Source organism: Shewanella sp. SM68, from assembly GCF_025653925.1.
GTDB lineage: Bacteria > Pseudomonadota > Gammaproteobacteria > Enterobacterales > Shewanellaceae > Shewanella > Shewanella oncorhynchi.
In genome coordinates, this window is record NZ_JAKKRU010000010.1 from 115,343 (window position 1) to 205,223 (window position 89,881).

At 44.5% G+C, this 89,881-nt stretch carries 88 protein-coding genes, 4 tRNA genes, 1 pseudogene and 1 riboswitch (1 of these 94 only partly in view); of the genes and pseudogenes, 48 read left to right on the plus strand and 45 right to left on the minus strand.

Annotated elements, in window-relative coordinates:
- Positions 1 to 1,192 carry the 5' portion of a carboxypeptidase M32 gene (locus L5M40_RS16365; RefSeq protein WP_263256936.1) on the minus strand. Its footprint begins 314 nt before the window's first position, so only the first 1,192 of its 1,506 coding nucleotides appear in the window; the start codon lies at positions 1,190 to 1,192; its stop codon lies off the left edge, out of view.
- A gap of 437 nt (positions 1,193 to 1,629) precedes the next feature.
- Here L5M40_RS16365 and L5M40_RS16370 point away from each other — a divergent pair, with 437 nt between their 5' ends.
- Both L5M40_RS16370 and L5M40_RS16375 read left to right on the plus strand, forming a co-directional pair.
- Entirely contained in the window at positions 1,630 to 2,265 is a 636-nt protein-coding gene (locus L5M40_RS16370; RefSeq protein ID WP_263256939.1) for a YqiJ family protein, read from the plus strand.
- Between the two features lie 36 nt (positions 2,266 to 2,301).
- A complete protein-coding gene (locus tag L5M40_RS16375; protein WP_263256940.1) occupies positions 2,302 to 4,080 on the plus strand; it encodes a flotillin family protein in 1,779 nt (592 codons plus the stop codon).
- Between the two features lie 159 nt (positions 4,081 to 4,239).
- Here L5M40_RS16375 and L5M40_RS16380 read toward each other — a convergent pair whose 3' ends face one another.
- Positions 4,240 to 6,609 carry an OmcA/MtrC family decaheme c-type cytochrome gene (locus L5M40_RS16380; protein ID WP_263256941.1) on the minus strand — a complete coding sequence of 790 codons (2,370 nt, stop codon included), beginning with the start codon at positions 6,607 to 6,609 and terminating at the stop codon, positions 4,240 to 4,242.
- 355 nt (positions 6,610 to 6,964) lie between these two features.
- On the opposite strand from L5M40_RS16380, the gene L5M40_RS16385 reads away from it, so the two are divergent.
- The 3 genes from L5M40_RS16385 to L5M40_RS16395 are packed head-to-tail and all read left to right on the plus strand — an operon-like array spanning position 6,965 to position 10,289.
- Positions 6,965 to 7,609, plus strand: coding sequence for a 4Fe-4S dicluster domain-containing protein (locus L5M40_RS16385; RefSeq protein ID WP_105251824.1), 645 nt, complete (start codon positions 6,965 to 6,967; stop codon positions 7,607 to 7,609).
- A 16-nt stretch (positions 7,610 to 7,625) separates the two neighbouring features.
- The gene (locus L5M40_RS16390) at positions 7,626 to 9,749 is read left to right on the plus strand and encodes an aldehyde ferredoxin oxidoreductase (protein WP_263148864.1); all 2,124 of its coding nucleotides are present in this window, start codon (positions 7,626 to 7,628) and stop codon (positions 9,747 to 9,749) included.
- A gap of 18 nt (positions 9,750 to 9,767) precedes the next feature.
- Positions 9,768 to 10,289, plus strand: coding sequence for a hypothetical protein (locus L5M40_RS16395; RefSeq protein WP_028761343.1), 522 nt, complete (start codon positions 9,768 to 9,770; stop codon positions 10,287 to 10,289).
- Between the two features lie 80 nt (positions 10,290 to 10,369).
- On the opposite strand, the gene L5M40_RS16400 is transcribed toward L5M40_RS16395, so the two are convergent.
- The 3 genes from L5M40_RS16400 to L5M40_RS16410 form a co-directional block, all read right to left on the minus strand.
- Positions 10,370 to 11,122: a substrate-binding periplasmic protein gene (locus tag L5M40_RS16400; RefSeq protein ID WP_028761342.1), complete on the minus strand. Its 753-nt coding sequence runs from the start codon at positions 11,120 to 11,122 to the stop codon at positions 10,370 to 10,372.
- Positions 11,123 to 11,267: 145 nt separating this feature from the next.
- Positions 11,268 to 11,903, minus strand: coding sequence for a DUF2913 family protein (locus L5M40_RS16405; RefSeq protein WP_263214437.1), 636 nt, complete (start codon positions 11,901 to 11,903; stop codon positions 11,268 to 11,270).
- Positions 11,904 to 12,002: 99 nt separating this feature from the next.
- Entirely contained in the window at positions 12,003 to 12,656 is a 654-nt protein-coding gene (locus tag L5M40_RS16410; RefSeq protein WP_263256943.1) for a peroxiredoxin-like family protein, read from the minus strand.
- A gap of 222 nt (positions 12,657 to 12,878) precedes the next feature.
- Here L5M40_RS16410 and L5M40_RS16415 point away from each other — a divergent pair, with 222 nt between their 5' ends.
- Together L5M40_RS16415 and L5M40_RS16420 are read left to right on the plus strand one after the other, a co-directional pair.
- Entirely contained in the window at positions 12,879 to 13,283 is a 405-nt protein-coding gene (locus L5M40_RS16415) for an ankyrin repeat domain-containing protein (protein ID WP_263256944.1), read from the plus strand.
- 54 nt (positions 13,284 to 13,337) lie between these two features.
- Positions 13,338 to 14,228, plus strand: a complete 891-nt coding sequence (locus L5M40_RS16420; protein ID WP_263256946.1) for a hypothetical protein — start codon at positions 13,338 to 13,340, stop codon at positions 14,226 to 14,228.
- Positions 14,229 to 14,345: 117 nt separating this feature from the next.
- On the opposite strand, the gene L5M40_RS16425 is transcribed toward L5M40_RS16420, so the two are convergent.
- Together L5M40_RS16425 and L5M40_RS16430 are read right to left on the minus strand one after the other, a co-directional pair.
- Positions 14,346 to 15,647, minus strand: coding sequence for a DEAD/DEAH box helicase (locus tag L5M40_RS16425; protein WP_028761337.1), 1,302 nt, complete (start codon positions 15,645 to 15,647; stop codon positions 14,346 to 14,348).
- 361 nt (positions 15,648 to 16,008) lie between these two features.
- Positions 16,009 to 17,577, minus strand: coding sequence for a methyl-accepting chemotaxis protein (locus L5M40_RS16430; RefSeq protein WP_212600787.1), 1,569 nt, complete (start codon positions 17,575 to 17,577; stop codon positions 16,009 to 16,011).
- 531 nt (positions 17,578 to 18,108) lie between these two features.
- Here L5M40_RS16430 and L5M40_RS16435 point away from each other — a divergent pair.
- The gene (locus L5M40_RS16435; RefSeq protein WP_263177029.1) at positions 18,109 to 19,374 is read left to right on the plus strand and encodes an HD-GYP domain-containing protein; all 1,266 of its coding nucleotides are present in this window, start codon (positions 18,109 to 18,111) and stop codon (positions 19,372 to 19,374) included.
- A gap of 173 nt (positions 19,375 to 19,547) precedes the next feature.
- Here L5M40_RS16435 and L5M40_RS16440 read toward each other — a convergent pair whose 3' ends face one another.
- Positions 19,548 to 21,335: an aminopeptidase P family protein gene (locus L5M40_RS16440; RefSeq protein WP_263177030.1), complete on the minus strand. Its 1,788-nt coding sequence runs from the start codon at positions 21,333 to 21,335 to the stop codon at positions 19,548 to 19,550.
- Positions 21,336 to 21,728: 393 nt separating this feature from the next.
- Here L5M40_RS16440 and L5M40_RS16445 point away from each other — a divergent pair, with 393 nt between their 5' ends.
- Both L5M40_RS16445 and L5M40_RS16450 read left to right on the plus strand, forming a co-directional pair.
- Complete coding sequence (locus L5M40_RS16445; protein WP_028761333.1) at positions 21,729 to 22,514, plus strand: ROK family protein; 786 nt, start codon at positions 21,729 to 21,731, stop codon at positions 22,512 to 22,514.
- A 349-nt stretch (positions 22,515 to 22,863) separates the two neighbouring features.
- Positions 22,864 to 22,952: riboswitch (cyclic di-GMP riboswitch) on the plus strand.
- A 113-nt stretch (positions 22,953 to 23,065) separates the two neighbouring features.
- A complete protein-coding gene (locus L5M40_RS16450) occupies positions 23,066 to 25,672 on the plus strand; it encodes a glycosyl hydrolase family 18 protein (RefSeq protein WP_263177031.1) in 2,607 nt (868 codons plus the stop codon).
- A gap of 132 nt (positions 25,673 to 25,804) precedes the next feature.
- Here the strand turns inward: L5M40_RS16450 and L5M40_RS16455 are convergent, their stop codons facing one another.
- Positions 25,805 to 26,275 carry an FKBP-type peptidyl-prolyl cis-trans isomerase gene (locus L5M40_RS16455; protein WP_028761331.1) on the minus strand — a complete coding sequence of 157 codons (471 nt, stop codon included), beginning with the start codon at positions 26,273 to 26,275 and terminating at the stop codon, positions 25,805 to 25,807.
- Between the two features lie 250 nt (positions 26,276 to 26,525).
- Here L5M40_RS16455 and L5M40_RS16460 point away from each other — a divergent pair, with 250 nt between their 5' ends.
- A complete protein-coding gene (locus L5M40_RS16460; RefSeq protein WP_263177032.1) occupies positions 26,526 to 27,881 on the plus strand; it encodes a short-chain fatty acid transporter in 1,356 nt (451 codons plus the stop codon).
- An 81-nt stretch (positions 27,882 to 27,962) separates the two neighbouring features.
- Here the strand turns inward: L5M40_RS16460 and L5M40_RS16465 are convergent, their stop codons facing one another.
- Entirely contained in the window at positions 27,963 to 28,442 is a 480-nt protein-coding gene (locus tag L5M40_RS16465; protein WP_028761329.1) for an HPP family protein, read from the minus strand.
- 276 nt (positions 28,443 to 28,718) lie between these two features.
- Between L5M40_RS16465 and L5M40_RS16470 the strand changes: the two genes are divergently transcribed.
- Positions 28,719 to 29,333: a TetR/AcrR family transcriptional regulator gene (locus L5M40_RS16470; RefSeq protein WP_263256948.1), complete on the plus strand. Its 615-nt coding sequence runs from the start codon at positions 28,719 to 28,721 to the stop codon at positions 29,331 to 29,333.
- A gap of 79 nt (positions 29,334 to 29,412) precedes the next feature.
- Here the strand turns inward: L5M40_RS16470 and L5M40_RS16475 are convergent, their stop codons facing one another.
- The 4 genes from L5M40_RS16475 to L5M40_RS16490 form a co-directional block, all read right to left on the minus strand.
- A complete protein-coding gene (locus L5M40_RS16475; protein WP_263177034.1) occupies positions 29,413 to 29,934 on the minus strand; it encodes a DUF1294 domain-containing protein in 522 nt (173 codons plus the stop codon).
- 29 nt (positions 29,935 to 29,963) lie between these two features.
- Complete coding sequence (locus tag L5M40_RS16480; RefSeq protein ID WP_263177055.1) at positions 29,964 to 31,169, minus strand: DUF418 domain-containing protein; 1,206 nt, start codon at positions 31,167 to 31,169, stop codon at positions 29,964 to 29,966.
- 199 nt (positions 31,170 to 31,368) lie between these two features.
- Entirely contained in the window at positions 31,369 to 31,806 is a 438-nt protein-coding gene (locus tag L5M40_RS16485) for a nucleoside deaminase (protein ID WP_263177035.1), read from the minus strand.
- Positions 31,807 to 31,871: 65 nt separating this feature from the next.
- Positions 31,872 to 32,789 carry a LysR family transcriptional regulator gene (locus L5M40_RS16490; RefSeq protein WP_263256949.1) on the minus strand — a complete coding sequence of 306 codons (918 nt, stop codon included), beginning with the start codon at positions 32,787 to 32,789 and terminating at the stop codon, positions 31,872 to 31,874.
- 135 nt (positions 32,790 to 32,924) lie between these two features.
- Between L5M40_RS16490 and xapA the strand changes: the two genes are divergently transcribed.
- Positions 32,925 to 33,752: a xanthosine phosphorylase gene (gene xapA, locus L5M40_RS16495; protein ID WP_263177037.1), complete on the plus strand. Its 828-nt coding sequence runs from the start codon at positions 32,925 to 32,927 to the stop codon at positions 33,750 to 33,752.
- 211 nt (positions 33,753 to 33,963) lie between these two features.
- Here the strand turns inward: xapA and L5M40_RS16500 are convergent, their stop codons facing one another.
- On the minus strand, positions 33,964 to 34,464 hold the full coding sequence (locus L5M40_RS16500; protein WP_198573750.1) for a hotdog fold domain-containing protein: 501 nt from the start codon (positions 34,462 to 34,464) through the stop codon (positions 33,964 to 33,966).
- Between the two features lie 224 nt (positions 34,465 to 34,688).
- On the opposite strand from L5M40_RS16500, the gene L5M40_RS16505 reads away from it, so the two are divergent.
- Both L5M40_RS16505 and L5M40_RS16510 read left to right on the plus strand, forming a co-directional pair.
- Positions 34,689 to 35,603 carry a DUF368 domain-containing protein gene (locus L5M40_RS16505; protein WP_263173184.1) on the plus strand — a complete coding sequence of 305 codons (915 nt, stop codon included), beginning with the start codon at positions 34,689 to 34,691 and terminating at the stop codon, positions 35,601 to 35,603.
- A 227-nt stretch (positions 35,604 to 35,830) separates the two neighbouring features.
- Complete coding sequence (locus L5M40_RS16510; protein ID WP_131523621.1) at positions 35,831 to 37,405, plus strand: hypothetical protein; 1,575 nt, start codon at positions 35,831 to 35,833, stop codon at positions 37,403 to 37,405.
- A 92-nt stretch (positions 37,406 to 37,497) separates the two neighbouring features.
- Here the strand turns inward: L5M40_RS16510 and L5M40_RS16515 are convergent, their stop codons facing one another.
- The 3 genes from L5M40_RS16515 to L5M40_RS16525 are packed head-to-tail and all read right to left on the minus strand — an operon-like array spanning position 37,498 to position 39,890.
- Positions 37,498 to 38,157 (minus strand): transcriptional regulator, encoded by a 660-nt coding sequence (locus L5M40_RS16515; protein ID WP_113939392.1) that lies wholly within the window; start codon positions 38,155 to 38,157, stop codon positions 37,498 to 37,500.
- A 50-nt stretch (positions 38,158 to 38,207) separates the two neighbouring features.
- Entirely contained in the window at positions 38,208 to 39,482 is a 1,275-nt protein-coding gene (locus tag L5M40_RS16520; protein ID WP_219251277.1) for a serine dehydratase subunit alpha family protein, read from the minus strand.
- Between the two features lie 24 nt (positions 39,483 to 39,506).
- Positions 39,507 to 39,890 (minus strand): RidA family protein, encoded by a 384-nt coding sequence (locus tag L5M40_RS16525; RefSeq protein ID WP_173243577.1) that lies wholly within the window; start codon positions 39,888 to 39,890, stop codon positions 39,507 to 39,509.
- A gap of 256 nt (positions 39,891 to 40,146) precedes the next feature.
- Between L5M40_RS16525 and L5M40_RS16530 the strand changes: the two genes are divergently transcribed.
- Positions 40,147 to 41,418 carry an amino acid permease gene (locus tag L5M40_RS16530; RefSeq protein WP_028761316.1) on the plus strand — a complete coding sequence of 424 codons (1,272 nt, stop codon included), beginning with the start codon at positions 40,147 to 40,149 and terminating at the stop codon, positions 41,416 to 41,418.
- A 112-nt stretch (positions 41,419 to 41,530) separates the two neighbouring features.
- Here the strand turns inward: L5M40_RS16530 and L5M40_RS16535 are convergent, their stop codons facing one another.
- The 3 genes from L5M40_RS16535 to L5M40_RS16545 are packed head-to-tail and all read right to left on the minus strand — an operon-like array spanning position 41,531 to position 44,691.
- A complete protein-coding gene (locus L5M40_RS16535) occupies positions 41,531 to 43,150 on the minus strand; it encodes a methyl-accepting chemotaxis protein (RefSeq protein WP_168823013.1) in 1,620 nt (539 codons plus the stop codon).
- 44 nt (positions 43,151 to 43,194) lie between these two features.
- Positions 43,195 to 43,605 carry a phosphate ABC transporter substrate-binding protein gene (locus tag L5M40_RS16540; RefSeq protein ID WP_105251847.1) on the minus strand — a complete coding sequence of 137 codons (411 nt, stop codon included), beginning with the start codon at positions 43,603 to 43,605 and terminating at the stop codon, positions 43,195 to 43,197.
- 9 nt (positions 43,606 to 43,614) lie between these two features.
- On the minus strand, positions 43,615 to 44,691 hold the full coding sequence (locus L5M40_RS16545) for a porin (protein WP_263177039.1): 1,077 nt from the start codon (positions 44,689 to 44,691) through the stop codon (positions 43,615 to 43,617).
- A gap of 688 nt (positions 44,692 to 45,379) precedes the next feature.
- Here L5M40_RS16545 and L5M40_RS16550 point away from each other — a divergent pair.
- From L5M40_RS16550 to L5M40_RS16560, 3 genes are read left to right on the plus strand one after another with little or no spacing between them, the layout of a single operon-like run.
- The gene (locus L5M40_RS16550; protein ID WP_263142407.1) at positions 45,380 to 46,522 is read left to right on the plus strand and encodes a transglutaminase-like domain-containing protein; all 1,143 of its coding nucleotides are present in this window, start codon (positions 45,380 to 45,382) and stop codon (positions 46,520 to 46,522) included.
- A gap of 16 nt (positions 46,523 to 46,538) precedes the next feature.
- A complete protein-coding gene (locus L5M40_RS16555) occupies positions 46,539 to 46,856 on the plus strand; it encodes a hypothetical protein (RefSeq protein ID WP_309247085.1) in 318 nt (105 codons plus the stop codon).
- Positions 46,853 to 47,137, plus strand: coding sequence for a heavy-metal-associated domain-containing protein (locus tag L5M40_RS16560; RefSeq protein ID WP_028761311.1), 285 nt, complete (start codon positions 46,853 to 46,855; stop codon positions 47,135 to 47,137). The genes L5M40_RS16555 and L5M40_RS16560 overlap by 4 nt, the downstream gene beginning before the upstream one ends.
- A 153-nt stretch (positions 47,138 to 47,290) precedes the next feature.
- On the opposite strand, the gene L5M40_RS16565 is transcribed toward L5M40_RS16560, so the two are convergent.
- A complete protein-coding gene (locus L5M40_RS16565) occupies positions 47,291 to 47,815 on the minus strand; it encodes a hypothetical protein (protein WP_168823022.1) in 525 nt (174 codons plus the stop codon).
- A gap of 273 nt (positions 47,816 to 48,088) precedes the next feature.
- On the opposite strand from L5M40_RS16565, the gene L5M40_RS16570 reads away from it, so the two are divergent.
- The 12 genes from L5M40_RS16570 to L5M40_RS16625 all read left to right on the plus strand — a co-directional run bounded on the left by L5M40_RS16570 (position 48,089) and on the right by L5M40_RS16625 (position 58,645).
- Positions 48,089 to 49,042 (plus strand): YbgA family protein, encoded by a 954-nt coding sequence (locus L5M40_RS16570; RefSeq protein ID WP_173243591.1) that lies wholly within the window; start codon positions 48,089 to 48,091, stop codon positions 49,040 to 49,042.
- A gap of 60 nt (positions 49,043 to 49,102) precedes the next feature.
- Entirely contained in the window at positions 49,103 to 50,134 is a 1,032-nt protein-coding gene (locus L5M40_RS16575) for a MerR family transcriptional regulator (RefSeq protein ID WP_263177040.1), read from the plus strand.
- Positions 50,121 to 51,623 (plus strand): deoxyribodipyrimidine photo-lyase, encoded by a 1,503-nt coding sequence (phrB, locus tag L5M40_RS16580; RefSeq protein ID WP_263177041.1) that lies wholly within the window; start codon positions 50,121 to 50,123, stop codon positions 51,621 to 51,623. Before L5M40_RS16575 ends, phrB begins: the two co-directional genes overlap by 14 nt.
- 23 nt (positions 51,624 to 51,646) lie before the next feature.
- Positions 51,647 to 52,093 carry a nuclear transport factor 2 family protein gene (locus tag L5M40_RS16585; protein ID WP_219251282.1) on the plus strand — a complete coding sequence of 149 codons (447 nt, stop codon included), beginning with the start codon at positions 51,647 to 51,649 and terminating at the stop codon, positions 52,091 to 52,093.
- Positions 52,093 to 52,893, plus strand: coding sequence for an SDR family NAD(P)-dependent oxidoreductase (locus L5M40_RS16590; RefSeq protein ID WP_263177042.1), 801 nt, complete (start codon positions 52,093 to 52,095; stop codon positions 52,891 to 52,893). Before L5M40_RS16585 ends, L5M40_RS16590 begins: the two co-directional genes overlap by 1 nt.
- Positions 52,890 to 54,140 carry an NAD(P)/FAD-dependent oxidoreductase gene (locus L5M40_RS16595; RefSeq protein WP_113939406.1) on the plus strand — a complete coding sequence of 417 codons (1,251 nt, stop codon included), beginning with the start codon at positions 52,890 to 52,892 and terminating at the stop codon, positions 54,138 to 54,140. Before L5M40_RS16590 ends, L5M40_RS16595 begins: the two co-directional genes overlap by 4 nt.
- Positions 54,137 to 54,961 (plus strand): DUF1365 domain-containing protein, encoded by an 825-nt coding sequence (locus tag L5M40_RS16600; protein ID WP_173497573.1) that lies wholly within the window; start codon positions 54,137 to 54,139, stop codon positions 54,959 to 54,961. Before L5M40_RS16595 ends, L5M40_RS16600 begins: the two co-directional genes overlap by 4 nt.
- Position 54,962: 1 nt before the next feature.
- A complete protein-coding gene (locus tag L5M40_RS16605; protein WP_263177043.1) occupies positions 54,963 to 56,237 on the plus strand; it encodes an SAM-dependent methyltransferase in 1,275 nt (424 codons plus the stop codon).
- Between the two features lie 91 nt (positions 56,238 to 56,328).
- On the plus strand, positions 56,329 to 56,910 hold the full coding sequence (locus tag L5M40_RS16610; protein ID WP_173243616.1) for a DUF2878 domain-containing protein: 582 nt from the start codon (positions 56,329 to 56,331) through the stop codon (positions 56,908 to 56,910).
- 94 nt (positions 56,911 to 57,004) lie between these two features.
- The gene (locus L5M40_RS16615) at positions 57,005 to 57,619 is read left to right on the plus strand and encodes a chalcone isomerase family protein (RefSeq protein WP_263177044.1); all 615 of its coding nucleotides are present in this window, start codon (positions 57,005 to 57,007) and stop codon (positions 57,617 to 57,619) included.
- Entirely contained in the window at positions 57,607 to 58,152 is a 546-nt protein-coding gene (locus tag L5M40_RS16620; protein WP_263177045.1) for a DUF3833 domain-containing protein, read from the plus strand. The genes L5M40_RS16615 and L5M40_RS16620 overlap by 13 nt, the downstream gene beginning before the upstream one ends.
- Positions 58,153 to 58,417: 265 nt before the next feature.
- A complete protein-coding gene (locus L5M40_RS16625) occupies positions 58,418 to 58,645 on the plus strand; it encodes a hypothetical protein (RefSeq protein WP_113939410.1) in 228 nt (75 codons plus the stop codon).
- 83 nt (positions 58,646 to 58,728) lie between these two features.
- Here the strand turns inward: L5M40_RS16625 and L5M40_RS16630 are convergent, their stop codons facing one another.
- Positions 58,729 to 59,073, minus strand: coding sequence for a DUF3634 family protein (locus L5M40_RS16630; protein ID WP_105251862.1), 345 nt, complete (start codon positions 59,071 to 59,073; stop codon positions 58,729 to 58,731).
- A gap of 153 nt (positions 59,074 to 59,226) precedes the next feature.
- On the opposite strand from L5M40_RS16630, the gene L5M40_RS16635 reads away from it, so the two are divergent.
- Complete coding sequence (locus L5M40_RS16635) at positions 59,227 to 59,412, plus strand: hypothetical protein (RefSeq protein ID WP_105251863.1); 186 nt, start codon at positions 59,227 to 59,229, stop codon at positions 59,410 to 59,412.
- A gap of 437 nt (positions 59,413 to 59,849) precedes the next feature.
- Here L5M40_RS16635 and L5M40_RS16640 read toward each other — a convergent pair.
- The 4 genes from L5M40_RS16640 to L5M40_RS16655 all read right to left on the minus strand — a co-directional run bounded on the left by L5M40_RS16640 (position 59,850) and on the right by L5M40_RS16655 (position 60,760).
- A tRNA-Thr gene (locus L5M40_RS16640) sits at positions 59,850 to 59,925 on the minus strand.
- A gap of 44 nt (positions 59,926 to 59,969) precedes the next feature.
- A tRNA-Phe gene (locus tag L5M40_RS16645) sits at positions 59,970 to 60,045 on the minus strand.
- Positions 60,046 to 60,574: 529 nt separating this feature from the next.
- A tRNA-Thr gene (locus L5M40_RS16650) sits at positions 60,575 to 60,650 on the minus strand.
- A 34-nt stretch (positions 60,651 to 60,684) separates the two neighbouring features.
- A tRNA-Phe gene (locus tag L5M40_RS16655) sits at positions 60,685 to 60,760 on the minus strand.
- 389 nt (positions 60,761 to 61,149) lie between these two features.
- Between L5M40_RS16655 and L5M40_RS16660 the strand changes: the two genes are divergently transcribed.
- Both L5M40_RS16660 and L5M40_RS16665 read left to right on the plus strand, forming a co-directional pair.
- On the plus strand, positions 61,150 to 61,701 hold the full coding sequence (locus L5M40_RS16660; RefSeq protein WP_263177046.1) for a cytochrome b: 552 nt from the start codon (positions 61,150 to 61,152) through the stop codon (positions 61,699 to 61,701).
- A 4-nt stretch (positions 61,702 to 61,705) separates the two neighbouring features.
- Complete coding sequence (locus L5M40_RS16665) at positions 61,706 to 62,281, plus strand: YceI family protein (RefSeq protein ID WP_263177047.1); 576 nt, start codon at positions 61,706 to 61,708, stop codon at positions 62,279 to 62,281.
- Positions 62,282 to 62,368: 87 nt separating this feature from the next.
- Here L5M40_RS16665 and L5M40_RS16670 read toward each other — a convergent pair whose 3' ends face one another.
- Together L5M40_RS16670 and mutY are read right to left on the minus strand one after the other, a co-directional pair.
- Entirely contained in the window at positions 62,369 to 62,647 is a 279-nt protein-coding gene (locus L5M40_RS16670; RefSeq protein ID WP_011788659.1) for an oxidative damage protection protein, read from the minus strand.
- A gap of 2 nt (positions 62,648 to 62,649) precedes the next feature.
- Positions 62,650 to 63,756, minus strand: coding sequence for an A/G-specific adenine glycosylase (gene mutY, locus L5M40_RS16675; protein ID WP_198572672.1), 1,107 nt, complete (start codon positions 63,754 to 63,756; stop codon positions 62,650 to 62,652).
- A gap of 200 nt (positions 63,757 to 63,956) precedes the next feature.
- Here mutY and trmB point away from each other — a divergent pair, with 200 nt between their 5' ends.
- The 5 genes from trmB (at position 63,957) to L5M40_RS16700 (ending at position 68,366) form a co-directional block, all read left to right on the plus strand.
- The gene (gene trmB, locus L5M40_RS16680; protein WP_105251866.1) at positions 63,957 to 64,673 is read left to right on the plus strand and encodes a tRNA (guanosine(46)-N7)-methyltransferase TrmB; all 717 of its coding nucleotides are present in this window, start codon (positions 63,957 to 63,959) and stop codon (positions 64,671 to 64,673) included.
- 48 nt (positions 64,674 to 64,721) lie between these two features.
- Positions 64,722 to 65,048, plus strand: coding sequence for a YggL family protein (locus L5M40_RS16685; protein ID WP_028761293.1), 327 nt, complete (start codon positions 64,722 to 64,724; stop codon positions 65,046 to 65,048).
- The gene (glsB, locus tag L5M40_RS16690) at positions 65,048 to 65,962 is read left to right on the plus strand and encodes a glutaminase B (RefSeq protein WP_113939414.1); all 915 of its coding nucleotides are present in this window, start codon (positions 65,048 to 65,050) and stop codon (positions 65,960 to 65,962) included. The genes L5M40_RS16685 and glsB overlap by 1 nt, the downstream gene beginning before the upstream one ends.
- Positions 65,963 to 66,163: 201 nt before the next feature.
- Positions 66,164 to 66,985 carry a YggN family protein gene (locus tag L5M40_RS16695; protein WP_263256952.1) on the plus strand — a complete coding sequence of 274 codons (822 nt, stop codon included), beginning with the start codon at positions 66,164 to 66,166 and terminating at the stop codon, positions 66,983 to 66,985.
- A gap of 439 nt (positions 66,986 to 67,424) precedes the next feature.
- Positions 67,425 to 68,366: a LysR family transcriptional regulator gene (locus L5M40_RS16700; protein ID WP_006082526.1), complete on the plus strand. Its 942-nt coding sequence runs from the start codon at positions 67,425 to 67,427 to the stop codon at positions 68,364 to 68,366.
- Positions 68,367 to 69,028: 662 nt separating this feature from the next.
- On the opposite strand, the gene L5M40_RS16705 is transcribed toward L5M40_RS16700, so the two are convergent.
- The 8 genes from L5M40_RS16705 to L5M40_RS16740 all read right to left on the minus strand — a co-directional run bounded on the left by L5M40_RS16705 (position 69,029) and on the right by L5M40_RS16740 (position 76,139).
- Positions 69,029 to 70,879 (minus strand): DUF885 domain-containing protein, encoded by a 1,851-nt coding sequence (locus L5M40_RS16705; protein WP_263256954.1) that lies wholly within the window; start codon positions 70,877 to 70,879, stop codon positions 69,029 to 69,031.
- Positions 70,880 to 71,031: 152 nt separating this feature from the next.
- A complete protein-coding gene (gene hemW, locus L5M40_RS16710) occupies positions 71,032 to 72,198 on the minus strand; it encodes a radical SAM family heme chaperone HemW (RefSeq protein ID WP_263256955.1) in 1,167 nt (388 codons plus the stop codon).
- Positions 72,198 to 72,815, minus strand: coding sequence for an RdgB/HAM1 family non-canonical purine NTP pyrophosphatase (gene rdgB, locus L5M40_RS16715; protein WP_131523655.1), 618 nt, complete (start codon positions 72,813 to 72,815; stop codon positions 72,198 to 72,200). The genes hemW and rdgB overlap by 1 nt, the downstream gene beginning before the upstream one ends.
- A 122-nt stretch (positions 72,816 to 72,937) precedes the next feature.
- Positions 72,938 to 73,372, minus strand: coding sequence for a DUF4426 domain-containing protein (locus L5M40_RS16720; RefSeq protein ID WP_113939419.1), 435 nt, complete (start codon positions 73,370 to 73,372; stop codon positions 72,938 to 72,940).
- Between the two features lie 134 nt (positions 73,373 to 73,506).
- Positions 73,507 to 73,812 carry a DUF167 family protein YggU gene (yggU, locus tag L5M40_RS16725; RefSeq protein ID WP_028761286.1) on the minus strand — a complete coding sequence of 102 codons (306 nt, stop codon included), beginning with the start codon at positions 73,810 to 73,812 and terminating at the stop codon, positions 73,507 to 73,509.
- Positions 73,812 to 74,360 (minus strand): YggT family protein, encoded by a 549-nt coding sequence (locus L5M40_RS16730; protein WP_105251874.1) that lies wholly within the window; start codon positions 74,358 to 74,360, stop codon positions 73,812 to 73,814. The genes yggU and L5M40_RS16730 overlap by 1 nt, the downstream gene beginning before the upstream one ends.
- A gap of 46 nt (positions 74,361 to 74,406) precedes the next feature.
- Positions 74,407 to 75,225 (minus strand): pyrroline-5-carboxylate reductase, encoded by an 819-nt coding sequence (gene proC, locus L5M40_RS16735; protein ID WP_219253474.1) that lies wholly within the window; start codon positions 75,223 to 75,225, stop codon positions 74,407 to 74,409.
- A gap of 215 nt (positions 75,226 to 75,440) precedes the next feature.
- The gene (locus L5M40_RS16740; RefSeq protein ID WP_263162141.1) at positions 75,441 to 76,139 is read right to left on the minus strand and encodes a YggS family pyridoxal phosphate-dependent enzyme; all 699 of its coding nucleotides are present in this window, start codon (positions 76,137 to 76,139) and stop codon (positions 75,441 to 75,443) included.
- 35 nt (positions 76,140 to 76,174) lie between these two features.
- Between L5M40_RS16740 and L5M40_RS16745 the strand changes: the two genes are divergently transcribed.
- The 4 genes from L5M40_RS16745 to hemH all read left to right on the plus strand — a co-directional run bounded on the left by L5M40_RS16745 (position 76,175) and on the right by hemH (position 80,106).
- A complete protein-coding gene (locus L5M40_RS16745; protein WP_006082517.1) occupies positions 76,175 to 77,212 on the plus strand; it encodes a type IV pilus twitching motility protein PilT in 1,038 nt (345 codons plus the stop codon).
- A gap of 9 nt (positions 77,213 to 77,221) precedes the next feature.
- Positions 77,222 to 78,334: a PilT/PilU family type 4a pilus ATPase gene (locus L5M40_RS16750; protein WP_028761282.1), complete on the plus strand. Its 1,113-nt coding sequence runs from the start codon at positions 77,222 to 77,224 to the stop codon at positions 78,332 to 78,334.
- 186 nt (positions 78,335 to 78,520) lie between these two features.
- The gene (locus tag L5M40_RS16755; RefSeq protein WP_113939420.1) at positions 78,521 to 79,060 is read left to right on the plus strand and encodes a glutathione peroxidase; all 540 of its coding nucleotides are present in this window, start codon (positions 78,521 to 78,523) and stop codon (positions 79,058 to 79,060) included.
- A 32-nt stretch (positions 79,061 to 79,092) separates the two neighbouring features.
- On the plus strand, positions 79,093 to 80,106 hold the full coding sequence (gene hemH / locus L5M40_RS16760) for a ferrochelatase (RefSeq protein ID WP_012587170.1): 1,014 nt from the start codon (positions 79,093 to 79,095) through the stop codon (positions 80,104 to 80,106).
- A gap of 85 nt (positions 80,107 to 80,191) precedes the next feature.
- Here the strand turns inward: hemH and ruvX are convergent, their stop codons facing one another.
- The 4 genes from ruvX to L5M40_RS16780 form a co-directional block, all read right to left on the minus strand.
- Complete coding sequence (gene ruvX, locus L5M40_RS16765; RefSeq protein ID WP_006082513.1) at positions 80,192 to 80,617, minus strand: Holliday junction resolvase RuvX; 426 nt, start codon at positions 80,615 to 80,617, stop codon at positions 80,192 to 80,194.
- Positions 80,618 to 80,646: 29 nt separating this feature from the next.
- Positions 80,647 to 81,210, minus strand: coding sequence for a YqgE/AlgH family protein (locus L5M40_RS16770; RefSeq protein ID WP_006082512.1), 564 nt, complete (start codon positions 81,208 to 81,210; stop codon positions 80,647 to 80,649).
- Between the two features lie 66 nt (positions 81,211 to 81,276).
- Positions 81,277 to 81,606, minus strand: a complete 330-nt coding sequence (gene yciH, locus L5M40_RS16775; protein ID WP_131523659.1) for a stress response translation initiation inhibitor YciH — start codon at positions 81,604 to 81,606, stop codon at positions 81,277 to 81,279.
- Between the two features lie 177 nt (positions 81,607 to 81,783).
- Positions 81,784 to 82,101: a hypothetical protein gene (locus L5M40_RS16780; RefSeq protein ID WP_105253083.1), complete on the minus strand. Its 318-nt coding sequence runs from the start codon at positions 82,099 to 82,101 to the stop codon at positions 81,784 to 81,786.
- A 179-nt stretch (positions 82,102 to 82,280) separates the two neighbouring features.
- On the opposite strand from L5M40_RS16780, the gene L5M40_RS16785 reads away from it, so the two are divergent.
- Positions 82,281 to 82,841 carry a DUF4136 domain-containing protein gene (locus tag L5M40_RS16785; protein ID WP_028761276.1) on the plus strand — a complete coding sequence of 187 codons (561 nt, stop codon included), beginning with the start codon at positions 82,281 to 82,283 and terminating at the stop codon, positions 82,839 to 82,841.
- A gap of 360 nt (positions 82,842 to 83,201) precedes the next feature.
- Positions 83,202 to 83,843, plus strand: coding sequence for a trimeric intracellular cation channel family protein (locus tag L5M40_RS16790; protein ID WP_028761275.1), 642 nt, complete (start codon positions 83,202 to 83,204; stop codon positions 83,841 to 83,843).
- Positions 83,844 to 83,918: 75 nt separating this feature from the next.
- Here the strand turns inward: L5M40_RS16790 and tpx are convergent, their stop codons facing one another.
- From tpx to L5M40_RS16805, 3 genes are all read right to left on the minus strand, one after another.
- Complete coding sequence (tpx, locus tag L5M40_RS16795) at positions 83,919 to 84,512, minus strand: thiol peroxidase (protein ID WP_131523660.1); 594 nt, start codon at positions 84,510 to 84,512, stop codon at positions 83,919 to 83,921.
- A 123-nt stretch (positions 84,513 to 84,635) separates the two neighbouring features.
- Positions 84,636 to 85,463 (minus strand): mechanosensitive ion channel family protein, encoded by an 828-nt coding sequence (locus tag L5M40_RS16800; protein ID WP_028761273.1) that lies wholly within the window; start codon positions 85,461 to 85,463, stop codon positions 84,636 to 84,638.
- A 32-nt stretch (positions 85,464 to 85,495) separates the two neighbouring features.
- Complete coding sequence (locus L5M40_RS16805) at positions 85,496 to 86,086, minus strand: OmpA family protein (protein WP_131523661.1); 591 nt, start codon at positions 86,084 to 86,086, stop codon at positions 85,496 to 85,498.
- A gap of 343 nt (positions 86,087 to 86,429) precedes the next feature.
- On the opposite strand from L5M40_RS16805, the gene ltaE reads away from it, so the two are divergent.
- Positions 86,430 to 87,443: a low-specificity L-threonine aldolase gene (gene ltaE, locus L5M40_RS16810; RefSeq protein WP_263177620.1), complete on the plus strand. Its 1,014-nt coding sequence runs from the start codon at positions 86,430 to 86,432 to the stop codon at positions 87,441 to 87,443.
- 194 nt (positions 87,444 to 87,637) lie between these two features.
- Positions 87,638 to 89,113 (plus strand): HDOD domain-containing protein, encoded by a 1,476-nt coding sequence (locus L5M40_RS16815; protein ID WP_263256957.1) that lies wholly within the window; start codon positions 87,638 to 87,640, stop codon positions 89,111 to 89,113.
- A gap of 97 nt (positions 89,114 to 89,210) precedes the next feature.
- Here L5M40_RS16815 and L5M40_RS16820 read toward each other — a convergent pair whose 3' ends face one another.
- Entirely contained in the window at positions 89,211 to 89,660 is a 450-nt protein-coding gene (locus L5M40_RS16820; RefSeq protein ID WP_411569087.1) for a nuclear transport factor 2 family protein, read from the minus strand.
- 78 nt (positions 89,661 to 89,738) lie between these two features.
- Here L5M40_RS16820 and L5M40_RS16825 point away from each other — a divergent pair.
- Positions 89,739 to 89,881 (plus strand): annotated as a pseudogene (locus tag L5M40_RS16825) (IS4 family transposase); the annotation flags it as partial.

Sequence of the window (89,881 nt, forward strand, 5' to 3'; positions counted from 1 at the left end):
TATTAATCCCCAGTAGTTGTTGCATCTGCGTCGACCAAAAATCAGGTAAATCATCTACGGTTAAGCTGCCGTCGATAAAGGCTTTTTCTGCCTCAAAGCGCAGTAAAATGTGGCAAGGATAGGTGACTTCATCAGCATCTACACGGATAAGTCCGGGCGCTACGCGGGTGTAATGCTGTGCTAATTCTTGGGCGCTAAAATGACAATGAAGATGTTGCGCAATTTTAGGCTGCAATTGGCGTAAAAATGCCGGATTTGCCCCGAGTTGCATTTCGCAGAATAGACTCTGGCTTTCGTGGACGCCCATAGAACGTGCAAGCCCAGCGGGTTGACCGCGCCACGCTTGAGGTAAACCTTGCTCGTATCTGGCATGGCCTGTTTCATGAACTATGCCCATGATAGCACTACTGAAATCAGCATCATTGTAGCGGGTCGTTATCCGCACATCGCTTGGCACGCCGCCACAAAATGGATGACTGCTGATATCTAGCCTGCCGTGATTAAAGTCAAACCCCAGAAAATCCATTACGTCTCGGCCTAGGGCTTGCTGCGCGCTAACATCGAAGGGACCATTTAGCGTTAACTTAGGCTCGTTTGCCTGTTTAGCCAGCACTTCTTGGATAAGTGTCGGTAGCCAATCTTTCAGTCCGCCAAAGGTTTGCTCCAGCTTTACCGAGGTCATTCCCGGCTCAAATTTATTGAGCAGGGCATCATAGGGGGAAATATTCTGGGCTTCGCCGCGGATCTGCGCTTCTTCCTTGGCAAGTGCAATTACGGCTTTGAGGTTTGGTTTAAAGCCTTGCCAGTCATTATTTTTACGTTGTTCACGCCACGCATTCTCACATTGATAGGCCATTTTAGTTTTGGCTTGCACGAGATCGCCGGGCACTAAATTTGCCTGCTGATATTGGTACTGCATTTCCCGCAGGTTAGCTTGTTGTTCCGTTGTGAGAGATTCGTCCGTCGCGCCGTGTAAGTGTTCGGCTAAGACAGTTGAGGTTTTGAGTGTGTGGATATGTCGCGCCAGTTCAGCCATTGCATCGCCGCGATCGCTATTACCGCCCATAGGCATCATGGCTGCTTGATCCCAGTCACCTAGAGCGCTGAAATGTTCAAAGTGAGAAATTTTTTGAAAATGTGCTGTCAGTTTATCGTAACTTGGTGTTGGTACTTTGCTCTTGGGTGAGTCCATGGAATTTCCCTTCTGGCGCATCAAATCCTGCGCGAATAAATAACAATAACAGGATGATCATACAATGACGTCAACAGTATACTCAAACAACCTAAAGATGCAGGACTCAGTGGGCTGATATTAACGCTATAGTAACGCACTTGAGGCAAGGCCATTTATTGCTCCTGAATAAATGGCATCCACGCCATATATGGCGATTGCGGCTATTTGCAGCGCTAGCGCTAAGTTAAAAAGGGAGTTGTAGTGTTAAAGTGGTTTTCGATAGGGTACTAATAGCGAAGATGGTCACGCGATTTTGGCGCAGCAGAGCGATAGTCAAAATCTGTTTTAGGGACAATTTTTAGTTTGGAAATTGTGCTTGCCTTGCTATTCTGTGATGGTTAAGTCGATAATTACAGTGAAATAAATGGAATGCTGTATTGTTCAAGGAGATGATTATGTTGGCGTTTTTAGTTGAACAGCCTAATTTACCTTACACCATAGCTTTTGCCTGCGTACTGGCCCTTGGTGTGTTTGAAGTCTTCGCATTATTCATAGGTTTAAGCATGTTAAGTGCGTTAGACCAATGGGTGCCTGCTGATGTGGAATATGATGCTGATGTGGGCGCGGGTGGACTCACGGGCATTGCCGGTTGGCTGTGTCTAAATAGACTCCCATTACTTATTTGGTTTGTGCTTGCGCTGACCAGTTTTGCGATTGCGGGTTATATCGTCAATTTTATTAGTGTTAGTCTTGCCGGTTTTTTACTGCCGCAACTGTTCACTTTACCCATTGCTATTGTCGCTAGTGCATTTTCTTGCCGTTATTTTGGTCGAGTGCTTGCAGATCATTTGCCTAAAAATGAATCGAGTGCGATCTCGCTAGATGATCTTAGCGGCTATGTCGGCACTATCACCTTAGGTTGCGCAATTAAAGGCATGCCCTCTGAAGCCGTCGTTCGCGATAAACATCAACAAAAACATTATGTTTTAGTCGAGCCCGAAACTTCGGATATCGAGTTTGCCTCAGGCACTCAAGTCGTGCTGCTTAAGCGAGAAGGCCGAGTCTGGTCTGCTACGCGTTTTGATAATTAATCTTCCCAAGCCATAAATCAATTGAAAGGAAATCAAATGGATGTGTTAACAAACGTAGGTTCATCCGGTAGTTTTATTTTGTTCGTTGCGGGTATGGTGCTACTCGGCCTCATTGTGATCGGGTTAATTTTCGCCAAGCTATATAAACGTGCAACCAAAGAAATGGCCTTTGTGCGTACCGGCTTTGGTGGTGAGAAAATCATTAAAGATGGCGGCGCTATTGTGTTGCCTGTATTACATGAAACCATCTCGGTAAACATGAACACTCTGCGTATCGAAGTGGAGAAAACCCAGAAAGATGCGCTAATCACTAAGGACAGAATGCGTGTCGATGTGAAGGCCGATTTCTACTTGCGTGTCGCCCCACATTCCGATGGTATTTCAATGGCAGCGCAAACCTTAGGCACGCGTACAAACCGCGTTGAAGAGCTTAAAAAGCTGATGGAGTCTAAGTTTGTTGACGTGCTGCGTGCCGTGGCCGCCGAAATGACCATGACAGAAATGCATGAGCAGCGTGCCGATTTTGTGCAACGGGTGCAAAATAACGTCGCCAACGATCTGGAGAAAAACGGTCTCGAACTCGAATCGGTTTCATTAACGGGTTTCGATCAAACTGATTTGCAGTTTTTTAATGAAAACAACGCATTTGACGCCGAAGGTCGTGCGCGTCTGGCGAAGATTATCGAAGAGAAACGCAAAGAAACCAACGATATTCAGCAGGAAAACCGCATTAAGATCGAGCAGCGTAACCTCGAAGCTGAAAAGGAATCCTTAGAGATTGAAAAGTCGGAAGAAGAAGCGCGCCTGATCCAGCAACAGTCGTTAGAATTTAAACGCGCCGATCAAAAAGCGGAGATTATTAAGCAGAAAGAAAACAAGGCCCGTGAAGAACGCGAAGCCGAGATTGCCAAAGAGCGCGCCATTGAAACCGCTGAAATCGAAAAGACCAAAGATATCGAAACCCGGGAGATTGAAAAGTATAAGTCGATTGAGCAATCGCGCATTCAACAGCAAAGGGATATTGAAGTTTCTGAGCAGGAAAAACGCATTGCGGTTGCGGCCAAATCTGAAGAAGAATCAGCTGCCCGTGCTCGTGCAGCTGAAGCCGAAAAACTGAAAGTTGAAAAAGAAGAAGCGGTAATCACAGCGCGCCAAGTGGCAGAAGCTAATCGTCGCAAAGAGATTGAAGTGATTGATGCTCGTAAGGAAGCTGAGCGTGATGCTGTCGGCGTAACAGTGCAGGCCGAAGCTGAGAAACGTGCCGCTGAAGACAGATCGAGTGCGATTCTGATTGAAGCGCGCGCCAGTGCCGATGCGAAAAAACTGCAGGCTGAAGCGGATGAAAAAGTCTATGCCGTTGAAGCTGCAGGTAAACAAGCACTTTATGAAGCAGAAAACGTCTTGAGTGATGAGCAGATCGCCCTGCAAAAATCCCTCGCCATTTTGAAGGCCTTGCCTGAAATCGTGGCTCAAGCGGTTAAGCCGTTAGAAAATATCGAAGGTATTAAGATTCTTCAAGGTTATGGTGCAGGTCATCAATTTGCTGCGGGTGGCGAAGGTGCTCACCATCAAGGTGGCATCGCAGAGCAAGTGACCAGTGCAGCGTTAAACTATCGCGCCAATGCGCCTGTTATCGATGCCATGCTCAGGGAGTTAGGGTTAGTGAATGGCGACTCTGGAACCTTGAATGATTTATTGAACGGTAATAACACCTTAACCGCCGAAGCCTTAAGTGGTGTTACCTTGCCGAACTCTAGACCTAAGGACTATAGCCAAACGCAGGTAGTAGAGAGCCAAAGTGTGCTCAAGCCTTAATCTCAACGACATTAAACTAAGTCAAATCAAGTAAAGCGCTCGCCGTTGCTCTTTTGAGCCTTATGCGGATAAAAGATTGATAAATAGGACGAATGAAATAAAACCGCTCACCATTATGGTGAGCGGTTTTTTTTGGGGTATTAAATCAAATCTAACGGCTTATTTGTGTACCTTGTCGACCCCCGATGAGCGACCTTCAGCATGACAGGTTGCGCATGATTCCTGTCCAGATTGGTAAATTCGACCACCGCTGGCATCACTTTGGTAAACCCCGCCAAAGCTACGTGCATGGACGATTAAACTATCGATAAGCGTGTGACAAGCCGTGCAGGTTGCTAAGGTTGGTGAGTACTCGGCAATTTGCCCTATGTTGGCTGCATCGGGTGTCGCAACTAACAGGGATTGCTGTGCACTTAGCCCCTCGAGACTGAGCTGTCCTGCGCTATGGCAAACACTACAGTTATTTTTTGCATTAGGGTAAGTGAGTTCGGGACGTGGATTATCAAAACCCACTACAGTGCGGGTTCCCGCATGCAGTGAATGCACCATTTCCCTGTAGCTCAAAGTATTGTTGATGGTGCGATAGGGCTTGATTTGGCTGGCCCCAGGAGTATGCATCACATTGGCATTGAGATACATAATCGCATCATTACTGTGGCAACTTTGACATTGCCCATCGGTTAGTGCGGTGGCCGTTTGCGATGCATGACAGGTGCCACAGCTGCTATTGGGTTCAAAAATTCCTTTCATTTGATGCGCCGACAGAACTCTATCTTCTAATCCTTGATCATGACATTGGCGACAGGCCTGTTCATCGACCTTAGCTTTTGCTGTAACAGCTTGACCTTGCAGGCTTAGCAAATTAATGGCACTGAGACTCACCTCTTGATTTGCGATATTACAGTTAACGGCAAAGCCGGTATTTTTATCGGCACAGAGCACCAGTTTACTGTAGAGTTTTGACTGACTTAGATCGCCAAAATCGGCAGTCGACAGGTTAGATATAGTGACGGTTAGCTGATTGGGCGCGGTAATTTTTAAGGCGACGTCGCTGGTGTTTGCTAATAAATCCCACACTTTACGCTGGCCGTTATTGATTGGCATGTTCGCGCTATTTGTTTCACCAGTGGCAATCAACCAGAAGGATTTTATCATAGGTTGACTGGCGGGCAGTTGCTCCATTTGCTGCACTTGCAATGTCACTGCAAGGGTCTTAGCTTCAACGCTTAGCTGCGAACTCAGTAACTTAACTTGGTAATCGCTCACCAGCTTAGTGGCTGTTTTCACGGTGGCATTGTGGAAAAGCCCGACACCTTCAGGATTAGTGCTATCAGGGTGGCAGCCGCTACAACCCAGTGCCCATGGGTTGGCAAAAATTTCCCTGTTGTGGAATAAACCCGCTACAGTGCCATTCCAATCTGCGGTAATTTGCGCTTTGTGACAGTCAAGGCAAGCGGTTTTACTGGGGATATTACTATTGCCACTTTGCGCCGTTGCGCCGGGAATATGACATTGCTGACATTGGGCCATATCACCGGGAAAGGTCACATTGGCGTAGTCATATAGCTGTCCCTTGTAACCTACAATTTGATATTTGGCTTGGTGGATCTGGTGTGTCAATGTCGCCATATCAAGGCTATTACCCGTTTCAGGATCGCCAGAGTAAGTCGTGTGACAGACAACGCAGCCCTCAAAGGCAAAACGTTTATTGCCGTGCATCAAAAGGCGAGTATCGGTATTGGCTAAGTCTGGGTTATGGCATCGAAAACAGGCTTGTTCCGGCGCGATCACTTTACGGCCCATATCCGCAGCGACGGTCTGTCCTGTGGCGGGCACAAAATCGTACACGCTGTTGATCAACTGAGTGTCGATTGGGCTGTTTGCTAACGGTTTTAACTCTAGATAAATCCTGTGGGTGAGCTCAGGCGAGTACTGGGTATCTATCCCCGTAAATTGGGAGTAACCCGTGAGTGGTTTACTCAAAGTGTAACGGTATTGGCCCGCGCCTAAGGAGGTTAGACAAGCCGTTTTACAGCTGCTTTCAATGCCTGCTTGCCACTGAGTCTGTGCATTCGCTTGGGCATTTGTGGCGGGTTCTACTTGATTATTGATGTAACTGGTCCATTGCAACGCAGCATCTGTCGCGCTTGCTGCAGAGTTAGTGACTTCAGCGCCAGTTGTTGCCATAGCATTAGCCGCGGCTTGGGTGATTTGATAGTGCTCCTGCGGCGGTGCTAATTTGGCAATACCGACACCTAAGGTATCTAGCTCCTTCAGGTTTTCTAGTCCTGTGACCGCAATACCATTGGCATTGCTGAGGAAGAAATCGACCTGAACATGGGTTTGCGCATCGATAACCACATTTTCTATTGTCGCTTTGAGTGTATCCGCTTGTTCAATGCTGATACTCACAATCCCTGGTGGTCCTTCTTTCCCATCGTCACCATCGGAACAGGCTGTCATCAGACAGACTGCGACTGCCATTGGCGTAAAGATTTTCCATTGAGAACGGGTATTCGTTTTCATCATTTTCCATTCCTTTTTAATTAGATTCTGTCGGGACTCTAATCGGAATGTATGCGGTATAGATATTAGCTTAGTTATGAGTCGAGTTGCACTTAATTAACCAAATTTAAAAGTTATTTGTTAATTATATTAAGGTAATTTGAAGTGAGGCATTATTTAAATTTGCTAGATGTTTAATTGTTAATTCTTGAAAACGTTACTCTGATGCATGTCGTGTAACTTGATCTAATAATGCCCCAATATGGGTAATTGTGACGCAGGTTAAAAATCAAAGACATAATTACTTTAGCATAAATTGTCGGGAATCAAAGTGTATGCATATTTTAATTATATTGCTTTGACTAATAAAGGATCAAATATGATTACCAGAAGAGGAATGCTTAAAGGCGGTATGGGCGTTGCTGTCGGTACAGTTTATAGCGGAACATTAATAAGTTTTCTGACCGGTTGTGGCAGTGACAGTAATAGCCAAGAGATAGTAGAAGTCATGCCTGGTGGACTCATGGTGGTGAACCCTACGGTTTGTGTTAGCTGCAGACGCTGTGAAATTGCCTGTGGTTGGAACCATGAAGGGGATAGCAGTCCGACACTTGCCCGCGTTAAAGTAGAAAGAAATATGAACTATGGCCCACATGGTGTGCAATTTGACTATGAAATACAACGAGGAGAGTGCGGCGATAAAACCGTTGTTCCTTCCACTTGTCGCCACTGCGAAGTTTGCACTGAAGTTTGTCCACAGCAAGCTATTTCAACGAACGAACAAACTGGCGCCAAAGTGATTGATGAAGAACGTTGTGTCGGATGTGGTTATTGTGCAGATAAGTGTCCTCAGCAAGTCATTAAAGTTGTTCGCAGCAAAATGAAAGCCGTCAAATGTGATTTATGTAACGGTAAACCTGCCTGCGCGCAAGTTTGTCCTACAGGTGCAATTAAATTTTATAACTGGGAAGAGGCTGAAGCTGCATTAGAACAATATGAAAAATATACCGGCTTAGTTTCTTAAATTCAGGAGAAATAATATGAGTGATAAAATAGGTGGTTGGGCGGGTAAAGTCCTCAGAGTTAATTTAACAACTAATCATATATGGTATGAGCCAATCAATAAATATTATGACTATATCGGTGGCATGGGTATTGGTTATAAAATATTGTGGGATGATCATAAGGATAATATTACAGCAATCGACCCAGATAATATTATTGTCTTTTCTGCCGGACCATTAACGGGTTCAGGCGTTATTTGTACTGGACGAACAACCATTACTTCCCGTAGTCCCGTAATTGAAAAACATCTGATTGCCGATGGTCACTTTGGTGGGCATTTTTCACCCGCAATGAAATTTGCGGGTTTCGATGCGATTGCAATAGAAGGCAAAGCGAGCAGCCCTGTGTGGCTTAAAATTGTGGATGATAAGGTCACGATTGAACCTGCCGATGCCCTATGGGGTAAAGGTATATTTGATACCCACGCCATGATCGCGCAAATGATGGGACCCAATGCACAAGTCGCTGCGATTGGCCAAGCGGGTGAAAACCAAGTGCCTCTCTCTGTCATTATGACTCAGGGCGGGCACTCTGCGGGTGGTCATGGGTCAGTAATGGGGTCCAAAAATTGTAAAGGGATCGGCATTATTGGCACTGGCGCCGTTAAAATCGCCGCCAATAATGAAAAGATGCGTGCCTTAGATGACCATATTTTAGGTATTATCGGTGCCAACAATAATGGTGTCGTTCCTTCAACGCCGCAATCTTGGGCTGAGTACTCAGCACCCATCAGCCGCTGGAAATCTCGGCCCGGTTTGAAGTGGGGCGCTGCCGATCAAGAAATTGATTTAGGCGAAGTGCCATGGAATGAACGCAATCGTATTGGGTTTCGAACTTCAATGGCAGAAAGCTACATAGGTGTGGAATATGCCAATAAGTGGATGAAGCGTACGGGAGGCTGTCATTCATGCCCAATACGTTGCTTCTGCGAGCTAAAAGTCCCTGAATTGAAAAGCAAATACGGTCGTAAAACCGAACATATATCTAACGTCTGTATGGGATTCCTCGTACCACAGTATTTAATGGGCACCAAAAATGGTACAGAAGCACATGCGATGGCGGGCGCTTTAGGGGCTCATATTCTCGATGACTATGGTATTTGGTGTAACTATGGCTCCATTTCTCATCTATTTAAATTCCTAAAAACAAAGGATATGTTTAAGCATTTATTACCTGAAGATGAATTTAACAGTATTCCTTGGGCGCTTTGGGATAATCAAGATCCCGCTTTCTTACTTGATTTTTATCGCCGAGTGGCGTTTAAAGAAGGTGAAATCTCCCATATGGCCGACGGCTTATATGATTTGATCAAGCGCTGGGGTTTAGATGGAACCAATCCCAAGTTAGGTCATTGGGATATTCACAAAGAAAGTGCCACTAAGGTATTCAACAAGAAAACCAATGCTGCCGTGCACCATGCCAGTGAAACCGCGGGTCAGGTGGGTACGTTAATCAACGTCGTCTTTAACCGTGATGCTCAGTGCCATTCCCACATCAACATAGTTAACAGTGGTTTGCCACACGATATGACAGTGGCGATTGCCGAGAAAAAATGGGGTGAAGGTGCATTTGATAAGGTGAATTGGTATACCCCAATCAATGCGGCTAAGATCCGTTTTGCAAAATGGTCGCTGGTGAAAAACGTATTACATGACTCTCTGACACTGTGTAACTGGATGTTCCCACTGCTGGCATCACCGGATAAAAATCGTAACTATGAAGGCGATAGCACTATTGAATCGCAGATGTTCAGTTTAGTGACAGGGATTGAAACCACAGAAACGGAATTGGACTTTAAGGCGGAAAGAGTGCTGCATTTACACCGTGCCTTAACCGTATTGCAAATGAATGAAAGCAATATGCGCGAAGAGCATGATGTGCTCAGTGACTGGGTTTATGATTTGAATCCAGATAAAAACTTCGGTCAAGAGGGCACCATCAAGATGGACCGCGCTGACATGCAAACGGCGCTGGATATGTTCTATGAAGCCTTTGGTTGGGATATTCAAACCGGTGCGCCAACTCGGGCCACGCTCGACAAGTTTAGCCTAGGTTTTGTTGCCGATAGATTGGCGGCGCGAGGCCTGTTACCCAGTTGAACACTATAGTTGGACACTATGATTGAACTTGTCGGTTATATCAGGGTATTTAGCCAACACGGACGCTTAGTCACGGCGGAGCAAATCGCCGCCGTGGCAGGGCTCGAGTGGGATAGCGAGCAAACGGTTAACAGTTATATTCGCCTGATCCTCAATGAGGCTTACAAGGATGTGCAGATGCGTTTGTCGGATAAGCGGTATTTCTTCTATTCCGACAGAAGCATAGTTGAACGTTACGCTGAGCAATGGTTAGCATTGGAGCGGGGTGAAGCGTTTGAGGCCATTATTGCCCAGATCCGTCGCAATAGCTGCCGCCATACTGAGGTCTATCTGGAGAGTGTACTGACGTTTGCCCCCTATCTTTATGATGAGCCTACATTAGCCAATGTGCGTGAGCAATTGCCGCAACAGCTTGGGGCCGAGGATATCCATTATGCAGTGGACAATCAGGGGAAAGGTTATTACTACTCGACTCTGGGATTGAGTCACAGTTATGCGGCCGTACTCGCTAATTATGATCCTTGTGAATGGTCAAACTGAGATTCTGCGACCTCATTGATATTGATTAAGCGCCTTCGGGCGCTTTTTTATCGCAAATATCTCATATAGCTAGCGTGAGATTAGCTTGCCAGCGTTTGAGTGTACTTTTTGATGATTTCGTCAATTTTACCATTGGCCTTCAGTGTCGCTATGGCTTGATTGATGGCAGGAAGCAAATCGGCATGTTCTTTTCGCAACCTAAACACTAAGTCACCATCAGAATGCACTGCCGCTAGTGCGACAGGGATCCGCAACTGAGTCGACCAATACAACGCCGGGTAATTACCAGCAATAACGGCATTGACTCTGTGTTTATCTAAGGCTTTGATCAGCTCCTGCTCTGAGGTAAAGTCTGCGCGGATAAAATCTTTATCGTCGTGATATAAATAACCGCGCACTGTACCTATTTCTTGGCCTTTTATCTGGCTGATATCTGTATATTTACTGACATTCTCTGGCAATGTGACCACATATTCAGTGATTTGCATTATGGGGGCCGATTTGACAAACAGCGGCCCTAAATCCTGCTTTTCAAACCAACTAGGGCTGACGATATCAAAGTCGAGTTGACCGGTTTCTAGCGCATTATTGGTGCGCTTTGGCGGCAGGGCTAGGATTTCACCTTTGATTTCAGCCATAGATAAAATCATCGGAATAAGCTCAGTGATCATCCCCGGCGCCTCGGCTTGATCACCGATAAAATACGGATACCAAGAATAGGAGCCAGTGATATTGTATTTGAGCTGTTCCGCAAAGGCATGCTGTTGAGTCAAGCAAAGGGTGAACAAGGCAAATCGAACTAAGTGTTTATACTGCAAACATCGCTTAACCATATTGCTTTTATCCTTGTTATCTCTGCTTTAGCCAAGGCCTATCCGATGGCCATTCTACCTAAACTGTGTGAATGAATTGTTTATTGGATCACAATCAGTCACATCCGCCATATTCAAGCTATTTTCTGCTTTTCGCTATTACACCTTAAGCCAATAGCTGACACAGGGCGGGTTGCTGATTTTTAGGGAAAATTTGATAGGTTTTATGGTGCTTAATCAAACTGGTTTTCTTGTTGCCTTGGCTGAGCAATAACCCATGGGACAGGGCGATATGCGTTAGTGTCTGTTCATCGGCGCGGACATATAAGTTGATTGGCTTGATCAGCTGATTGTCTTTAATATGTTGATTAAATTCTTTGGCATCAATCACTAAGCTAGATTGACCATCACCATCGAGTTTCAGCTTGGCACTGATTTCAGTGTCAGTAAAGACTAACCAATCGGCTTGTTTTAAGGTCTCAATCATGGCATTTAATGCCGTACCTAAAGCGGGCTCCGATGTTTCAACTGATTGATATTGATACACTATCCTTTCTAGTAAACGCTTGAGTTCGGCGCCCGCACCTTGGCTGCGAGCCAAACGTATCCAAGCCGTGAGATCGTCGGCTACCAATTTAGAAAAGCGTTTTTCCTTTAAGGACTCGACCATCCAATTACACAAAAAATGACTTTCCTGCGCAGAGGTGCGCTGGGCTTTCTTGGTCTGTGCTGAAGCGGTTAAATCGGCAAGACCCGCAAGGGCGAGTTCGAGCACAGCTTGGTTATAGGTTTGAGAATTCATTATGACTCCGCCGCGGGCTGAAGTGATGTTATCTATTTGAACTTGGACGATATTGATTGCGGCGGAGCTAGTTTAGCAAAGCGGTCGTTAAACCGATATTTATTCTTGCGATCCCACCAAACTCGCGGCGGTTAAAATCAGCTTTGGCGCGGGCCTCACTTTGTAGTTTGGGTTGATATATTGAAAATGAATCAATCCCTTGTCGTCGCTGATATAAATGGCGGGTACAGGTAAGACTAAACGTTTGGCACCTTCAGGGGTGATCCATAAAGGATTCTCGAGCTTAAGGCGTGCGGTATAGGTTTCAGTCACTTTTTCGCTAGTGTAAAAAGCTAAACCAAAGGCTTGGGATGCCAGCATTTTTTCATCGGAAAGCAGCAGATATTTAAGTTCATTTTTTGCCGCCGAAGCCTTAAGTTGAGCAGGCGTATCGGGTGAAATCCCCACTAACTGAAAGCCCATTTTTAATAACTTAGGTTCAATGGCTTTTAGTTGTCCCATTTGATTATTACAAAATGGGCACCAGCCACCACGGTAAAAGAAGATAATGGTTGGTTTTTTCTGGGTTAATTCTGCTAAATCGACCGTTTTGTCATTGATATCTTGCAAGTTTACCTTAGGGATTTGCTGACCATTAAGTAGCGGACTGATGGAAAATTCATCCTTAGCAATGGGTTGTGCCATAGCCGTTAGACTTGTTAGTAGTAAGATGATTGTGCAGTAAAACCTGTGTAACATCGAAGCGGTTTGCATATAAAGTCCTTAATTTGGTTTTGTTTTCTTCGTTTTTTAAGTCGTTGTTGTTAATATTTCCCTCGTTTTAGACAAAGAGATATTGCGCAAATCTATATTTGTTATGTCTAACTTGCTTAAGAGTGGTTCGAGTTAGCACTAAACGGGTATGAGCATTAAAAGAGCGGTAATTGCCGAACATTCTTACAAGCCAATGCAGATGATTGCACCAATGTGATACCGATGGGATTGGTTGGTGAGGTATTTATAACGGTAACCATTTGGATTTTATCGCGATTACAGCGTAGTGTTGGAGTGGTTAAAACGAGTGACAAGTTGATGGGGCAAGCCTTAATTGATGCAGTGGTAAAACAAGATATCATCACCGTAAAACAGTTGATCAAACAGGGTGTTGATGTCGAATATGTCGACTCACAAAATATGACGGCATTATTGCATTGCTGCCAACTGCAATTACTCGATATTCTCATCTTATTGGTTGAAGCTGGGGCCGATGTCAACCATGCCAATAACTTAGGTCACCTTCCTGTTGAACTGGCCCATTGGCATGGCGAGTTTCATATGGGGAGTTATACCGCCACGAGTCAAAAAATGGTGAAGTATTTGGAGCGCTATGGTGGCGTTTAACGTGGTCATCGATAAATTGTATTGTACTTCAATATTCAATCACGGGAGCTGTAAATGGATAAGGGATTATTTAAAATATTAAAGAAAATCTATTTTAAAAAGTCTTATATCAAAGACGAAAATGGATATATGCAAAGAATAGATAATGGAGATCAGTTTGATTGCGAGTCTGGGACTACACACTATTCTAATGACGGTTTATCTAATGCAGAAATACTAACAATTGAACAGAGTGGTTATCCTGTTAATCAGATAATCAAATATAGTCATGATGAATGTATTAACGCTTATAAAACGTTGCTTGAGCATCCTCACTTATCGATTGAGAATTTGATTTCGGCATATATATGTGGCTTTTCAAGTTTTCCAAGAGGAAGACAACCCATATTAAGTTATTTGTTCGCTCAAGCAGTTCCCGAACATAAAATAGTTAGCGAAGGGGATGTTTGTCCCGTTTGCTCTATAAGAAGAAATGTTTGGATAGAAAAAGGACATAAAATATTCAGTTGCTATGCCGGAAGTGTATGGAACGAAAGGTGGTGTGGTAATCTTGTTGAATTAGAGGAGTTTACTGCCATTCCCCCTTGTACTCCTACACCAGAGGATATCAGTATATTGACATCGTTAATCGATATGATCCGTCAAGCTCCTCAAGATGAAACACCCGGAAAATTAGAACAGCGCATCAAGAAAGCTAAAATTATTCCTAACTATGAGAAATATAGTTTTCGCGGACAATTAATGGTATTGGCTGAATTGGGAATTATGCCAAATCCGTATGTAAAACCTTTATATGATGGATTCACCCATTTTACCGATATCTGTAGTGTGAAATACCCTGGAAGTACTCGATCGGATATTATGCTTCCTCTCGCGGGGTGGCGAGGCGAAAATAGTATAAATGAAACAAGGCTTCAAGCGTTATTGGGTAACATAATACGGTGAGATAAAGGTTACCAAGGTTATTATTGAGTGAGTATAAAAAAGCGTCCGGTTATGGACGCTTTAAAATCGCTGTTTTATCAATATTGACAAACACTGATAATATCAATCAACGGATAATTACTTAAGTTTTTTTGCCTTGCTCGGTGCTTGACCCACCTTCATTTTTACGCGGCGGCCCTGCATGTTTTTCTCAGCAGCAACTTGAGCGCCGACGTTGTCGGTTCTTTGTTGCTTTTTGGCAAAACTGCGGCGGGTTTGTAATTGCTTTAATAGCAATTCGCGGCTGCCAACTTCATAACCTGGCACAGTGACGCGGCGAATCTGTTGGCCAATCAATTTTTCGATATCGGCTAACGTGCGCTCTTCTTCGCGGCTCACAAATGAAATGGCTACGCCTGTTTTTCCTGCACGGCCTGTACGACCGATACGGTGTACATAATCTTCTGCGAGGAAAGGTAAGTCATAGTTGACTACGTATTCAAGGCTTGGGATATCAAGACCACGGGCGGCGACTTCGGTGGCAACCAGTACGCGCACATCACCCGCCACAAACTCACGCAGGGCGCGGCGACGACTGCCTTGGCCTTTTTCACCGTGGACCACTTCAGATGGGATACCATCTAAGTTTAATTCTTTGACTAGCGTATCGGCGGCTTCACGGGTCGCAGTAAATACCAATACCTGTTGCCAGTTTTTCTTGCCGATAAGCTCAGAAAGCAGTTCGCGTTTACGGCGTTGTTCAACCGGATAAACCACTTGGCTAACGGTGTCGGCTGTAGTGTTTTGTTTATCAACGCTGATCACTTGCGGTTTAACCATCATGTCGTTGGCGAGTTTTTTCACGGCACTTGAGAAAGTGGCCGAGAACAACAGGTTTTGACGCTTCTTATTTACCGCTTGAAGGATTTTTTGGATATCGGCGCTAAAGCCCATGTCGAGCATGCGATCGGCTTCGTCTAGCACTAAAAAGTCGACGTTCGACAGGCTTAAGTTACAGGCGGTAAGGTGCTCAAGTAAGCGACCTGGGGTGGCAACAATCACATCGGCGCCGCGTTTCAGCTTTTGCGCTTGAGTCTCGATCTTTACGCCGCCGTAAATGGTTAAGACACTGAAGTTTAAGTACTTGCAGTAAGCCGTAACGTTGTCTGCCACTTGAGCTGCAAGCTCACGGGTCGGCGTAAGGATCAATACGCGGGCATTCGACTTTAGCGTTTCGCTTGGCTTTTCAACCATCTTTTGCAGGATCGGCAGCGCGAAAGCGGCGGTTTTACCTGTACCGGTTTGGGCACTGGCTAAGACATCTTGGCCGCGGCGGATAGCAGGTATCGCTTGCTGCTGAATAGGCGTCATTTGTTGATAACCGCAATCTGAGATAGCGCGCAAAATCTCGGGGGAAAAACTAAAAGATTCAAATCTCATTTTGGATTCCTATCGTTCACTTATTCAAACATTCAAGCGCCACTAGCCTCTTTATCACTCGTCTAAAGGAGAGAGGTGTACCGGCTGGCTCATTCTTCCACACAGATTTTATAAGAAAAATGGCGGGCGCGGAGTATAGCAAAAATTTCGGTTAAAACCTGTACTTTTTAGTGTTTTGGCATTTTATCTGCATCATTTCATCAGGAGGGGATAAAAGGTTTGGCACTGGTTCAGGTGGGCTAGGTCTTATTGATCTATACAAGGGTTGAGTAAAATATGGACTCAACAATATGGATTAAAGCTCGCTACATTAGAAAATACCGCAACCTAGGCTACGGTATTTTGGATCTTGTACTTATGTTTAACCGAAGGTGCGCCTCAGGCCGAGGGCTTTTTCGGCATTGTGTTTAAGAAGATGGGCTGCATCACCAATCAGATGGGTTGCGGCTAAGTTCTCGGCGCTGGCATGGGTGATGGAGTGAATATTACTGGCGATCTCATTGACCACTTGACGCTGTTGATCGGCTGCCACTGCATTTTGTTGGGCAAAGGTGTGGATATCACTCACTTCTTGGTAAATGGTGTTTACATTGTCGGCGGACAGTTGAATATCGCTGGCACAACGCTCCGCATGTTGACGGCTTTGTTCCATTTCTTTGGCCCATGCGTTGAGCATAGTGAACATCTTATCGACACTCTTAGAAATACTGTTGGTTGATAGCTGGGTTCTGCTCGATAGGGCGCGTACTTCATCGGCGACCACGGCAAACCCACGGCCTTGTTCACCCGCACGGGCAGCTTCAATCGCGGCATTGAGGGCGAGGAGATTAGTTTGCTCGGCAATAGAGTCAATTTCGCCCATCGCATTAGCGACTTGCTCGGCTTCTTTATTTAATTGATGGGCATTGTTGGTGGCATCGGCAACAGACTTTGCCAGTTGCTCCATTTTTTGAGTGTTGGCCTTCATGTTGGCACTGCTTTTAAGGCAGAGATCATAGGCGGTATTGATGCTGGTAGAGGTGAGATGGGTATTCTGCGCCACTTCTGTGATGGTTGAACTCATTTCTTCCATCGCGCCAGAGAGCTGTTCTAGCTGACTTTTCTCCTGATCTAGGCTGACATAGGTTTGCTCGGTCGCAACCACTAATTGATCGGCAATTGCATGTAATTGATTGGCTTGATCTTGGGTGCGCCCAAGTACGCCATTCATTTTGGCCTGTAGCATGATGAGCTGGAAATCGAGAATAGAAGAGGTATCTGCACCCGAGTAAATGTAACGACTGATAGAGTCATATTTGGTTTGCATTTCAATCAGTTTAGCGGGAATACGAAAAGCCTCATCGTAGAAAATGGCGAGGTTTAAACTCATCAGAATCGCCCCTGCGATAATCACGCCCCAGCCCCAAAAGTAGCCAGCGATCAGTAAACCTGTGGAGGCGACAACCGCAGATACGATACGTTTTTGCATTAAACTTAAGGGTTTAGGAATGGATTTGTCTAATTTGAGTCTTTGGTAAATCTCATTAGCTTTCGTGACGTAGGCGACTTGAGGCTGAATGCGCACCGATTGGTAACCGACAATAATGCCGTTTTCAAACAAGGGAGACACAAAGGCATCGACCCAATAGAAGCCACCATTTTTACAGCGGTTCTTGACTATGCCGCGCCAAGATTGGCCTGACTTAAGTTTTCCCCACATTTCCTTAAAGGCGGCACTCGGCATATCTGGATGGCGCACCATATTGTGGGCACTGCCAATTAATTCTTGATCGCTATAGCCTGAGACTTCGGCAAAACGGGCGTTAACGTAAGTGATGATACCGCGAGTATCAGTGGTGGAAATGAGTTCATCTTGTGGTGTTAGGCGGATTTCTTGATCTGATCTCTGTGTATTAACTATTTTATTTGCTGAGGCGTTACTCTGGCTCATTTAGTGTGTCCATTCAGGGCCGATGTGGTTCATTAGGGTTCAGGGCGCGGTGTTAGGCGCGAATTTTCTTGTGCTGACTCTCATCGGAGTAAGCTTGTTATGTGATAAGAGTATCATTTTTGTGTGGGTATAGGAGAGCGGTTTCTCATGGCTGACTAGTGAAAATCAATCGTTCGTCGTATTTATAAGCTATTGCAATATATAAAGTTTTTAAGTAGTGAGAATATGATGTTAAACGAGCGTTTATCCTGTTAAATCGTTAATTCTAGTATTTTGTATAGGGTTATTCTTTTATGTCTTGAGTGGGTATTTGTCATTCATCTTAAATATAAATTATGTTCGATGATATTGGACTAATGTCGTTGATTCGGCTTGATATCGCAGTATTCATGGAGCGCCTTATTGGCCTTAGTCTATTCTTTAATGGGCAACAAAAGATGGCTTATTTCTCCTTGCTTCAGCGGTGTATCTTGATTTTGCTCTTCTACTTCATTAGCTCACAGCGGGAATGCTACATAAGAGGAACTTCCCATGGCGATATCACTTAGGCGTGGTGTAACTAAATTAGCCACAGCGTCCTTGGGAACAGCGGCGGCACTGCCACATTGGCGACGTTTGATCTTTGAACGTTTATTTGGCTTTCTAGCGATTCTCTGCGTGCCTGTATATATCACTAGTGTGTATTTATGCATCATCGCTGATCTCTGGTTTATGGTGGTATTTGATACGCTGGCTTATCTGTTTTTACTGCTTTTACTGTATTTTCCTAAGCTTGCTGATAGTACGCGTTTTGGCTGTGGCTGCTTGCTGGGTTTTGCTATCGGCATCGGTTTTTTAATTGCGATTGGCCCTTCGGGAGCTGGTTTTTTCTGGTTATTTATTTTCCCGCCGTTAGTCGGTATTTTTTTAGGCAATCGAGCCAGCTTATATGCCCAGTGTTTGAATGGGCTAAGTTTGGTATTGATTGGTTTTGCCTATCATTTTAATTGGCTCAATTGGCCTGAAACCCAAGGTTATAGTGTCGGTATTTGGGCCGTTGTCGTGGTCAATTTTATCGTGACCAATGCTATGTTGACGTTAACCATCACTTATTTATTAGGTAAGTTGGCTGACGCACTCGATTCAACCTTAGCATCACGCCAAGCTACCGTATTAGGCTTAGCTAAACTCGCCGAATACAGAGATAACGAAACGGGCGCGCATTTGCTACGTATGCGGCAGTATTCGAAAATGCTTGCGTCGCAGCGACTACTGGCCGCCAATCCTCCTGCAGAATTGAACGAAGATTATATTCAAGACATTAGTTTGTCGGCCATTTTGCACGATATAGGTAAAGTCGGTATTGCCGATGCGATTTTGCTTAAACCGGGTAAATTAACGCCGCAGGAGTTTGAGCAAATTAAAGCTCATCCTGTGATCGGGGGACAAGTGCTACGCAGTTTGTTGGAATATGCGCCCCAATGTACTTTTATTCAGATGGGTCGCGATATTGCCTCGGGTCACCATGAAAAGTGGGATGGTAGTGGTTATCCCCTTGGTTTGAAAGGTGAAGATATTCCACTTTCGGCGAGGATAGTGGCCCTAGTTGATGTTTATGACGCGCTGACTTCTCCCCGATGTTATAAGCGGCCCTTTAGCCACCAAGAGGCTATCGACTTAATTATTGAAGGCAAAGGTCAGCATTTCGACCCTGAATTAGTCGATTGTTTTATTGAAATTCATCAGGACTTTGAAGTGTTGTCTAAAGCATCGCTGGATGATGCTTATCAGCCGATGGCACAACCTACTATGGTTTAGCGACTCATGTTTTTAAATCGTGTTTTGAAATCATGGTTTTGAAATAAGGCGTGGGTTTTAAAACACACAGATAGCGCTAAAAAAACGCCCAATGCTAATTGCCTTGGGCGTTCTATTTTATAGTGTCTAAGTGACTAATATAACGACTTAAATCGCTACTTATCAGCGGAGTGCTAAATTGCTTTAGTCACTTGAGTTAACCAAGCCAGTTCATCACCCGACATTAACGGAGAAAGTGTATTGAAGACTTGCTGATGATAAGCATTAAACCAGTCTATTTCCGCTTGCGTTAACAGGCTCTTATCAATAAGGCGCGCATCCATAGGGATCATCGTCAGTGCATCGAACTCATACATTTCACGCTCAGCCCCTTTAAGTGCTTCACAGTGCTGAACGACGACGAGGTTTTCTAGGCGAATACCGAAATCGTCGGCGCGGTAGTAACCCGGCTCGTTGGAAAGCACCATGCCGGGCATCAATGCGATACCGTTGACATTTTTACCTATGCGCTGCGGACCTTCGTGCACACTTAAAAAATGACCCACACCATGGCCTGTACCGTGATCGTAATCAAAACCATGTTGCCATAAATATTGGCGGGCGAATGCATCGAGCTGCTGGCCTGAGGTGCCTTTCGGGAAGCGAGCTTGGTCGAGGGCAATATGACCTTTTAGCACCAGCGTAACCATTTTTTTATGCTCATCGGTCACTTCACCTATCGCAATGGTACGGGTCACATCTGTCGTGCCATCAATATACTGAGCGCCAGAATCCACTAAGTAGATGCTGTCCATTGTCATCATGGCTGGTGTGCCATTGTTGTGATTGTAATGGCACATAGCGGCATTAGGACCGGCAGCTGAAATCGTGTCGAAACTTGGCTCGCGGTAACGCTCATCTTCTAGGCGAAAGCTTTCCAATTTATCCGCAAGGGTGCCTTCATCGTGCATACGATTGGCTGCCACTTCGGCATCGAGCCATGCAAGGAATCGACTCACTGCGACGCCATCGCGGATATGACAGGCACGCATGCCGGCCAGTTCTGCGGCGTTTTTCTGCGCTTTAGGTAAAGCGACAGGATCGATTCCAGCAATTAATTTTGCTCCTGCCTCACGGGCAATGTTTTGTGCCCAAGCGTTTGCAGAATTCGGATCGGCAAGTAGTTTTACATCCTGCATGCTGGCGAGTGTATCGGCAAGAGATGCCTCGTCCTTAAAGCTTACGCCAGCACCAACATGCTCCTCAATGCCCTCTGGGAGTTTGCTTAAATCGGTGAAAAGCTGCATATCGCCATTGGCGTGGAGCAGGGCACTGCCGAGTACAACGGGCAGGCGTGGTACATCATTGCCGCGAATATTGAGTAGCCAGCAGAAAGAATCTAAGGCGGCGATTAAGGCGACATCACCACCGGCTTTTTTTACTAATGCACCAATTTCAATGCGTTTTTGCAGGCTGGTTTTACCAGCACTCTCGTTGCTAAACAAAGTGATAGGCGCGTTCGACTGTGCTGGCCGATTCTGCCAATGCAAATCGATAGGGTTTTGTTCAACTGCAACTAATTCGATTTGGGATTTATTTAAGGTTGCTTTGGCATTTTCATACCAAGCTAAGGTGTGTAAGCGCGCATCGAAACCAACGCGAGACCCTGCTGGTAGCGTGTCACATAACCACTCAATTTGTGGTGTATCGGTTAGGCTTTCATAACTGAAAAGTGTGGCATCGACTTGTAAACGAACTTGAACCGTATAGCGGCCATCGGTAAATATTGCGGCTTTATCTTTCAATACGATAGCCATACCCGCCGAACCGGTAAAGTTGGTTGCCCAGTACAAACGTTCGTTATGTGCTGGCACATATTCGCCCAGATATTCGTCGGCACGGGGAATAATAAAAGCATCGAGATTAGCAGATGTTAATTCGTTACGAATAGCACCGAGACGGTTAGCGATTGATTGTGACATAAGGGCTCCAATAGAGACTGGCATGCTATGCGAGTCGGTAGGCGAAGATCGCCTAAGGATGAGTAGGTTTATGTTGATTTGAGTTTTAACCGGCTTGGATTATCGCAAGTCTAGCGCGCTAGATGCAAGGGTAGCGAATAAAGGATTTTGTATACAATCGTGAATTTGTGCAGGTAAGACGCTCGAGGTTATGGAGTTTGTTGTTAATTTATTTATGTGATTTTGAGCATGAAAAGTGAATTAAATAAAAGGTTGGTCATGTTTTAATTAGGACTTGTTCCTTAAAAATTAGCAACTTAAGTTTTATTCAATCGCTAACATTTGGACCCTATGCTAACATTTGCCATCTCTACTCGGGGTCAGAGTGGGGCACATGTATCAGTGGAGTAAGCGATGCAAATACTAACAATAGATGTGGGCGGTACCAAAGCCCTGTTCGAACTTCAGCTCGCGGGACATACAGAACAATATAAAATCCCCACAGGTGAAGGTTTTAAAATTGAAGAGTTAAATAATCAAATTGCGGCGTTTGAACGTGATTATGATTTACAGCATTACCAACTAGCGATTGCCGTACCTGGACTGGTACAAAATAATCGTTTGGTTTCTTGTAAATCTTTACCTGGACTCAATGGATTGAGCTTCGATACAGTCAAAACCCAGGGTGAGCTTAAGTTTATCTGCAACGATATCGATGCGGGTATGCAAGCGACTTGTGATGCGAAATATGCCTGTGAGTTATTGGTCATGTGCGGCACTGGGATCGGTATGTCTATTGCCTTTAATGGACAAGTCTTTACGGGAGCGACGGGCGTGGCGGGGGAGTTGGGGCCTTGTCGCGTGATGACAGAATCTGGTGAGTTTAGTTTAGAGCAACTGGCCAGTGGCGATTCAGTGCGCAGCCGCAAAATCTCCACTCAGGATGATTTATATCGCGCGGGCAGTTATCTCGGCATGGGATTAGCGTGGGCGGTTAATTTATTTAATCCCAATCGAATTTGGCTTGCTGGCGGTATGATGAATAGCGCTCCTTACTACAAAGGCTGCCTCGAAAGCTTAAAGCAAATGGCATTGAGCGCGCCCTTAGCTGAGATGAAAATCAATCGTGTCGATGATATGGAAACCTTGGTTTGCCGCGGTTTATCTGTGATGCTCGCAAGGGACTATCCTCGTGCATAAGGATCATAAATGCCCCGCGCATAAGGATCATCATGTTGCTCGACAATGGTTTGCGCCATGAATGTTTAGTGATTGAGGTTTAGCTGCATAAGCGACGTAAATTGTGAAATATAAAGCAGGACTTATGATGCCTTTGGCATATCGAGTCCTGTTTTTTTATTCTTAAAGTATTCAGATGATCCTCATTACCCAAAGTAAATATTAGCGATAGTTTAATTTGCATAATTCCTTTCTTATCAGATGCCTAGTTCTATTTACGATTTTAGCCAATAACACAGTTGATAATATTTTGTTGCAATTTTATTGCGCTTACGCTTATGCTGATATTTGCAATGACAACGTTGTCATTGTGTGTAAAAGGCAAACCAGTTGAAAAACTGGGACGCAAAGCCTCCGGTCTAAGGGTTCGTCTGTACCTATGATAGCGGGGATACCACAGGTTTTTCTTCGTGCAGTTGTCAGTCGTTTTGCATGGTTTTAAGAGAGTGCTGTTTCCTGTCTACGCTTTGTTTGCCTTATTGATTCATATAAAAATTCAATAGGGATATCTCATGTTCAAGACTCAAATTTCAACATCAGCCTTGCTAGTGGCATCAGCGCTGGCATCTACCATCAGTGCCAGCGCTGATGCAGCGGCGCCCGGTAAACCGACTTTAGGTTGGGGCGAAACTAAGTTCGCTATTATTGAAGTGAATCAAGCGGCTACCGCTTACAATCAATTAGTTACGGTGAAAGATGCCGCCGATGTCTCCGTCAGTTGGAACCTTTGGAGTGGCGATGTGGGCAATAAAGCCCAAGTGTTGCTCAACGGCAATGTGGTTTGGGAAGGCCCATCTGGCGCGTCGGGAATCGCTAACTTTAAGGTGAACAAGGGCGGCCGTTATCAGATGCAAGTACAACTGTGTAACAGCGATGGTTGTACGGCGAGTGATGCTAAACAAATCCTCGTGGCTGATACTGACGGCAGCCATTTAGTGCCACTCAATGCTCCCCTAAAAGAAAACAACCGTCCCTATGCTAATAAATCAGGCAAAGTGGTGGGAGGTTACTTTGTCGAATGGGGCGTATACGGTCGTAAATTCCCGGTCGATAAGATACCTGCGCAAAACTTAACCCATATTTTATATGGCTTTACCCCAATTTGTGGTGGTAATGGCATCAATGATAGCTTGAAAGAAATCGAAGGCAGTTTCGAAGCGTTGCAACGTGCTTGTAGTGGTCGTGGTGATTTTAAAGTTGCGATTCACGATCCTTGGGCGGCGATTCAAATACCGCAGGCGGGAGTGAGTGAGCATTCAGATCCTTACAAAGGTAACTTCGGTCAATTGATGGCACTTAAGCAAGCACATCCAGATTTGAAGATTTTACCTTCGGTCGGTGGTTGGACCCTCTCGGATCCCTTCTTTTTCTTCGGTGATAAAGCCAAGCGCGATATCTTTGTCGCTTCGGTGAAAGAGTTTCTACAGACATGGAAATTCTTCGATGGCGTTGATATCGACTGGGAATTTCCAGGGGGGAATGGCGCTAACCCAAATTTAGGTAATGCCAATGACGGTGAAACCTATGTGACTCTGATGCGTGAACTGCGGGCGATGCTTGATGAACTAAGCGCCGAAACGGGTCGTACCTATGAGCTGACCTCAGCCATTAGCGCTGGTGACGATAAAATTCAAAAAGTCGATTATCAGGCTGCTCAGCAGTACATGGATTACATCTTCTTGATGAGTTACGACTTTAATGGTGGTTGGACTAATACTGAACTCGGCCATCAAACCAATCTGTATGAAGCGAGTTGGGATCCCAATACCCGTTACACCACAGCTAATGGCGTTAATGCGCTGTTAGGCCAAGGTGTGACCCCAGGGAAAATTGTGGTCGGTGCCGCTATGTATGGCCGCGGCTGGACAGGTGTTAATGGCTACAGTGGTAATAATCCTTTCACGGGGACGGCAACGGGCAAAGTGAAAGGTACTTGGGAAGCTGGTGTGGTGGATTATCGTCAGATAGCGAACGACTATATGGGAAGTGGTTGGACTTACAGTTACGACGAAACAGCTGAGGCGCCATCTTTGTTCAAGGCATCTACTGGCGATTTAATCACTTTCGATGATGCTCGTTCAGTTAAAGCCAAGGGGCAATATGTGCTTTCTAATCAACTTGGTGGGCTTTTTGCGTGGGAACTTGATGCCGATAATGGTGACATTCTGAATGCCATGCACGAAGGTTTAGGTCATGGTGAAGGCACCACTCCGCCAGTGAATAAAGCGCCCATTGCCAATGCTGGCGCGGATGTGAATGTCACCGGTCCCGCCGATGTGACGCTCAATGGTAGCGGTTCGCGCGATCCTGAGAATAACGCGCTGACGTATCTTTGGACGCAAGTGTCTGGCCCAACTATTACCATCGCAAACGCGGATATGGCGAATGCGGCGATTCAATTGGGTGCAACATCTGCCGATGTCGTCTATGGTTTTAGCCTTAAAGTCACCGATCCTGAAGGGTTATCTGCCACAGATTCAGTGACAGTAACCAATAAGGCAGATACACCGAACCAAGCACCTGTAGTGACTCTGGCTCCGACTGCGACAGTTGAAGCGGGTAAAACCGTCAGTATAGTAGCGAGTGCCTCCGATGCAGATGGTGATGCCTTAACCTACGCTTGGACTGTGCCCGCAGGCGTGTCGGCAACCGGGCAAAATAGTGCCACGTTAGTGGTTACTGGCCCCAATGTTACCGAAGCGACCCTCTATGGTTTGAGCGTGTTGGTTTCCGATGGTGCCTTAGATGCAAGCGCATCGACTAATCTGACTGTGACGCCAAAAGTGGTTGGTGGTGGGTGCGATGCAACCGATCCCAATGCCGGTAACTATCCTGCTTGGCAAACCAGTGTGGTATACAACACGGGTAATACTGTGAGTCATAGTCAGTTGGTATGGAAAGCAAAGTATTGGACTCAGGGCAATACGCCATCTCGCACCGCAGACCAATGGCAGCTACTCAGCCAAGTTGATCTCGGTTGGGATGCGGGTGTGGTGTATAACGGCGGTCAAACTACTCGCTATAACGGTCGTGTTTGGAAGGCGAGTTACTGGACTAAAGGTGATGTACCGGGTGTTGCAGCAGTATGGGTTGATATTGGCGCGGCAACCTGCCAGTAATTATCCAAAATTTTGATATTATTGGTTAAAAAATAAAGCCCTGCGAAGATTCAGGGCTTTTTTCTTTATTAAGCGTTAGGTTTTTTTATGAATACAGCCGAATGCGTTAAGACAGACTCATTGAAGACTGATTTAATCAATCTTAAGCAGTTCCACATCAAAAATTAACACAGAACCACCACCAATCTTGCCCGTGCTACGGTTACCGTAGGCGAGTTCACTGGGAATAAAAAACCGCATTTTATCGCCAACAACCATAAGCTGTACGCCCTCAGTCCAACCTTTAATCACCCGATTAAGCGGAAATGCGATGGGTTCGCCGCGATCAACCGAACTGTCAAACACAGTACCGTCAATCAAAGTGCCATGATAATGGACTGTCACTGTATCGCTGGCTTTAGGATGAACTGTGCCATCGCCCTGAGTTAATACTTGATATTGCAAACCTGAAGCTGTGGTGATCACACCTTCTTTGGTTTTGTTTTGTGTTAAAAACTCATTGCCTAAACGGATATTTTCTTGGGCGGCTTTTTGGCCGTTCATCGAGGTAAAGAAGTAAAAAATCACCCCAGCAATCACCACAACGGCAAGTAACATTTTCATATAAAGAGCACCTTAGTTAATTTTTGCCATATTATCAGTTTTTTAGCATCAGATGCTATCGGCACTCGCGTGTGCGTTGAGCTGGATATCTGGTGCTACCAGTTCAAACCGTTAAAAACTCCCTCAAGACTTTATCCTGCTTTAGAGATCGCTTAATCTGTGGGCTTAAGACTCAATAAAAATTCAATAAAAACAAATAAGAACTAGGGCGTGTTGACGTTTTAGTTCAGATAATAAACAAGGAAAGTCTATGTTAAACAAAGCGGCAAAACCTCTGGTCAAACTCGTCGACCGATATCTACCCGATCCTTATATTTTCGTGCTTTTACTTACCTTAGTCGTATTAATTGCTGCTGTGGTTGCCGAACATAAAACCCCGCTGGAAGTCATCAATTATTGGGGTGATGGCTTTTGGACGCTGTTAAGTTTTTCGATGCAGATGCTGTTAGTGCTGGTGGCAGGATTTATGTTGGCAAGCTCCCCGCCGATTAAAAAGCTGCTCGATGCCATTGCTGGATTGGCTAAGTCGGCACCACAAGCCATTATTTTAGTGACTTTGGTGTCACTGGCCGCCAGTTGGATTAACTGGGGTTTTGGGCTAGTGGTGGGCGCGTTATTTGCCCAAGCCTTAGCTCGCAAAGTAAAAGTGGATTATCGGCTGCTGGTCGCCAGCGCCTATTCCGGCTTTGTGGTTTGGCATGGTGGGCTTGCGGGTTCGATCCCATTAACCATAGCGACGGTGGGGCATTTCTCTGAATCGCAAATCGGTATCATCCCCACCAGTGACACCATTTTCGCGAGTTATAATTTATTGTTAGTGGCAATTCTGTTTGTGGTCATGCCCTTAGTAAATCGCTTTATGCTGCCAGAAGAAAAAGACAGTGTTTATGTCGACCCAAGCGCCCTTGATGACAAAGACGCTGAACTTGATTCTTCGGCGTTAGAGCTTAACTCTGCAAATATGAGCGAGCGTCAGCCTGAAAGCCGTCCTGCGGATAAGTTAGAAAATAGCCGTTTACTCGGCTGGAGCGTCGGTGGCGCTGGGCTTGTATACTTAGGTTATTACTTTTGGGTGCAGGGCGGCAGCTTAAACCTCAATTTAGTGAACTTCTTATTCCTGTTCCTCGCCATCCTTTTACATCAAACACCACGCAGTTTATTAACCAGTTTGAATGAGGCCATTAAGGGCGGCGCAGGTATTGTTATCCAATTTCCCTTTTATGCGGGCATTATGGCTGTGATGGTGCAATCGGGTTTAGCCCAAAGTATTTCGGAAGGTTTTGTGGCCATCGCTAGCGCCGAGAGCCTGCCATTTTGGAGCTTTATCAGTGCAGGAATTGTGAATATTTTTGTGCCATCGGGAGGTGGCCAATGGGCGGTGCAGGCACCGATTATGTTACCCGCCGCACAGGCTTTAGGTGCAGATGTCGCTCGGGTCGCAATGGCCGTTGCTTGGGGAGATGCGTGGACTAATTTGATTCAACCTTTCTGGGCACTGCCCGTGCTGGCGATTGCAGGCTTAAAAGCGCGGGATATTATGGGCTTTTGTTTAATGCAATTGATGATCACTGGCGTGATTATCAGTATCGCGTTGAGCTGGTTCTAAAGGCAAAGTGACAGCCAATTTTGCATTTTAGAGAAAGTGTAGGGCAATTTTAAATTGCCCTTTTTTATTGGTGATGAATGATTAAAACCACTTTTGTGGGTATTGCCGGCGGCAAAGTAAGTTGTGATATAGCCAACCAAAAGCCAGAATGAGCGCAACACCACTGGCGACGGGCATATACAGAAAATCCCAGTGCTGCGCCGTGAGCATAACGACCAGAGGATTCGCTCCCGCTGGTGGATGCACAGTATGGGTTAGCATCATAACCGCTATGCCTAATCCGACCGCAAGCCCTAAGGCTAGCGGGGAGACTCCTAAAGTATTTAGAATTATCAGTCCAACCAAACTCGTGAGTAAGTGGCCGCAGAGAATGTTTCTCGGTTGAGCGAGTGGACTTTCTGGCAAGGCAAACAACAACACCATAGTGGCACCAAAGGGGGCCATCAACCAAATGGTTTGCGGTGTTAGCTGTTCAAGCGTCGCTAAACTACTGATACACAAAGTGGCTCCACACCCTGCGAGCAAGGCCATCTTTAGATTCTGTGGAATGATTCTTTGCATCTTTTCTCCCATTAATGGCTTGTGTTAAGCCCTTATTTTGATCATGAATTGTGGACGTGAATGTTCAGCAAACCATCGCCGCTAACATGCTGTGGTGTTCCGTGTTCACTCTTGATTTCACTATTAACTTAATTTAGTTACCGAGGAAGACAGATCTGTCTACCTCTGTGGATATTCTCACGAGTAGACTGACTTGTCTACTCGTGAGAAGATAGGACTCATATTTGTTAGCTAAAATTTGCTAACGAATGTTTACCAAAGAAGAGGAATGAGTTGATGCAGGGCACTGAGATTCAGACAGGTACGCCATCGGATAAACGGCAGCAATTGGTCATTACCGCATTTAAACTGTTTTATTTTCAAAGTGTGCATGGGGTGGGGATTAATCAGATTCTGCAGGAATCGGCGATCGCCAAAAAAACTCTGTACCACCACTTTGCCAGTAAAGATGAGTTAGTTGAAGCCGTGGTTCGCTATCGTGATGAGGTATTTTATCAATGGCTTAGCGAGCGAGTGAACGCATTGCCAGCGGGACGGGAGGGCATTGGTGGGTTATTTATCGCGCTCGATGATTGGTTTAATCAAAGAGTGCCGCAACTGTGTGAGTTTCGCGGCTGTTTTTTTATCAATGTCAGCGCCGAATTTACTGAGCCGAGCCATCCAGTGCACCAACTCTGCGCCCTGCATAAACTGCGAGTGGCGAGTTTAATTGAACAGCAAGTATCGGCATTGGGCTTGCCAGAAGCCAAGACCCAATTTCTCGTTGCAGCAATAGGTTTACTCAAAGAGGGTGCGACAGTGTCGGCGCAACTAAAAGGTGACACTCAGTCAGCACTGTTGGCGTTGTCTGTGGTTGATCAGTTGATCGATACCGCGACTCATGCTGCTTAGAGTGCCACCCTTAGATAGCGATTCTTAGATAAGGCGCCTCATATAAAGGCCTTTGTATAAAAGCCCTTAAATAAGAGCATTAGATAAACATATCTACGGCGCCGGTTTTTATGCCATAACCCAGCACGGCTAAGTTAGCGACAACGGTGAGCCAAAAGACGTTTCTAAATGAGGCTTTAATGGACTTGTGTCTTAACAGGTTTTGGGCAAATAGAGTGCCTGGCCAACCGCCCATGAGGGCGAGCAGATGTAATGTGCTTTCTTTAGTGCGCCATTTATTACGTTTAGCGGCGGATTTATCGATGGCATAGGCGATAAAGGTGAGCAGGCTTAGTGTGAGGTACATGCCCGCAATCCCGACTGGCAGCATATGTTGCTGCGCTGCGCCGATTAAGCCAGCAAGAAAAATCACCACCAATAACAGCGGCATAAGGCTTGAGCCTGAAGCGGCTGTATTGGATTTTTGAGTGCGGCTACTTTGGGCGCGATTGTTCTTTGTGCGACTGTTCTGAGCGCGACCGCTTTGTGCTCGATTCTTTTGCGGGCGATTGGTTTGAGGTGAAGCGCTGTTGCCCGTTTTGGTAGTTTTTTTGTTTGTCATTATCTGGTATCAATCTCGTGTCAGTGTTTTTAAGCTTGCTTGTGTTCTTGTGATTCCGTGTATTTTTTAAACGCGAGGTGGCGCCACAGTTTCTCTAGCGGCCCTTGTTTGAAATAGTGTAAGTACAGGCTGGCTAACAGTAATTGCACTACTGAATAAACCAGCGCCATGGCCATGTATCCCCATCTATCTAAGCTCAATAGCAATTCGGGAGCTAAGTGTCTAAACACTAACACGCCAATGATGGATTGCAGAATATAGAGACTAAACGCGAGTTTGCCTACATTTTGCAACGGAGTCAGTATATTAGGATTATTCTGGCAAACCTTAACTATAATGTGGATGTAAATCAGCGCCATAGGAATAGCACTTAGCATGATTAACACATCTGAAAACGCAACAAGAATAGTATTTTTCGTTAAACCTAAGATGGTATCAAGCAGTGATAGCGTTACGCTTGCTAGCACTAACTTCACCAGTACCGATTTGCTAAAACCTTGCTCAAAAGTCCCTTGTTGATACAAAGCCATGCCGAGCAACATCAAGCCAGCCGTAAACCACATTATGGTAAAAGGGATCACCAGTGCCATATAGCCAACTTGCATCAAATGCAGTAACAGTTGGTCGGCATAGCCAGAGGTCCATGCACTGTATTGCTCTGCAAATAGACTCGATTCTCGAGTGAAAGGTTCATCGCTGCCCGTAAGGCTAACCAGCGTAATGATAACTAAGGCGCTTAAAATAAAAATATTCGCTTTGCGCTTAAGGGCTTCAACACTTAAATCTTTGTAACACAAAGCTAAAAATCCACTAATGCCATATGTGAATAAAATATCACCTGACCAAATAAAAATGCCGTGGAGTAGGCCAAATACAATTAACCATTTTAAACGTGATCGCAGTAGGGGATAAGCTTCTAGGCCTTTGGCGCTAAATCGCTGATATTGAATAAAAAGCCCGACACCAAACAGGATGGAAAATAGACTGATAAAGCGTGCCTCGATGAAAAAGTTACTGAACACTTTGATAATGTGATCCGACAGCGGCTGTGTTTCATGGGGCGCATAGCCAAAAAAAGTAATGCCCATAAAATAGATATTCATAAAAAATATCCCCAACACAGCTAAACCGCGAATAGCATCGAGGTTGGCATTACGCTGTGCGGGTATCGTCATTACAACAGGCTGCGTGGAGTCTGATCTTGACCAAGGGTCTTTAGGTAAGTTGGCTGGCACGTTAGCTGAGTTCCTTTCGCTAGTAGACATGTTCCACTTTTCACTGGGATTTGGGAGGGCTAGCCTAGCAGGCGCTAGCCTCCAATGAAATACAGTCAACACAAAAAGTAAAATACAGGAAAGGTAGAAAGTGAACTAGCGCCAACGTAAAAAGTGAAATACAAAAATGCAGAAACGGATTGAGAAGACTGTCGAACCATTACTCGCCGATATCTTCGTTCCAGAGTGTGGGATGACTGGCGATAAAGTCCTGCATCAATTGTTTGCACTCGGCATTATCGACCACAGTGACATCCACGCCGCGGGATTTTACATAGGCTTCTGGCCCTTGGAAGGTAGCGTTTTCACCGACGATGACTTTTGGTATGCCATAAAGTAATACTGCGCCGCTGCACATATCGCAGGGCGATAGGGTGGAATACAAGGTCGCCCTTTGGTACTCGGCGGCGCTAAATCGGCCGGCATTTTCGAGACAATCCATTTCGGCATGCAGTACTGAACTGCCTTTTTGTACCCGTTTATTGTGGCCGCGCCCGACGATTTTGCCATCGATCACTAATACCGAACCAATGGGGATGCCGCCCTCGGCGAGTCCTTGCTTAGCTTCTTCAATGGCTGCCGCTAAAAATTCATCCATCTTGATATCCTTAAAATATGAACCCTGAGTATTGAACTCAGCATAGCACTCGTTTGGGAGACAATCTAAATGGTTTTGATTTGTTGCTTCAATAAGTCCCTCAGGCTATCGAGAATTGGCAGAGAAGCCATTTCTGGCCGATAAATCAGGCAGATATCGGCGGGGATGGTTTGTTTTAACTGAATAAACTTTACCCTAGGCCAAGGTTGTGAAGCATAACTTTGCGGCACTATGGATACCCTGTTATCGCCAGCGATGATAGCCATCAAGCTATTGGGCTCGACCATTTCCTGTACTAATTGCGGCATAAATTCTGCGGCCTGACAGCTGGCGATAATCAAATCGCTAGAGGCGGAATTGGCACGGCTGAGTAAGGTAAAGGGCTCATCTTTGAGTTCACTCAAGTCGATGCTTTTACGTCTAGCGAAGGGATGCTTACTTGCCAGTGCTAACACCATAGGTTCGCTGGTGATGGTTTCGGCGAGAAGGTGCGGCAAATTTAAGGTGTCGGCGTAGCGCACTAGGCCAAAATCGATTTCTTGATGTGCTAAGGCGACTTTTTGAGTTTCAGGTGATAACTCTTGAAATATCAGCTCATTATCAGGGCATTGCTTGCGAAAGCTTTTCAGTATGTCACCAAATCCCATCCAAAACAGCGAGCTCATGATGCCAATCCGAATATGGTTTCTATCGAGTCGCCCAAGCTGAGCCACTTGTTCCAATGAGGTATTCACCAGCTCGAATATTTGTTCGCACTTCTCTCTTAACAATTGGCCATAGGGCGTGAGCTCGACCTGACGAGTGCTGCGGGTGAACAGCTCAACGCCAAGGAGCGATTCTAACTCTTTGATTTGTGCGCTCAGCGGAGATTTCGATAGATGCAGTTGTTCGGCGGCAGCGCTAAAGTTTTTCACTTCAGCCACTCGATGAAAATACCGCAGCATCTTCAAGGTGACGAGTTCTGATGCGTTTATCGTGCTCATTTTAGGCTCACTATTTTCAGCTATTGTCCTTTTTATCAGCACAATAGTGCGGTTAATCGCGATTATTTGCAATCCTAAGCCCGCTTATACTGAGGGTCGCTTACTCTTTCATTCTTTTGCTATGAGGTACCTTGTATGAGCCATGATCCTGTTATTAATGCCCTTGCGACGATTCGAGCCTGTAAACCGAATTTCTCTCCCCGTGCTGCTATGATTTTGGGCTCAGGGCTTGGCGCGTTTGCCGATAATTTAGATAACAAAGTAGTGATCCCCTATGAAGAGTTAGACGGCTTTCCTGTGAGTACCGTCGTCGGCCACTCTGGAGAGCTTGTGCTCGGCAGCTTACATGGCATCGATATAGTGTGCATGAAAGGCCGCGGGCATTTTTACGAGCACCAAAGCATGAAGGTGATGACGACGCCTGTGCGTACTTTCAAACGGTTAGGGTGTGAATTGTTACTCGTGACTAACGCTGCGGGTTCATTACGGCCAGAGCGGATCGGCGTGGGATCATTAGTGATTTTCAGCGATCACATCAATACTATGCCGGGTACGCCCATGACGGGCGCAAATGATGATAACTACGGCCCACGCTTTTTTAGCCTAGCCAATGCTTATGATAAAGATCTGAGAGTAGAAGCCTTAAGTGTCGCAAAAGCCGCAGGCATTGAAGTGAATCAAGGGGTCTTTGTGTCTTACTCTGGCCCGTGTTTTGAAACCGCGGCTGAAATCCGCATGATGCAAATTATCGGTGGCGATGTAGTGGGAATGTCCGTGGTGCCAGAGGTGATTTCGGCGGCGCATTGTGGTTTGCCCGTGTTGGCTGTGTGCGCTATTACCAATATGGCAGAAGGATTGGGGGACGTGCAGTTATCCCATGAACAAACCTTAAAGTGTGCCAAGCTTGCTGAAGCCGACTTTATCCGTTTAATTGAGCAATTTACCGCAAGCCATTTCGCTTAATATTTTGCATAACGGTGCAGCTATATTGCGATAGGGCTGGGATTTTAAAAGCTCGTATCTAACAGTTCGTACTTAAACGTGAGCGAGCAAGGCGCCGCGCAATTCAGTTCACCGAATGTTTTTGCGAAATACGGCTGAAGGTTAAAAAGTAAAGGGAGCAAAGCTCCCTTTTTAAATGCTGACATTAAGTGTAAGTCTTGATTCAAAGCGTTTATTTTTGCGGTTTTTCTGAAATCCACAATTTGATATGTCCTTTCACCACAACCACTCCTTGGGTGTCGTAGGCGGTGACGGGGACCAGCATATCGCCGGGAGTCCATTGCTCTGGGGTCACTTCGGCGACACATAAAATATCGCTGCCTGCTTTAGCCGTATAATCCAAACTCATGCCCTTAGGTATCCAACGTAAATGTTTTGGAATAGAGGCTTCGGCCATCACGCCCATGGCCATTTCTAGACCATTACAAATCGCAATCACATGCACAGTTTTTATATGATTATGAACGGCATGGCGTTTTTTAATTAAACAGGCGCAATGATTAAGGCGTAATTCAGTGATCAGTGGTTTGATGGTGCCGAAATAGGGCGCCATGCGTGAAACCATGATTGAAAACAGTTTTTGGCCGAAGGGATAACGGCGAGTTTTGTGGTAGAGCGCGAGCACTTTATTAGGTTTTTGTTCTGCAGTGCTAGAAGAGTCTGTCTGGCTCATGGTCATCCTTAATAATGGTGCAAAGGGGTGTTGTTATCTTGAGCCTGTTCCAAGTTGAGCTTGGGTTGCTCTGGTCGGATGAGTGTAACATTAGGATAACAACAAATACCAGTCGGCTTAATTAAGTAAACTTCATTTCGCGGTTTTAAGTGTAACACCGTATAATTGCGGCCAATTTGTCGTGTAGCGGCAATGGCATGTTGATTTAACTACAAGGACTCACAGTGAAATATTTGCTGACGTATTTTAAGGGAATGGCCATGGGCGCTGCTGATGTTGTGCCTGGCGTTTCGGGCGGCACCATAGCGTTTATTACCGGTATTCTCGATACTTTGCTCGATAGTGTAAAACGCATTAATCCTTCCCTTTGGGGCGTAATCAAGTCGCAGGGCATAAAAGGGGCATTTTCCCATATTAATGGTGGCTTTTTAGTGAGTCTGCTGGCGGGGATCCTGACCAGTATTTTTACCTTTGCGAAGCTGATTTCTTGGTTGTTGGCGGTACATCCCATCCCGATCTGGTCGTTCTTTTTTGGGCTTATTCTTATCTCTGTCGTGCATATGCTTAAGCAAGTGAGTGGTTTCACTGTGGCACGTTTAGGTTTATTTGCGCTTGGTGTGCTGGCTGCATGGGCGATTACTGTGCTGAATCCGGTCGCGGTAGAAGCCAGTTACATGAATATCTTTTTCGGCGGCGCGATTGCGATTTGCGCTATGGTATTGCCAGGAATTTCAGGCAGTTTCATCTTATTATTGTTAGGGTTATATCCTGTGGTCCTCGCTGCCGCTAAAAATATTCAGCTGGATATTTTGGCCTGTTTTGCTGCTGGTGCCGTGATGGGATTACTGACGTTCAGCCATTTATTGTCGGCGCTGCTGCGTAAATACCATGATGCCACTATCGTGTTTCTAACCGGATTAATGTTAGGTACCTTAGGTAAAATTTGGCCATGGAAAGAAATCTTAACTTGGCGGACCAACTCCCACGGCGAACAAGTACCTTTGCTAGAGCAAAATATTTCCCCGCTTAATTTTGAGCAAGTAACGGGTCAGCCCTCACAACTGATGTTAGCCATTGTGTGTATGTTAGCGGCGATTGCACTGGTTTGGGGGTTAGAGAAAGTGGGCAAAAGAGATTAGCCCTTTGTTACCTCAACATCATATTCAATAAAAGCAGCGAGATACGCTGCTTTTATTTTTTTGCTCATATGCTCATCTTACTTGAATCAGGTCAGCTTTCGACTTTAGGGCAATGTCATTTTAGCCCTGTTTTGGTTACAATCACAGTTCACATTTAGCGTACTCAGTCGACGTTATGTTCCAGTTTAAACTCAGTGAGAGTTTGCAGTTACGATAAGGATATACTTGTGGATAAAAAACAGGTCTCGTGGGGCGGTGTAGCGCTGGCGATTTTTGCCTTGGGTCATGTGGTTAACTTACTCATAGATAAACAAGATTCTGATATATCGCCCGAATTAAAACAGCAAATTTCTGACACGATATTGGCTCACAGATCACCATCCGCCGCGAATAATTCATTAACGTCCATTCCGAGCAATCTTGAGGTGGCCGACGATTCTACCAAAATCCCTATGCCTGCCCAGTTAGCCCAAGTGAGTCAAATCTACAGTAATCTCAGTGCATTTGCGGCACTCAAGCAAGACGGTACTGTGGTGGCATGGGGCGATGCTGAATGTGGTGGCGATATCAATAATGCCGCAGAGCCTCTGGTTAATGTAAAAGAGTTATACGCGGCGGAGAATACCTGTGGTTTTGCGGCCTTAACCCGTGATGACAAACTTATCCCTTGGGGGATGGGGATGAAGCAAGTGCTGACAGGCGTTCGTTCTTTTGTGTTGGCAGAAGGGCTTTATGCGGCCATCAAACAAGATGGTAGCGTAGTCAGTTGGTCTAATCTGGATTCAACACCAGCCGAACTGCTCTCGGGTCAATATGCTGCGCCTGCGATGACCAATATTGATTTTGTGTTGATTAATAAAGGTGCCTTTGCTGCCTTAAAGCTGGGGGGAGCAGTAGTGACTTGGGGCGATGCCGCTTATGGTGGCGATAGTCGCCACGTGGCCTCTGAGCTTAACCATGTCGATCTGCTCTATGCCAACAATAATGCTTTTACCGCGAGGACTGCGACGGGAAAATTAGTGTCTTGGGGCGGGGTCAGCGATGATCAAAAAGGCCACGAACAACTGGCAAAACTCAGCCAATTAGCGCCTGCCGTGAAAGTTGTCAACACGGATCATGGGTTTGCGGCGCTGCTGGCGGATGGCAGCGTATATACCTGGGGTGAGGGCGAATTGACTGAGTATCACGTCGCGTTTCCAGCGCGTTTATCTACTACAAAACGCGCCAATAAAGTGATTGATATTTATGCAAATCGTGGCGCATTTGCCGCCTTAACCATCAGTCGTCAACTGCACGTATGGGGCAGTAAATTCAATGGTGCCGATACATCAGTCCTACAGGATAAGTTGCAAAAAGTGTACAAGGTTTATCCCTTTGAGGAGGGTTTTGTCGCGTTACGCAGGGATAATACGGCCATTGCTTGGGAAGGTTGGGACTTGGTAGACAAGCAACCACGCTATCAAGAAGTCACTCAGGTGAGCAAAGTGGTGACTTATGAGCGGGAGTTTGCCTTTTTAAAACAGGATGGCACTGTGGTTGATGGCCACTCTGGACCCAAAACTGAAATCACCCAAGCAACGGATATTTTCCCGACAGGCTTAGGGTTTACGGTTAAACGCCAAGATGGTTCGATTGCGGTGTGGATGGGAGGCGAGGCTGCGTTAACATTAGATAAACAAGCCGTTGATTTGAGCCAAATGCGCGACATTCGTAGTAATTTGCTCGATGCCATTGCTTTAATGGCCGATGGCACAGTGCAGGCATGGAATATGATGGGCTTTAGCGGACGAGCTGCGCAATAACAAGCGCAATCACAAGTGCAAAAATAATAAAACGAAAGGGCTAAGGTTATTTACACCTTAGCCCTTTCTATTTAGGCGAGTTTTTTCTCGCTTTAAGCTTGATTGGCTTTGATTTCCCGCAGATAGCGATAAATCGAATGCACTGAAATCCCCAATCGAGTGGCCGCGACTTGGGCACTGTCCTTGAGTTCGAAAATCCCTAACTCATGCAATTGATTGACGATTTCGCGACTCTTTTGTGAAGGTGAAATCGCGGGATTCGCGCGAACCTCATGGTTCACACTGTCGATAGTGCTATGGAGCGCTTCATCGATATTGCGGGCAAACACCTCGGGCGAGCTGGTCAGTTCGCTGCCAAGGAGTTGCTCTGGCATCATAGTGCGCAGTACTGATTGCAGTGGTGCATCCATGTCGCTGTTAATACACAGTAACCCTATGGGTTGATTTTTACTGTTACGGATCACCGTCGTAATTGATCTTAGCGTCTTACCATTGGCACATTTAGTCAGGTAAGAGTTGGAAATATCCTGACCGGTTTTGAGCTTGAGCAAGGCAAGGTTGGTTATTGGAGCTCCGACTTCACGGCCTGTGACATGGCCATTGGCAATTTTGACCACAGACGGATGTTTCGCATCTAGGCTGTGCAATACCACTTCTGTGTGTTGACCATACATGGCAGCGATGCCATCGACGATATTTTCGATGGATTTCAGAATATCCAGATCACTTTGCGTTAAATCTTGCAGTTTCACAATTTCAACCTTTAGTTATTAACCCGCCAATATTCAGCGGGTTAAAATCATCATGCCGACATAATATCGATAATAGTGACATCTGTGGATGACATGCCATTGAGGATCATTTTGCCAATGTTTTTAATGGTTTTCTCTACATCGGTAGCAATAATACCTTGGCCTGAGACATTGTGACTACTGAGCGCCATCAAAAATGAGCGCACGGCCGCACTGGATGAAGTGCTAACCTTCATGGCGCAGGACGCTTTAGCGCCGTCACACACCATGCCAGAGCTGTCGCTGATCACGTTTTGAATCGCGAAACAGGATTGTTCGAACGAGCCACCAGCTAAATACACCATGGCCATAGAAGCTGCTGCGCTGGTGACTGTATTGCCACAAAATGCCGACAGTGGTGGGTAATGGGACTTGATATAAATCGCCCCTAGATGGCTCATAATCAAGGCGCGGGCGAGTTTCTCTTCCGAAACCTTATAGCATTGTGCCGTCAATACCACAGGGATAGTTGCCGCTATGCCTTGATTACCACTACCAAGATTGCTCATGGCGGGCAAGTTCGCCCCGCCCATGCGAGCATCGGATGCTGCAGCAGTTAACATGACGATTTTATTCAGTAAGTCTTCACCGATAATGCCGGCGGCTATGCCGCTTTTCATGGTGCGGCCGACTTCAAGCCCATAGGGATTCGCCATGCCTTCATCGGATAATTTGCCGTTTAGCTCAGAGGCTTCGAGGATGAATTTGATCTCTTCGAAGGGGACTTCTTGGGCGAAGCGATAAATGGACTCGATAGTGATATCCACGCCTTCACAGATGGAACCAGTGGCTTTAGCTTGCGTGCTATCGACACTAAAGACGGATTCGCCGTTGAGGCACTTTTCGGCAATAAGCGTATGGCCACCACAGATTTTTACTAAGGCTTCGCGGTCGCCTTTTTTAGCGATGACACAACAATAGATAAATTCTGCTGTTTCGGTGCGCTCGACCGTCACCTTGCCCGCATCGATAAGGGCCTGTGCTCTGGCGACTTGTTCTGGCGTGATCACGGCCAATACTTCTAAGCCCGCATCAGGATTACCCGCAATGGCGCCTGCTGCAGCGGCAATTGCCAGACCGATTTTGCCAGTGCCAGGTACAAACACGCCCATAGAGTTTTTATAAAGATTGTCAGACACTTGTACTGCTATTGAATCGGGTTCAACACCCAGCAAGGCGCGGGCGACGGCGGCGGCGTAAGCGGCGGCGATGGGCTCTGTGCAGCCTAATGCGGGCTTAACCACTTGTTTAATGATTTGAATATACTGCTGCCATTGGGGTTTCATGAGCTTACAACCTTATGTTAATGCTTAGATTTTAACGTGTGCTATCGCTTCAACTTCTACTTTAACGCCCAGCGGAAGGTCCTTCACTGCAAAACAGCTACGAGCTGGGCAGTCGGTTTTAAAATAGGTTTTATACACTTCGTTAAAGGCGGCAAAGTCACTGATCTCTGCAAGATAACAAGTGGTTTTAAGAATCGTTTCTAAGCTGCCACCACCCGCTTCGAGCACGTATTTGAGATTCTCTAATGATTGAATCGATTGCTCAGTAATTCCACCGTCAACTACGCTGCCTTTCTTTTTACAAACAGGGAGTTGGCCAGAGGTAAAAATGAGGTTGCCATAGGCTGTGCCATGGGAATAAGGGCCAATGGCCGCGGGAGCACGTTCTGCGTGAATAATGGTTTTCATTGTCTCTCCAACTTGCAAATAAAATTGAATGCCTAGGTCGGCGTATGTGCAACATTATTTGTATTTTTATGTTTTATTGCAATTATTTTTTAATGAATTTCATTTGTCACTGCAGTTTGTGCGCTATTTATCTCGTTTTCAGTCAAGTTGTGAGCTTTAACTCTTTGTTCAACAATAGTTGAGTATTTTGATTGCTGAGTTCGTTTTGTTCAAATATATTTGCACAAAATAATACCAACTAGGTAAAGGTGAAATGATGGATGCAACAATTACTGCTGCACAGTGGAAAGCAGATACCCGCTTCGATAGTACGGATTGGGGCTGGATTATCATGAGTATCGGAATGGCGATTGGCGCGGGGATCGTATTCTTGCCTGTGCAGGTCGGTTTGATGGGGTTATGGGTTTTCTTACTGTCTGGCATTATTGGCTATCCTGCCATGTATATGTTCCAACGGTTGTTTATCAATACCTTAGCAGAATCTCCAGAATGTAAGGATTACCCGAGTGTGATTTCGGGTTACTTAGGTAAAAACTGGGGTATGTTGTTGGGTGGTTTGTATTTCATCATGCTGGTCATTTGGGTGTTCGTTTATTCAACGGCCATTACAAACGACAGTGCTTCATTTTTGCAAAGTTTTGGGGTCACTAAAGCGTTATTGTCAGAAAATCCTTTCTATGGTTTAGCCTTGATCTGCGGTCTTGTTGCTTTAGCCTCCCGCGGTGAGAATCTTTTGTTTAAGATCTCTACTTTTATGGTACTGACTAAGTTGGGCGTTGTCGCCGTGCTAGGGTTATTGATGGTGGATAAATGGGATATCAATAATATCGGCGCTATCCCAGCCACGGGAGATTGGTTAAAAGATGCGGTCGTTATGCTGCCCTTTACGCTAACATCGATTCTGTTTATTCAAAGTTTAAGCCCTATGGTGATTTCATACCGTTCGCGGGAAAAATCCCTTGCGGTAGCGCGCTTTAAAGCGATGCGCGCAATGAATATTGCCTTTGGAGTCTTGTTTGTCGTGGTGTTTTTCTATGCAGTGTCATTCACGCTGGCAATGGGTCATGATCAAGCCGTGCGTGCATCGGAAGAAAATATCTCGGCTCTTGCTATGGTTGCCCAAGGTATGCAGGGACAAACACTGAAATTGCTGAGTTTAACCTTGAATATTTTTGCGGTGATGACGGCTTACTTTGGCGTATATCTTGGTTTTAGGGAAGCTTGCCAAGGTTTGACCATGAACATGCTGCGCCGTTATATGCCTGAAGATCGTATCAACAAAAAGCTTGTGGGTTACGGCATTATGATTTTTACCATTCTATTATCTTGGGGCGCGATTGTGTTGAATGCGCCAGTGCTGAGCTTTACGTCGATTTGTAGTCCAATTTTTGGTTTAGTCGGTTGTTTGATCCCCGCTTATTTAGTGTACCAAGTACCTGCATTACATAAGTACAAGGGCGTGTCGCTGTATATCATTATTATCACAGGCTTATTGCTGTGCGTATCCCCCTTCTTAGCGTTTAGTTAACACGGATAAAGTGGTACAAAAAGATAAGCTTTAAGGAATTAAAAACCGGTATTAAGTGTAAACTCAATACCGGTTTTCTATGTTGAGCAATCATTTCGATAATGCTCTATGGTCAAAGTTTGAATTGAGATGTGGCGTTTTTCAGTTCATCGGCAAAATCGACTAATCCCTCAGAAACATTGCGAACCTGCGACAGAATTTGCAATGTCTGTTCAAATGAAGCATTCATATTGACGACGTTATCGACCACTTGAGAAGCAACCGAGGCTTGCTCTTCCGTTGCCGAGGCAATGTGAGTATTCATACTATTGATACTGACAATCTGCTGTTGAATTGATTTCAGTGCACTCCCTGTATTTTGAGCATTGGTTTCATTTTCCGATGACTTCGACATCGCCACATTCATGGTATTGACCGAGGAAATGGCCGCCGTTTTAAGGTTTTGTAACACATGGCGAATTTCAGTGGTTGCATCGGCTGTTTTAGAGGCGAGAGCGCGAACCTCATCAGCGACTACGGCAAAGCCTCGTCCTTGCTCACCCGCGCGGGCGGCTTCGATGGCGGCATTAAGTGCCAACAGGTTGGTTTGCTCGGCAATAGAGGTAATCACATTTAAGATAGAAGTGACATTTTCAGTATCTCTGGCGAGCTCGTTGATTGAGTTAGAAGCCGCCTGAATTCCTGTATTTAATTGCTGTGAAATATCGATTGTGCGCTGAACGACTGTCATACCTTGCATCGCTTCTTTCTCCGCGACCTGTGCTGCACTGGCGGCTTGGCGGGCATTTTGCGAGATTTCGATGACAGAGTGACGCATGTCTTCCATTGAGACTTGTACTGCGCTGGCATCATGGCTTTGCCGCTGGGTGGCATGCGTCGCATCTTCCATGCGCTGTTTGAGTGAGCGCGAGCTATCAAGTAAGGGATCGGTAACATTCACCACCCTTCGAATAGAATCTCCGAGCAAGCGAAGAAATCGATTGAAGTTACTTGATACTTGGCCGAGTTCATCGCTACCAGATACTTTGAGCTGATGACTAAGATCGCCTTTTCCATCGGCCAGCTCACTCAGTGACTGGGCGACATTACGCGCAGATGAGCTGATAGCGCGTGCTATGGCAATAGTGACAATCAACATCACGATCAGCAAAGCGATGCCGATGGAGAGGGTGAGCCACAAACTTTGCGCAGATCTGTCGCCAGCTTCTTTTATCGATTGTTTAAATTCGAGTACTTTGCTTTGTTTGTAATCTTGTATTTCATTAAGTACAGCTTCATAGGCTTGGGATTTTTCTTGGCTGATCTGGCCAATGTTTGCCATATCAATCGTACCCGCCAACATGCCTTTAGCCAGCTTAATCGTCATGTCGTTATAGCGGGTTAATTTAGCGGATAGATTGCTGAGTTTATTGGCTTGTGAGGGATCGACACTATCTAATTGTTGTAGGTTTTTACGTAAAGATTCATACATAGTACCTGCATTTGTTAACAGGTCTTCGTCGGCAAAAGAAACCGATTGAGTGTAAAGTTCATCGAGTCGTTGGATAAAAAACACGTTTTGATTGGCGAGTTCAACTCTTTGGTAAACTTGCTGCTCCATATAATTAAGTGTGGTGCGATTTTTATTTATGGAGATGACACTAATGCTTAAGTTTAAAGCGAAAATGATGACAGCTAAAATAAATATCGCGATAACTTTTTTAAAAATAGAAATATCATTAAAGAAATTCATCCCTTGCCCCCAAGTTGTGCCGAGCTTGAGCTCGGCACTCCAATCTAAAACTCGGCAATAACTTTTACCGAATCATTGGCCTCACTACTATCAATATAGCCAATAATATTGGGGTTCGATGCAACTAATTTTATCATCTCCGCCCCACTAGTGACTTCCTTGGGTGGCGTTCCTTTGCCTGTAAATACTTTTTGTGACCAATATGACTTAAGTTGGCTGGATGACTTGCCCAGCACTTTAGTATCAAAGGTTTCCCTTAAGGGCATAGCACTGTCAAGATTGACCGGCACGGCTTGCGCTCCACCAGGAAAGGTCTTTGTTTTTCCTAGAAAAATATTTTCAATAACCTTTTGGTCGACAGTGTCTGCATTACTGGGATGAACGATGACAACCACACCCGCAAATAGTGGCATTGAGACTAAGCTGAGTAGGATTAAGCAAAGTAACTTATTCATTTCTCTCTCCTAAAATACTAAGTCAATGCCAAGACTGATGGATTTCGAATCCCCTGCGACTTTCATACCTGGGCCACCGTCATCTTTAACGTCATCATACTGAATTTTAAAGGCCGCCGAAGGATGGAAATCCCAACGTATACCTGCAGAACTTGTATGGTGAACTTCACCGCCTTCACCATCATTGAAGTCTGAATAGGAAATGTAAGGCATCACTGAATCGATACGATAGCCGAACGAGAGAAGATAAGTATCTAGATTACTCCCATCGAGATCTAAGCGGTTAAGCTCAGATAAAAAAAGGAAATTCTCATAATCTATATTAACGGATAGGCCATAAAACTTACCCGTACGTTGGTTGCTACCATTCCATTCCTGCTGAATACCACCAATATAACGTTCGTTAGTGTATTGCATATGCGTGAGGCGAATATCTAACCAATCTTTGTTGAATTGAACAACAAGACCGCCTATATCCTTCCATACTTCTCGGGTATTTTCGAGGAAGAAAAAATCAGATAAAAGCTTATTAGGTTCGCTATCTTCGCTACCGTAATAGACTTGTCCAGACATAGTCCAGTCGCCAATTAAATAGTTATATAAGGCGCTGACACCTGTGTAGTTAAATATTTGCCATGTGTAATTATCTGCGGGTGGACGTATCCAAGGATAAGCATATCCAACATCAAAAAAGTCACTGTAATAGTAGAGCGGTAAGCGTTTTTTACCTCCTTGTACTGTCCAATGATCATTGATCTCATAGGACAGATAAGCCCATTCAAAACTTGCCGAAAAGTCATCAGCCCCGCGGGAAACAACCTGTGCAGTGGCAGATAAACCTTCGAGTAAATCCGCTGAGAATTGAATACCAAATAAGGTATCGGGTTTGAAACTAATATCTTCATCATAGGCGCCAACGAGTGGATAATCGGCGAGAAAGGTGGGGCCTAAATCAAACTCTGCAACGCCCGAACCTTCGAGAACTTGACCAGCAACAACTGAGGCAAAACCTGAAATGTTGACTTCTGCATAAGCGGTAGAACTGAGCAAAAGTGAGCAAAGACCTAATGAAAGCTTATGTTTCATAAAAAAGCCCTTTAAGTGAGTATATTCGTTTTTAAGCCTAGAACAGGCACAAACATACGCAAACTTTTATTAAACATTTTTGCAATATGGTGGTCTGGCTCCCATTTTGAAAGATAAGTTTGATATTTTATGAGTAAAAAGCGTTAGGTAATTCGAGCTAACTTAAGTCAAAACTGTAAGTTCAATATTCTAAATTTGGAATGATTACTCAGCCATACCATTAAACTGTTCAGGTGAGACTGTGATCTCCCTGAAAACTGTTTCGAAAATTTGCCAAAGAATATTACTGATTTTGCTAAATGAGAGACTCAAAGCTTGAGTGAAAAGTGGTGAGATAATTATCTTTATTAACAACATTAGTCAAAGCTAAATATGGTTGTTATTTAGCCTTTAGATTATAAAAATAACGTAATTGATACTTTTTTATTAAACTAAAATTTTTTTTACATAAAAATGCTCTAAGTCTATCATTGATTATGCTTGTTAAGTCAACGTCGATATTTATTCCATTTTCATGTGTATGCCAGCGCTGTAGCATATTTTACTGAGTCTTTTTCTCCGATGTCGTGGTTTTATACTGTATGGTTAGCGGCTTGATTGCTGCACAGTGCTGTAGCACCTATAATCTTGCTCTCTTATGTTGAGTTTCTCTTCTTCCTAAATATGATCCAATAAAAGGAATTTCATAATGCAAAGACGCAATTTTTTAAAAAGTGCGGCTATTTTGTCGACTGCGGGTTTTATCACGCCAGTACTAGCATCTTCCTCTAAATCGAGTGTCGTTGAACATGGCTCAAGCGATGGACGCCGCCGTTTTACCTTAATCAATACTTACCATCTTATTGCCCCAGAAGGGTCTGAGGGTGTGGTTAAGTTGTGGATCCCTTTGCCCGAAGACACGCAATTCCAATTGGTGAGTCAGCTGAATTTTACGGGTAGTTTTAAAGACGCCTATATCAGCTCAAACAACAGTTATGGCGCCAAAACCCTGTTTGCGACTTGGCCCGATGCCAAAGCGAACATGACAATAACGGTTGAGCTTGATATTGAAACGATAGATTGGGAACCCGTTAAAAGCGGCGCCTTAACCCATTACCGCACCCCAGAGCAGATACATTATCCTGCAGATGTTGAACGTTATTTGCTGCCGACTAAACACATGCCGATTAATGGTATTGTGAAGCAAACAGCAGATAAGATCGTTGGCAGCGAGACTGAACCACTGAAGCAAGCACGACTGATTTATCTTTGGGTTAGCGCTAATATGTTTCGCGATAATAGCGTGATTGGCTGTGGTACGGGTGATGTAGCAAGTATCCTCGAAAGTGGCAAGTTAGGCGGTAAGTGTACCGATATTAACTCAGTATTTGTGGCGCTAATGCGCGCAGTGGGGATCCCTGCCCGTGAGATGTTTGGGATTCGCTTAGGTCAGGCGATCAAGATGGGCGAATACTCTAAAAAGGCCTTTGGTAGTGCCGATGACAAAGGGGTTGCCGATGTCAGTGGTGGTCAACATTGTCGCGCTATGTTCTATTTAGCGGGTTATGGTTGGTTGCCAGCCGATCCCGCCGATGTGACAAAAATGCGTTTGACGGAGAAAAAAGAACACAGCGATCCCGCAGTTCAGGCCGTGAATGATTACCTCTTTGGTAATTGGGAAATGAACTGGGTTGGCTTTAACTATGGCCGCGACTTTGATTTATTCCCTGAAGCCGAGCAGACACCACTGAATAACTTTGGCTACCCTTATGCCGAAGTTGATGGCGATCCCGTGAACTATTATGAGCCTAAAGTGTTTGCCTATGACTACCAGTCAACCGAACAACGCTAAGGGCATCTTAGCGACTATGGCCGCCGCAGTGGTTGCTGCGGTTGCTTCAAGCCTATGCTGTATTGCACCGCTTATTTATCTGGTGTTCGGGGTGTCGGCCGCAAGTCTATCGGGGATTGAGCAACTTAGCTGGCTGCAAGTACCCATGTTGATACTGTCGTCTGGGCTGATTCTGATGGGATTTTGGCGGCTCTATTTTGCTAAAAAGCCACTGTGTACCGCGACGTTGAGTCGTACTCAGATGCTGTGGCTGTACTGGTTAACTGTACCTGTTGTGCTGGCATTTCAGTCATATCCTTTTGTATTACCTTGGTTATTAGAGGTGCTTGAATGAAGTTAGTGTTATTTCTCGCCTTAAGTCTGTGTTCAGCGTCGAGCTGGGCGGCAAACGTGCTGGTCACCTTAGATGTTAAGGGCATGACTTGTCCGCTGTGTGTCACTGTCGTGAATAAAGCGCTGCGTAAAACCGATGGGGTGATTAAGGCCAAGGCTTCGTTAAAAACGGAGCAAGCCTTAGTGACAGTGCCAGAGGATTTTAATCTAGATAGTTTGCTTAAGGCCGTCGACGAAACTGGGTATAAGGGCAGTATTAATAAGGTAGAAAAACAATCCTAAGCGTTGGTGTCTTTAGTAACGGATTGAGTGACATTATAAAATATCAGTCTAGCTTCAAATGATTAGACTGATATTTCACCGAGAAAATACACTCTGTATCCCACTTGTTACTTCCTTCACTGCCAATTTTTTCCTTTGCGGGTCATTTCTTCGTTAGCTGTAATACACCTCGGACTCGATACGACGTTGCCGCTCTTCATTTTTCTCCGATGATTCTTTAATCAGATCCAATTTTTGCGCTTGCAGTAATTCTAGTTGCTTGGCTTTTTGTTCTTCAGATAGATTTTCATCGGCTGCAACCTTCGCCATTTCTTCATCTATCTTATTAATTTTATCCCTATCGACTCCTGTACGGTTATCTAAAATAGCCTGCATGGCTTTGTCCAACCTGTTGATGCTTTTGTCTGGTTCAGGCGTGCCTGCAATGGCTTGCACATTACCCGTGTAGCCTTGTTTAGCGTTAGGGGCCAGATGGCTATAGGTATCGGCAGTCGTTACCGATGCTGCAGAGGAGAGCGTTACAGAATCTTGGCTTATTGATGAAGTTAGATTCGCCGCCGTCATTGAATTTGCACGAGTTCCTAGGCCATTTGTGCCCGGCTCGACTTGCTTGAGTGGCACATTGGCATAACTTTTCGCAAAGGTATTGGTATAACTATTGGGGTTAATTGTGCTCATATTCGACTCCTTTATATATGAATCTGTCCCTTGGCCACCTGCGGTTTAAAATGTTGAGCGGTTAACTAATGGGTGTTGCTGGACGTTTCAATATTATCTGATGACAACTTTGCAATTTGAATTAGCAAGTTATAGGCCAAGTTAGGTTTATTTGTGGTTGATTTATCAGGAGTCACTGTTAAACGATACTTTTAAAAAATATTTATACAAAAACTTGATCCTTGTACAACTATGGTCCGTAATTAGAAGCATAGTGATACAAGGAGTCGACTTATGTACAAGTTTAACCCGCAGCGAATTCAGATTGGGATCAGTGCTTGCTTATTAGGGGAGAAGGTTCGTTTTGATGGCGGACATAAAAATTCGACCTATTGTAATCAAGAGATTAAGCAATTTTTCGATTATGTGCCCATCTGTCCTGAAATGGCGATTGGCTTAGGTGCACCCCGGAAAAGTATCCGACTAGTCCGTGATGGGGAAACCATCTTAGTTCAGAGTGGTGACGGTAGCTTAGATGTGACCGATAAGCTCAATGAATACAGCGAAAACAAGGTTGAAGAGCTCGATTTCCTTGGCGGATACTTGCTTTGCGCTAAGTCGCCAACCTGCGGCATGGAGCGGGTAACAGAGTATAAAATTGGCACTAACAATGGTTCTAAGTCTGGCATTGGTGTATTTGCTCGCAAGTTGATGGAACGATATCCACTATTGCCCGTGGAAGAAGAAGGCCGCTTGCATGACATGGTGCTGCGGGAGAACTTTTTCACCCGCGTTTATGCCTATCACGATTGGCACCTGATGAAACATGAAGGGCTGACTAAGCATAAGTTAGTGAAGTTTCATTCCCGCTATAAATACCTATTAATGGCACACAGCCCGACATGGTATCGCGAGCTTGGGCCGATAGTGGCCAATATTGAGGATCTTGAGCAAAGCGCGACCCGCTACTTTGAAGGCTTTATGACGGCGCTGAAAATTAATGCGACCCGTAAAAATCATACTAGTACGCTGCAGCATATTCAGGGTTACTTTAAAAAGCATTTGAGCAAAGAGCAAAAGATAGAACTGTCTGAAACGATTATGAAATATCGCCAAGGTCTATTGCCGTTATTAGTACCTATCACGCTCATTAACCATTATTTACGCGAATTTCCAACACCTTATATTGAAGAGCAAGTGTACTTAAACCCTCATCCTGAGGCGTTAAAGCTGCGCTATGCCTATTAACGTTTACCTAATCGCATTCAGTTGATTTTAGCTTTTGATTTAGTGAGTTATTACTGAAATATGAAACAAACTATAGAGAACACGGCCCACACAGAACCCAATGGTGAGATATTACTCCCCATCGGTGAAGTGTCGGCCTTAACGGGCGTGAATGCCGTGACCTTAAGGGCATGGCAGCGCCGTTTTGGCTTGGTGATCCCTGCACGTACACCCAAGGGACACAGATTATATACGAGTGAAAATATCCAAGAAATCCATGAGATTAATGCATGGCTAGCTAAAGGTGTTGCGATCAGTAAGGTTAAACCTTTGCTGATGAGTGCTGCTAAATCTTCGTTTACAGAAATAGTTCAAACTCAAGCCATTGATTTATGGTGCGAGCAAGTCACTGCGCTTAATACGGCATTATTCGACTTCAATCAGCACAAATTACAGCAGATTTTAGATGATGCATTTGGCTTATATCCTTTCCAATTGGTGAAAGAAAAGTTGCTACAACCTTGGCTTAATCAACTCGAGGACTTAGTGAATGAGCGGCTCGATGCCGAGTTGATTATTGCTTGGTTAAAGAGCGAGTTACTTAACCGAGTGGGTGGACGTCATGCCTTTAATGGACAGGCCGTGACGGCGAGAATCGCTGTGGTGAGTCTATCCCGTGGGGTACATACCTCGCTTAATTCCACCCGCACTAACATTTTGTTTTCTCTACTTCTATCGCTCGAGTTAGCGTCGTTGCGGGTATCGGTTATTGATCTTGGCGAGCAAGCCATGGGCAGTTTACCTTTGCTGCGAGGCAGGCTTAACGTCGATGCACTTTTGCTTATTCCCGACTCAAATCATTCTGGTTCTGAACAGACTGAAATGCTGACTGTATTGGAGCAAATGACTTTCCCATGCTGGTTTATGGGTCCTTTTGCGCCAACGTTAAGCTTTTTATCTGCTTTTTTGGCGTCTTCGACGACGGACTTGATTGGGAAAATACCATCTCGTTTAGCGGGGAAGGTGAATAGAAGTCGTAAGCACAGTGGAAAGATGAATACCGTGAATCAAAGCGAGCAGATAAATAGCGAGAAAAACAATGATATTAGCTAACGATTCAATGCCAATAGATTCAATTCCAATAAAAGTGCAGGGCAATAATGCGCTGATGTGGTTTCGCCAAGATTTACGCCTTGCCGATAATCAGGCATTAACCGCCGCTTGCGATTGGGCGCGGGAGAATGGCGTGGCACTTAAGGCCATTTACATTGCTACGCCAGCTCAGTGGCAGCGCCATGACGTTGCGCCCATTCAGTTGGATTTTATCGAACGTCATATCAATCTACTTGCCCAAGGGCTGGCGAGTCTTGGTATTGGATTCGAGTTAATTCAGTTAGATACCTTTGCTGATGTACCTGAGTTTATCGGTCACTATTGCCAGCAACAGGGGATTGGTCGAGTGTTTGCTGGTCGCGAGCCTGAGATTAACGAGCAACAGCGCGACCAAGCCTGTATTCAATCGGGGATTCCTCTGGTGTTAACCGATGAGCATTGTTTGCTTAAGCCGGGCACTGTGCTGAATTTGTCCGGCGACATGTACAAGGTTTTCACTCCTTTTAGCCGTAAGTGGCGAGAAATTGCCGCCCGCCATGCCATTTTGCCGCTTCCTGTTCCGGCGCCACTTGGACCTGTGTTGGCCGAGCCAAAGCCGCTTTTGTTTAACAATGTCACTAAAGTGTCGAGTGAACTTTGGGCTGCGGGAGAAGGGCAGGCAAAGCGTTTGCTCTCGGCATTTATTCAGCAGAAAGTGCAGGATTATAAGCAAGATAGGGATTTCCCCGCCATTGATGGTACTAGCTCAATTTCACCTTATCTTGCCATTGGTGTGGTGAGCCCAAGACAATGCGTTGCCGCGCTACTGCATCAATTCCCTGAGGTGATTGTCGACGACACTAGCCCTGCTCGTACTTGGTTAAATGAGCTTACTTGGCGTGAGTTTTACCGTCATTTGCTGGTGGCATTTCCCGATTTATCTAAGAATCACAATTTCAATCGTCAAGCCGACCATGTGCAGTGGCGTAATAACCCGCAGGAGTTTGCTGCTTGGTGTGAAGGTCGTACTGGCTATCCGATTGTGGATGCGGCTATGCGCCAACTCAATCAAACGGGTTGGATGCACAATCGGCTGCGTATGGTGGTGGCGAGTTTCCTGACTAAACATCTGCTGATTGACTGGCGCTGGGGCGAGCGCTATTTCCGCCAAAAACTGATTGATGGTGACTTAGCCGCGAATAATGGCGGCTGGCAGTGGTCTGCGGGTTGTGGCTGCGATGCTCAGCCTTATTTCCGTATTTTTAATCCTATAAGCCAGAGTGAAAAGTTTGATCCAGATGGCAGCTTTATCCGTAAGTATTTACCAGAGCTCGCATCTTGGGGAATTAAGCAATTACATCAACCCAGTACAGCGCAGACACCGTCCTTGTTTGAACCGCCGTTATTCAACACTAAAACGGCTTATCCAAGTGCGATTGTCGAGCACAGTGCAGCAAGAGCAAGGGCATTAACCGTATTAGGCGTATTGAAAAAGGCCACGGCCCAATAAATAGGATCAGGAGCAATAACAAGATGATAAACCAAGCGACGACTGAGACTAATACGCTTGTTGATGATTTTATTCAGCTTTATCAAGCTTTGAATAAAGATAACTTGCATCTGTTAGGTCGGGTTTACGACGACAGTATTAGTTTTACCGATCCTATGCATCAAATCACAGGGCTAGCGTCGTTAACTCAGTACTTCGCGAAGTTATATAAGAATGTTAAGCATATTCAGTTTGAGATCAAAGAAGTGCAGCAGGATGCGAACCAAGCCGCGCTGTTTTGGCAGATGGAATATAGCCACCCTAAGTTGAATAAAGGCGGACTTATCCGTGTTGATGGCATGAGCCAACTTAAATTCAACGACAAGATTTATTTTCACAGGGATTACTTCGACTTAGGGCAAATGTTGTATGAGCATTTGCCTTGTATGGGCGGCCTTATCCGCTTACTCAAAGACAGGGCGGCAAAGTAATGGACGCTGTTAAGCCGATGAAAATAAATACAGTGCTGATTACAGGTGCAAGCTCAGGCATTGGATTGCAACTGGCGCAAGACTATTTAGCTTTAGGTTGGCACGTCATTGCCTGTGGCCGCTCGCTGCAAAGGTTAGAGGCGTTAGCCTTGAATGAACTAGTCGGTGCTACGTTGTTAATTTTTGATATATCCCAGCGCGACCAAGTTCAACAAGCTGGCCAAAATGTAGCTGAGCTATTGGCGAAAACAGATTCTCAGCTCGATTTGGTCATTTTGAATGCGGGCAGTTGTGAATATATTGATGATGCTAAGGCTTTCGATGATGTGTTGTTCGAGCGCGTTATCCATACCAATCTAATTGCAATGGGATATTGCCTCGGGGCATTTTTACCTTTAATGCCTAGGGGGTCACGTATTGGCTTAATGAGTTCCAGCGCTATTTATTTACCTTTCCCTCGCGCTGAAGCTTACGGCGCCTCTAAAGCCGGCGTGCAGTATTTAGCCTCGAGTCTTGTGCTCGATCTTGCCAAGAACGACATAGGCGTGAGCTTGATTTGCCCTGGTTTTGTGGCGACACCACTGACCGCAAAAAATGATTTTTCTATGCCAATGCAAGTGAGTGTACAAACCGCTTCTAAGGCGATACGTAATGGGCTGAAAGGTGGCAAGCGCGAGATCCATTTTCCGCGACGCTTTACTTATCTATTGAAGTTGATGTCGTTTTTACCTGCCTTTGTGTGGCAAAAAATGATTGCAAACGATACTCAAGCCAAGCCGCTAAAGGACAAGAGTTTATGAAAAATATCGCCATCGTCGGCACCGGCATTTCTGGATTAACCTGTGGCCATCTATTAAGTGAGTCGCACAGGGTTACAGTGTTTGAGGCCAATGACTATATCGGCGGCCACACGGCGACAGTCGATGTGGAGCATCAAGGGCAAACCTACGCTATAGACACAGGTTTCATCGTGTTTAATGACAGAACGTATCCACGATTTGAACGTTTATTGGCTCGCCTTAATGTCACCATATTACCGACTGAGATGAGTTTTAGCGTGCACAATGCTCTGACTGGGCTTGAATACAACGGCCACAATTTAGGCAGTTTGTTTGCCCAAAAGCGTAACCTCCTGAATCCACGCTTTTGGGCCTTTTTAAAAGAAATTTTGCGCTTCAATAAAGGCTGTAAAGCACTCTATCAACAGGATATTTATCCCGAAGGTAACTTAGGTGATTATTTAGACAGTGAACACTTCTCACCATTTTTCGCTGAGCATTACATTTTGCCCATGGGCGCGGCGATTTGGTCTTCGAGCATAGAAGATATGCGCGCGTTTTCGTTGAAGTTTTTTATTCGTTTTTTCCAGCACCATGGCTTACTAAATGTCAGTGATAGACCCCAGTGGTATGTGCTAAAGGGTGGCTCGCGTAGTTATATTCCTGATCTTATTGCGCCCTTTAAAGACAATATCCGCCTTAACTCACCCGTGACAGGTATTGAGCGCCATGGCAATGGGGTGAAGTTACAAGTCCACGGTGAATGGTTGGAATTTGATGAGGTGATTTTAGCCTGTCATAGCGACCAAGCACTGCGGATGTTAAACGATCCCACGCCAACAGAACGCGCCATTTTAGGCGATCTCAGCTACCAGAATAACGATGTGGTGCTGCACATGGATACGCGTATTTTACCGAAGCGAAAAGCCGCTTGGGCGAGTTGGAACTATCGATTAGATGGTAACCTAAAACGTCCAGCGTCAGTGACTTACAACATGAACATACTGCAACAGTTGCCAGCCAATGCGCCGACCTTTTGTGTCACCTTGAATCAGTCAGAGTTGATTGATGAGTCGAAAGTGATACGCCGCTTCAATTATGCCCACCCAGTGTTTAACGAAGCCAGTCTTAAGGCTCAGGGCCGCCGTGAGGAAATATCCGGGCAAAATCATACCCATTTTGCTGGCGCCTATTGGCACAATGGTTTCCATGAAGATGGCGTTCGCAGTGCACTTGATGTGTGTGCCCATTTTGGTGTCAGCCTATGACAGGTTTAAATGTGACAGGTCTAAATATGACAGAGCTCAATAGCGGTATTTATTACGGCACTGTATCCCACAGCCGTTTTACGCCGATTAAACATAGCTTTAGTTATGCCATGGCGCTGTTGGCGATTGATTTAGATGAAGTCGATAAGATCAGTGCCATGGGGCGAGTTTTTGCCAGCCAGCGCCACGCTTTACTGAGATTCAATCCTAAAGACTATTTAACTTCTTTTACGACTACATCCAATGACAGCGGTGAAGTGGCTGTTGTCGATCCGAGCGCAGCTGCACTCAAGAGTCGCGTATTGACTCAAGTGGCAGCGTTAGGCGCAGATAAACTGTGCGATCGAGTTTTGTTTGTGGGTCAGATCCGTCATTTTGGCGTGTATTTTAGCCCAGTAAATTTCTACTTTTGTTATCAAGATCAAACGCCTTTATACATGTTGGCCGAGGTGAGTAACACGCCTTGGGATCAGCGCCATTGCTATTTAGTCGATTTAGCCGCGCCCAAACCTTCTGACAAAGTGTTTCACGTGTCTCCCTTTATGACTCTCGATATGCGTTATCTCTGGCATGTGTCTGCGCCGAGTGAAGACTTAAACATTGGTATTGAAAACAAGTCGATGCAAGAGAATGGCAAAAAACTGTTTAATGCCAATTTAGTGATGAAACGCCAACCGATCACGGCGGCCAATTTACGGACGCTTTTGTTTCGCTTCCCTTTTATGACTCTCAAGATCTTCTTCGGGATTTATTGGCAAGCGCTAAAACTCTTTTTTAAACGTGTGCCCTTTGTGCCGCATCCAGCTCAGATGGAGAAATAACATGGAAAATACGGCTTCGCAAACCTCAGTCACCACAGGGAAACTGCCCGACAGTATTGCGCGTAAAGTCTTGCTTAAGGCGCTGGAAAGTCTCCCACATGGCTGCTTGACCTTGGTTGAGGGCGACAAGAGTTATCGTTTTGGTGAGAGTCATACCGATTTACACGCCACGCTTGTGGTTAAACACCCGAGTTTTTATCGTCAAATCATGCTTTCAGGCTCCATTGGCGCGGGTGAAGGTTATATTCAAGGCCATTGGACGAGCCCAGATCTCACCAAAGTCGTACAACTGTTTGCCCGTAATTTAGCCTTACTCGATAAGATTGAAGCCAAATTCTCTTGGTTAACTGGCACGATAAACCGTGTGAAGCATGTGCTGAATCGCAATTCTCAAGAGGGCTCAAAGCGGAATATTCTCGCCCACTATGATTTGGGTAATGCTATGTATGAGCAATTCCTCGACCGTGAAATGTTGTATTCGAGCGCGCTTTATCCCCATGAGGAAGCCAGTTTGCAGGAAGCGCAGTTGTTTAAGCTGATGACTATTTGTGAGCGGCTTGATTTACAGCCAGGTCAAACCTTGCTTGAGATTGGTACAGGCTGGGGCGCGCTGGCTATTTATGCGGCTAAGCATTATGGCGTACACGTGACAACAACAACGATTTCAGATGCGCAATATGCCTATACCAAAGCCCGTGTCGAACGCGAAGGGCTAAGCGATAAAGTGATGCTGTTGACAGAGGACTATCGAAATCTCACTGGAGAATACGACAGGGTTGTTTCTATCGAGATGATTGAAGCTGTGGGGCATGAGTATTTACCAGGCTTCTTTAAAAAGCTGGAAACATTGTTAAAACCCAATGGGCGCATGCTGCTACAGGCGATAACGATTGCGGATCAACGTTACGACAGTTATCGCAAAAGTGTGGATTTTATTCAGCGTTATATTTTCCCCGGTGGCTGCTTACCCTCAGTGAGCCAAATGGTCGGTCACATTGCCAAACAGACGGACATGGTGGTCTGGTCGCTCAATGATATGGGGCTCGATTACGCTAAAACCTTAAAACATTGGCATGAGAATTTTGATCATGCGATAGGCGAAATCCAAGCTTTAGGTTATGGCGATGATTTTATTCGGATGTGGAAATTTTACCTAAGTTATTGTGAAGGTGGATTTTTAGAACGTACCACAAGCACAGTGCATTTAGTGGCTGTGCGTCCGGACTATCGCATTGCTAGCCATCATCTCCCAAGCCATAGCCCTAATGCGATGTAATCTGTTTTGATTAAGCAGTCACTTTAGTGGAAATAACCATTTTCGTTGGAATGAGCCGCTTTGTTTGCAGCAAGATGAAAGTGAGGCAAAGATGAAGTCCATGTTAGCTAACTCTCGGGTTCCTTTTAAACATCAGGGCTTTATTCTCTATAACGCCTTGAGTTTTCAGGCTGTGTGGTGGTCTAGCGTACTTTGGCTTAACACCTCACTGTTGTTAACTATCCCTTTGTTATTATTTCACTTTATCCTGCTAGCTTCCTTAAGTAAGCCCGAGTATCGCAAAGTGGATTTGCTATTGATGCTAAAGGTTGCAGCCTTAGGAATAGGCGTCGATACCGTACTCTCTGTTTTAGGGGTGTTTGAGTTTGCTCTTTTCCCTTGGTGGCTTGGTTGCCTGTGGCTGCATTTTGCTTTGACTCTGAATCATAGTTTGGCCTTTATGCGACCTTTACCGCTGATATTTCAGGCGTTACTCGGGGGCATATTTGGTGGGTTAAGCTATTTGGCTGGCGCACAATTTAATGCCGTGAGTTTGCCCTATGGCAATGTTATTTCTGCTGTGGTGTTATTTTTGGTTTGGCTAGTCTTGCTGCCATTTTTAATCCAACTTGCTAATCCCTATGGATTTAATCGAAGCACTAAAGCGCGTTCTTTTACTGTGTTTGGGCGTTAATTATTGAGTTGTAGGAATTGATCGCGGTTAAGTCATTATGCCGTTTTTAGTTAAGTACCTGTTGTAAGACATCATGCAGTAAAAGGGGGATCACATGTCGTCAGTTCGTAATCGTTGCCCAAATCTTGGTTTTTCATTTTTGAATTCAAGCTGCTTAAGTCTATTGGCCCTCGGTTTATTAGCCGCACCTTTAAAAGCGTTAGAGGCGAAAACGCCTGATTTTGAAAACATTACTATCGAACTGAATGATGCCACCGATGTGACGCAGACTTTTCAGGAAGTGGGCCGCGGAGAAATGGATTGGCTGTGGTTTAGTTTGTATAAGGCCAGACTGATGACGGTAAATGGCCGTTATCAACAGGGGCAATATCCTCTGCTGTTAGATATTGAATATTATCGAGATATTGAGTCAGAGGATTTGCTCGAAGCGACAAAAGATCAATGGCAGCATCTAGCGTTTGCCGAAAATGATATCCAACGTTGGTTGGGTTTATTAAATGCGACTTGGCCCGATGTGAAGCAGGGCGACCATTTAAGTTTTAAGGTGATAGATGGACAAACGAGTCAGTTTTTCTTTAATCATCAACCACTCGACATTATCCATGATGCTAATTTTGCTGAGGCATTTTTAGCGATTTGGTTATCGAAAGCCACTAGTCGTCCTAGTTTGCGGGCGCAATTACTCGGAGAAAAACCATGCGATTGTTGAAACGGCTTGTCGGCCAAAAGTTATTTTTAGGTTTAATAATGATAGGGCTGTTGTCGAGTTGTTCATCGGTGGAAGTGACTGATTATAAAGACACTCATCCGACATTGGTTTTGGAGTCATTTTTTAATGGACCATTAAAAGCCTCTGGGGTCGTACAAGATTTTAGTGGCAAAGTAATCCGCAAATTCAATGTCATTATGGAAGCCAGTTGGCAGGGAAGTGAGGGGGTCATTAATGAATGGTTTGTGTATGATGATGGCGAAACTCAAACGCGTGTATGGTGCATTAAGGCACTAGGGGAAGGGCGATACTCAGGAACTGCAGGTGACATTATTGGGACTGCCGATGGCCAATCTAGCGGCAGTGCGCTACGTTGGAAATACGATATGTTATTGCCTGTGGATGGTGAGGAATATCAAGTTCATTTCGACGATTGGATGTTCTTAGTGAATGATAATACCATTATAAATCAGAGCGATATTATTAAGTTTGGCATCACAGTTGCTAAAGTCACTTTAGTTATTCAAAAATAGTCTCAGCAATTTTTAGTTAAGTTGGCTTACCCCAGTTTGTCTTGGATTCACTCTGTTGATTAAGACTTAAATTGGCTTAAACAGTATAACTTGGCTAATAACCCCCCTTTTTTCTGCATTAAAGTGTTGAAGTCAAACCAAAGTTGCAGCTAGGCATTTTTGCTAGTGGCATAAGTGATATATGGGGGTAAGGTTATTGCAACCCATTGTTTAAATTTAATTAATCTGAGCTTAAGTCTAAGTCTAAATAGATAGGGGGTAGTCGATGAAAAAACACGTTGTTTTATGGGGAGTATTTTTAAGTCTGTCGTTAACTGCTTGTTCATCTTTTGACTTTAAGTTTGAGGATCATTCTGAGAAACAAGTCGATCCTCATCAACCCGCAAGCGATCCTATGGTGCAAGATAATGAACGTCGTATTCGAGATGCGAGAAAAGACGGTCAGTTAGAATCCGATTTTCTAAAACCTAGGTATCCAGTTAAGTTTAAATAAGAAAATGCCTTAGGAATTCACTTCAACCTCAATACTTAACTATCAATAGCAAGTATTAAGGTTGCTAGGGGAGAGGCGAAGAACTAACCCGCTTGACGACTGTTATCTATCGATTTTTTGTCATAATATTCAAACGGAAACAGATTACGAATCCTTTGCTTTACATTGTCACTCACGTTGGCAGAAATGTGTAAGCGTACATCTCCTGATTTTTCAGCCCTAACAGTACAAGTCAGTTTTTCGGTTTTAGCGATTTGGCGGCATTCCCGTTCGAATCGTTCGGGGATCTTGCCCTTATGCTGAGTCATACGGCCATCTTTAAAATGCATTTCAAAAATAGTCAGACCTTTCTTGCCACCAAATATCAGTTTGTAAACGAGAAATATACCAATAGCGACAAAAATGAGTTTGAAAATATCGGCTGTCATAACGCCTCCTATCTTATGTTTATAGAACCAAGATACTCCCGAGTTAGTTGTTTTAACAGTGCGCTAACGCTCAATTTTGAATTGGCAATAAAATGATTCCAGCCTAGACTTAACTGGCTAAGGAAAAGTAACCCCTCAGTTAAGGAAAACGCCATGTACTTATCAAATGCAGATCGTTGGTCATTATTGTGTAAGAAGCAAATCGATGTTATCGAAAAACTTGCGACACATTTCCCCGAGAGAAAAGCACATCTAAGTGAACTCACTCAAGGGTGGCGCCATGTTCAACATCAAGTTCAAGCAGGTGATAGGCCTATGCCACTCGAGCTCATCAAATAAGCACGATTGAGTCATTTGGAACTAGATAGTTTGTATAAGAACGCAAAGCCACTCAATAATGAGTGGCTTTTTTATGTGGCGAATATAAAACTATCATTTATAGGGGTAAAGGATGAAGTGATTGTCTGTTGCGTGAAGTCAATAAATTATCTTATACGCTCAATTTGAGCGCTTATTGTGCCAGTATTGAGGGCGCTATCGTTATTACTGAGGGAAGTTCGTTGTGTTTTGCTTTGAAACACTTTAAATTTCAGATACAAAAAAGCCACTCATTGAGTGGGTTCATTGTTTATATGGTGCCGGCACCAAGAGTCGAACTCGGGACCTGCTGAAATTATCGAGAGTAAGTCAGTTGCGCTTTGTACTGAACACTTCAAATTTCAGATACAAAAAACAGATACAAAAAAGCCACTCATTGAGTGGCTTTTTTGTTTATATGGTGCCGGCACCAAGAGTCGAACTCGGGACCTACTGATTACAAGTCAGTTGCTCTACCAACTGAGCTATGCCGGCGTAAAGCACAGTAATAAACCCAATCGAATTCATTACCTTAAAAGTGGTGCCCGAACCCGGAATCGAACCAGGGACACGAGGATTTTCAATCCTCTGCTCTACCGACTGAGCTATTCGGGCAACTAAACTAAGCGTTAGTTAACTACTTTGAACTAAGTCGTGAAGACCTTGTTCGTTCGAAGTGCGCGTATAATATAGTGCTCGCTTTAGCTGTGCAAGCCCTTTTTAAGTGACTGATTAACTATTAAACAAAATGCGCTTATTTATTTGATTCTTTCGTTTTACCCTTATTTTACCGCTGAAAGTTTCAGCACTTTAACGCCAGTAGGTGTTCCTTTTGGCTGTTTATCCTAACTTCCTCATTTATTTATCTTCTATTTTGGAGAGAAAAATTAAGGTTTAAGCTCATTTGTTGCAAGCAAGGAGCTGTGGAGCGCAGTGGGTATTGTTGAGCTTTGATTGATGGAAGCGGAGCAACTAAGAGTAAGCGAGTGGCTTCATTGTTTTATATAGTGCCGGCGGCACCTAGAGTCGAACTCGGGACCTACTGATATTATCAAGAGTAAGTCAGTTGCGATTGACCACAGACTTTATTATTCAAATTTCAGATACAAAAAAGCCACTCATTGAGTGGCTTCATTGTTTTATATGGTGCCGGCACCAAGAGTCGAACTCGGGACCTACTGATTACAAGTCAGTTGCTCTACCAACTGAGCTATGCCGGCTTAAATCTTTACTGCAATTTTTACTACAGAATAATGGTGCCCGAACCCGGAATCGAACCAGGGACACGAGGATTTTCAATCCTCTGCTCTACCGACTGAGCTATTCGGGCAACTAAACTAAGCGTTAGTTAACTACTTTGAACTCGATGGCTAAGCCGTATCGTTCGAAGTGCGGCTATATTAGCTAGGGTGTTTGACCTCTGCAAGTGCTTTTTCCTGATAAATCACTCGTTCGGCTGTTTAATGCACATCTTGGGTGTTTTTTATCTCTTATTCTGTGAATTCAGTTCAATTTCATTCGTTGGCTGTATTTTTCAAGTCAGAGGGATACTGATGTTTACTATAGCTTTGTGCTCACAGATCATGATTTTTGGCTTACTTTCTAAAATTTAGAAAGATATAAGCGATTTTTACTGATTTTAGTTTTTAAATTTAGATTTATGATAATGAATATTATTTCATGGATAGCATGAAGAAAACGCGAGTACGGAGTCGCAGTATGTTTCGAAATAGTCAGTTTGCTTATGGAATTACCGCCATTGTGACCCATTGGTTGAGTGCGTTCGTCGTGATTGGGTTATTTGCAGTCGGTGTGTGGATGGTGGAGTTAACCTACTACAGTACTTGGTACAAGACTGCGCCGCATCTACATAAAAGTATTGGGATTCTGTTATTGGCTGCGACAATATTTCGTTTGGTATGGCGCTTAGTTAATCCCAAGCCAGTACCTGAGGCGAGTCATAAACCGTGGGGAAAGACGGCCGCACATTTGGCGCATTTTATTATTTATATCTTGCTCTTTGTCATCATGACTGCTGGCATTTTAATCTCAACCGCAGATGGCCGTGGTATCTGGGTGTTTGATTGGTTTGAACTACCAGGATTGGGACTTTTGTTTGAAAACCAAGCTGATATCGCGGGTGATATTCACCAATATGCGGCTTACAGCTTGATCGCGCTGGTCGTTATTCACGCCGCGGGCGCATTAAAACATCACTTTATCGATAAAGACGCCACCCTACTTAGAATGATTAAATTTAAACGAGGATAATACAATGAAAAAGCAACTGTTAAGCGTACTGATTGGTGTATCTCTATTGGCTCCTGTGGCGGCTTCAGCTGCTGACTATGTGATTGATCATGAAGGCGCTCATGCTTCTATTACATTTAAAGTGAATCACTTAGGTTATAGCTATGTGGTGGGGCGTTTTAATGATTTTAGCGGCGATTTTAGCTACGATGCGGCTAAACCAACTGCTATGAAAGTGAATGTCACTGTGAATACATTAAGTGTCGATTCAAACCATGCTGAGCGTGACAAACATATTCGCGGTGAAGATTTCCTTAATACTGGCAAATTCGCTAAAGCGACCTTTGCATCTACTTCGGTGGAAGATAAAGGAAATGGCGATTTAGTGATTAACGGTAACTTAACTTTAAATGGTGTGACTAAACCATTAGCGATCAAGGCCCATGCTGTGGGTGAAGGTCAGGATCCTTGGGGTGGCTACCGTGCCGGTTTTACGGGCACAACTACCTTTGCGATGAAAGACTTCGGTATCAAGATGGATTTAGGTCCAGCATCTAGCCATGTTGAATTAGATCTAGTGGTTGAAGGCGTGCGTAAGTAACTCTTTATTCTGCCATTTAGATAAACAAAAAGCGCCGAAAGGCGCTTTTTTGTAAGCTTTATACTTAGAGCCGACTAACGACCAGAATTAATCTTGGTCTTTTTCTGGTACAAAACCTTCAATTTCAACATCTTTACCTTCAAATAGGAAAGAGGTCATTTGTTCTTCAAGAAATTTACGATCATCAACATTCATCATGTTGAGTTTTTTCTCGTTGATCAGCATGGTTTGCTTTTTTTGCCATAGGCCCCATGCTTCTTTGCTGATGTTATCAAAAATGCGCTTACCTAAATCACCTGGATACAGTTGAAAGTCTAGGCCGTCGGCTTCTTTATTTAAATATACGCAATTGACTGTACGCGCCATGATTATTCCTTACTGACTGCGGATTGAACGAGTGATCCCAAATTGGCTAGCACGCGCTCGGTGGCTGCGGCGAGTCCCACTTTGGAAGGATGACTTATGTTATACCAGAGAGACTGGTTTTGTTCCATGACAGCGCCCACGCTCTGTTTATTGCCGAGGGTTTTATCGCCGTGAGTTTTATCTAAGTTAAGCATCATGGGCTGAATATCTAAATGAAAGTGGCTAAATGTGTGCCTAAAGCCAGTTAACCATTCGAGTTGCTGCGCATCAAACCCTTGCTCTTCAAGATGAGTTTCAAGGGTGGCTTGGGTAGCGAATTCAGGGAAACACCAGAGCCCGCCCCAAATTCCCGCTGGCGGACGTTTAGCTAGAAAGACTTGGTTGTCTTGCATCATCACTAACATCCACGCCGCTTTGGTTGGTATGGTTTTTTTAGGCTTTTTGCCTGGGAAATCGGTTTGTCTGCCAATCAGTTGAGCTTTGCAATCAATCGCTACAGGGCAAGCGGCACAGTTAGGTTTGCTACGAGTGCAAATACTGGCGCCGATATCCATCATGGCTTGATTATATTTCTGAATATCTTGCTGCGGTGTGAAGGCATCCGTCAGTTGCCAAAGTTGCTCTTCAACCGTCTTTTGCCCTGGCCAACCTGCGATTGCCCCATGTCTTGCTAATACACGTTTTACGTTGCCATCGAGAATGGGGTGATGTTGCCCAAGTGACAATGACAATACTGCGCCTGCCGTCGAGCGGCCGATGCCGGGTAGGGCGAGCACTTGTTCAAAATGTGTTGGAAATAATCCCTGATAATCATCGCGGATTATTTTGGCTGCTTTATGCAGATTACGCGCCCTAGCGTAATAGCCAAGACCGGTCCAATGATGTAATACCTCATCGTCTGGCGCGTTAGCAAGTGCTAACACATCGGGGAAACGCGCCATAAATTTAAGATAATAGGGAATAACAGTCGCAACCTGAGTTTGTTGCAGCATAATTTCAGAAACCCATACGCGATATGGGGTTTTATCTTGCTGCCAAGGGAGGGTTTTACGACCGTGATTGTCGTACCAAGAGACGATACGTGTAGCGAAGGAGGCTGTAGATTTCATCGGCGCAGTGTAGCGGCAGTTATCTTCTTAGACAAGCGTCAAAGATAAGTTGGCAAGGGATCTAAAGCTAAAAATCGCTGCTAAATTCGCACTCTTAAATAATCTTGGTATACTTTCGCCCCATTAGTGCTTGCACTGTATGTTGAACTTTGGATAATGCCCTTCTTTTATGATGGTGTTGTCCACTAGACGAGGCAAAAATGAGCGAAGTCACTACCGCTGAATTTAATGAAGAAGGCAAGTATCTGCGCAAGATCAGAAGCTTTGTCCTGAGAGAAGGTCGCCTAACCAAAGGCCAAGCACACGCTATTGAAAGCCAGTGGCCAACAATGGGTTTAGATTACAGCCCAGTGCCATTAGTACTGAGCGACGTTTTTGGTCGTGAAGCCGATACTGTGCTGGAAATTGGCTTTGGCATGGGCGCCTCTTTAGTACAAATGGCTAAAGATGCACCAGAGCAAAATTTCATTGGTATTGAAGTACATAAACCGGGTGTAGGCTCTTGCCTCAGTGATGCAGCCATTGCTGGTGTGACTAATTTACGTGTGTATCATCACGATGCCATGGAAGTATTAGAACATGCGATTGCTGACGGTTCATTAGCCCGAGTGCAATTGTTCTTCCCAGATCCTTGGCATAAAAAACGTCACCATAAACGCCGCATCGTACAAGCTGAATTTGCCGAACTTATTCGTCGCAAGCTAAAAATTGGCGGTGTTTTCCATATGGCAACTGACTGGGAAGAGTACAGCGAGCATATGTTAGAGGTGATGCAAGCCGCACCGGGTTATCAAAACCAGTCGGCCGACGGCAGTGTGGTGCCGCGTCCTGATCATCGTCCATTGACAAAGTTTGAAGCCCGCGGCCATAGACTGGGTCACGGTGTATGGGATCTGATGTTTGAGCGTATCGCTTAATCACGAACTCAATTTTAGCTAATTTTAAACACAAAAGGGAAAATCACTATGGCAACTAATCGTAGCCGTCGTTTACGTAAGAAAATGCGCGTTGATGAATTCCAAGAGTTAGGTTTCGATATGGCTTGGACTTTTGATGCATCAGTATCTGAAGCCGATATCGATGCAACTGTAGATAAATTCATCGATGAAGTGATCGAAACCCGTAAATTAGGTTTCCATGGCGGCGGCCACATCGAATGGGAAGGCATTATCGCCACCCAAACGATTGGTAAATGTACCGAAGAAGATATTGCTGCAGTTAAGGCATTCTGGGCGACCCAAAAAGTATCTCAGGTTGAAGTTAGCGAACTGTACGACATTTGGTGGGGTTAATGCCCGAGTTGGCATTACTTGAGGAAGTGGTCGAGAAAGTTCGACCCTTGCTCGGCCAAGGAAAGGTTGCAAATTATATCCCCGCACTGGCCAGCGTTGATGCTGGCAAATTAGGTATTGCCGTCACGACTGTTGACGGTGAAACTTTAGGTGCGGGCGATTACCTTGAGCCGTTTTCGATTCAAAGTATCTCCAAAGTTTTCAGCTTAACCTTAGCGTTAACTTTATATGAAGAAGCCGAAATCTGGAGCCGTGTTGGCAAAGAACCTTCGGGCCATTCATTCAACTCTTTAGTACAAGTCGAGTTAGAACGTGGCAAGCCACGCAACCCATTTATCAATGCTGGCGCGTTAGTGATTGCTGACTTATTGCAGAGTCGTTTAGGTGCACCTAAACACAGAATGCTTGAGTTAGTCAGGCAACTTAGCCAAAACGATAAAGTGTGTTTCGATAAACAAGTAGCAGATTCAGAATATCAGCATAGTGCGCGCAATGCGGCTATCGCTTATTTGATGAAGTCCTTTGGTAATTTTCAAGGTGATGTTGATACTGTGCTGCGCACCTATTTTCATTATTGCGCCTTGAAGATGAATTGTGCTGACTTGTCTAAGGCCATGTTGTATTTAGCTAATCGCGGCAAAAGTATCACAGGGACTGAGCTTATTTCTCAAGTGCAAACTCGGCAACTTAACGCTCTGTTGGCAACCTCGGGCTTATACGATGGTGCGGGTGAGTTTGCTTATCGTGTTGGTATGCCAGGTAAAAGTGGCGTCGGCGGCGGTATTATTGCCGTGATCCCTGGAGAACTGTCGATTTGTGTATGGTCGCCAGAACTCGATAATAATGGCAACTCACTTGCGGGCACAGCGATGCTTGAGCATCTAAGTCAGCGTCTCGGTCGTTCTATTTTCTAGTCTTATCTCTCGTTTTTTATTAGCACTATCAGACTAAATGTTAGCGAATTTCGCTAATGACCTTTTAGTGCTAACTTTCAAAATTCAACATAATCAAATTGTTATAAAGTTGGCACGTCTCCTGCTATAAGCTATTCACATGGTATAAGCTATTCAGTAGTTTAGGTTTATCGAATTATTCAGATTAAAGGACGAACAAAAATGAAATTAAATAAGTTATTAACTGGATTTGCATTATCTGGCGTGATTTTAGGGGCATCTAGCGTACAGCTGGCGCAAGCACAAATAGAACCAAAAATAGATGAGCGCTGTGAGGTCTCCTTAAATTATGACGTTATGGTCGAGCCTAAAAAATTAGTCATGAGCGAGAAGGGCACAGAAAAGTATCGTATCGAAGTTGACAAGTTATTTGTGGAAGGTAAGCAAGTTAACTTAACCGACAAGCAGAAAAAATTGGTTACTCAATATGCCGATGAAGTTTCGACTCAAGTGCCAGAAGTGATTGAACTGGTGAATGAGGCAGTATCTCTTGCTTCCAAAGCGGTTGGTATGGCCTTAACACCTTTAATGGGTGATGCCGCTGGTGCAAAATTTAATGAAATGATGGCTGGCGTTCAAAAACGGGTTGATTCAGTGGCTTACAAGAATGGTGATAGCTTCTATTTAGGGGCGACTGAATACTCGATGCAAAGTACATTTAACGATGAATTCGAGCAGGAAATGGAACAAATTGTCCAGAATTCAATTGGCGCAATTATGATGAACTTAGGTGGCCAAATCATGTCTGGTGGCGGTGAAAATTTTGAAGCTAAGATGGATACCTTCTCCCAAAAAATGGACAAGTTAGGCCAAGATATTGAGCAACAAATTGAGAGCCAATCTAAGGGATTAGAAGCTAAGGCTGACCGTTTGTGCGACCGATTTGAAAATTTGTTAGTGCTTGAAAATCAATTGCGCCAAGAAGTGCCAGAACTAGCACCTTATGTGTTGACACAAAACTCAACCAAGGAACTGCGTGAATAGTACTTGTAAATAGTTCTTGCGAATCGCCCTTAGTTTTAACTGCAATAACTTCTATCTCCTTGTGCATGAGTCAAACTTGAATGCTACGCCCCTAGTCAATTTATCGACTAGGGGCTTTTTTATTGGCTACGGTTTAATCGTGGTGACAACCCTTATGGCTAAGTTGATGTGGCTTATAGGCTAGGCTTGCAGCGATTTAGTTCGGAATGTTACAGTCTAGAGACGAATATTTGGTATACTCTTAAAATATAATTAAAAGCTGGCATATCAGTCAGATATAACCCCCTACTTTAGTGGACTTTTTCGGTCTAAATCTCTGCGTTATATCATTTTGATGCGAGATATCAATGCTATGGTTATTTTTAAGCGATGATTACGCTAACCATAGCTGCTCACCGAAAGTTAATATCATTGTCGTAAACAGCTTAAGGCGACTTCCATGTTAGAACTGTTAGAACCTATTGCGATTTTTACTCATGTGGCCAGAGCAGGTAGTTTTAGTGCCGCCGCAAGAAGGCTTGGGATCTCTAAGTCTAAGGTCAGTACACAAGTCGCCGATCTTGAACATAGACTTGGTGTTCAATTAATTCAACGTACCACCCGCAGCTTAAGTCTGACTGAAGCAGGGCATTTGCTGTATCTGCAAGGTGAAGAACTGCTGCGTGACGCTGAACAAGCGATAGCCAGCGTGCATAACTTAAATGATGCGACCCGCGGCGTGCTTAAGGTGGGGATTTCCCAATCCTTTGGAGTGATGCATATCATTCCTGCGTTGCCATCTTTTATGGCAAAACATCCTGAGCTTGAGCTACAAGTGAGCTTACTGGACCATAAAGTGGATGTCGTGAGCGAAGGCTTAGACTTACTGTTAACTATGTCTGAGCAATTACCGCTTGGCATGGTTGCTAGACCGCTGATGAAGTGCCAATTCCTGTTAGTTGCTTCGCCTGGCTATATTGCTCAACATGGCGAGCCAACTCGACCTGAGCAGCTAGTTGACCACAACTGTTTGGTCTATCAAGGAGAGTGGCACGAGCACAGCATGTGGCAATTTAAGAAGGGTGATGACTACTGTGAAATTGGCGTATCGGGTAATTTCAGGGTGGATAATGCGCCTGCATTAAAATCTGCTGCAATAAGTGGTCTTGGAGTTGTGTATCTTGCGAGTTATCTGATGGAAGATGAAATTGCCAAAGGGACATTAGTGCCTTTACTGAAGGATTGGCAATTGACCCACCATCTGCCATTGCAGGCGGTTTATCCCCGTCGTAAGCACTTAGCACCTAAGGTTAGTTCTTTTATCGAATTCATCAAAGATCACATAGGGACGCCACCGTATTGGGATGCTCCCTATGTCGAATTATTCAGTAAACGTCAGTAAAATAGGAAACATTGTTCTCAAAAGCAGTCTTATGTGGTTTTAAATTGGGCAGGTACTTTTCTGGTCATTTAAAATCAATGCTTTAGGTTGAGTTAATGAGTACATTTGTTGATGGTTTTTTAGGGGTTACTAAAGCACTTTTTTATAACATCCTTGAACTCTGTTCTTAATTGAATACAATGGTGACAGTTGATTCGGAATGATCTGAGTCCTATACGTTTATTGGAAATGACCCCTTTCAATTTTTGTGTACAGGTCGGCATTAATGCAGTTTTGGATCACAGCCAACAGAAGTTTGAGAACTAAAACAATGTTGGCTCTTTAAACCATCATCCTAGTTTTTGGTTTACCTCAGCCTTATCGCTGAGGTAATTTTTTATTGATGGTTTGTGCAGCCTTGGGCAAGCGTTTTGTCTCTCTGTACCCTAAAGTCGCAACTGTGTGTTAAGTGTGTGAAGGCGAGTGCTAAAGCATAAATTAATACAACAAATATAGTGACCCACAGTGAGAAGGGTTCTGTTATCTAACGGGATAATGGTACCAATAAAAAAGCCACTTTCGAGTGGCTTTTTTATTGGGCGTAGCTATATATGTCGCTTTAGTCGTGAAGCAGGTTAACAATGCTTCACGACTCAGCATTAAGGCATTAAAACATTAGGGTATTAGGCCTTCTTCTTACTGGCGATCCAGAGATCGACTTGTTGTTCTAACACATCCAGTGGCAATGCGCCGTTAGCAAGTACTAGCGTATGGAAGTCGCGGATATCAAATTGACTGCCAAGCTGTTGCTCTGCTTTATGTCTTAGCTCTAGTAGTTTAATCATACCTACTTTATAAGCTGTCGCTTGCGATGGCATAACGATATGGCGTTCAACCATTTTCACCGCATCTGATTTAGCATTTGGCGTATTGTCCACGTAATAGGCAATGCCTTGCTCGCGGGTCCACTTTTTAGCGTGGATACCAGTATCAACGACTAAGCGACAGGCACGCCACAACTCCATTGCTAGGCGACCAAAGTCAGAGTAAGGATCGGCGTAGAGTCCCATTTCTTTTGGGAAAGATTCGCTATATAAACCCCAGCCCTCAATATACGCGGTATAGCCCCCAAACTTACGGAACTTAGGAATATTTTGCAGTTCTTGGGAAATGGCTATCTGCATATGGTGACCCGGAATACCTTCGTGGTAGGCCAGCGCCTCCATTTGGTATTTTGGCATGGCTTTCATGTCATATAGGTTTGCATAGTAGCTACCTGGACGCGAACCATCCGGTGCCGGTTGTTCATAGAAGGCTTTACCCGCGGATTTTTCCCTAAAGGCTTCAACCTGCTTCACTACCATGGTGGCCTTAGGTTTTACTTTGAACACTTCATCCAAGCGCGACTTCATATTGTCGATGAACTTAGTCGCCTCAGCTAAATAGGCGGCTTTACCTTCGGCGGTATTGGGGTAGTAGAACTGGGGATCGTCACGCATAAAGCTAAAGAATTGCTGTAAATCGCCTTTAAAATTGACCTTCTTCATAATGGCGCGCATTTCATTATGGATACGTTCCACCTCAGAAAGGCCTAAGTCATGGATTTGATCGGCGGTCATATTTGTGGTGGTAGTGCGGGCCAAAGCATTATTGTAAAAGGCCGCGCCATTAGGGAGTTTCCACGCACCATCGCGGTCGTCAGCTCTGGTTGCTAAGGTTTTGATGTAACTGATGAGCTTGTTATAGGCGGGCTCGACTTGGGTCACTAGTGCTTGCTCAGCCTGTTGAATCAGTGCTTGCTTTTCCGTTTCTTGAATCGCTAGTGCGTTCACTTTACGGCGAAAATCTGCGAGTAGCGCGCTGTCGTCGCCCTTATCAAAAGGCGCACCTTTGATGATGTTTTGGCTGTCTGAAATCACATAAGCGAATACAAACTTAGGCGCGATAATGCCTTTGTCTGCGCGAACGGCTAATACTGTCTGTAGTTGATTTAAGCGTTTTGGCACGCCATTCAAGCGGCTGATATAGGCCTTGGCATCGCTGACATCTGTGATTTGATGTTGGTTAATCAAGAAGGAGGCGATCATAGAGTGGCCGCCATACATTTGATTTACAGGATAATTATGATAGCGCCATTGGTCATCTTCGATGTCATTTTGCAGATTTTGCTGCAGTAACGTAAGGCTAAGGTTTGTTTGTGGATCGAGTTTGGCCGCATCAATCTGATTGACCCGCTCCAGTTGTTTTTTTGTGCGAACTAGGGTTTTATCATCAGCGGCATCACCCAGTTCATCCCATTTATCATAGTCTTGCTTGATCCCCATATAGGTCTGCGAAATGGGGCTCGCCATGATGTTTTCCATGAAGATGGTTTCGAACAGAGCATTGGCTTTTTCTGACTCGGTTTGTGCTATTGCATTCACAGGTTCGCTTGCACTGTGTAAGGCTGGCGCAGTTGATGCTGCATACGCGGGAATGGTCAGTAGAGCTGAAAGGGTCAGTGCGACTAAGCTGATTTTAGTTTTTATTGGCATGATCAGGCTTCCTAGATTGATTTGCATCAATACTAAAGAAGCGGAACAAGAATGTATGGATATTAGTGTTAGAAAATGTGTTAGCAGTAATAGTGTTAAACTGTACTGTTAGTTACTAACACATTATTTATATAGATATTTTAACGGCTAACTCAGCAAAATTGTGTCAGTAAATCATTAACAAACATATGACCTTTACTGGTTAATTGCCAATGTTCAGCGGATTCTGTGAGTAAACCGCGTTGTTTGGCCTTTTCCATTCCTTCGGTCAATGTGTCTCTGTGTTGTCCTGTGCGCAGTTCAAATTCTTGCTTAGGAATAGGTATCATCAGACGCAGGCGATTCATTAAATATTCGAGCGCGCGGTCTTCCTCTGCAACTTCAATCGATTCGAAGGTGTAGTTGTGGGCACTCAGATATCCCTTAGGATGTTTAATTTTTACCGTGCGTATGATGCGGTTTTCTTCTGGCAGCGTCACTTTGCCGTGGGCGCCACAGCCTATGCCTAGATAATCACCAAACTGCCAGTAGTTGAGATTGTGCCTACATTGGTAACCAGGTTTTGCGTAGGCAGATATTTCGTATTGCTCATACCCTAATGCGGCCAGCTTTTGTTGACCTTGCTCATAGATATGCCAGAGCGCTTCGTCATCGGGCAGCTGCGGCGGTTTTGAGTGGAATAGGGTGTTGGGCTCAATTGTTAACTGATACCAAGATAGGTGTGGCGGGTTAAGCGCCGCTGCCGTGTCGATATCGGCCATAGCTTCAGCAAAGCTTTGGTTGGGTAATCCATGCATTAAATCGAGGTTAAAACTCAAGTATCCCGCTTGGCTGGCTTTTTGAGCGGCGACTTGTGCCTCGTTTTGATCGTGAATACGTCCGAGTAAGTTGAGTTTATCCTTAGAAAAGCTCTGCACACCAATAGATAAACGAGTGACGCCCGCTGCACGATAGGCACTAAAGTCATCGTGCTCTAAAGTACCAGGATTGGCTTCCATAGTGATTTCGATATCGTCACTAAAGGGAATAAGTGCATTGGCACCATCGAGTATGCGCTTGATTTGTGAGGCATCGAATAATGAAGGTGTGCCGCCACCAATAAAAATAGTGTGGATTTTCCGGCCTTGGACTAGATATAAGTCTTGGCGTAAGTCTTCCAATAGCGCATCAACATAAGCCTCTTGTGGCAGTTCGCCATTTTGGCCATGGGAATTAAAGTCACAATAGGGACACTTTTGTACGCACCAGGGAATATGGATATACAGACTGAGTGGTGGCAGTTCGAGCTTCATTGCAGTAGTCACGGCAGTTGATGACATTATTGTGCATTCCCGCCAGTTAACACGCCTTGGGCTTGCATGGCGGCGATAAGTTGCACTAGGGCTTTACCACGATGACTTAAGGCATTTTTCTCGTTGCTGCTCAGCTCTGCCGCGCTACATTGATAATTTTCAGGGATAAAAATCGGATCGTAACCATGGCCATTAGCGCCGCGTTGGCTAAAGTCGATTTGGCCTTCCCATGAGGCTTGGCAAATAATCGGGGTAGGGTCTTTCGCATGGCGCATATATACCAGTACGCATTGGAATCTTGCCCCGCGAGGTGCTGGCTGGTCTTTTAATGTCTCAAGTAGTTTCAAGACGTTGTCTTGATCTTTGGCATTTTCGCCCGCGTAACGCGCTGAATAAATGCCGGGAGCGCCTTGGAGTAAATCCACTTCTAAACCCGAATCATCGGCAATGGCCGCAAGTCCGGTGATTTCGGCGGCATGCCTTGCTTTGATAATGGCATTCTCTACAAAAGTGGTACCCGTTTCTGCTACTTCGCTGACATTAAACTGGCTCTGCGGCAGCACTGTGACACCGTAGCTGGCGAGCATTTGATCGAATTCGGCGAGTTTGCCTTTATTACCGCTGGCGAGGACGATTTGTTGCATGGAATACCTATCATAAATGGGGCGACGTGCGTTGGCACTATGATACCCAAGCTCAATAGTAAAGGACAGGGAAAGGGGTTGGCGCAACAGGAAAGCAACGCCAACAAAGGTATAAAATAGGTTTATTCAACGTAGAATTTTTGCTTGAACTGTAAGTTAGTGTTCAGTTGATTGCCATATTTAATTGCGATATTGAAGTTGATTTCCTGATCATCGCGGTAGGGCACTTCGGCAATGTAATAAATCGCATCACCTTCGCGGATCTCTTTAAACGTTAGATTGATTCGCGCATCTAACAAATTATTAGCAACTCCAGTAATTTCAACTGGTACTGCGGGCTTATTCGCTTCGCTAATATCTAATACGGCAATATTGATGATGCCAGTGTAGCTACTGCGCTTAATTCCATAGGATTTGGCTATGCTAGGCGTTAAAAATGTACTGCCAAGTGCCATGTAATGAATATCAAAATTGCCGACAGTTTCTTTTTGCTCGGCATTTGCAACACCGCAAAGGCTGGCCGTGAGGGCTAATACAGCGAGAAGATTACGGAACATGATGGATACCTCATATTAGGGAATGTTGGATTATAGGGCCGCTGTGACTATTTTTTTCAATAAATTAATAGCATTCAAAGGATTAATTCGTTTTCAGTTGTACGATTATTTAACTGATTGATCTTTCAACTGAATTACTTTTCACTATCTTGCCCCATCAGTTCAGTAATGACACTTGGGATGATCTTAGGGTCAATAATGCGGATTTGTTTATGTCGGCCAAGTTCACCTTTTATTATGTGAATGTCGCTCTTTGGCACTTTAAAAGCTTTTGCTAAGTACTTGCTTAAATGGGCATTCGCTTTGCCATCAATAGGTGGCGCAGTGATGGCTACTTTTAGCTCATCACCGTGCAATCCTACAATTTGATCTCGGCTAGCCTTAGGCTGAATGTAGAGATTAAGCAGCAAGTCACCTTGCTGCAAAGTCACTGCACTCATTAGATCACAGCCCAATAAGGGATATATTGAGCAAGTAACATATTGAGGAAATTCATACCAATAATGACCAGCATTACGGATAAATCTAAACCACCAATTGGCGGTATGATACGACGTATTGGTGCTAATACGGGTTCAGTTAACTGACCCATGATCATTACAATTGGATTATAGCCTTGGTTAAACCAGCTTAAGATTGCGCGTATTAATAGCATCCAAAATAGCAGTACCCCTGCTTTTTTGACCACAGATACAACGGCAAACAGCAAAAATAACAGTATGTCTATGCCACCGCCCGCAATGAGGCTAATTAGTAGCAGCTTGGCTATCACAACCAATAATGCGAGGACGAAAGATGCGGTATCAAATCGCCCTAAGGAAGGCAAAATACGGCGCATTGGTGCGATGAGCGGGTGAGTTGCTTTAACAATAAATTGGCTAAAAGGATTGTAAAAATCAGCCCTTGCCAGTTGTAACCAAATCCGCAAAATCACCACCATCAAATAGAGATCGAATAGAGTGGTGATTAAAAAGGTAAATGCATTCATCGAGATTTCTACCTATTAAAGTTCGATATAAAAACGTGTTAGTGGATCAAAATGTTTTAGCCATTTCTTCAGCACGATTAATACAGTTTTCCATGGCTTTTTTTACTAAGCCGCGCATATCCGCAGCTTCAAATGTCGCCAGCGCCTGTGCGGTGGTGCCGCCCTTTGAAGTAACATTCTCTCTTAAATTACCTAAGGTCAGTTGTGGGTTTTGCTTTGCCATCATAGCAGCGCCAAGCGCAGCTTGCTGCACTAAACTTCTGGCTTTTGTTTCATCCATTCCCATTTCTTTGCCTGCATCTATCATAGACTCCATTAGCAAAAAGAAATAAGCCGGTGAACTGCCCGATAGTGCAATCACTTGATCTAAATCTGACTCTTCATTTACCCACACAATTTCGCCGCCGCTTGACATCAAACGATCGCAAATGGCTTTCTGCTCGGTAGTAATGCTTTGAGGCGCATAGAGGCCAGTCATACCAACACTAATTTGCATCGGCGTATTTGGCATGGCGCGGATAAGCTTGATGTCTTGTGCCAGATAGTCGGTATATCGCTTTGCTTTAATGCCCGCAGCGATAGTGATGACTAACTTATTCGACAGCTCGACTGTCTGTAATGCTTCACAAACTTGTTGCATCAATTGTGGTTTTACCGAAAGTACTATGACATCGGCAGCTTGCGCCGCGGCTAAATTATCTTGAGAAACCAAAATCCCAAAATCGGCTTTTAGTGCATCGAGTTTACCTTGGCTGGGATTAGTCGCTTGGATGAGTTGAGCTGGATAGCCGCTATTGACTAAGCCACTGATGATGCTGCGCGTCATATTGCCGGCACCGATAAAGCAGATTTTCTGTTGATCCATTTGATTCTCTTCAGTGTGTTAACCGTTGACTTGTAACATCTTCACCTTAAATTAAGATGATAAAACGGTTAGTCATTTGAATGACTGAGCCTGATTATCGACTCTCGCTAATTGCTCTTAAATCGTTAATGTTCGGTGTTCTTTAATACAGTATTTGGGCATAAAGTGCTAAAAACAAGGTTAAACTGACCTCTAACTAAATGCCTAACGTGATTTTACACAGCGTAATTGCGCTCACCAAAAATGGCACTGCCAATACGCACCATAGTTGAACCACAGCTAATCGCTGTATCTAAGTCATTGCTCATCCCCATTGAAAGCGTATCTACAGCGGGATAATACGATTTAAGTTCTTGAAATAGATTGTTTAACATGGAAAACTCTTTAAGCTGTAACTCTATATCTGCGGTAGCCGTTGGAATTGCCATTAGGCCCCTCAGTGCTAAGTTAGGTAGCTGAGCTATCAGTTCGGCCAGTGGCAGCATTTGAGCCGCATCTATGCCAGATTTTGTGTCTTCAGCACTGATATTAATTTGAATACAGACGTTTAATGGCGCCAATTCGGCCGGACGTTGCTCATTGAGACGTAGGGCAATTTTGTCGCGGGAGAGGGTATGCATCCAATCGAAATGCTGGGCGACTATGCTGGTTTTATTGGATTGGAGTGGGCCGATAAAATGCCATTCTATGTCCGGGAAATCCCCCTTGAGCGCAGTAATTTTTTCAGCGCCTTCTTGGACATAGTTTTCGCCAAAGCAACGCTGACCCGCTTGGTAGGCTGCTATAATGTCTTCAATAGGTTTAGTCTTGCTGACGGCAAGTAAGCGAATACTGCTGGGGTGGCGGGCACATTTTTGCGCTGCTTGTGTGATCCTGCGCTGGGCGATTGCGAGTCTGTCTGCTATTGTTGTCATGATGTAATTATCTAGTTGCAAGGATATCCCAAACGATGGAAATCACTGAGTTATTGGCATTTAGTGTAAAACACAAAGCCTCGGATCTACACCTTTCTGCAGGGATATCTCCCATGATCCGTGTTGACGGTGAAGTGAGAAAAATTAACCTGCCCGCGCTCGATCATCAAGGTGTACACAGCTTAGTGTACGACATAATGAATGATAAGCAGCGCAAGGACTACGAAGAACATTTAGAAATCGATTTCTCGTTCGAAGTCCCTAATCTTGCACGCTTTCGTGTTAACGCATTCAATCAATCCCGTGGTGCAGCGGCTGTGTTTCGTACCATTCCAAGTGACATTTTGTCACTTGAGCAATTGGGTGCGCCGGAAATTTTTAAAAAAATTGCCAGTTTCCCTCGCGGATTGGTGCTAGTGACTGGACCTACGGGGTCGGGTAAGAGTACCACACTTGCCGCTATGGTGGATTACGTGAATGAAAATCGACATGATCATATCTTAACCATTGAAGATCCTATCGAATTCGTTCATCAAAATAAGCAATGTTTGATTAACCAACGTGAAGTTCATCGCCATACCCACAGCTTTAATGCGGCGCTTAGAAGCGCACTGCGTGAAGACCCAGACGTGATTTTAGTCGGTGAGATGCGTGACCTTGAGACCATTCGTTTGGCGATGACCGCCGCTGAAACAGGCCACTTAGTGTTTGGTACCTTGCATACTACTTCTGCCGCGAAAACGATTGACCGTGTGGTCGACGTATTCCCCGCCGGTGAAAAAGACATGGTGCGCACTATGTTGTCTGAATCGCTGCAAGCGGTTATTTCGCAAACTCTGATTAAAAAGGTGGGAGGAGGCCGTGTCGCCGCCCATGAAATCATGATGGGCACGCCCGCTATCCGCAATTTAATTCGTGAAGACAAAGTGGCGCAGATGTATTCGGCAATTCAAACAGGTATGGCCCATGGAATGCAGACCTTAGAGCAATGTTTACAGAACTTAGTCAATCGCGGTCTTATCACCCGTGAAGATGCAATGGCGAAGAGTTCGAATAAACAAGCGACATTTTAAGGATTTATGATGGATGTTCGTCCGTTTTTAAAAGTGATAGTGGAACGCAAAGCCTCCGACTTGTTCATCACAGCGGGTTTTCCGCCGAGTGCCAAGATTGACGGTGAATTGCGTCCCTTGGCAGAAAGTGCGTTTACACCAGCACAATCACTGGATTTTGTTGAGTCGTTAATGACAGAGGCGCAGAAGCAAGAGTTTCATTCCACTCGTGAGTGTAACTTCGCTTTTGCGGCAAAGGATTTAGGTCGTTTTCGGGTGAGCGCTTTTTGGCAGCGTGAATCGCCTGGCTGCGTGATGCGCCGTATTGAGACTAAAATCCCTGATGTCGATGATTTAAAATTGCCGCCTATTCTAAAAGATCTGGTGATGAGTAAACGTGGTCTCATCATTATGGTAGGCGGAACGGGAACGGGTAAGTCAACGTCCTTGGCGGCCTTGGTGGGTTATCGCAATGGTCATGCCCGTGGGCATATTTTGACTATTGAAGATCCGGTTGAATTCGTTCACGACCACAGAAAAAGCATAATCACTCAGCGTGAAGTGGGTATAGATACTGAGTCTTTTGATGCGGCGCTAAAAAGCTCCCTTCGCCAAGCTCCCGATGTGATCTTGATTGGTGAAATTCGTACCCAAGAGACGATGGAGTTTGCGCTGTCATTTGCAGAAACGGGTCACCTTTGTATGGCAACCTTGCATGCCAACAACGCCAACCAAGCGTTAGACCGGATTATGCATCTCGTGCCTGAGAGTAAGCATCAACAGTTATTGTTCGATTTATCATTGAATTTACGCGGTATTGTGGCGCAGCAATTGATACCGAAAGTCGATGGCACAGGGCGTCGCGCCGCGATTGAAGTATTGATAAACACCCCAAGGGTGGCGAGTTTAATTGCGAAGAACGAGCTGCATTTGCTCAAAGAAACCATGGCAAAATCCAACGAGCAGGGCATGCAGACGTTCGATCAGGCCTTGCTGAAACTTTATGTCGATGGCGAAATTAGTTACGCCGATGCGCTGCACCATGCTGATTCACCAAACGATTTACGTTTGATGATTAAATTGCAGAATAAAGAATCCACGGGCTCAGGTTTTATGGAAGGTGTCACCTTAGACATGGACTAGCGCGATAGTCCGGTTCTGGGTTAGGCAGCTCTTTATGGGCTGCTTTTTGTTTGTGTATTAGATTTTCGTTCAGCTCAATCGGTTCTACTTCATCGCTATGTTGCCATTATCCATAGCTTTTATTTTTTAATTCAATATGATCTTTACCTAGTGCGTTTGCGTAATGTACTGGTAAAGGAGAAAGCAATGAAAAAATTACCCATGATATTCGCTATGACAGCGAGCTTGACGAGTGTTGGCGTTATGGCGGCCACTTGTCCCGAGTATCTGAACCTTGAAGTACGAAAATTACATTCTGAAGAGACGGTTAATCTGTGTGAATTGACTCAGGGAAAACCAGTGTTGATTGTTAACACGGCCAGTAACTGTGGTTACACCCCGCAGTTTAAAGCGCTTGAAACATTGCATGAAAACTACAAAGATAAAGGCTTAGTGGTCATTGGTTTCCCATCGGATGATTTTTTCCAAGAAGAAAATGATGAGAAAGATACGGCTAAGGTGTGTTACATCAATTACGGTGTCACTTTCACTATGCTGTCGACTTCGGCTGTGCGTGGCAGTGACGCCAATAGCGTATTTAAATACTTAGCCGAAAAAACCGGTGCGCCTAAGTGGAATTTTTACAAGTATGTCGTTAGCGGCGATGGCGCAGTTGTGCAACAGTTCAATTCTAAAGTGAAGCCAGATAGCGAAGAGCTTAAGCAAGCAATAGAATCTGTACTTTAATTTTATAAGTATTTATTAATTAAGAGGCTGTTTTGGCTAAATTTTCAGGCTTATCCAAAGAAGTTGGACACGGACAGCGCGGCAAAGTGGGCGTGCTGTTATTAAATTTAGGTACGCCAGATGCGCCCACAGCATCGGCTGTTAGGCGTTATCTAGCTGAGTTCTTAGCGGATCCCCGCGTAGTCGAAATTCCTAAATTAGTGTGGATGATGATTTTACACGGGATCATTTTGCGGGTACGCCCAGCAAAATCAGCGGCGTTATACCAGAAGGTATGGACAGCGGCCGGCTCACCGTTAATGGACATTAGTTTGCGTCAAACGGCGAAGTTAGCGGATAAACTTAACGCCGATAACCATGATGTTTCTGTCCATTTAGCAATGCGTTATGGCAGTCCATCGGTCGCCAGTACCTTGCAAACTATGCATCAAAATGGCATTGATAAAATCGTGGTGTTACCACTGTATCCCCAATATGCTGCGCCCACTACGGGTTCTGCTTTTGATGCGATTGCGGCTGAGTTGTCCAAGTGGCGCTATATTCCATCGTTGCATTTTATTAATACTTATCATGATAATGCTGATTTTATTAATGCTTTAGCCAATTCGATCACGGCTGATTTTGAAGCAAATGGTAAACCGCAAAAATTGGTGTTGTCTTACCATGGTATGCCTGAGCGCAATTTGCATTTAGGCGATCCGTATTATTGCTTCTGCATGAAAACGACTCGACTGGTTACCGAAAAGCTTGGGTTAGGTAAAGATGAGTTTGTGATGACATTCCAATCGCGTTTTGGTAAAGCTAAATGGCTACAACCTTATACCGATGCGACTTTGAAAGCGTTGCCGCAACAAGGTGTGCGCGATATTGCTATCGTTTGCCCAGCTTTTAGCGCCGATTGTTTAGAAACGCTGGAAGAAATTGTTGGTGAGAATGGTCATCTCTTTGCCGAGGCGGGTGGTGAGAAGTTCCGTTACATTGCTGCACTAAACGATGATGATGCGCACATTACTATGATGGCCAACTTAGTGAAGCCACATTTTTGATCCGGTAATTTATCGGGTTAAACATAAAACTGAAAAGGATAAGGCAACTTATCCTTTTCTTTATATATGGTTTTTTATTGTGGCATTACTTGCTGAAGTTATTTTCGAAGTAGCTTTCAATAATCAGTACGGCAGACACAGCATCGACTTGGCCTTTGGTGAGCGCCTTGAATCCGCCTAACTCGAATAATCTTGCCTTAGCATCGGTAGTGGTTAATCGCTCATCTTGAGTGGCTATTTTGACTTTGAACTTAGCATTGATACGGTTCGCAAATTTACGCGCCCTGTGGGTCATATCTTGCTCAGTGCCATCCATGTTTAAGGGCAGACCAACAACCACTAGGTCGGGTTGCCACTCTTTGATTAAATCGCCTATCTGATCCCAGTTGGGGATCCCATCGACGGCTTTGATTGACAATAATGGCGTGGCGCTAGCGGTGATTTCTTGGCCTATAGCCACACCAATACTTTTAGTGCCAAAATCAAAGCCTAATACGGTTTTCGAATTCATAGTGTGCTGACTTATATTAAGAAATAGGCTTAAGCGTGACCCGCTTGAGCTGAAACCTGCCAAGCATCAAATCCAAGAGCTCGGCTGGCCTGTGGCCAACGGTCTTCGTGTTTAATGTCAAACAAGAGTGCATTGGTTGCTGGAATCGTTAGCCAAGAATTATCGGCAAGCTCTTGTTCGAGCTGATCTTTGCTCCATCCAGCATATCCTAAGGCGACGAGGAATTTCTCTGGCGATCTGTTGCTTCCTATCGCGGTTAACACATCGCGTGAGGTAGTTAGCATTAAACCACAACCCAGATCTGTGCTATTGGCCCAATAGGGCTGAGAGGTATGCAGTACAAAACCACGATCTTGGGAAACGGGTCCGCCCATCATGACATTGGCATTGAATGCTAAATCGGTGGAGACTTGCTCAGCTGGCAAATCCATTTGTTCTAATAGCGAATTAACTTCGATACCGAGTGGTTTATTGATCACCAGTCCCATGGCGCCTTTGGCATCATGTTCACAGATATAGATGACTGAGCGTTCAAAAAACGTATCGTGCAGTGAAGGCATGGCAATTAAGAAATGGTTCTGCAAACTCTCCATTAAACTACTCCGTTCGATGTGGCTAAGTTGATCTAGCATGCTGCTATATTGCTAAGTCGGGCGAGATTAACCGCCAGCTAATTTAACTTTGTAGTTCTGCTTCTCAAGCAATAGCTTTAATTGCTCGCGGTTATCGGTTTGGACCTCAATAGTGAAATCTTTAACCGTGCCACCACAACCACATTGTTTTTTAAGGGTTTGAGCCATTGCTTTTAACGCGGTTTCATCGAGACCTAGGCCTGAGATAATCGAAACGCCTTTGCCTTTGCGGCCCTTACTGTCTCTATGGATCCTGACTATGCCATCGGATTCCGGAATCGCTTTAGTGGCGGGCTCTGCATTTATACGGCCTTTGTCGGTGCTGTACACTAAGGATACATTAGGATCTGCTTTCATTGGTTTCATTCATTGATATTAGAAGGTGACTTATACCGACTCAGTTTATCAAATTTGCAGAGGTTCTGGGAGGTAAAAAAAGACCACTTGAGGATTCTCCTTAAGTGGCCAATACAAAATGCTAACTCTTTGCAGGGAAGTAAGCATATTTTTGAAAAGTAAGCTTAAAGCTCAGGATTAATTCATTCGCATGAATACCATGGCTATCAGCGCCACAGCTGTGAGTAATGCACTGGGCATAATAAATTTATGTAACTTAGGTAATGCAATTAAGCAGGCTGTTGTAACAAAACCAAATGCGGCGACTGTGGCATAGTTAGTGCCATTAGCAATGGTATCAATAACCAACCAGCCAAGCACTAGGAGGGGTAATATCAGTAAACTGGTAGGCAAATGACGTTTAATTTTTGCGTTATTCGCCTCGAGAGAAATTTTTTCTGGTGCAAGGAAAAAAATGGCAGATGCAACCATAAACGCGCTAATAAACCAGTACATTTCAACACCCCTTTAAATCTTAATTGATAATCATTATCATCTTTGGCTTTGCTGAAGTCAAGCTGAATGAGATGCTGCTTTTTAATCAATTGAGTTGTAGATTAGGCTATTGCTCTGTAAGCTAAATTCATATCTCTGATACTTGTCTTTGTTCGGGTCGAACATCTGAGGAAATTAAGATGAAAAATATTTTTGTAGCATTAGCTGTGTTGGCACTCAGTGCCTGTAGTTCGATGAAGTCTGGTTGGGATTTTGACCCTAGCGCAAATTTTACCCAATATAAAACCTATGCTTGGGTTGCTCAGAAAACGGATTCTGCCGGATATCATCTAGATGGCTTGATGGATCAACGGGTCAGAGAAGCGGTGAATAGCCAGTTAGCGAGTAAGGGGATGACATTAGTTGATGCAAAAGATGCTGATGTACTTGTTAATTATCTGACCAAAGTTGATAAGAAGATTAATGTTGATACCTTCAATAGTAATTTTGGCTACAACCCATACTATGGTCCAGGATGGGGTTGGGGCGGCAATATGCAGACCCAAACCACAGTAAGAGAATATGAAGTCGGTACCCTGATTATTGATTTGGTTGATAATAAAACCACTAAACTGATCTGGCGTGGTTCTGTTGCCGATACCATTCGCGACAAAAATACCCCAGAAGAAAGAGTACAGATCATCAATCAAGCAGTGGGCAGTGTAATGGCAAATTATCCACCTAAGCCTGACACTAAATAGTTCTGATTCAGTTTGAATGAACATTAAGCGGCCTAAGGGCCGCTTTTTTGTGGTTGATTTTTATGCTTTTTGTCTACGGTATTAGATGATCTGCAGTTATTTATCATCTGATTGGATTTACGTTATTAATACTTATTAAAAATTCTATTTTCATAGATGACAATGTGAAGGTAACATTTTTATAACTAGCTATTTTGTATAATATTTATTCTATAACTTAATAAGGTTGTAGGAATCTGCATCAGATTATTAATAAGATGATGAATTAATTTTTCTAATGATGAATTCAAAATAAAATCATTATAGAACTGAGAGGTTATCAGGCAGAATCAATTCTTTGAGTTGTTGGTAGTAGCAAAGATGCATGAGACGCAGATTATTGGATTACTTTGGCTGATTGGGATTATTGCCGAGGCGATGACGGGCGCTCTGGCGGCTGGCCGCAAGCAGATGGATTTGTTTGGTGTGGTGATCATTGGCTGCGCAACGGCAATTGGTGGCGGTACACTAAGGGATATGATGCTCGGAAATTACCCCTTAATTTGGGTTGAGCATGTGCATTACCTTATTGCGATTGCATTCGCTTCTTTGCTCACTGTCGCTATCGCCCCTGTGATGCGTTATCTGTCTAAGTTATTTTTGGCTATTGATGCCTTAGGCTTAGCCGTATTCTCCATCGTGGGCGCACAAAAGACGTTAATGCTGGGATTTAGCCCAACAATTGCCGTAGTCATGGGATTGGTCACAGGTGTCTTTGGTGGCGTTATCCGCGATATTCTGTGTAACCAAGTGCCTTTGATTTTTAAGAAAGAACTCTATGCGGTGATTTCACTACTGACGGCAGGCTTGTATATCGTCTTAAAAGCCTATCAGTTAACGGAATGGATTAATCTGGTTATTTGTTTAAGCGTTGGTTTTAGCTTACGGATGTTGGCGCTGCGATATCATTGGTCTATGCCAACCTTTGACTACCAATCCAGTGGCGATCAGCATACACATTAAATCGTAAAACCAAATCGTAGAAATAGAACCGTTAAACAAAAGGGCAGCTAAGGCTGCCCTGTTTTTAGCGGTAAATTACTGCTGGGCTTGAAGGATTTTCAAGGCTTCAAGGGCAGCATCATAGTTAGGATGCTCTGTGATGTTTGGTACTAACTCTTGGTATTGGAGCTTGCCTTCTGCATCTATGATGAAAATGGCTCTAGCCAGCAAGCCGTAATCTTGAATTAACAAACCATACTTTTCACCAAAATCACGCCACACGCTATCTGATAGCACTTTGATTTTATCTACGTTTTCCACTTTACAGAAACGCTTTTGTGCGAAGGGTAAATCGGTACTGATCGTTAGCATGATGACATCATCGGAAAAATGGCCAACTTCGCTGTTGAAGCGCTTCGTCTGCAGTGCGCAAACACCTGTATCTAGGCTTGGCACGGCACTTATCAGTACAGTTTTACCCTTAAAATCACTTAGCATCACTGGCGTGAAATGCTCATCAACGACTTTAAACCCCGGTGCCATTTGCGACAATTTTGGTCTTTTCCCTTCTAAGGTAACTGTTTTTTCACCCATTAAAACCTGTGTTTTCTCACTGGCGATTGTACTGGGGCTCATCAGAACTAGGCTATAAATACAGCTTGCTGCTAAAAATGAAACATATTTTTGCATTGGATTCCCTCACACATGAATATCTGTGCCTTTGCTAATATCTGTCCATTAAGGTACGCTAAAATGATGCGTAGAACCATAAAAAAAGGTCGGTAATTACCGACCTTTTTTATCCACTAATTGTTATTTGCTTAGTGGCAATTCTTTGACATGGATATCCATTTGTGGAAATGGAATACCGATATCTGCAGCGTCTAATGCATTTTTTATTTGCTCAAGCAGTTGGAAACGTGCAGTCCAATAATCAGATGTTTTTACCCAAGGACGAACCACGAAATTGATTGAAGAGCTAGCCAATTCAGAAAGTCCAACTGTATATGCTGGATCTTTTAACACATACTGGTTGTTATCTAAAATATCGGTCAATACTTTTTTAGTGAGTGCGATATCAGCGGAATAAGATACACCAATCACTAAATCGATACGACGACTATCCATTGCTGAGTAGTTAGTGATAGTGCCATTCATGATAGATGAGTTTGGCGCTACGATAACTTTATTATCAGGAGTGCGAAGCTTGGTTGAGAATATGGTTATTTCATCAACAGTGCCGGCGATACCTGCAGCTTCAATATAGTCACCTACGCGGCAAGGGCGGAATAACACCATTAACACACCCGATGCAAAATTAGACAGAGAACCTTGTAGCGCTAAGCCTATTGCTAAACCTGCAGCACCGATAACTGCTACCAGTGATGCGGTTTGTACGCCAATTTGGCCTAACGTAGCAATAACCGCGAAAACAAATACCACTGCCCAAGCGAGGTTAGCGACAAATGAAACGACTGTCGGATCAACTTTACGGCTGTTAAGTAATTTACGAACAAGCTTCTGTGCTACGCCCGCAAAGTATTTACCAACAAAGAAGATGATAATGGCGAATAATGTTTTTAAGCCATAAGTCACGATCAGATCTGGTGCTTGCTTTAATAAACCTTCGAGGTTTTCCATTGAATAACTCCCTAAATATACGCTAACAAAAACTATTTATTATTGACGATAAATTCTACTCGTCGATTTAAACTGCGCCCTTCGCTAGAACGGTTGTCCGCTACAGGTTCAGATATACCTTTACCCATTACGGTAAAGCGATTTGGATTAAAGCCATAATCTTCAACCAAAATACGTTTTACATTTTGAGCCCGTTGAAGTGATAGTTGATAATTAAACTCTGGTGTACCAACGATATCTGTGTGGCCTACTAAGGTTAATTCAGCATCATTTATTTCTAAGAATGCTTTTACTAAGGCTAAAGTTTTCCATTGAGAAAAGTCAACCTCGGCAATGGCAAATTCAAAATACACCATAGCTGCAGAAATATTATGACAATCTGTGTTTAACTCAGCATTTGAATGACTCATATCGCAAACTGGTGATGCAGTCATTTCCACAGCGATTTCTTCCACACAACCATTAGCCATAACAGGTGTATTTGGCTCTGTGTTAGGACAGGCATCTTTGATATCTGGCACTCCATCTCGGTCAGTGTCAGACCAAGCAAATACCTGTGATGTTAGGCTTAAACTTAATAGCAAAAGCGCTAGCTGAATCCATCGAGATTGGGAGTTTTTCACTACAAATCACCTATTGAACGATAAGTATTAGTCAAAATTACTAAAGCGATCGCATTGTTGTAGCATGACCATCTTAGTGTGGCATTCTAACGAGTAAGACTCTTTTCGCCAAGCTAAACGCGTACAAGCGTCCATACATCGACAGATAGATATCGGCAAGATCTTGAGTATATTTATGTTTTTATTAGTAGATGTCAGTATGTCGATACTTGCTTCAAGCATGAGCGAGGTTCTACATCGGTAAATTTGTCGACAAGTATGACGATAAACTATACAAAATAAGCCTTTAGCGCTAGAGTCTTGAGCCCATTATGCGCCAACCAAACTTTAAGTTGAGGACAAGATGATAGATTTACGCAGTGATACTGTTACCCAGCCAACAGCAGCCATGCGGTTAGCCATGTCCAGAGCCGAAGTGGGTGATGATGTTTACGGTGATGACCCTACGGTAAATAGTTTGCAGGATATGGCTGCGGAGATGTTTGGCTTTGAAAGTGCATTATTTACCTGTTCGGGTACTCAAGCAAATTTATTGGCTTTGATGGCCCATTGTGATCGTGGAGATGAGTACCTGTGCGGTCAGCAGGCTCACAATTATAAGTTCGAGGGCGGCGGCGCCGCTGTCCTAGGCAGCATTCAACCTCAACCTTTAATGAATCAATTAGATGGCACTATTGCATTAGCTGACATTGAAGCCGCAATTAAGCCTGATGATATCCATTTTGCTCGTACTCGTTTGCTTAGTTTAGAGAATACGATTGGCGGTAAGGTTCTCCCGCAAAGCTATTTGGCGGACGTGCAGGCATTAGCCTTTAATCGCGGGTTAAAAATTCATTTAGATGGTGCGCGAGTTGCCAATGCTGCGGTGGCGCAGAATATCGCGATAAGTGATATCACGGCGCACTTTGATTCAGTGTCGATTTGTTTATCCAAAGGATTATGTGCGCCAGTCGGCTCATTACTCTTAGGTGATGAACGCTTGATTAAGAAAGCCATTCGTTGGCGTAAAATGCTTGGTGGTGGCATGCGTCAAGCTGGGATACTTGCCGCTGCGGGTAAGCTTGCTTTAACTGAGCAAGTACAACGGCTGAGTGAAGATCATGACAATGCGGCGTACTTAGCTCGGCAGTTGGCAGAATTCAGTGAGTTCGACGTCAATTTAGCCGCAGTACAAACAAATATGTTATTTGTTACATTAGCACCCCATATTGATGCGAACTTATTGGCTAAACACTGTCGAGCGGAAGGCATCCTGATAAGCCCAGGGCGTACACTTCGGCTTGTGACTCATAAAGATATCAGCCGTCAGGATATAGATAAAGTGTTGCGTGTTGTTAAGCAGTACCTCAAAGCCTAAGTGTGGATTGATTTCCTGTTTTACTGAAATGCCCGAGCTTTGTCTTGGGCATTTTTATCGGCAGATATTGCTTAATGTTGAATTATTAAGCAATTAATGAATGATTTGCTAAAACAAGCTTTAGACAACAGGCGAAATGTTTGCGTTTATCTATACTAAAAACAACAAGATTATATCGCTAAGGTAACTTTAGGTTGAAACCTAATAACAATACTAATAAAGGGGTCGATTATTGGACAAATCGGATCAGTGAATTGGAAATGCCAGCACTGTGTTCGACTGTTAAATCGCTAGAAAAGCTCGCCAAGGATGACGTTTCCTCTCTCGCATTACTCGGGCGTAGCGTGATGCACGATAACGCCTTAACTTCTCGTATTCTTCGAGTTGCTAATAGCGCTATTTACCATAAAGGTAGTAGCCAAATCTCTACTGTCAGCCGAGCGGCTATAGTGCTTGGTTTCGATGCGGTGCGAAATATCTGTATCACAGCCAAGTTACTCTCAAGCTTGTTAGAGAGTAAAAATTTGGCACCTAACGTATATCAAAGATTAATAAAGTTGATGGCTAAAGCATTTCAAGCCGCCATGATTGCACGGATGATGTTGAGCCATTATGACGAAGAAATGCAGGAAGAAGCTTTTATAGCCTCTTTACTGTATCACATAGGTGAGAGCGCTTTTTGGAGTATTGGTGGTGAATTCACCGAAGAGTTAGATCTAAAACTGCGTGAATGTGCAACGCCAGCAGAGGAACGAAGTATAACCCGCGAAGCCCTCGGCACTTCTTTTTCACTATTAACTCAAAGTATTGCCCGCAATTGGGGATTGGGAGAACTGTTGGTCCATGCAGTTAATAATCCTGAAGACCAAAGACCTGAAATTCGGTCTATTTTTATTGCGGATAAGCTCTGCGAAATTTTATCTCAGCCTAATCTTGATAAGCAGGAATTAGGGAAACGTATTACGCAAGCGGCGAGTTTTACTGGACTAGAAGAAAATGAGTTTATGGTGCGGATGCAACGCTGCGCGAATGCGACCCATAAGTTAGCTGAAGTATATGGTGCTAAGGTGTTGCTAGACTATCTACCTGATCCTAAGCGTATGGTCACAGTTAAACCTCTTCCACTTCCCATTCCATTAGATATGCCTGTCTATCAAGTTAACTTGAATATTCAGTTAGCTAAGCTACGAGAATTAACAGGCTTCGCCATTAATAAAGCCGATTTTAACCAAATCATGCAAACGGTTCTCGAAGGTATACTTGAGGGCGTTGGCGTTGATCGGTGCGGCGTGCTGTTATTGTCGCCAAGCCGTAAACAACTTCAACCTAGAGTGATATTAGGTCGTGATGCAGATTCCATTAAGCAAGAGTTTATTATCGATTTGAGCGATAGGCGGGGATTATTTTATCAAGCGATGGAGCATAAGTTACCGCTTTGGGTAGATGATCCTAGCTCTAAGAAATGGCAAGAGCAGTGTAAAGAATTACAAGCGCGACATGTGTCACGTCAAGGCTTTTTATTGGCGCCATTATTAGTCGATAGTAAAGTGATCGGGTTTTATTATGCGGATAGGGGCCCTTCGGAAAGGGCATTTGAAGACGTGGATTTTCAAAGTTTCATCCACTTCTCCCAATTGGCGAATGTGTGTTTTACTGTGTCTCTGAGATAGTGGTATAACTTAATAAATTGTTTTTTTAATAATTTAATTTCAAGCTGTATTCTTTCGAAATTGCACTCTTTCAAACCGTATTTTGGGGAGTGCTGCGCTATTGTTTGTTTGCGGCTTTAATCTCGGCAGTTATTTGCTTAGCTACCTCATTAGGAATGGGGAAGCTTAAATGGTATTGCGCTATTTCCCAGTTGCCATCGGTTTTGATTAAAGTGCCAGTTCCTCGACTGACGCCATAGGCTGGACTATTTAATAACTCGTCAAACAATATGACATTGCCGTGTTGGATTAAATGCCGCTCAGTTAAATCATAGCGCCAACCTTTTGTGGGGCGGGAGTAACGTTCAAATTCCGCCATTCCCCAGCGCTCACTCGCATCCGTGCCAATAAAAATGCCGTCTTTTCGGTACAGGGCAAAGTATTTATCCCAATTGGCGTCGCTTGAATATTGGTTGAGTAAATCTAATACGTGAGCCGCCGCTTGTTGATCAGGATTCGAAGTCGTTTGAGCGCTTTGTGCTGAAGAATCCCCTGATGATTTACAAATAAATCATCAAATTAGGGTGGAAGCGCATCTTGTTGCATGATCAAATGGTTTCGCCAAAAACTACACTTGGACAACAAGATGCGCGAAGCCAATATCCTACAACATTCTTTACACCAATACTGCCCAGAACTTCACCTAAAACGATTAAACAGCTTGATGCTGGCCTCTAAGGCACTGATTGAATGTAAGACACTGACCTTGACTGAGTTAGGTCGAAATTT

Bases quoted from the DNA above. Each gene is read 5' to 3' on its own strand.
- L5M40_RS16630 (WP_105251862.1), bottom strand. From the start codon at position 59,073: ATGACAGCCGATATTTTCAAACTCATTTTTGTCGCTATTGGTATATTT.
- yciH (WP_131523659.1), bottom strand. From the start codon at position 81,606: ATGAAAGCAGATCCTAATGTATCCTTAGTGTACAGCACCGACAAAGGC.
- glsB (WP_113939414.1), top strand. From the start codon at position 65,048: ATGCCCGAGTTGGCATTACTTGAGGAAGTGGTCGAGAAAGTTCGACCC.
- L5M40_RS16440 (WP_263177030.1), bottom strand. From the start codon at position 21,335: ATGTCACAATCAATCGCTAACCGTCTCGGTGCTATTCGTAACGAATTA.
- L5M40_RS16410 (WP_263256943.1), bottom strand. From the start codon at position 12,656: ATGCAAACCGCTTCGATGTTACACAGGTTTTACTGCACAATCATCTTA.
- L5M40_RS16665 (WP_263177047.1), top strand. From the start codon at position 61,706: ATGAAAAAGCAACTGTTAAGCGTACTGATTGGTGTATCTCTATTGGCT.
- hemW (WP_263256955.1), bottom strand. From the start codon at position 72,198: ATGTCATCAACTGCCGTGACTACTGCAATGAAGCTCGAACTGCCACCA.
- L5M40_RS16375 (WP_263256940.1), top strand. From the start codon at position 2,302: ATGGATGTGTTAACAAACGTAGGTTCATCCGGTAGTTTTATTTTGTTC.
- L5M40_RS16525 (WP_173243577.1), bottom strand. From the start codon at position 39,890: ATGAAAACCATTATTCACGCAGAACGTGCTCCCGCGGCCATTGGCCCT.
- L5M40_RS16520 (WP_219251277.1), bottom strand. From the start codon at position 39,482: ATGAAACCCCAATGGCAGCAGTATATTCAAATCATTAAACAAGTGGTT.
- L5M40_RS16555 (WP_309247085.1), top strand. From the start codon at position 46,539: ATGGCCGCCGCAGTGGTTGCTGCGGTTGCTTCAAGCCTATGCTGTATT.
- L5M40_RS16750 (WP_028761282.1), top strand. From the start codon at position 77,222: ATGGATGTTCGTCCGTTTTTAAAAGTGATAGTGGAACGCAAAGCCTCC.
- L5M40_RS16595 (WP_113939406.1), top strand. From the start codon at position 52,890: ATGAAAAATATCGCCATCGTCGGCACCGGCATTTCTGGATTAACCTGT.
- phrB (WP_263177041.1), top strand. From the start codon at position 50,121: ATGATATTAGCTAACGATTCAATGCCAATAGATTCAATTCCAATAAAA.
- ltaE (WP_263177620.1), top strand. From the start codon at position 86,430: ATGATAGATTTACGCAGTGATACTGTTACCCAGCCAACAGCAGCCATG.
- ruvX (WP_006082513.1), bottom strand. From the start codon at position 80,617: ATGAATTCGAAAACCGTATTAGGCTTTGATTTTGGCACTAAAAGTATT.
- L5M40_RS16385 (WP_105251824.1), top strand. From the start codon at position 6,965: ATGATTACCAGAAGAGGAATGCTTAAAGGCGGTATGGGCGTTGCTGTC.
- L5M40_RS16405 (WP_263214437.1), bottom strand. From the start codon at position 11,903: ATGAATTCTCAAACCTATAACCAAGCTGTGCTCGAACTCGCCCTTGCG.
- L5M40_RS16755 (WP_113939420.1), top strand. From the start codon at position 78,521: ATGAAAAAATTACCCATGATATTCGCTATGACAGCGAGCTTGACGAGT.
- trmB (WP_105251866.1), top strand. From the start codon at position 63,957: ATGAGCGAAGTCACTACCGCTGAATTTAATGAAGAAGGCAAGTATCTG.
- L5M40_RS16615 (WP_263177044.1), top strand. From the start codon at position 57,005: ATGTCGTCAGTTCGTAATCGTTGCCCAAATCTTGGTTTTTCATTTTTG.
- mutY (WP_198572672.1), bottom strand. From the start codon at position 63,756: ATGAAATCTACAGCCTCCTTCGCTACACGTATCGTCTCTTGGTACGAC.
- L5M40_RS16620 (WP_263177045.1), top strand. From the start codon at position 57,607: ATGCGATTGTTGAAACGGCTTGTCGGCCAAAAGTTATTTTTAGGTTTA.
- xapA (WP_263177037.1), top strand. From the start codon at position 32,925: ATGAGCCATGATCCTGTTATTAATGCCCTTGCGACGATTCGAGCCTGT.
- L5M40_RS16585 (WP_219251282.1), top strand. From the start codon at position 51,647: ATGATAAACCAAGCGACGACTGAGACTAATACGCTTGTTGATGATTTT.
- L5M40_RS16610 (WP_173243616.1), top strand. From the start codon at position 56,329: ATGAAGTCCATGTTAGCTAACTCTCGGGTTCCTTTTAAACATCAGGGC.
- L5M40_RS16730 (WP_105251874.1), bottom strand. From the start codon at position 74,360: ATGAATGCATTTACCTTTTTAATCACCACTCTATTCGATCTCTATTTG.
- L5M40_RS16590 (WP_263177042.1), top strand. From the start codon at position 52,093: ATGGACGCTGTTAAGCCGATGAAAATAAATACAGTGCTGATTACAGGT.
- L5M40_RS16465 (WP_028761329.1), bottom strand. From the start codon at position 28,442: ATGCAAAGAATCATTCCACAGAATCTAAAGATGGCCTTGCTCGCAGGG.
- L5M40_RS16535 (WP_168823013.1), bottom strand. From the start codon at position 43,150: ATGAATTTCTTTAATGATATTTCTATTTTTAAAAAAGTTATCGCGATA.
- L5M40_RS16390 (WP_263148864.1), top strand. From the start codon at position 7,626: ATGAGTGATAAAATAGGTGGTTGGGCGGGTAAAGTCCTCAGAGTTAAT.
- rdgB (WP_131523655.1), bottom strand. From the start codon at position 72,815: ATGCAACAAATCGTCCTCGCCAGCGGTAATAAAGGCAAACTCGCCGAA.
- L5M40_RS16450 (WP_263177031.1), top strand. From the start codon at position 23,066: ATGTTCAAGACTCAAATTTCAACATCAGCCTTGCTAGTGGCATCAGCG.
- L5M40_RS16625 (WP_113939410.1), top strand. From the start codon at position 58,418: ATGAAAAAACACGTTGTTTTATGGGGAGTATTTTTAAGTCTGTCGTTA.
- L5M40_RS16475 (WP_263177034.1), bottom strand. From the start codon at position 29,934: ATGACAAACAAAAAAACTACCAAAACGGGCAACAGCGCTTCACCTCAA.
- L5M40_RS16425 (WP_028761337.1), bottom strand. From the start codon at position 15,647: ATGAGATTTGAATCTTTTAGTTTTTCCCCCGAGATTTTGCGCGCTATC.
- L5M40_RS16430 (WP_212600787.1), bottom strand. From the start codon at position 17,577: ATGAGCCAGAGTAACGCCTCAGCAAATAAAATAGTTAATACACAGAGA.
- L5M40_RS16720 (WP_113939419.1), bottom strand. From the start codon at position 73,372: ATGTTCCGTAATCTTCTCGCTGTATTAGCCCTCACGGCCAGCCTTTGC.
- L5M40_RS16635 (WP_105251863.1), top strand. From the start codon at position 59,227: ATGTACTTATCAAATGCAGATCGTTGGTCATTATTGTGTAAGAAGCAA.
- L5M40_RS16705 (WP_263256954.1), bottom strand. From the start codon at position 70,879: ATGCCAATAAAAACTAAAATCAGCTTAGTCGCACTGACCCTTTCAGCT.
- L5M40_RS16575 (WP_263177040.1), top strand. From the start codon at position 49,103: ATGAAACAAACTATAGAGAACACGGCCCACACAGAACCCAATGGTGAG.
- L5M40_RS16485 (WP_263177035.1), bottom strand. From the start codon at position 31,806: ATGGATGAATTTTTAGCGGCAGCCATTGAAGAAGCTAAGCAAGGACTC.
- L5M40_RS16380 (WP_263256941.1), bottom strand. From the start codon at position 6,609: ATGATGAAAACGAATACCCGTTCTCAATGGAAAATCTTTACGCCAATG.
- L5M40_RS16660 (WP_263177046.1), top strand. From the start codon at position 61,150: ATGTTTCGAAATAGTCAGTTTGCTTATGGAATTACCGCCATTGTGACC.
- L5M40_RS16695 (WP_263256952.1), top strand. From the start codon at position 66,164: ATGAAATTAAATAAGTTATTAACTGGATTTGCATTATCTGGCGTGATT.
- L5M40_RS16700 (WP_006082526.1), top strand. From the start codon at position 67,425: ATGTTAGAACTGTTAGAACCTATTGCGATTTTTACTCATGTGGCCAGA.
- L5M40_RS16565 (WP_168823022.1), bottom strand. From the start codon at position 47,815: ATGAGCACAATTAACCCCAATAGTTATACCAATACCTTTGCGAAAAGT.
- L5M40_RS16785 (WP_028761276.1), top strand. From the start codon at position 82,281: ATGAAAAATATTTTTGTAGCATTAGCTGTGTTGGCACTCAGTGCCTGT.
- L5M40_RS16560 (WP_028761311.1), top strand. From the start codon at position 46,853: ATGAAGTTAGTGTTATTTCTCGCCTTAAGTCTGTGTTCAGCGTCGAGC.
- L5M40_RS16570 (WP_173243591.1), top strand. From the start codon at position 48,089: ATGTACAAGTTTAACCCGCAGCGAATTCAGATTGGGATCAGTGCTTGC.
- yggU (WP_028761286.1), bottom strand. From the start codon at position 73,812: ATGAGTGCAGTGACTTTGCAGCAAGGTGACTTGCTGCTTAATCTCTAC.
- L5M40_RS16395 (WP_028761343.1), top strand. From the start codon at position 9,768: ATGATTGAACTTGTCGGTTATATCAGGGTATTTAGCCAACACGGACGC.
- L5M40_RS16745 (WP_006082517.1), top strand. From the start codon at position 76,175: ATGGAAATCACTGAGTTATTGGCATTTAGTGTAAAACACAAAGCCTCG.
- L5M40_RS16800 (WP_028761273.1), bottom strand. From the start codon at position 85,463: ATGGAAAACCTCGAAGGTTTATTAAAGCAAGCACCAGATCTGATCGTG.
- L5M40_RS16415 (WP_263256944.1), top strand. From the start codon at position 12,879: ATGGGATTGGTTGGTGAGGTATTTATAACGGTAACCATTTGGATTTTA.
- tpx (WP_131523660.1), bottom strand. From the start codon at position 84,512: ATGCAAAAATATGTTTCATTTTTAGCAGCAAGCTGTATTTATAGCCTA.
- L5M40_RS16740 (WP_263162141.1), bottom strand. From the start codon at position 76,139: ATGACAACAATAGCAGACAGACTCGCAATCGCCCAGCGCAGGATCACA.
- L5M40_RS16790 (WP_028761275.1), top strand. From the start codon at position 83,202: ATGCATGAGACGCAGATTATTGGATTACTTTGGCTGATTGGGATTATT.
- L5M40_RS16770 (WP_006082512.1), bottom strand. From the start codon at position 81,210: ATGGAGAGTTTGCAGAACCATTTCTTAATTGCCATGCCTTCACTGCAC.
- L5M40_RS16550 (WP_263142407.1), top strand. From the start codon at position 45,380: ATGCAAAGACGCAATTTTTTAAAAAGTGCGGCTATTTTGTCGACTGCG.
- L5M40_RS16370 (WP_263256939.1), top strand. From the start codon at position 1,630: ATGTTGGCGTTTTTAGTTGAACAGCCTAATTTACCTTACACCATAGCT.
- L5M40_RS16445 (WP_028761333.1), top strand. From the start codon at position 21,729: ATGCAAATACTAACAATAGATGTGGGCGGTACCAAAGCCCTGTTCGAA.
- L5M40_RS16455 (WP_028761331.1), bottom strand. From the start codon at position 26,275: ATGAAAATGTTACTTGCCGTTGTGGTGATTGCTGGGGTGATTTTTTAC.
- L5M40_RS16460 (WP_263177032.1), top strand. From the start codon at position 26,526: ATGTTAAACAAAGCGGCAAAACCTCTGGTCAAACTCGTCGACCGATAT.
- L5M40_RS16685 (WP_028761293.1), top strand. From the start codon at position 64,722: ATGGCAACTAATCGTAGCCGTCGTTTACGTAAGAAAATGCGCGTTGAT.
- L5M40_RS16435 (WP_263177029.1), top strand. From the start codon at position 18,109: ATGGCGATATCACTTAGGCGTGGTGTAACTAAATTAGCCACAGCGTCC.
- L5M40_RS16545 (WP_263177039.1), bottom strand. From the start codon at position 44,691: ATGAAACATAAGCTTTCATTAGGTCTTTGCTCACTTTTGCTCAGTTCT.
- L5M40_RS16420 (WP_263256946.1), top strand. From the start codon at position 13,338: ATGGATAAGGGATTATTTAAAATATTAAAGAAAATCTATTTTAAAAAG.
- L5M40_RS16605 (WP_263177043.1), top strand. From the start codon at position 54,963: ATGGAAAATACGGCTTCGCAAACCTCAGTCACCACAGGGAAACTGCCC.
- L5M40_RS16470 (WP_263256948.1), top strand. From the start codon at position 28,719: ATGCAGGGCACTGAGATTCAGACAGGTACGCCATCGGATAAACGGCAG.
- L5M40_RS16490 (WP_263256949.1), bottom strand. From the start codon at position 32,789: ATGAGCACGATAAACGCATCAGAACTCGTCACCTTGAAGATGCTGCGG.
- L5M40_RS16500 (WP_198573750.1), bottom strand. From the start codon at position 34,464: ATGAGCCAGACAGACTCTTCTAGCACTGCAGAACAAAAACCTAATAAA.
- L5M40_RS16600 (WP_173497573.1), top strand. From the start codon at position 54,137: ATGACAGGTTTAAATGTGACAGGTCTAAATATGACAGAGCTCAATAGC.
- L5M40_RS16780 (WP_105253083.1), bottom strand. From the start codon at position 82,101: ATGTACTGGTTTATTAGCGCGTTTATGGTTGCATCTGCCATTTTTTTC.
- proC (WP_219253474.1), bottom strand. From the start codon at position 75,225: ATGGATCAACAGAAAATCTGCTTTATCGGTGCCGGCAATATGACGCGC.
- L5M40_RS16540 (WP_105251847.1), bottom strand. From the start codon at position 43,605: ATGAATAAGTTACTTTGCTTAATCCTACTCAGCTTAGTCTCAATGCCA.
- L5M40_RS16670 (WP_011788659.1), bottom strand. From the start codon at position 62,647: ATGGCGCGTACAGTCAATTGCGTATATTTAAATAAAGAAGCCGACGGC.
- L5M40_RS16530 (WP_028761316.1), top strand. From the start codon at position 40,147: ATGGATGCAACAATTACTGCTGCACAGTGGAAAGCAGATACCCGCTTC.
- L5M40_RS16400 (WP_028761342.1), bottom strand. From the start codon at position 11,122: ATGGTTAAGCGATGTTTGCAGTATAAACACTTAGTTCGATTTGCCTTG.